Source organism: Clostridium sp. AF19-22AC (assembly GCF_003479085.1).
GTDB lineage: Bacteria > Bacillota > Clostridia > Lachnospirales > Lachnospiraceae > Faecalicatena_A > Faecalicatena_A orotica.
Window position 1 is genome coordinate 136434 of sequence record NZ_QUGN01000005.1, and the last position, 115343, is coordinate 251776.

A 115343-nucleotide genomic window follows, 5' to 3' on the forward strand; every position below is an offset into this window, starting at 1 on the left:
ACTTGCATCGGGGAATTGGCTCTGCAATGATTACCCAGGGCATTGAAAAAGTTAGAAATGCGGGTTATAAAGGGATTACAGTTGAGGGCGATTATCATTTTTATAATCACATTGGATTTAAAACATCTTCAGAGTTTAACCTTTTTCCAACAAGTGGGATACCGATGAAAGAGCCACGCTGTATGATGTGTCAAGAAACTTATGCTGGAGCATTGAAAAATATAAAGGGATATATTGTTTATGATATGTATTTCAATGCTTGAAACAAATCCCGCTTTATCTAAAAGAATAATTTGAATGGTAATAGGGATTACCTATTGCAGCAGGAGGATTGTCATATGAGGGAATTTTTAGAAGCGCTGATAAGTGAAAAGAAGAATGATGCCCTGCCAGAAGAATTTGATTATTTTGGGAAGTTTATAGGCAGTTGGGAAATCAATTATATTGAAAGTAACAATCCATGTCCAATTAAGGGGGAATGGCATTTTTCATGGGTCCTTGAAGGTATGGCAGTACAGGATGTTATCATTCTGCCGGATTATGAATACGGAACATCACTTCGTATCTACAATCCGAATACTCATGCATGGGATGTAGCTTATGGTTATACGGGAAAGATAATACGGCTTGAAGCAAGAAAAGAAGGAGAAATGATTGTTCTTACATACACGGGCGATGAAAAAAGAAAATGGGTTTTCGTCAAGATTGAGGATAATAAATTTCATTGGCAGAATATTACTGTAAAAGATGATGGAGAATGGCATATAAATGCGGAAATATATGCCGAACGTATTAAATAGTCATAGCTTGTAGTATATCAACTACCTGTGTACAGAACAGGAAAATCCGCATTATTACACAAACGCTGACATAATGGAGTTAACAATGAAAATTAAGACAAATAGATTAATTTTGTGTCCGCTTGGGACAGAATACCTTGAGACGACACATGTATATGCTTCAGATATCGAAAATACGAAATATATGGTGCATATGCCGAAAGAGACATTAGATGAAACCAGGGAATTTCTCATAGCGTGTGAAAAAGAATGGCAGCAGCCAGAACCTCTTTTTTATGAATTTGCTATACTGATGAATAAGATACATATCGGAGCTGTCAGCATATATCTGAATGAAAAGCGGGACACAGCGGAACTTGGCTGGATATTAAATCCGGCATATCATAATTGTGGATATGGGAGTGAAGCGGCGGCTGCAGTTATGAATTTTGCGAAAGAAAGATTAAATATTTGCCATTTTGTTGCGTATTGCGATACAGAGAATGCCGCAAGCCGAAAGGTTATGAAAAAATTGGGACTTCTGCAAACGAGCTGTTCTGGCGGGAGGCAGAATAGGGGATCAAGTGAAGAACGACAAGAGTATATGTATGAGATGTATGCAGAATCTATCGGGGAATGAAAAAACACTCCCCGATACTGTTTCTAAATTTCTACTTTAAAGATGCGCTGTCCGTTTTATTATCCTTCCAGAATCTTCACACCCCAGGCCGGAATAGAAATGGTGTCCCCTGTCCGGACTTCTTCTTTGGTCAAAAGGTCTGTGCTGTCTGAAAATTCATGTGTTACAACTTGTTTTTCTGCTGAATAGTTAAAATAAAAGTACACATTTTTTCCAAAATCATTGATACCCTGACGAACAATAAGGGGGAATTTTTTCTCGGATAAACTTGGAATTCCTGCATTCTTAAGTGCATCTGTGAGCAGATTCTCCAATACACCCTGCGCCGTCATGCAGCCGATATAATATGCGGTTCCGTTTCCGTAATGGTTCTTTGTTACTGCCGCATACTGCCCCCAGTTATAATGTTCATAAGAAGCCATAACTTCTGCGCCTTCTGATATTAACAGTTCCATGAATACCTTTGCCTCTGTGTCGTGTTCGTGATCTGTAATTCTTCCCGCGAGTCCGACATTTTTCGGAAATGTGAACTGATGGTAACGGACTCCGAGACAGTCTTTTAAAATATGCGGCTGGACATCGTAGTTTACTTTCAGATTCTCATTGGCAAAGGCCGTCTTAAACGTGGTGACCATACTGCCGCCGTTTTTCACATACCGGTCTAATTTCTTCAACAGTTCATCCGGCGCCGCATAAAGTGCGGGCACAAGAATCAACTGGTACTGGCCGAAGTTATCTGATTCAGGCCAGATGAAATCGCACTCCACATTCATATCGTAAAGTGCATCATAGAGCCAGCGGACCACATCGTTATACCATGTGTTTCCCGGGCCCGCAGCGGAGGCTTCTATCCCGAACCATTTTAAAGCGGTCAGTGCCTCATTGCTGACAAGGATCGCAGTCTTGTTTTTCTTTTTCAGGTTTACCAGATGGCTTCCGATTTCCCTGAATTCTTTCCCGATGACACAGGCCTCCCTGTAAGTCTCATTTTCTTCGAAATCATGACTTAAGAGTCCTTTCCAATACGTTTCGAAGGAGTTATGAATGGAATGCCAGTGCCAGTACATGACACTGTTAGCCCCGGAAGCTATGTGGCTGTAGGCCTGCAGACGGAGCTGTCCCTTATAGGGGGTCCAGCCCGGGAATCCCTGGGCCTCTGTCTCTAATACCAGATAATTGTCTTGTTTTAGTGATCTGGTCATATCGCCGCCAAAGGCAATCTCGGTGCCGGTCAGTCCATCCTGTGAGGGATGATAGATATCCGCTCCTGCAACGGTAAGGCATTTTGACGCTTGATAATGATTGACATCCGGCTGAACTCCAAAGGAATATCCGCGCCATTCGAAATCAAAATTATGGGTAAGGAACTGATCCTTTCTGCGGTACTCATTTACAATATCCGTCTGCCATCCCAGAAATTCATCTACCAGCGTTCTCTGGAATTTTTCAAATTCGGCACCGAGACTGCCGTTGACGGTTCCGCGTACATCCGGAAAATCCTCCCACGCGTTGATGCGGTTGCTCCAGTAATCCAGCCCAAACTCGGTGTTCATCGCGTCCAGATCATCGTGAAACTTGTGCCGGATGTATTTGACAAATCTCTCCTGCACATTATTTCCGGCTGTCCCATAATACTTTGTTTCATTGTCAATTTGATAGCCGATGACACATTTCCTGTGTGCGGTATGTTTCATTAGCTCCCGGATGACTCTTTCGGCAAAGTACAGGTAGACCGGGTGGGTAATATCCATAATCTGCCGGGCTCCGTAAAGCCCCCTGCCGTTTACCGTGGTGGCGATAACGTCCGGATAGGATTTTACCATCCATGTTGGAACTGCATATGTTGGTGTTCCGATAATAACGGAAATTCCGGCCTGTTCCATGACATCCATTACCCGTTCTACATGTGTAAAATCGAATGCCCCTTCCTGTGGCTCACATGTGCTCCATGTGGATTCCGCTATCCTTACCACATTAATACCGGCCTTTTTCATCATTTCAACATCTTTGTCCAGCCTCTCGCAGGGCATATACTCATCATAATATGCGGTGCCAAATAGAAGTTCTTTCATACTTTTCCTCCTGAACTATTGTAGCTGCTATACTTGGCCTATGGCCGTGAGCAGTAACCTGTTTTATGATCTTATAATAGTACAAGAAGGTTAGATGATATATCATGAATTTTAGCTGAATATCATGAATTTTAGCTATTTTTAGAAGCGCCATACTTTGCTCTGTATTTTGTTGGTGTCATCCCTGTCTCTTCCTTAAATACCCGCCCAAGGTGGCTTTGGGAACAAAAGGATAAATAAGACGCGATATCCTTCACTTCATATTCCGAATAGCGGAGCAGGTTTTCGGCGAGACGTACCTTTTCTCTGCGTATATATTGCTGTATCGTGATCCCCTCGACCCGCCGGAACAAATCAGAAAGATAGGCCGGTGAAACACCTGCCTTATGCCCGATTTCGCCGATCCTGATGTCACTGTGGAGATTTTGAAAGATATAATTCTTTGTCTTTTCGATCAGTGGATTCTTCTCTTTTTGCGTGTGGACCCGTTCCACCTGTTCCGCAAATTCATACTCTGCTTTTCGCATTACTGTCTCAATCGCGGCAATATTCGACATCTCCTCGATTTTTAGTATAAACCCGTCAACCATTGAAAATGCTTCTTCCGGCAGCATACCTCCCTCAATGGCCGCCCTGGAGGCCAGAGTAAGGACACAGATGGCTATGTTTTTAGCCTGACGAACTTCATTAAGTGACAGCTGGCCTACTTCGCCCCGGTATGTTTCCAGCAGGCTGCGTCTTAGCATTTCTTTATCACCGCGGCGGATACTGTCCAGTTCTCTTTGTTCCTGATCATAAGGATTATGGGGCATCTCCCGTTCCTGATGGGAAAAAATCACTTTTTGCACACTTTCCCTTGCCTCTCCTATTTTCGGCCCATGAAGGTTATTTTTCTCCCACAATTCATCAAAGGAGAGTTCTCTTCCTGTCAGATAATGATAGATTGCCAGTATTCCGGCGCTGAACACTTTGATCTCACAATATGCAGTCTGATGCCCTGCTTTGCTGCTTACAGAATGGGCTTTCACCATAAAAGCATCAAGCTCTCTGGCTGGCTTTAAGATACTGACCGGGCCAATGATTAATTTCAAATTTTCCATATCCATTACGGCATAAACTACGGAATCGAACTCACAGTAAATAACCGGGTATTCCTTACTTTCATGGCTGGCCAGATATTTCAGAAATGGAGCGTTCGTGTAAAGTGGATTCGACTCTGGTGCCAGATCTCCGAAACACTTTTCAATCTTATAATCTCTGTTTACGAGGCAGATATTACAGTGTAGTATGCTGACCCACTGATTCAGTAAAAATTCCCGGTTCATACTCTTATCCTCCTTGTTTCTAATTGTTATCTCATGTTAAATATCTTACTACATTGTTAAGGCAAATACTATCCCTGCCGGATTGGATAGTCAACAGGAATAAATTATAAGTGGATTTATTTGTTCAAATGGATTATAATGTGTTACAGGTATGTAGCAACGTAAGATAAATTGGGAGGAAAAAAGAATGCTTAAGAATATTGTGCTGGCTGTCGCGCTGATTTGTTCATGTATCTATCTGATACTGTTTTTTGTGAATAATCCGAAACTGAATGTATTGGCGAATAAGGTTCAGAAGCCGTTCATCATTATAAGTGCAGCTTTGTTAGTCATATATATCATATTGTGATGTCATCCCCGCGTGGGGATTTGTTTTTGGCAGAAAAAGGGGCATGGGCTCTCAGGGGAGAGCGTCCATACCTCTTTTTTTGTTCTTAAGGCCAGATTCCACGCATATTTTTAGCGTCGACTACACGCTTTACTGCAATAAGATATGCGCCGGTGCGAAGGGAAACATCTTTATCTTTTGCGATGTCCCATACGGACTGAAAAGCCTGATCCATAATATCTTTCAATTGTTCGTTTACATGTTCTTCGCTCCATGAAATAGACTGGATATTTTGAACCCATTCAAAGTAGGAAACAACAACACCTCCTGCATTAGAAAGGATATCTGGGACGATAACGATTCCTCTCTTGTCAAGAATCTTATCAGCATCAATCGTTGTAGGGCCATTGGCAGCTTCTACAATGATCTTTGCCTGAATTTTGTCGGCATTGGAGGCGTTAATCTGGTTCTCAAGTGCCGCTGGAATGAGCACGTCAACAGGAAGCTCAAGCAATTCTGCGTTGGTGATCCATTTTGCATTGCCAGCGTCATATCCTTCGAGAAGGTTTCCACGCTTTTGCGAAAGGTACTCTAAGATAGACGGGATATCGAGTCCGTCGGGATCGTAGAGAGCGCCTGAAACATCGCTGACAGCGGCCACTTTCAGTCCTTGTTCGTAAAGAAGTTTTGCGGATACGCTTCCGACATTTCCCATTCCCTGTATTGCAACCGTGGAATTTTCTGGAGAGAATACGTGTGCCTTCAGGATATTCAAAGTGGTAATCATGACGCCGCGCCCGGTTGCTTCGTTTCTTCCGAGTGCGCCTCCGAGTGCGATTGGTTTCCCGGTAACAACTCCCGGGACGCAGTGGCCCTTTAACATGCTGTAAGTATCCATGATCCAGCCCATGACGTTTGCATTTGTGCCAACATCAGGTGCCGGAATATCCTGGTCCGGTCCGATGATGGGGGCGATCATGGCTGTGAAACGTCTTGTCAGGCTTCGAAGCTCTGATTCTGAGAGTTTTGTTGGATCACAAATGATTCCGCCTTTTCCGCCGCCGTAAGGAATATTTACGACAGCACATTTGAAAGTCATCCACGCTGCGAGAGCCTTTACTTCGTCGAGGTCCACATTCTGATGATAACGGATACCTCCCTTTGCGGGACCTCGGGACGTGGAATGCTGTACGCGGAAACCTTCAAAGACTCTGACGCTTCCGTCATCCATGCGAACAGGCACGGCAACTTTGAGTTCGCGTTCCGGATATTTGATTGCCTCGTAATCACTGGGCACATAACCAAGGATATCTGCAGCATTGCTTACAACAGAGAGCATATTTTCGTAGGGATTATATTTTGGACTCATTTTCATTACCTTCCTTATAGAATTTATATTTTTAGTGTGTGTTTAAAATTTCAGCAGAGGGGATATGTCTGCAAGTCTGCAGCCCGGGTTTAAGTCGCGGGCACGCATGAGAAAATTCAGTTTGTCAATTCTCTCCCCAGAGCGCGGGGCACCGTTTTTAATAAAGCCGACCTGAAGTCCTACGGCAAGATCCATGACGATATCGCCAATGACACCGCCTGCCCTTCCGGATGGGATTGCCAGCAGATTGTGATCCATAGCATAATTGTAGGCGGATAATGCCTCGGTGATGGTTCCTACCTGATTGGGTTTCAGGATAAAACCATCTAATGCATCTAATTCATATGCACGTTTGAGGCGGTCGGGGTTTGTGACAATAAAATCGTCTCCGATGATATTAGTCCGGGTGATTTCTTTATGTGCTTTCGGATAAGATTCCCAATCCTCTTCATCCAGAAGGTCCTCTATAAATACAAAGTTAAACTTTTCAGTCAGATATTTTGTATAATCAATTAATTGCCGGGAATTCACCCTCTGCCCTTTTAAAAGATAGGTGTCATCATGACGGTCATACATTTCACTGGAAGCACAGTCGAATGCAAATCCGATCCGTCCGGTATAGCCACAATGGTCAATAGCTTCTGAGATCAGGTTGAGGATGACCTCGGGATCCTCTGATGGCGCCGCATATCCATAGGAGGGGGCGACTTCTGGTTTCTTCCCGGTATATTTTGTAATGACCGTCTCCAGTTCCTGGAATGTATTAATTCCCATCTCAACAGCCTCATCTATTGTGTCTGCCCCATAAGGCATGATGATGAACTCGTTGAAAGGCTGTGTTAGTGATGCGTAGCGGCCCCCGTTTACAACATTAAAGCTTGGCACAGGTACTGTTTTAACCGGACCACCGGCGATATAGTTGTAGAGCGGCTGGTGTGCTGCTTCGGCAGCTGCCCGGAAAGTGGCGATAGAGACGGAATAAATCGCATTGCCTCCGAGGTTCTTTTTTTCCGGGGTGCCGTCCAGAGAAATCATCTTTTCGTCAATCCCTTTCTGGTCGGTAACATCCATTCCAATCAGGGCTGGTGCGATAAATTTGTTTACATTGTCTACCGCCTTATGTACACTGAGCCCATGATATTCCTCCGGGTTGTTGTCTCTGAGGACACAGCATTCGGACATTCCCACGGAAGACCCGGTTGGGGCGCAGCCTCTGCCGGTGTACCCATCGCTCGTTACGACGTCTACCTCCACCATCGGGCGGCATTTACAGTCTACAATCTGTCGTGCATGTACGGATTTAATGATTGATTTCATGGTTTTCCTCCTATTCGTTTGTTTCCGGAATATACAGAACATTAAAGTCACAAAGGTTGGTACCGGTATTGCCTGTAAATACCGCATCCTCCATCTCGGAGAGGGCTTCATAGCAGGCGTGCCCCCTCAGTGCGGCGTGGACATCGATCTTTTTGGAAACAGCATTGGTGTAGCTTGTCGAATCGCATATGCCTCCTGCAACGGGGGTGGTACCGTCTGTTCCTTCGGAGTCGATGGACAGCATGCAGGCCCCCTTGGTTTTCTGCGCGGCGATGGCAAAGCTTAAAGTTAGTTCCTGTCCGGGTCCGCCGTGGCCTGTGATGAGTTTATTGTCCAGAATCTTCGTTGTGGTTTCACCGGAGCTTAAAATGACGCACGGCGGCTGGACTGGGTTGCCGTAGGCCTGTGATTCTCTTGCAATAGAAGCGAAAAATGTACCGGCGTCCTTACTTTCTCCTTCTAGGAATGAGGAAAGTATGATTGCTGGGATTCCCATCGCCTCTGCAATTTCTTTGGCATAAATGCAGGAATCAGGAAGCGTGTTCAAAAGAAAATAGGTGTTATTTGGGAAAGCCTTTGGCGTCTCACCTTCTGGCCCGACGTTCATCAAATAGTCCACGACATTCTTTGGAAGCTTATCGGCTACGTCGAATTCACGGATAACCCGCCGTGCATCTTCGAGTGTTGTTTTATCAGGGCCCATCGGAGTGCTGGCATACTTCTTATAAGGAATCCCAATGTCGCCGGTTGCAGGGGTTCCGACTGCATCGCTGATTCCGAAACCAATGAGTTCTGCACCGACAGATTCGATCCGTTTTGCAAGCATACCACCATTCAGGGCAGAGATATGGCGGCGGATGGCGTTTACTTCATAGATTCCGGCCCCGGATTTCAACATGATGTCGGTAGTCTTAATTTCATCTTCCAGTGTGATTCCTTCACGCGGACAGCTCATAAGGGCGGAACTTCCACCGCTAATGACAACGATGAATAAATCGTCCGGGCCTGCCTGATCTACAAGGTCGAGGATCTTAAGGCAGGCTTCATATCCAGCCTGGTTTGGGAGAGGGTGACCTCCAACATAGACGTCCGTATTTTGAAAACGATCTGTCTCTTCTTTGATTTTTACAATTGCAATTCCCTTTGTAAGCCGGTTTCCGAGTACCTCATCAACTGCCATAGCCATATGGTTGCAGGCTTTTCCGGCTCCCAGCAGGTAAACGTTCTTCTTTTTTGATAGGTCCCACGTCTTGGTTCCTATATGAAGCATGTCACCGTCGAGGTGCATGATACTTTTAATGCGTTCATAGGAATCCAGTTTCTTAAGAGTTTGTTCTGTAATATCCAGTACAATTTTTCTGGATAGAACATCGCCATGTGAGGTGAGTTGTTCGTAATTCTTGATTTTCTTCATAAGATCCTCCTTTTATATAGGTTTGCATGCTGGTTTGTTTATAGAAGCAGCCTGATTTGATGCATTTCATATATATCAGATAATGTATCAAATGATACAAATAGTATATTGCGATATATTGCAAAAATCAATATTATAATTCAGAAACGGCATAATTAACAAAAAATGAAATCGGAATTAGTTAATAATGCTGAAAAAACGAAAAAATAGAATAAAAACGAAAATAATATTGACAATTGCGATATAACGCGATAGGGTATATGTATTAAATAAAACATAAACAAAAACATTCACATGTGAAGAAAAAAACTAAGCAATTTGCCGACAGGCTCAATATGAAAGGAGACAAAAACATGTCACACAAAACAGAATTCTTATATTTATCAGAACAGGACACAATTAAAGCAGGAGTGCTCGATGCTGTAAAATGTATCGATAACGCGGAGGAAGTCTTTACTTTATTAAGTAAGGGAGATTACCTGATGGGGGGAAGCAACCATAACAGCCACGGCTTGGGAATTGTATTCCCGAAGGAATCCCCGTTCCCGAATATGCCGGTTGCCGGTCCTGATAGAAGATTTGTGGCAATGCCTGCTTATCTGGGAGGCCGGTTTGATGTATGCGGCAATAAATGGTATGGCTCCAATGCAGAGAACCCTAAGAAGGGGCTGCCAAGATCTGTGCTGACCGTAACTTTGAATGATAAAGATACAGGTGAACCACTCTCATTTATGTCTGCGAACCTGTTGAGTGCTGCAAGAACAGGCGCAGTACCGGGAGTTGCTGCGAGACATCTTGCCAGAAAAGATTCAGAAGTTGTAACCGTTTTAGGCTGTGGGCAGATTAACCGTTCCTGCCTCCGTTCTATTCTGACTCAGCTTCCGAATGCAAAGAAAATCGTATGTTATGATATTTTTGAAGAAGCCGGAAAGAAGTTTTTAGGATGGGCAAAGGAAGAACTCGGAATCGATGGAATTGTGACGACAGATTTGGAAGAAGCAGTAAGGGCCGGAGAGGTAATCACGGTTGCAGCATCTCGTCTGAAACCATTATATATTAAAGATGAATGGCTTCAGGAAGGCGTGACACTGCTGATTACAGGACCAATGCAGTCAGACGATTCCTTCTGGATGAATACAAAACTGATCTATGATAATGTAAGGCTGCACGAGGCATATGTGCAGGAAGCCGTTGAGTCTGGGGATAAGGCTGCTTCTTATGCATCCGTAATCGGAGGACCTATCTATACTCTGATTGATGATGGAAAGATCCGCCCACTGGTTGAATCCACGAGTATCGGTGAAGTGATTCTGGGAGAAAAGGAAGGGCGTGCAGACAGCAAAGAGAGGGTTACATTTGTTGCATGTGGTATGGCTACTTTCGATGTGGGACTTGGATATGACCTGTACCAGACTGCATTAAAAGAGGGGATTGGGCAGAAGCTTGTTTTATGGGATGATCCTTATCAAAAATAGTGGGAGAGTGAGAGGACAGGATATATGGAGAATAAAGAAAAAGGTAAAATTGGCTTAATGACTGCTACATTCATGCTGATCGGAACTATTATCGGTGCATCATCCTTTGTAGCAAGCGGATATCAGGCGGAGGCAATGGGGCCTGCAGTGTGGCTGGTATACATAATCGGTGCCCTTTTAACGGTCCCAGTCTGCATCCAGAGTGCACAGATTGGCTGTATACTGCCTGTGGAGGGCTCAAGCTATGTGATGGTAAAGAAGACCAGTGGGAAGTTAAGTACATTTATGTATGGCTGGCTTTATATTATCTGGACGGCAATCTGGCTTCCTTATTGTGCGCATACGATTGCAAAGTATGTAAGACTGTATATCCCCGGGGCAAATGTTTACGTGGTTGCCGTGATTGCACTTCTTCTGTTTGGAGTCATTCACTCTTTCGGGTTTGAAGCGGCGGCCAGGTTCCAGAGTCTGATTGTTATTATTTTGATGGCGGCAATGCTGGTATTTGTTATTATGGGGATTCCTCATGTGAAACTAAGCAACCTAACGCCAATGTTCCCGAAGGGGGCGGGCCCGGTTATAGGCCAGATTATTCCGGCATATTTTGGGTTTGTAGGAATCAATACGATGACAGAATGGGCCGGAAATGTCCACAAACCACAAAAAAACCTGCCTAAAGCTATGTTTTTATGTATGGTAATTGTTACACTGCTGTATTGTGGAATGACTGCAGTATTATGTGGTATGATGCCCTATACAGAGCTTGGCATTGACACGCCGGTTTCTATCGCATCCATGCAGTTTGGAATGCCGGCAGTCACAGCGCTTGTGACGCTTGGGGCAATGTTTGCAACGATTTCAACCTTGAACGGGATGTATGTGTGCCTGACCCATGAGCTGCATAACATGTCCTGTCAGGGAAGCATGCCCGCGCTCTTTAAGAAGACAGCAGGGAAGAAAAATGCACCTATCGTAGCTGTCTGGTTTTCAGTTGCCGTAGCTATTCTTTTGAGCTTTATGAGTGAATCTATTATGGAGTATATAGATGTGGCTACAGCTTTTGTCATGGTAAGCCTGATCCATTCAGCATTTGTATCTGTAAGATTAAAGAAGGTTCTGCCAAAGGCATATGATGAAGCAGCATTTAAGATGAAGGGAATCTGGTATTATATATGGCCGGTCCTTGAAATCGCTTCATGTGGATTTATTCTGGTAGTTACTCTTGTTGGAAGTCCTAAGCTGCTGCTTCCTATGATTGTGATTATTGGAATCGGGATTGTATTCTATTATGTCTATGCTGCAAAACATGAAGGGGCAGAGACTGAAGGTGAAATGCAGAAATCTATATAATACAGGTAATACAAAAAAGTCCTGCAGAATGGCTGGGATGCCGCGCTGTAGGACTTTTTTTCTGTGATTTACAGGCCGAGGTAAAATCCCTGACTCAGGATAGATTCCGTCTTTTCCAGAATGGATTGAGCCTCCTTGTGGTTCTGTCTGGCCATTGCCGTTATCAGGTAGTTGGTGAGGCAGAGTGGCGCAGCAAATGAATTCTTATAGGAAAGGCTGGAAATCGCACATGGAAGAATGATATCTCCATATCCGCTCACTGCCTGATAGTTCAGGCTTGTAATCAGGATCACCTTACTGCCGGCATTCTTCATCCATGAGATGATGGAAGAGCTGACCTTTGAATAACGCGGAAAAAGATAGGCAATACAGACATCATCTTCCCCTGCATTGACGATTTCTTCTGGGTAGATCATGCCGACTGACTGGATTAGGTGTACATTTTTTCGGATCTCACCGAGGCGTGAGGCCATATAATAAGCGGGGGAGAAGGAGCTTCTCATGCCCAGGATGTAGACGGAGCGGGCACGAATAATCGAATCCACTGCCGCATCAAGGTCATCACCTTTCTGTGCCGCGAGAGTCTGACGGATATTCTCGATATCATTCTGGAAACAATCTGACAGGAGCTCGTTATCCGGAGGCTGCGCTGTATCCGGAAGCCTTTCAGAAAGTCTGGCTTTCGGGGCAGAATTGGCATAGATATCTTCTTGGATTGCTTTCTGCATCTCGGAGAAGCCGTCATATCCTAAAACACGTGAAAAACGGATGATTGTAGTCGTACTGACACCGATCTTCCTAGACAGCTCGTCCAGCGTATAGAAAGCGACCTTGTTCAGATGACCTGAAATATAGTCGGCCACATTTTTCTGTGAATTTGTAAATGAGGGTGTTTCTGAGGCTATACGTTTTGAAAAGTCAGACATTTGCTTTACCTTCCTATTGTAAATATATTTACATAATCTTATCATTTTTGACATCATGCGTCAACGCAGGAGCGGGCGGCTTTGACTGGAATGCGGTCAGATTTTATGTTATTATGGAGACTATAGGTAACTGTTTACAGGCGGCCTGTGACCGGCAGCGACTATAAAGAGGTGATTTAAGATGCCAATACCAAATGAAGAAAAAAATTATGAACGTACATCAGCTAAGCAGATGGTTTATGAAAAGATGAAGGACTGGATTATTGAGGGGAAACTGGAGGCCGGAGAGAAGGTGGCAGATGCCGAGATTGCCGCCTATTTCAAGGTGAGCAGGACTCCGGTAAGAGAGGCAATGCAGCTGCTGGAGATGCAGAAGCTGCTGAAGTCATATCCGGGTAAATCTACAATTGTAACAGAAATCCAGAGGGACCAGATCGAGAAGTATTATCTTCCGATGGCTAATCTGCAGCAGCTTGCAATGACGATGGCAGTTGAAAAGATTAAGCCGGAGCATATTGAGGAATTGCGGTACCTGAGTAAACGTTTCGGACACCTGATTGCCTCACAGGACGAGCCGCTTCCGATTCTGAAAGCGGATAGGGATTTTCACAGTTATATACTTGACATTGCGGACAATGAATATGTAAAAGATTTCTGCAATGTATTGTGGATTCATATCCAGCGTCTGGAATATAGTTTTTTCAAGGATTCCCCGTCTCTGGAACTGTCTGTGAAGGAACATGAAGAGATGATCAGTGCACTGGAATTCAAGGATGGATTCTCGGCTTCGATGCGGATGAAACAGCATTGGGACCGTACCGTGCTGGAAATTTACAGTTTGGAAAAACAGTCCTGATTTATTACAAAAAAGTAAGCCATATTTTTGAAAATGAAAGGTTAATGTAAGGCAGCCGTAAACACCATATGTTAGAATAAATCATATACATAGTAGTGATGGATTCGACCCGGCAGGAGGCGGTTATATGGTGAAGAGACAAAGGGATTTTAAGGTTGTGGCAGAGATATTGAAAGGGATTGTGCTTTGTATTTTATTGTTTCCTGTAGGGGTTATATTCCTTGTATTAGGGACTATTACGGGACTTGCCGAGCTTTTTTTAAGAAAACTTGACAAATTTAAAATATGCAGCTGAAAGAAATAATAATTGCTGAGTATGTAAGGAAAGTTCCCTGTAAATACTTATAGGAGATACAGTAAGAGTCTGTAAAAACTGTATCTTTACAGGTATTTATGGAAGGGGACTTTTTTATGTGGATTGTGAACGGAAGAATATATACGATGTCGGGAGATGTAATCAGCAATGGATATGTAAGGACCAAAGGAAATCTGATCGAATCAGTGGGAACGATGGAGAGTCTGAAAAAGGAAAAGAAGGATCCGGCACATGGCAAGAATGAGAAGGTGCTGGATGTACATGGGGCATGGGTGCTGCCCGGATTGATCGAGGCCCACGCCCATATAGGCCTGACGGAAGAAAAAAACGGTATTATCGGTGATGACTGTAATGAGATGACCAATCCGATCCTTCCGGGGCTAAGGGGTCTGGATGGCGTGAATGCGATGGACCCGGCTTTTCACGATGCGATTAAGGCCGGAATCACTTCCGTTATGGCGGGCCCGGGAAGTGCAAATGTAGTTGGCGGCCAGTTCGTTTTCATGAAAACTCAGGGCAGATGTGTGGACAATATGATTGTGAAAAGTCCTGCCGCCATGAAGGTGGCATTTGGCGAAAATCCAAAGACGTCATATGGGGACCAGAATATGTGCCCGGCGACGAGAATGGGGATTGCATACATGCTGCGAAAGGAGTTGTTTCAGGCATCGCAGTATCTGGAGAAGAAGGAGAGCGGCAAGCTTGAAGAACAGGACTTTGATCTGGAACCGTGGATTCCTGTGCTGAAAAAAGAAATTCCGTTAAAGGCCCATGCACACCGGGCGGATGATATTCTTACCGCGATCCGGATCGCGAAAGAATATGATATCGATATTACACTAGACCACTGTACAGAGGGGCACCTCATTGCAGATGAAATCGCCGCGTCTGGTTTTCCGGCTATCGTCGGGACGGACCTGACGGCCCGGTCCAAAGTGGAGGTTGAATATATGAGCTTTAAGACAGCCGGGATTCTGGCAGATGCGGGAGTGAAGGTGGCTGTGACGACAGACCATCCCGTGGCGCTGATCCAGTATCTTCCAATATGTGCAGGATATTCTGTGAAATATGGGCTTCCTATGGAAGAAGGCCTGAAGGCGCTCACCATCTATCCCGCACAGATCTGCCGTACAGATGACCGTGTGGGAAGCCTTGAGCCCGGAAAGGACGCAGACATTGCAGTGTTTGACGGGAATCCTATGGAAGTATTTACCCAAACACTTTATACAATTGTAGACGGGGAAATTGTCTATGACAGGGAGGAAAACAGGTAGTATACTGCCGGAGAGACGCTTGTTTCTCCGGCATTTTAATAGTATGATGTTAAAAGAGGTGATACATAATGAATTATAAAATACTCATGGTGGATGATGACGAAGAACTGCTGAAAATGCTGCGTAATTATTTTGAATTGAAGCAGTACTCTGTTATCACGGCATCAAATGGCATGGAGGCACTGGAAAAGATAAAACTGTCCCCGGACATCATTCTCTTAGATGTGAATATGCCTCTGATTGACGGCATGGAAGTATGCAGGAGAATCCGGGATAAGATTTCATGTCCGATTATATTCCTCACGGCAAAAGTGGAAGAGCAGGACCGGATCAACGGGCTTTTGTCAGGTGGGGATGATTATATATTGAAGCCGTTCAGCTTAAAAGAGCTGGATGCCAGAATTACCGCTCACCTGAAACGCGAGGAGCGTCACAGGATTAAGGCGGACTACAGGTTCCACGGCGGCATGATGATCGATTATGCGGCGAAGAAGGTACAGGTTGGGGAAACCTATCTGGAGCTCACAAAACTGGAATATGATATTATTGAATTCTTATCCATGCACCCGGGGCAGGTGTTCGATAAGGATCGCATCTACGAAAAGGTGTGCGGCTATGATGCGGAAGGTGACAGCCGCGTTGTGACCGAACTGGTGCGCAGAATCCGTAAAAAAGTGGCAGAGCATACAGAGACCGAGTATATCGAAACAGTCTGGGGGATGGGATACCGATGGAAAAAATAAGAAATCTCTCGTTAAAGTCTTCAATTGTTCTTTATATGGCAGTAAGCCTGCTCTTCAGTTTCCTGCTGTCAGCAGTGATTGTACGGACGGCTACATATACACAGCAGCAGGTCTGGCAGAAATATGCAGATGACGGGTATTATGAAGCAGCGGAGAACAGGGAGGAGGGTTATGAGGTAATCGTTTCCAGACCGAACCAGAGCCAGATGTCAGAGATGGACTGGCATATATCTGAGCTGTGTGATTTTCTGGAAACATATACAGTTCTGATCGTTTCAATAGCGGGCAGCTTCATTGCGGTCGGACTGTTCTATAGAAATAAAATAAAGGTCCCGATCGAGGAACTGAATAAGGCTTCCCGGATGATTGCGGAAAATGAGTTGGAATTTCAGATTACATACGAAAACCGGGATGAATTAGGCCGCCTGTGCCGTGAGTTTGAGAAAATGAGGGGCCAGTTAGAGGAAAACAACCGGACACTCTGGCGCATGGTCGAGGATGAACGGGCGCTTCGTGCGGCCATCGCTCACGACATCCGGTCACCGCTTTCTGTGCTGAGCGGCTATCAGGAAACACTGCTCGAATTTGTACCGGAAGAGACACTTGATAAAGAACAAATCATCGATATGCTGAAGGCCGGCAGGGACCAGATCGGGCGGATGAACCGTTTTATAGAAACGATGAGAAATATGACAAGGCTGGAAGACCGCGAACTCGAGTATACAGATGTGGACGTGGAAGTCCTGGCTGGCCGGATACAGGAAGCGGCAGACATCATTTGCTGCAAAACGGGGAAACAATGCACAGTCAGGATACAGACTGGCACAAAGGTATTCGGGATAGATTCGGAGGTAGTCCTCGAGGTAGCAGAGAACCTCCTGTCCAATGCCCTGCGGTATGCGAAGGAAAAGACAGAGGTGATTCTAACATCGGCAGGACAGGAACTGATCATAACCGTTCAGGATGACGGACAGGGGTTCACGGAAGATCCCGATACACTTACAAAAGCCTTTTACCATTCGAACCCGCAGGATGACCTGAAACATTTTGGAATGGGAATGTATATCAGCCGGATCTACTGTGAAAAACACGGAGGCAGACTTTTGACAGGAAATCTGGCACAGGGAGGGGCGTTTGTACAGGCAGCATTTAAGACAGAAAGATAATATAAAAGTTATTGCTAAAATCAAGAAAAACGTATATAATAATAGTACATAAAAGAGAAATCTTATATGTATTGGGTGTTTGTCGGAAGTACCCGTATAATAAAAACCGAAGAAATTGCGAGGCGTTTATCGGATGTGCCTGGCTTAATAAAAACCGAAGAAACTATTTATAATAAGGAACATCCAAGAGGATGTTCCTTATTAAATATACGGAGGAAAAATGACAGATATACAAAACATTGAATGTGTATTTTTAAAAGAAGAGTATTTTATTTTGCATTCCCAATATAGTAAGATGTTAGATCCGGGACACATTCAAAAACAGAGTAAAAGGTCGTATTTATATGTAAAAGTGAAATATGAAGGAAATAATTTGTTTATACCATTGAGAAAAAATTTAGGAAAGGCGGTACGTGCATTTGGAAAGATCGGCTATAGCGTACCATCAATCGAGAAACCTAATGCAGGTTTAGACTATAGGTATATTCTTATAGTCAATGAAGAAAAGTACATAGAACATCCGGTTACTTTGAGAATACCAAAGGCTCAATATAAGATTATTTGTGATAATTATAAGACAATCGAAAAAGAAGCTTTGGCTTATGTTAATGGATATGTTAAAACAGCAATTAAAGATAGGGTTGAAAAAGAAGCTAAATATAGAGAATCTAGTTTATTAAATTTTCATGATGAATTAAAAATTGCAGAAAAAAAGATAGAGAAGTATAAGAAGAAATTCGACAACAGATAATTAAATATACGATTCGTAACCTTCTGGTACGTTCCATAATGCATTAAAACATCCCAGGGCATTTGTCCGGGGATGTTTTTGATTTTATTGTCTTTTTGTTGTGAATTGTCCGGTATCCTGTCTTTAAAGAAGAGAAAGGCGGGATATTTATGAAAGCAATTATAAAGAGAGAAATCAAGAATTATTTGAAGAACCCTATCTTCTGGATCGGACTGGTGATTGTGATTGCAGGTGTCTATCAGTGTCTGGCCCCGTATATGAAAATCCATTATTTTAAATCAGACGAGGAGATTCAGAAGATTAAGGTCAGTGTGCTGTCTGATGCCGATATTGCAGACGGATATCTCCCTGCATCACCGGAAGAACAGGTGGAACTGGCAGCCGGAAGGATCAAAAAGTCTTTGACAGATGACTTGAAAATGTCAGAATCTGAGGCTGATGAGATCATCCGGGGGATTCGGGGAATGAGTGCAGCCGAGGCTGCAGAGTATCTGCGAAAATACCATTTCTATGGAGCAGAGTATGTTTTTGAGGACTACAGGTATCGCCAGGGGACTATGGAGGAAGTGAACGGATACATTTCCCAAAAACTTGAAAATCATGCATTCTCGTATTATTTCTCAAGAAAGTTTGCTGATTTCGGCGGCTTGTATATGGCCTTCTTCTCCGTGATACTTTTTGCATTTCTGTTCATTCAGGATACGAGAAAGAATACTTATGAACTGCTCCACACTAAGCCTGTCCGTGCATGGCAGTATGTGCTCGGGAAAGTGGGCGGGGGATTTCTGACCGGGCTGCTCGTTCTTGCTGTACTGAACGTGGTATTCATGACATTATGCTTCCTGTGTGCGAAAGACTCCGGCTTTCCGGTAAATCCGGCAGACTTTCTGTTTTCAACCTGCGTATACATTCTGCCAAATATGCTGATGATTATTTGTGTATACACGATAACTGCACTGCTGTTTAAAAATCCCCTTCCTGCGGTGCCGCTTCTGTTTTTGTACATTGTGTATTCGAATATGGGGAGCACCGGGCCGGACGGGATGTATGGTTATTACGGGAGACCCCTTGCAATCATGGTCAGGTTTCCCGGAACATTTTTTGATACCTCACCGCCGCCGATGGTTTGGTTAAACCAGTTGTTTCTGGTCTTTACTTCAGCATTGCTGATGACACTGGCCGTATACATCTGGAAAAGGAGGCGGGTATATTGAGAAAAGAAATGAAAATCTGTCTTCCTGTTTATAAAGTATTATATTCAGCAGCGTTTATCGTCATATTAAGCATCATCCGGGGAATATCACGGGTAAGCGAAATCGGATTGGCGATGGAACCTCCGGTTGGCCTGTTGGCGCTGGTGTTCTGCGCGGATACTTACTGGATCGAGATCCAGTCAAAAAGAGCAGAAGTATTTAAACTCTGCCCCCTGAAAAAGCAGGCGGGTGCTGTCCGGAAACGGCTGGCTATTCAGATGGTTTTTCTGACAGGATGTTCTGCAATGGGATATGGAATGTTTTACTGGCAGAAACCAATGGCGGTAATAGGCGGGGAACAGCTCGCAGAATTTTTGGTTTTTCTGGCTGCGATTACTGTAACCATTATGTTTTGGGGAACCTTATCCATGACAATCTGTAATATTTTCAGAAATATATGGGCGGGGATCGGCTGTACACTTTTTCTCTGGATGACACTAAATTCACAGGCGGGAGACCGGATTTTGGGAAAATACAATATATTTTCCTATACCTTCCGGGATTCCTACGACATCACCAATTTAAGCTGGCTGTGGGGAAAAAGTATTTCATTACTGATAACACTTGCTCTGGCCGCGGCAGTTCCGCTCATTTTAAAGAAAAGGGAGGCAGCACTATGAGTGTAAAAATAAAAGATTTGACAGTAACGTTTAAGAATCGTGTAACGGCAGTAAACCACGTGGATATGATGATTCCGAAAGGGATATACGGACTGCTCGGGGAAAACGGCGCAGGCAAGACAACACTGATGCGTGTGCTGACAACAGTATTGAAACCTACAGGCGGCACCGTTTCGCTGGATGGGATTTTATACGGTGATAACACATATGAGAAAATCCAGAAGAAGATCGGTTACCTCCCTCAGGAGATTGATCTGTACCCGAACCTGACAGTGAGGGAATGTCTGGAGTATATGGGGGAATTATCTGGAATCGAAAAGACCGTCTGCAGTCAGAGGATTGATTTTTACCTTCAGAAAACGAGTCTGGCGGCTCATCAGAAGAAGAAAATAAGACAGCTTTCCGGTGGGATGAAACGCCGGGTGGGACTGATTCAGGCGCTTTTGAACGAGCCGGATTTCTTAATTGTAGACGAACCTACCACTGGTTTAGACCCTGAGGAACGTATCCGGATTCGTACACTATTAGTAGACTTCTCCAAAGACCGCACGGTTCTGTTTTCGACACACGTAGTGGAGGACCTGGCTGCCACCTGTAACCGGCTCTCTATCATGAAAAAAGGTTCCATCCTTTACTCGGGCGGTATAAGGGAACTGTTGGAAGAGGCAAAAGGCTGTGTCTGGAGCTGTTATGCGGAGAATGAAGAAGAGGCGCTGGAACTGGAAAAAAGTTATCACGTTTCCGCCAAACAATATGTGGATAACGGGCTGAAATTGAAGCTGTTGTGTGAAAAAAAGCCAGATGCGGACTGCAGGCCGTGCGAAGTTACGCTGGAAGATGCGTATATTTATATCACAAATATGAAGGATTATTGATTTTGCAGGGGGTATTGGCCCCCTGCATTTATGAATCTGCCAGAAGGTGGTAAACATTTCCTTTTACCTGTTCCAGTTTTCCATCCCTCATGTAAACATTTATCATTACCTTCTGTGCTTCCGGAAAGATGAGATTGCTCATTACCGTTTCTCCACCGTTCAGGAAAAGCTCTGTCTGGGAATTATCCAGAAGCAGTCTAAGCTTCAGGCAGTTCCCGCGGCAGCTGGCGTATCCTTCGTATCTTCCAGAGAAATCCTTATGTGCATTGATACCGGCATGGGTCCGGTCGACGAAACATCTGTTGTTTTCCGGTTCTACACTTACATAGAATTCCTGCCCGCAGCCGTAATCCAGTTTTAAACCAAATTCCTTGGGCCATGCCTTACCCCGGTAAAATTCAAGCTCCAGCTCCTGGCTCAGATATGTAAACGGCAGTAAGAAGACAGTTTCCTTTTCGCCTTTCGCCTGATCGAAACTACTTACGGCAATCCGGGCGGCATCATGGCGGAGATATTTGATTTCTTCCGCGGGTTCCTGTATCAGCCGCCTGCCTGTCCCGCGGCCATTGCCGTTAGTCAGTTTCAGTTCCCTTACAAAGGACATTTGTCCCTTGAAAGGAGTTGTCGGAAGAAAATCCCGATACTGCCAGTTGTCTGCCCATGCGATCATCAGCCTGCGGCCGCGGGGGGCATGATTCCAGGTTACCCCGGCATAAAAATCCTTTCCATAGTCCAGCCACAGCACTTCTTCCTGCGGGTTGGAATTTCGAAATTGAATGCCGTCAAACTCTCCCACAAAATACTGCATACCGGTGCCGCCGGCTGGTGAACCCTGATTGATGCTGATGATCAGAATCCAGCAGAGTTCCCCATCAGTTTCCACTGGAAACAGATCCGGGCATTCCCATACCCCGGCATGGCTGCCGTGTCCTTTACCGAAAGAGGAGAGGTAAGACCAGTTCTCCAGATCGTCTGAACCATAGAACAAAGCTTCTGTACCGCCGGATAAGACCATGACCCATTTTTGCGTCTGCTCATGCCAGAATACTTTGGGGTCCCGGAAATCCGGTTTTTCAGGATGTGTAAGAATCGGGTTTCTGGGATGTTTTTCCCAAGTGCGCCCTGCGTCGTAGCTGAATGCCAGCCCCTGACTCTGTCTGCCAGTCCCGTGTTCACTGTATGTAAAAAATGCGGCCAGTCTGTGATTCTTCTCGTCTGCCACTGCACTTCCGGACCAGATCTGTCCAATTTCGTCTGGAAACAGTGCATTGGGAAGTCTCACCCAATGCACCAGATCCTGACTGACAGCATGTCCCCAGTGGATTTGTTCTTCTATATTATATTGATGAAATAGGTGGTACTCGCCTCTATAGTAAACCAGCCCGTTTGGGTCGTTAAGAATGTATGCCTCCGGCGAAAAATGATATTCTGGTCGAAATCGTTCCATACTGCCTCCTGTGTCTAATCTATTGAGCCTTTAACTCTTTAAAGTCTTTTTTCAGTTTTTCCACGCATCCATTCCAGTCATAGTCGCCGTTAAAATACCCCTGAAAGTCTGCTGCAGACTGTGTTTCATAACCTGACGGGAATCCGTTCATAACCCACGGTATTGTTTTTCCTTCATTAATGTATCTCTGAACTTCTTTTGACAGCGGGTCGCTGATTTCGATTCCGTCATAGTTTGTAAATGCCGGGATAAATCCAAAGTCATCTATAATAATTTTCTTCCCGTCATCTGACTGGAACAGCCAGTTTAAGAAATCTTTGGATGCCTGTTTCTTCTCATCGCTTGACTGGCTGTTAACGCACCAGTAGATGGAGATGCCTGTTGCAATACTGTCTTCGTTTACGCCCTTTAAAGGAATAGGGAGCATTCCAAGCTTCTCGGACATTTCTTCTGAAATTCCTTTTACCTCAGGCCCGATCCAGTTCCCCTGCTGGACAACGGCAACACGCTCAATTGCAATTCCCCCGCCAATCTGTGAAGAATAATCGACTGCATTCAGAAGGGCAAGGTTGTCTTTGGAAGTTGTATATTTTGTCTCCAGATCGACTAAATCTTTCAGTGCATCTGCATAAATCAAGTCAATAGAATCCTTCTGCCATAATTCAGAAGCTGAGGTAAATTCATTTGCCAGAGCCACATTTAGTGTATGTAATCCCGGAATCCATGACTCTTTGGCGGCATATTCTTCTACCGCTTCTAATGCAGGGAACTGTTCGGAAAGCTTTCCTGAGTCAATCTGCTCCTGCAGGTCTGCAAATGCTTTATCTATTGCATCATAGCTTGTCAATTTCTCCGCGTCAATTCCTGCGGCTTCAAAAATATCTTTGTTGTATACGAGGCCGTACCCTTCTATGCCTACCGGCAGCCCGTAAACTTTTCCGTCTCTGGTCATATCATCTAAGGAACCATCCACGACATTTTCTACCCACGGCTGGTCGCTCAGATCCTCCGTATATTCCAGAAGGTTGTCGAGCTTATCGCCTGCTGCATAGATATCTACGGAATCTTTGTTAAGAAGCTTTGCTTTCAGATTCGTATTATAATCATTTCCCTGAATACTTTCCACATTGATCTTTACATCCGGATTCTGCTCCATATACGTTTTTGCCGCCGCTTCTAACTGGGATGCAATCTCTGATTTGTTCTGGTACAGATTAATGGTAACCTGTCCGTTTTTACCTCCATTTTCCCCGGACTTGTCCGAAGACCCGCAGCCTGCCAGAGATGCTGTCACCATAGCCGCTGCCAACATTGCACATAATACTTTTTTCCTCATCTTTTTTTCCTCCTGAAATTTATTAAAATAAAGTAACAACGGTTTCGTATGGGCGCAGAAGAATGCTTCCATCTTCTCCTGTACGACCCTCACTGCCATAAGCAGCAATTAACATTTTGTTCTCATGGCTGTAATTTGAAATGAGTATTCTGCCTTTTGTTCCTTTTAGTTCGTCCGGTATCTGCATACGGACCTGAGCATCTGTAAAGTTGCAGGCCACAAGCAGTTTTTCCTGATCCAGTGTTCTCATATATGTAAAGGTTTTATCACTTTCCGGGTCCAGCAGGCGGTAATCACCGTACACAATGATGCGGTACTTTTTCCTCAGCGCAATCAGCCGTTTATAATAGTTTAAAATAGATTCCTCATTTTGCTGCTGATCTTCAACATTGATTGATTTATAATTCGGATTTACGGTAAACCAGGGGGTTCCTTTCGTGAAACCGGCATTTTCCCTGCTGTTCCACTGCATTGGTGTGCGTGCATTATCTCTGCTTTTCCAGCGGATACGCCGCATCATGGTTTCCTCATCTACACCTTCCATTTTCGTACACTGTTCAAATGCTGTTCTGGATTCTATGTCCTCATATTCCTCAATCGTATCAAAATAAAGATTGGTCATGCCGATTTCCTCACCCTGATAAATATAAGGGGTTCCCTGCATCATATGCAGACATGTGGCCAGCATTTTCGCAGACAGTTCCCGGTACGCGCCATCATTACCAAATCTGGATACGACCCTCGGCTGGTCGTGGTTGTTCCAGTAAAGACTGTTCCAGGCTTTTTGGTACATTCCGTTCTGCCATCTGGTCATGATTTCTTTCAGCTTCTTCAGTTCAAATCTTTGGTCATTCCATTTGGAGTTTCCCAGATTGTCTACATTCATATGCTCGAATGTAAAGATCATATTCAGCTCATTCTCATCGAATCCGGCGTATTTTATCCCGTCCTCCACGGAAGTGTTTAAGGTTTCCCCTACTGTTATCACATCATGCTTACTCAGGACTTTCTCGTTCATCTCTTTCAGATAGATATGCGCCTGGGGCATATTATGCGTGTAGGGGACAAGATCACCGTAAAGCGCATTCCCATCTTTTATACCATCCGGAAAATTCTGGTCCTTTCCGATCAGGTTGATGACATCCATCCGGAAACCGTCAATCCCTTTGTTCAGCCACCACTGCATCATGTCATAGATTTCTTCCCGGACAGCCGGATTTTCCCAGTTCAGGTCAGGCTGCTTGCGTGAAAATATATGCAGATAATATTCTTTGCGTTCCTCACAGTATTCCCATGCAGAGCCTCCGAAGAAAGAGCCCCAGTTGTTGGGCGGGTTCTCCCCCTTTCCCTTTTTCCAGATATAATAATCCCGGTACTTGCCGCCATCCAGGGCACGTTTGCTCTGGTTAAACCATTCGTGTTCATCGGAAGTGTGGTTGACGACAAGGTCCAGCATGATTTTAAGCCCTCTTTTATGTGCTTCTTCAAGCATCCTGTGAAAATCCTCCATTGTACCGAATTCCTCCATGATATCCCTGTAATTGCTGATATCATAACCATTATCGTCATTCGGCGATTTACAGACAGGTGACAGCCAGAGCACGTCCACCCCCAAATCCTTTAGATAATCTAATTTTGTTGTAATCCCGTTAATATCACCTATTCCGTCACCGTTGCTGTCGCAAAAGCTTCTGGGATAAATCTGATATACGACACATTCTTTCCACCAATTTTGTTCCTTCATGTTCTGTCTCCATTTCTCAGTCTCATTTCCTGACAGCTTTGGCCTGCCGTAACTGTCAGCTCATTTCTTACTTTACAGCACCGTCTGTGATTCCCTTTACAATATGTTTCTGGCAGCACAGATAAAAGATGATAATCGGAATCATACACAGAATCAGAGCGGCCGTTGCCAGATCCCACTTTTTCGTAAACTGCCCGAAGAACAGATATGTACGCAGCGGCAGTGTCTGCATGCCGTCTTTATTGATGACCAGGGATGGAAGTAGGAAATCATTCCATATCCACATGACATTTATTACGGCAACTGTAACCAGTATGGTTTTTAAAAGCGGCACTACAATATAAAAGAATGTCTGGAACATATTGCAGCCGTCAATGGTAGCCGCTTCTTCCAATTCTACAGGTACATTTTTTATGAATCCATGCAGCAGTACGATTGACATGCTGCACCCGAAGCCGATATACATAAAGACCAGTCCCGGACGGTTCATTAGATTCAGCTTACTCATAAAATCGACAAGCGGCAGCATTACACACTGGAACGGGATCAGCAGTGCTGAGGAGAAGACAAGGAATAAGACCTTGCTGCATCTCGTTTTATACCTGACAAGGACCCACGCCGCCATTGCTGATACAAGGAGAATCAGGACGGTAGCGATCACGGTAATGACAAGTGAATTCGTGAAAGCACTCAGAAAATCCAGTTTCTCAAATGCCTGCTTATAATTATCGAAGGAAAACTGCTGCGGCAGTGCAAGGATGTCCAGATAGATTTCCTTCAGTGATTTAAAAGAACTATTCAGGAGAATCAGTACCGGTGATATAAATATCACGGCAAGAATGGTTCCCAGAATGCCAAAACCTATATTTTTTGTCCTGCTTTTTGCCATTACGCTTCGACCTCCCTCTTCTTTGTGATTGAAAGCTGAATGACAGATATCGTCATTACAATCAGCATAAAGATAACTGCCTTAGATTGTGCCATACCAAACCGTCCTTCTGAAAATGCGGTATTATAAATATTCAGGGACATCATCTGTGTGCTGTTTGCAGGGCCTCCGCCTGTCAGGGAAATGTTCTGGTCAAACAGTTTAAATGAATTTGAAATTGACAGGAACAACCCAATCGTAAATGCAGGCATCATAAGCGGCAGGATAATGCTTTTTAATTTCTGGAACCCGGCTGCACCGTCGATTTCTGAAGCTTCAATCACGGAATCCGGTATGTTCTGTATCTGGGCTATATAAATAATCATCATATAACCGGAAAGCTGCCATGTCACAACGATTAAAAGCCCGATAAATCCGGTTTCCGTGTTGGACAGCCATCCCTGAAGGAAGTCCAGATGCAGTGCCTTACCCAGTGCGTCAAACACCTGGACGAAAATGAACTGCCATGTAAAACCGAGCAGAATTCCGCCGATCAGGTTTGGCAGGAAGAATACTCCCCGCATCAGGTTAGCCCCTTTCATCTTGCGGGTGACCAGCATGGCAAGGGCAAATCCTACGACATTTACGGAAATGACTGCACAGACAGAGAACGCAAAAGTAAACAAAAATGCATGTGCGAACTTCGGATCATTCGTAATTGTCGTGATATAATTCTGCAGACCTACAAAGTTTTTCTGGCTGCCGATTCCGTTCCAATCCGTAAATGAATAAAAGATTCCCATCAATGTCGGAATGGCCTGAATTAAAATAAAAGAAATCATTGCGGGTGCAAGAAACACCCAGAACCCCCATTTTGGCTTTCGCATATTTACATCTCCTTTTCGAATGCTTGTTATCTTTCTTGTCTCTACTGTATCACACCGTATTCACACAGGCAAAGGTTTTATATAAAACCTATATTTTAGATATAAATAAAAGCTGATTTATATACATTTTATATATGCAATTTATATATAATTAACAAAAATGCGTATTCATAAAACTTTTTCAGAGTTCTACGAATACGCATTTTTTGTAGCTTTACCAGATATCAGAGTTATCTGTCTTTGTTATTTTTGTTATTGATTATCTTCACAGACCGTCCTTTTATCAGCCAGACAGGCCTCTTTACATCTATATTTCCGACCAGCTTTCCCGCAATCATATCGAGCATGAGAGAAACTGCAACTTCCGCCTTATCGGTAATATCCTGATGGATGGTAGTCAGTCTGGGTATCGCATATTGTGCGAGGAGACTGTCATCAAACCCGGCGATGGCAATTTCATCCGGTATCTGGATACCTTTTGTCTGGAAATACCTCATTGCCTCCAGTGCAAACGTATCTGACGCAAAAAACAATGCGGCATTTTTGTTCACAAACTTCATCAGACCCTCATAATTGTGCAGACGCATCTCAAAAGAATCCTCCAGTATTGTAAAATTATATGGTTTGTAGGGAATCCCCCCTTCTTCCAGCGCCCTGCGGTATCCGAGCCACCTCTGGTGGTCGACACCGGCGTCCTTATTGGCAAACATCAGTATATTGGTATATCCGCATTCAATCAGATATTTGGTCATAATATACCCGCCCTGTTCGTCCTCGAGCCCTACATTTACAAAGTCATCGTTAAATTTATCGATCAAATCTATGGCAACGATCGGTTTACCTGTTAACGTGCGGATCTTCACGTAATCGTTATGTGTAAATGTAATTGCAATCAGCCCGTCCACATTCCATGCGAGTGCCATCTTAAAGATATCGTCCAGATCCTCCGCAGCATAAAGCATCATATAGTAACCCGCCTCACGGATATTTTTTTCCAGAACACCAATCACATGGCTGTAGAAGGAATCTGCAATAACAGTATTCTCGTAATGTCTGGAAACGTGGATTACGACCCCGATAATCTTGGAACTGCCGTTCTTCAGACCACTTAACCCCATCCTCGGGACATAATGATTCTCTTCCAGAATCTTTTTAATCTTCTGTATGTTCGCCTGTGAGACTTTTTTTGTATTTCCGTGGAGTACATTATAGACCGTCGTCATACTGACTCCTGCTATTTCGGCAATTTCTTTCACTGTAATCATTTCGATGTATTCCTCCTGTATCCTGCGTAAAGCCAGACGGCATTATTGACATCTGCAAGTTCATTGTAATGGACTACTTTCTGTAAAACAAGCGAAATCTTTGCTTCCGGTATCATGACATTAATATGTCGGTGTGATAGAATAAATAATAAAGCAGTCATCATAGTGATAAATTATAACGTTACCGCCTGCATGCTGGAGCGGTTTTGAATAGGAGTGGTTTTTATGGAATTTAGTCATGAATTGATCATGCCAAATGAAGATCTGCCTTTTAAGATGTTTATTTTTGAAGGGAAGGACGGCAATTATTTCCGGGACAAGCACTGGCACAGGTCTATCGAAATATTTGCGGTGTTTGAAGGGTCCCTTACTTTTTATATTAATCAGGAGATGTATCCTCTTAAGGCTGGGGAATTTATGCTGGTGAACTCTAACGAAATCCATTCCGTAGATTCCCCGGACAGGAATATGACGGTGGTAGTGCAGATTCCTTTGAAGACGTTTGAAGACTATTTCACCGGGGAACAGTTCATCCGGTTTACTCATGATTCGAAAAGGCAGGATGAGCGGGTGATGAATGTCATTTCGGATATTTATGAGGCGTATACTGAAAAAGGGTGCGGGTATGACCTCAAGGTGCAGAGTCTGTTTTATGAGCTTTTATACCTGATGGTGACGAAGTACCGGGAGACGGAAGTGAGTCAGGAGATGGTGAAGCAGAACCGGAAACTGTCACGGCTGTCTATGATTACTTCTTATGTGAAGGAACATTATACGGATGAGCTCTCACTGGAGCGTCTGGCGGAGATTTTTGGCTATTCGCCCGCCTATCTGTCCCGGATGTTCCAGAAATATGCAGGGATTAATTATAAATCTTACCTGCAGGGGATACGTGTAGATCATGCCTATCAGGAACTGGCGAATACACAGCGGACGATCAGTGAGATCGCTTTGGAGAATGGATTTCCCAATAGTAAGGCATTTACGAAGGCATTTTCGAAGAAGTATGGGATGCTGCCGAGTGATTACAGAAAGAGGACAAAAAAGTGCCCTTGATTAGATAAGTAAGTGGTCGAAAAAGAACTGTTTCATTGATAAAATAACCTCATCAGGGGAATATTTATTTTCCCCGTCATCATGTAAACAAAATTAGGAGGTTAGCATAATGAATATTCAGAAAGTAACTGATTCTTCATTTGGCAAGTATGGAAAGGTCCTGGAGGGATATTCCATCTCAAGGATTCTGGAAGAGATGGAGCATACGCCTCTGCCGGAAGAAGTGATCTATGTACCATCTGTAGAAGAGATGGAAGCGCTGCCGGAAGCAGAAGCCTTTAAAAACAGGGCATATGGCGGGCTGCCGATCCAGATTGGATACTGCAACGGGGACAATCATAAGCTGAATGGTCTGGAATACCACCGCTCATCAGAGATTAACATTGCAGTGACAGACCTGATCCTGCTTATTGGTTCACAGCAGGACATTCAGGCGGATTATACATATGACACTTCTCTGGTGGAGGCATTTTTCGTGCCGGCTGGAACCGTGATCGAGGTATATGCGACGACGCTTCACTATGCACCGTGCACCGCTGCAAAGGGCGGATTCAGATGCGTAGTCATTCTGCCGAAGGATACGAACACAGATCTGACATTTGAACCCGGAACAGAAGGAGAGGACCGTCTGATCACGGCAAAGAACAAGTGGCTGATTGCGCATGAGGATGCAGGGATCGAAGGCGCTTTCTGTGGGCTGAAAGGCGAGAACATTACGCTTGAGTAATTATTTCATTTTAAGTTTAGAGAGAACAGGACACTATAAAAAATAGTTTTATGAAAGGAAGGTACAAGTTATGAGTAACATGCCAGAATTAAAAATCGGAGTTGTAGCTGTCAGCAGAGATTGTTTCCCGGAGAGTCTTTCCGTGACAAGAAGAGAAGCACTGATCAATGCTTATAAGGAGAAATACGGGGAAGGCGAGATTTATGAATGTCCGATCTGTATTGTAGAAAGTGAAATCCATATGGTGCAGGCTTTAGAGGATGTTAAGAATGCAGGATGCAACGCGCTGGTTGTATATCTTGGAAACTTCGGACCGGAGATTTCAGAGACACTGCTTGCAAAACATTTTGACGGACCGAAGATGTTCATCGCGGCAGCAGAAGAGACAGGCAGCAACCTGCTTCAGGGACGCGGCGACGCGTACTGCGGTATGCTCAATGCAAGCTATAACCTGCAGCTGCGTAATATCAAAGCATATATCCCGGAATACCCGGTTGGAACAGCAGCAGAATGTGCAGATATGATCCATGAATTCAGACCGGTCGCCAGAGCAGTTGTTGCACTGAATGACCTGAAAATTATCAGCTTCGGACCTCGTCCGCTGAACTTCCTTGCATGTAATGCACCAATCAAGCAGTTATACAATCTGGGCGTGGAGATTGAAGAAAACTCCGAACTGGATTTATTTGAGGCATTTAACAAACATGCCGGTGATGAAAGAATTGCGGCAGTTGTAAAAGAGATGGAAGAAGAACTCGGTGCAGGCAACAAGAAACCTGAGATTCTTGAGAAACTGGCCCAGTATGAGATTACACTGAAGGACTGGATCGAGGAGCACAAAGGTTACAGAAAATACGTGGCAATCGCAGGAAAGTGCTGGCCTGCATTCCAGACACAGTTTGGATTTGTTCCATGCTATGTCAACAGCCGCCTGACTGCACAGGGAATCCCGGTTTCCTGCGAAGTAGATATTTACGGTGCACTGAGTGAATTCATCGGAACCGTAGTCAGTGAAGACGCCGTAACACTGCTGGATATCAACAACACCGTACCGGCAGATATGTATAAAGAAGACATTGAAGGCAAATACAACTATACACAGAAAGATACATTTATGGGATTCCACTGTGGTAACACAGCATCCAGCAAGCTTACTTCCTGTGAGATGAAGTACCAGATGATCATGGCAAGGGCTCTTCCGGAAGAAGTAACACAGGGAACACTCGAAGGCGATATCGTACCTGGAGACATCACATTCTTCAGACTCCAGAGTACCGCAGACTGCAAGCTCCGCGCATACATCGCACAGGGAGAAGTCCTTCCGGTAGCAACCAGATCCTTCGGATCCATTGGAGTATTTGCAATACCGGAGATGGGCAGATTCTACCGCCATGTACTGATTGAGGGCGGATACCCGCACCACGGAGCAGTTGCATTCGGGAACCACGGCAAGGCACTGTTTGAAGTATTCAAGTATATCGGCGTGCCGGTAGAAGAAATCGGATACAACCAGCCCGCAGGCGTAAGATACCCGACAGAAAATCCTTGGAAATAGTCAGAAATTTCAGAAAACGGAGAGCAAAGGGGTCAGAACCCTTTGCATCTCTTTGCAGGAGGTTACAGATGTTATATATAGGCGTAGACTTAGGTACCTCAGCGGTAAAACTGCTGCTGATGGATGAGAATGGCAAGATTCAGAATATTGTTTCAAAAGAGTATCCGCTTTACTTCCCGCATCCGGGCTGGTCCCAGCAGGATCCGCAGGACTGGTATGCACAGACTGTGGAGGGAATCAGGGAACTGACGGCTGACTGCGATAAATCCCAGGTTGCGGGAATCAGTTTTGGCGGACAGATGCACGGACTTGTTGTGTTGGATGAGAATGATGACGTGATCCGCCCGGCGATCCTGTGGAATGACGGCCGTACAGGGAAAGAGACAGACTACCTGAATAATGTGATTGGAAAAGATAAATTGTCCAAGTATACTGCAAATATTGCGTTTGCAGGATTCACGGCCCCGAAGATTCTCTGGATGAAAGAAAACGAGCCTGATAACTTCGCGAAAATCAGTAAGATTATGCTGCCGAAGGATTATCTTGCATACAAGTTAAGCGGTGTATTCTGCACGGATTATTCAGATGCGTCAGGTATGCTTCTTATGGATGTAGAGCATAAATGCTGGTCAAAAGAAATGATGGAAATCTGCGGTGTGACAGAAGCACAGCTTCCGAAACTGTATGAGAGCTATGATATTGTAGGAAGTATCAAGGCAGACCTGGCAGAAGAATTTGGCTTTACAGGTGATGTGAAAGTAGCGGCAGGTGCAGGAGACAATGCGGCGGCAGCAGTGGGAACAGGCACGGTCGGAGATGGTATGTGTAACATATCCCTCGGAACGTCAGGCACAATTTTTATTTCCAGCAAGTCGTTCGGCGTAGATGAAAATAATGCACTGCATTCCTTTGCACATGCGGACGGATATTATCACCTGATGGGATGTATGTTAAGTGCAGCTTCCTGTAACAAATGGTGGATGGATGAAATCTTAAAAACAAAGGAATATGCATCAGAGCAGGAAGGCATCGTAAAACTGGGAGAGAATCAGGTATTCTATCTTCCATACCTGATGGGAGAGCGCTCCCCGCACAATGATCCGAAAGCACGCGCAACATTTATCGGAATGACGATGGACACAACAAGGGAAGATATGACACAGGCGGTTCTGGAAGGGGTTGCCTTCGGTTTAAGAGATTCCCTCGAGGTTGCAAGAAGCCTTGGAATCAAGATCGAGCGGACAAAGATCTGCGGCGGCGGTGCAAAGAGCCCGCTGTGGAAGAAGATTATTGCAAATGTTATGAACTTAAAAGTAGATGTCATCGAGAGTGAAGAAGGACCGGGATACGGCGGAGCCATACTGGCGGCAGTTGGCTGCGGAGAATATGCATCCGTGGAAGAAGCGGCCGGAAAGCTTGTAAAAGTCATAGAGACTGTAGAACCGGACCCAGAACTCGTTGCAAAATATGAAGAACGGTATCAGAAATTCAGAAAGATATATCCGACCGTAAAAGGACTGTTTCAGGAACTGGCCGAATAGAAATTGATAAAATATTCTGAAAATGGAGCGCAAAGGGGTCAGACCCCTTTGCGCTTTTGTGTGGATTTTAAGTCCCATCCCGTTTATAATGAATACTAACAAATGAAACCAATTAAGTGAAAAAGAGGAGGACAAGCAATGGAAGAGAACCGCACGAAACGTAACCAGCTGCTGGCAGGGCACGTGATAAAAAATCTGAAGAACAGAAATATTGAAGGATACTATGCTAAGGATAAAGAGGAGGCGCTTAAGATTGCGCTGGAACTGATTCCGGAAGGGAGCACGGTTGGCTGGGGCGGATCGGCATCTATCAGTGAGATCGGGTTGAAACAGGCAGTCTGTGAGGGGAATTACGAGGTGATTAACCGGGATGTCTGTAAGACTCCGGAGGAGAAACGTGCGGCGGAGCTGAAATGTTTTGACAGCGACTATTTTCTTGCAAGTGCCAATGCGGTTACGCGGGATGGCGTGCTTGTAAATATAGATAAGTTTGCCAACCGTATCGCAGCGATTGCTTACGGGCCGAGAAATGTCATTCTGGTTATTGGGATGAATAAGATTGTGAGGAATGTTGAGGATGCGGCGAAGCGTGCAAGGGATGAGGCCAGTACTATCAATGCAGCCCGTCTGGATACGGAAACACCGTGCCGTAATACCGGTATGTGCTATGACTGCAAAGGGGCGAAATCACTCTGCTGCCAGATTCTTGTAACGCGCAGTTCAGCGGTGGATGGGAGGATGAAGGTGATCCTTGTGAATGATGCATTAGGATTCTAATCTAACGGTAAGTATCAGGACGAGATACGGATGCTGAAGGCCTATGGTGACAATACGCCGAATATTGTGGACAATATCAGGAACAACCTGAACTGGCAGGGGGTCCGTGATGTATTTTACCTGAATATCAAGGATCTGCTGCTGGAAAAAAAGACACCGGCTGAGGTTGCCGCCGGTATTGACCAAAGCTGCAATACTGCACTTTCTATAGGGCGAGGGAAAGAAAAATAAACGGTGGTATAGCTCAATTCTCTTATGCTGAGGGTCCTGAAAACGGACCCTTAGCAATTTGACTGTAATGCAGTAAAATTTAAAGAAAATACTTACCGAACTTCGATGATTTTAGCAAACAATATTTCCATTTTTTCGTAATTACAAAGAAAAGAATCTATACTTGCACCTTGCAAAACATATTTGACTTTGCAATATCAACTGTGCGAATTTTTCCAGCCCAGGGATATATATCTTAAAACGTCTGAGTCAGGATAACAGTAGATTTTGTCACTCATTTATTCCTCCCTGAAATTATTCATAAGACGTTGTCTTATACGCTCTTTATCTTCAGCGTTCTGATATTTTTTTAGCAGATTTATATCTTCTTTATCCAATGACATTTGCTCCATAGCCATAGAGGCAGAAACTTCATAAATTTGTTCTGCCTGAATTTATAGAAATAAAAAAGCCTCGAAAACCTTAAGTTTCGAGACTTTTAAAGAAGGCACAGACCGGATTTGAACCGGTGATCAGGGTGTTGCAGACCCACGCCTTACCGCTTGGCTACTGCGCCATATCTGAATTGAGTTTACTATATATCATACTCAAACAGCTCTTAAATTATACCAGATAATTTTTGACGAGTCAAGATTTATGGGAAAAATGTGTTTCAAAAATGTGTAGAAAAATCATGACATAAAATCGTCACTGCACACCAGAGAGGTGCCCGCAGTAATAAAGAAGAACCGGGGGTATTCCCCCGGTCCGGTTAAAAGGCAGTCTCTCCTGCATTGGCAATCCTTGAGGACTCTTCCTGTGTAATATATTTTTGGTTAATCATACTCTGCAGTACTTTCTGCTGGCGTGAATGTGCGAGATCAGGATTCACGTCAGGTGCATAAACCGAAGGGGCGTTGGGGATTCCGGCCAGCATCGTACTTTCGTAGTCAGTCATCTCGGCAGGCTCTTTTCCGTAGTATCCGCGGCTTGCGTCCGCAATGCAGTAATATCCCCCGCCGAAGTAAATGCTGTTGACGTAGAGCTCCAGAATCTCTTTTTTACTGTATTCCCGCTCGATCTTTAAAGCCATGAAACCTTCTGCAGCTTTGCGCGTGATACTCCGCTCCTGATTGAAATAAAGATTCTTTGCAAGCTGCTGTGTGATGGTGCTGCCTCCCTCGATCAGTTCCCAGGCCTGAATATCATTTTTTATGGCACGTGCAATGGAGATAGGGTCAATACCCGGGTGTTTGTAAAATCTTTTGTCTTCCACAGCGACGACCGCATCCAGATAAATCTGAGGCAGGTGGTCCAGAGTCGTATAAGATGGATTATTTTTAATTTCCGCAACTTTTTCCTGAAGGCTTTCCGTTTCTAGAACCTGGCGGTACCGCTCGTAACCGCGGTAGCCGATGAAACAGCCTGCACAGAGAATGCAGAGGAATATAAATGCCAGAAATCTTCGGATTAGTTTCATAATATCACTCTCTTTCGTATTCCCGATTTGATAAGCGTCCTTTGTACATGGAACTGTCCAGAATCATGGACAGTTCTTATATACAAAATATAACATATCAATCTTGTTTTAACATGATATTAATCTTACAAATTCCTTAATTTTTTCGAAAGAGCCTTTATCGCAAATTCTTTTCCCATACGCCAATGTTCCGCCTGAATTCCACGTAGGTTGCGATAAAATAGATCAGGTAAATGCCGCCAAAGAGCAGTATTGAGATGCCGAAGTATGACCAGGACGGCGCCTGCGAAGTTGCCAGTTTGAAGAATTCTCTGCTGTCGTAAAGTACGATTCCTCCGCTGATTACAATGGCCGTGATAAAGGGGAAGAGGTAATACAGGAACAGCTGTTTTAAAATCACACAGCTTATTTCTTTTTCCCGCAGACCAAGTTTGCTAAGGAGAGAATACCTGTGCTTATATTTGGCGGAATCGCTCAATTGCTGTACCGCGAGGACAGTCAGCGCCACGCACAGGAAAACAAGCCCCACATAAAAGAGCGGGAAGATAATTGTGGAAAGAAGCGACTTCATACTTTTTGTTTCTATCTCACGTACATATACATGCTGGTTGGACACGTACATGATGTCTGTCCCGTACCCCCGGTCAATGTCCGTTTCATAGTAATCTTCGTCAAGGATACTTTTCCCGGAATCATGGAGATCCAGCAGATTGTCTGTCAGGTCCGGCTGTACGCTTCCTTTTACCTGTGCTGCGAGGAGGGAATAATAAGGCTTCATACCGTCAGCGGCCTGATCGGGGACCACCAGCAGGTAGTCAGCTCCGTTATGCCCGTTCTGTTCGAACCCTTCCGTGTAGACACCTGCACATTTATATTCATTTCCGGAGATGGTTAACGAGGTATGGGAAAAGCGTCTGCCGGCATCCTTAAGCCGTGACTTGATCTGGATCAGGTATTGGTTCTTTTCTAACGAAATTTTTTCGTATCCCGCCATTTCCCGAAGTGTATTGTAGTCCGAAAGCTTCATATAGGTGTCATATTTGAAGTAAGCGTTGTCATTTGCCACAGAATTTTCCAGGACATCGCTGTAATATTTCTCCATGAATTTTCTGAAATCACTCTTATGGTCTTCAAAAATCTGGTAAACCAGTTCGGAGCTTATTTTGCTGTCTTTTTTTATCAGTTCGTTTTCAGCAGAAAAATCATACCCGGGATCGGGATTGTAAACTGCGATGTCAAAAGGCCAGTTGACATCGGCCTGTGTCGTCTGAAACTGATTCAGCATCAGTGCATGTGAGGAACCAAGCAAGGCGACCATGAAAAGTACGGTCAGTGTGCCAAGTGTAAACTGCATGGTCTTCACTTTTGAGGCGAGCTGCCTGAGTACAAAAATATTGGCACCCTTTAAGACACCGTTTTTACCGGAGCGGATGTATCCGATCAGGAATGCCGATAAACCCATGTAAAGGAAATATACCGAAACAATTAGTCCAATAATCATAAAATAAATATTTCCATCGGTAAACCGCCCGCTGACCATCATCCAGCTAAAGAACAGCATATAGAGAACTGCGGCAAAGAACATCCACTGCCTGCCGGATTTATTCCCGTTATTTAATTCTTCGTTCTGCTGGTCCAGGTACATCATATCGCGGATGTTCATCTTCCGGAAACGTTTCTTATTGCGGATCAGGGCCAGAAAATAGGAACCGGCAAAGATTGTTGCCGTCATCAGCAGTGTTCCGGCCTTGAATTCGAGATGCAGGCTGTATTCTGTATCCACAATCGCGTAGATCAGGGTTGTAATCACCTGCTGCAGGAAGACGCCGGGGATTAGCCCGATGAGGAAAGAAACTGTTCCAAGGATTACCGTTTCTTTGAAAAACAAGCTGGCGACCTGTTTTTTATGAAAGCCAAGCAGCAGGTACGTGGCAAATTCACGGCTTCGTTTTTCTGCCATAAACCGGATCATATAGTGAATCAGCCAGATGATGATCAGGACAATAAAAAATGTGGCAAGCCCGATCATCATCCCCATGATGCCTGCTTCTGAACTGATCTTCTGTATATCCTCAGAGAAGATCATGGAGTTGAAGGCAAACATCAGGGAAGTGATGAAGATCATCGTGATCAGGTAGATAAAGTAATCTTTAAAAGACCGTTTTGCATTGCGCAGGGCGAGCTTACTCAGCATACCCATCACCTCCCGTCAGGGAAAGCACATCCAGAATTTCATTCAGGAATACTTTTCTGGTCCGGCTCCCTTTTATGAGTTCGTGAAAGATCTGCCCGTCTTTCAGGAAGAGGATGCGGTTACAGTAACTTGCTGAAAAAGCATCGTGGGTTACCATCAGGATAGTAGCCTTCATTTCCTGATTCATATAGGTAAACGTCTCGAGCAGCATCCGGGCGGATTTGGAATCCAGTGCGCCGGTAGGCTCATCTGCAAAAACAATCTGCGGGTGGTTGATCAGGGCCCTTGCACACGCACAGCGCTGCTTTTGCCCGCCGGACACCTCATAGGGAAACTTATCTCTGCATGACCAGATATCCAGACGCTCCATGATATCCTTTGTACGTTCAGCAATTTCCTTCCGGCCCTTCTTTGTCAGTGACATTGCCAGAGATATATTTTCCTTTAGTGTCAGCGTATCCAGAAGGTTATAGTCCTGAAAAACAAATCCCAGATTATTTTTGCGGAAATCTGCCATCTGGTCTTCATTCATGCGCGTGATGTCTTCATTTCCGTACCAGATATGTCCCGAAGTTACGGTGTCAACGGTTGCAAGCAGATTGAGAAGTGTCGTTTTTCCGCTTCCGCTGGCGCCCATAATCCCGGTAAAATCCTCCTGATTGACAGTAAACGTAATTCGATTGATTGCTTTGGTAAGATTTTGGTTGCTTCCATAATATTTTTCAACATCCTCGATGCGAAGAAGCTCTTTCATAAAACATTCCTCTCTTTCCTATTGCCAGATTTAAAGTTGGTTATTCATTTACTTATTATTATGGTAATAGAAAATGTTCCGGTCTGGTATCAATGTAGTTTGCAGAAACCTTACGAAATTGAAAGGTTTCTCATTCCCTGCCGAAATATTGGCTCCCGTCAGGGAAAATCAGGGAAATCCTTGTAAATTCACCCTCCACGGAGTCTGCTTCCAGTGTAATCCCGAGCTTTCGGCTCAGTTTCCTGCACAGATATAATCCAATCCCTGTGGACCTGCGGTTTTTCCGGCCGTTGCTGCCGGTAAACCCTTTATCAAATATGCGGCCCAGTTCTTCCTGCCGGATGCCGGTTCCGTTGTCCTCGATCATCAGTGTGGTGCTGCAGGCCTCTTTCCGGGTGCGGATGGTGATGAGACAATTGTCCTGCTTCTTATATTTTACCGCATTAAGGATAATCTGATTGATCATGAATTCCAGCCATTTGTCGTCGCAGTAAACAGTTTTGGCTTCTGCCTGCATATCGATCCGGACATGGTTCTGTATCAGATAGGGCCTGCTTCTTTGGATTACGTTCATTAGGACATTCTCAAGGGAGATTTCCCGTATCATGTAATCCTGATAAACCGTGTCAGAACGCGCGAAGTAAAGAGCCTTGTCCACATCATTTTCCAGTTCGCTTAAATGTGACTTCAAAAGGGCAGTGTCTTTCGGGGTCCATGCAGATGCTTTCCGGTTATCACACATCAGGTTCATGGAAGTCAGGGGGAGCTTTACCTCGTGGATCCAGTTTTCGATAAACTCCTTATACTCGGTGCTTTCGGTTTCCATATGGTGTACCGCGTCAATGACAGACTTATTGGAGTCCTTTAAAACGCTGCGGTACAGCCTGTCCTCCAGACGCCAGGAATCCGGAATGACCTCGGAGATCAGATATGGCTTGTCCAATGTATCCAGAATCTGAAAAATCTGGTGAAAATAATGGCTTCTCTGCCGCCAGATGACAAGGAGGTAAACGGTAAGCAAAAACAGCCATGCCATATAAAAGAGATATAGCTGACCTGTATTCACGCCGCATGCAGAAAAATAGAAAAAACTCCCCAGCATGCACAGCAGGTGCAGCAAAAGGAGCATGATTTTATCTTTTAGAAAATTCCATAACGTCATATCCGGTACCCCTGCCCTCTCCTCGTCTCAATCATGTTTCCGGCCCCGATATCCTTTAGTTTACCGCGGATTCGGGTGATGTTGACGCTCAGTGTGTTGTCGTCAATAAAAATCTGGTTATCCCATAAGTCATCGATTAATTCTTCCCGGGAAACGATCTGCCCGGCTCTGGAAAACAGGTTATAGCATATCCGGAGTTCATTCTTTGTGAGTTCGGCAGACCTGCCGCGGCAGGACAATGTCGCATCCAGCGTATTCAGTTCGCAGTCCTTCCATATAAAGTGGTAAGGATCCTTCTGGGGGCCTTTTTTGCCGGTCCTTTTTAGGACAGCGGCTATCCGTGCGAGCAGGACCGGGGCGTGGTAGGGCTTTGTGATATAGTCGTCCCCGCCCATCATCATGCCATTTAGTTCATCCATTGCATTATTAAAACTGGTGACAAAAATAACAGGAGTATCCATTTTCCTGCGGATATCCTGACAAAGGGACAAACCATTGATTCCCGGAAGCTGGATATCCAGTAGAATCAGATCCGGGGCACATGCTTCTGCCTGAGATACGATCTGCGTGAAATCCTCAATCACATCCACCTCATATAGGGCATTTTCCAGAAGCAGTTTTAATTCTGCCCGGATATCCGGGTCATCTTCTATGACAAGAATTCGGTACAAAACAAAAAACCTCCTTTGCCGGGAAACATGGCTTGCTGTATCTTATTCCCAGTCTTTTCCAACGTTAATCCATTTTGCGGCATGTGAATATTCTTCCAGCTCCGGCAGTGTCAGCTCGATGGCGCTGTTGCTGCTTCCGGCGGCCGGGTAAACGGTTTCGAAACGCTTCAGTGATTCATCCAGATATACTGTAACACCGGCCTTCACGGCAAATGGGCATACCCCGCCGGGGGCGTGTCCGATCAGGTCCTCTACCTCATCCGGGCGGATCATTTTTGCTTTTTCTCCGAATGCTGCTTTATACTTTTTATTATCCGTGCGTGCATCGCCTGCAAGAACGATCAGGACAGGGCCGTCCGCGGTGATGAACGACATTGTCTTGGCAATCCGCGCCGGTTCACATCCGACTGCCCGGGCCGCCTCTTCCACAGTGGCGCTGGACGCTTCCGGCTCCAGAATCCTACCGGCAAGGCCGAAAGGCTCGAAATATTCTCTAACTTTTTCAACAGACATGGTAGAAAGCCTCCTTACTTATCCACAATTACTTCATACTGTGGTGAAAATTTACTTAAAATAAAGCGTAGTACGAAATAATAGAAATGTCAAGTAAGAACGGATTCTTGAAAAAATACGCCACTGCTCTTATAATAGGGAAGTGAGTTTAGAGTTACTGTGCACACCATGCCGCATATCACGCTGCACAGTAATAGTTTAGAAAAGAGGACAGCCGGCTTATGAAATTGTATTATCAGATAAAGGACAATTGTATCGAGATCATCCGTTGTTTCGGAAATGACACGAAAGTTGTGCTGCCGGAGCAGATCGATGGTCTGCCCGTCATATCTGTGGCCGCGTATGCTTTTTCTGACCGGAAAACGGGCGAGGAGGGGCAGGTATTCGTTTATAGAAATAATGAGCTGGGCCTGTTTGGGGAGGAAGAGCATCTTCTTGCAGGAAACTGTGTGGAGGAAATTGTCTTTCCGGGGACAGTCCGGGAAATTGGGAATTATATTTTTTACGGCTGTAAACGGCTGAGAAAGCTGGAGTTTTATCATACGCTGATGCAGATCGGGAGCGGCGCGTTTACCGGCTGCAGTGCGCTGAAGTATCTGACTGTGCACATGGAGGGTGGCAGCCAGTCCTGTGTGAAGGAGATTCTTGGGGAATTATGGCAGCGCATCGATGTCACGTTTTGTTATGGAGAAACGAATGAAAAGGCAGTCCTTGTATTTCCGGAGCATTATGAGGAGGCTGTGGAGAATACGCCGGCCCGTATTTTATTTACACAACATCACGGGTCAGGGAATAATTACAGGCAATGTTTCTATAATAAGGAAATAGATTACCGCAAATATGATAGTCTTTTTTCTGTGGCGGCAGCGCGCGACAAAGCGGGGGTGCTGGCCGACATTGCTTTTGGCAGGCTGGAATACCCCTATCAACTGGCGGAGAATTACAGGGCTGCTTATCAGAATCTGATACAGGACCGATATAAAGAAATTATAAAGTATCTTTTGGAAAAGGAAAATTTCCCGGGGATAAGAGTAATTACAGAAAACGGGATATGGAACGGTGAAATGCTTGAATATGCCCTCGAACTTGCCGCAAGGCAGGGGAAAACGGAGATTTTGAGTTATCTTATGAATGAGAAACAAAAAAATGTACCGAAGAAGACGAAGAGATTTGAACTGTAAAAAGGAGGGACAGCCATGACAGGAATGGATGATCAGGAAAGAAAAGAAGCGGCAGTATATCTGGAAGGTCTGGGAAATCAGATACTAAGCGCCGCCCGGGATGAGCTTTATCTTGGAATGCGTTTTCTGGATGTGGCCCTGAGCAGTTTTGCATATCAGATGGATACGTCAGTCAATCCTTTTGGGACGAATGGGAGTGTGATTTATTTCCACCCGCAGTATCTGGGGGGATTGTACCGGGAGAACCGGATTCTGGTGAACCGGGGCTACCTGCATATGGTGTTCCACTGTATCTTCCGCCACATGGTAAAGCGTGGGATGGATGACAGGTATTGGAACTTAAGCTGTGATATTGCAGCAGAGCACATGACAGACAGTAACTTCCACCGATCAGTCAGGTTTCCGAAAAGCCTGCTTAGGCGGGAGACCTACCGGAAGATGGAGTTGGAAGGAAAGGTTCTGAATGCCGAGAGGATTTACGCAATTCTGGAAGCGTGGGAGCTTTCCGATAAAGAACTGGAGCGTCTGGAAGCGGAGTTTTATGTGGATGACCATAAATACTGGGAGAACCAGCAGCCTGACCAGAAACCGGACCCGGACCTGAACCGGAAATGGCAGGAAATCAATGAGCGGATGGAAACAGATCTTGAGACCTTTTCGAAGGAGGCCTCCGAGAAGGCGGGAGATTTGCTGGACCAGATAAAGATTGAGAATAAGGAGCGGTATGATTATAAGGAGTTTTTGCGGAAATTTTCGGTATTGCGGGAAGAAATTGCTGTTGACCCGGACACGTTCGACTATTCTTTTTACAGCTATGGGCTGCGCGTATATGGGAATATGCCCCTGATCGAGCCGCAGGAGACGAAGGAAGTGCGGAAGGTCTCTGAGTTTGTGGTGGTGATCGATACATCGATGTCCTGCTCAGGGGAATTGGTCCGCAAATTCCTTGAAGAAACAAATTCGGTTTTAAGTGAAGAAAATAGTTTCTTCAAAAAGGTGAATATTCATATTATCCAGTGTGATGAGGCCGTGCACTCTGACCAGCGCATTACCAGTCTCGAAGAACTGGAAGATTATATGTCACACCTTACCTTATATGGTGAAGGTGGTACAGATTTCAGGCCCGCATTTGCATATGTGGATGAACTTCTGAATAAGGGGGAGTTTGAAGACCTGCGGGGTCTGATTTATTTTACCGATGGGTATGGTATATATCCGAACAGAATGCCTCCCTATAAGACGGCATTCGTATTTATGCAGGAAGATTATTATGACGTGGACGTTCCGGCGTGGGCGGTCAAGCTGATACTGACGGAATAATGATTAAGAGGAGAGTGAACGATGGATATTAAGAGAGCAAAGCAGGAAATAAAGGATTCAATTGAGGCCTATCTGGTGAAAGATGAATTCGGGGAATACAGGATTCCGGCTATCAGGCAGAGGCCGATTCTGCTGATGGGGCCTCCGGGAATCGGGAAGACACAGATCATGGAGCAGATTGCGAAGGAATGCAGGATCGGTCTTGTGGCCTATACGATTACACACCATACGAGACAGAGCGCGGTGGGACTCCCTTTTATTAAGGAAAAAGTTTACGGTGGAAAAGAGTTTTCGGTGACAGAATATACAATGAGTGAGATTATCGCATCGGTTTACGAGAAGATAGAACAGACAAAGATTGAGGAAGGGATCCTGTTTATCGATGAGATCAACTGCGTGTCAGAGACGCTTGCGCCGACCATGCTGCAGTTTCTCCAGGGGAAGACCTTCGGAAACCAGAGGGTGCCGAAAGGCTGGATCATCGTGGCCGCGGGGAATCCTCCGGAATACAACAAATCCGTGCGGGATTTTGACGTGGTGACGCTGGACCGGATTAAGAAGATCGACGTGGAAGAAAACTTTGACGTCTGGAAAGAATATGCGTACAAACAAGGGCTGCACCCGGCGGTGATCTCTTACCTCGAGCTGAGAAAAGAGAATTTTTACCGCATAGAGACAACCGTGGACGGCAAATATTTTGCCACGGCGCGCGGATGGGAGGACCTGTCACAGCTAATCCAGGTATACGAGCACCTGCATAAAACAATCGACAGGGATGTGGTATACCAGTACATTCAGCACCGCATGATAGCAAAAGACTTTGCGAACTATCTGGAACTTTACTATAAATATAAAGAAGACTACGGGATTGAAGATATTCTGGCGGGTGAATGGAACACAGCCACACTGCAGAAAGTGAAAGCGGCGCCGTTCGACGAGCATCTGAGCATCGTGAGCCTGCTGAACGGAAAACTCAGTGAACTGTTTGAAAGCTGCCATATGATGGACGCTTATGTAACGAAACTCTATGAATACCTGATCTACTACAGAGAAAACAAGGTAACATCCATGCTGGAAGACATCTGGCATATGGCAGAGAAGGACATGGAAGAACTGAAAACTTCCGAGCTCATGACACACAGAGAAGAACTGACCATGAAAAGAGTTATTGCGGCCCTGGAGCGGTTTTCGGTTAATATCAAGGGTGAACTGTTTATCGGAGACGGGGCATTCGACGAAGTAAAAGCGATGTTTGAAAAAGAAGTAGATGCACGAGAAGAAGAAATTGCTTATACATCTCAGACACTACAAAACGTGTTCAATTTCCTGGAAGATGCCTTCGGGGAAAGCCAGGAAATGGTGGCGTTTATTACCGAGCTGAACGCGAATTACTATAGCGTCTGGTTCATCAAAGAGAACGGCAGCGACCAGTATTACCGCTATAACAAGGGACTTTTGTTCGATGAGAGACAGCAGGACATCGTGCGCCAGATGGATCAGGTGGAGGACATGCTCAATCACGGGATAAAGTAAGGGGCTGCAAAGGGGGCAGACCCTTTTGCGGTCCATATTCAGAATATTCTTAAAATTAGGAGGAGTAAGGATGATTAAAGTGATCGCGTCCGACATGGACGGCACGCTTTTGGATGATAATCACAAACTGGCGCCGGAAACGCTGAAGGCGATACATAAGGCTTGTGAAGCGGGGATACGGTTTATGGTCGCAACCGGGAGGAATTTTCGTGGGGCGATGGAGGAATTGAAGGATGTGGAGCTGACCTGTGATTATATCGTGGGCAGCGGAGCGGAAGTCCGCAATCAGGAACGGGAGGTTGTTCTTACGGCCCCGATCGATATGGACCTGTGCGAAGAAGTTTACCATGCACTGGAAAAGTATCCGGTATCGGTTGTTTTTTGTACGGACGATTTTGATTACCGGATCGGGGATGAAGAGGAGATTGAAGAGAGTTTTGTCCGCCAGCTGAAGGTCTTCCATTTGGATAAAGATATCAGTGAGGAACAGGCAAAATTGGATCCCCTTTACCAGCGTGTACGGAAAAGCACAATCATCATTTCAAAATTTGATGAACTCCGTGCGGCAGGTGTGCCGGTATATAAGATTTTTCTGTACTCAGGGGACCTTTCGATGCTGGAGCGGATCCGTCTGGAATTGGAGAAAAACTCCCGGATCGCTGTGGCGGCTTCTTTTGAGACGAATCTTGAGATTACGGATGTAAAGGCACAGAAAGGCCCTGTGCTTAAGAAATATATTGAATCTCTGGGATACACAATGGATGAAGTCATGGTATTCGGCGACAGTATGAATGACTATTCCATGCTGTCTATGGAATTCGGGGCAACGGTTGCAATGGAAAATTCCATGCCTGAAGTAAAATCAGCTGCCAGACATGTTACGAAATCAAATCAGGAACATGGTGTGGCATTTGTAATAAACGAAATGCTTAAGAAATATGGAAATGATAAATGAGGGGAAAAATTTCAGATTCGTCCAGAAATAGGAGATTTATGAGCCGGGTTGTGATACAATAAGCAAAGGAAAGACAGCACGTTCATTTATCTTAAAGGAGTTCGGGTATGGAGACAGAAAAGGATAAAAAAGAACATAAAGAACGTTCATTAGAGGAATTAATAGAAGAGAATAAGAATCTGAATGCCCTGATACAGAATGTTCCGGGCGGTGTTATGTGCTGCAGCGCGGATATGGATAACGGACTGGAACTGTTAGAATACAGCGATGGCTTTTTAAAGCTTCTGGGGTATACAGCAGAGGAACTGAAGGAAAAGTATGATAATAAATTCTGCAGCATTATATATGAAGAAGACTGGGAGGCAACTGCAAAGTCTGTAGGGGAGCAGATGAGCAGGGGGAGCACAAAGAAGATTGAGTACCGCGTGAAGTGCGGGGACGGGACACTGAAAATGATATACGATCAGGGGCAGCTCGTCCGCCGGAACGGATACGATGTTTATTACTGTATTCTGTCGGATGTGACAGAACAGCGGGCTGTGACGGAAGCACTGCGTCTGAGTCTTGAGAGACACCAGATCATCATGGAGCAGACACGGGACATTATTTTTGAGTGGGATGTGGAAAAGGACAGCGTAATGTGGTCTGATAACTGGAAAGAAAAGTTCGGGTATCAGGCGTTTTCCACCAATGTAGAGCAGGAGCTTCTGGAAAACGGGCATATATATCCAGAGGACAGGGAAACACTGATGCAGCTGTACTATAAGCTGGTAGGAAATGCCACATATGAAGAAACAGAAATCCGTATCCAGAGGATTGATGGTGTATTTATATGGTGCAGGATCAGGGCATCCCTGCAGCTTGGTGCGTCAGGTGACAAGAAAAAGGTAATCGGTGTGATTATAGACATCGACAACGAGAGGCAGGAGGCCGAAAAGCTGAAGGAGAGGGCCGAAAAGGATGCCCTTACCGGCGTATATAACAAGGGGACTGTCCAGATGCTCGGGGACCAGTACCTCTCCAAGATGAAACGGGGAGAAATGGCCGCGTTTTTCATGATAGATATTGACGATTTCAAGTATATTAATGATGTTTACGGGCATTTGAGCGGGGATGTCATTCTGGCAGAGATTGCCGCGGGATTGAAGCGGATATTCAGAAGCGGTGATATCATCGGCCGGATCGGCGGTGACGAGTTTGCTGTCATTATGAAAGATATCCGTGAAGTGGATGCAGTCGAGAGGAAAGCACAGGAAGTAATCGGTATATTCAATCACCTGCTCGAAGAGGATAAGTATACATTTTCCAGCAGCATAGGAATTGCCTTTGCGCCGAAACATGGATACGCGTTTGAAACGATGTATAAAAAGGCGGATATTGCTCTTTATAAGGCGAAAGCGGAAGGCAAGAATACATGGAGGTTTTATGAAGAAGGCCTCAAGATGGAAAGCAGCATAGGGAATGGCTATTCGACACAGCGAAAAGCAGACAATTCCGAGGAGATGTGGCAGGGAGAGGCGGGGATTGTAAGTTACATTTTTTCCTCCCTGTATGAGTCGGAAGACGTAAGAAGGGGAATTGAAGATATCCTGAATATAGTAGGAACACAATTCGGTGTCAGCCGTGCCTATATTTTTGAAGATACAGAGGATGGGGCGGCAACTTATAATACATTCGAGTGGTGCAGGGAAGGAATCGGCCCTCAAAAGGAGGAACTGCAGGGGGTGCCGGGGAGTGTGCTGGGAGACTACTATAGCAATTTCAACGCAAACGGTTTGCTTTACTGCCGCGACATCAGGGAGCTGGACGAACCGCTCCGTGAACTGTTAGAAAAACAAGGGATCAAGTCCATGCTCCAGTGCCTTATTATGGACAAGGGGGAGAAAAAGGGGTTCGTAGGATTTGATGAGTGTGAAACGAACCGCTTGTGGACAAAACAGCAGATCGATACGCTGTCTGTGATTTCTCAGGTGATCAGCGTATTCCTGCGGAAAGAACGGGCACAGGAAGCACTGTGCAGATTAGTGCAGGGGATGCCTGCCGAAGCTGCTGAAGACAAACAGTGCATGAGCCATTAGAGGAGAAGACAGGAATGAGCAGAAAGAAAAGACAGAAGAAATCTTCAAGGAAAAGGAGCAGGGTGGGAGACATTGTCACTACCACAATACTAATTGCGGCAATCTGCGTATTTATATTTTCTGCGTATCAGCTTGTCATGATGCTGGTCCCATACTATTCCGGCGGAAAAGAATACGATGATGTCAAAAAGCTGGCTATCATAAAGGATGATACGGGTAAAGACGGTGATGAAGGAAATGGAGATAACTTTCAGGTGGATTTTGATGCACTCCTGAAAGAAAATCCCGACACCGTAGCGTGGCTCCGCTTCGACGAACCGTCCATAATCAGTTATCCAGTGGTTAAAAGCTCGGACAACCAGGAATACCTGACCAAAACATTTTCGGCCAACGATAACAAGCTGGGCGCCATTTTTATGGACATGCGCAATAACAAAGATTTTACAGATCTGAATACCTTCATCTACGGACATAACCTTAAAGTAGGCGGGGAGATGTTTTCACAGTTGAACGAATATGCCAGTGAAGACTTTTGCAAAGCGCATCCATATTTTTATATCTATACGCCGAACGGAAAGCTTACCTACAAAGTATTCTCGGCAGGAACCGTAAAGGATATAGCGGCAAACTATATCCTAACATATGAGAATGAGAAAGCATACACAGATTACCTGCAAATGTGCAGGAACTCATCTAATTACCAGGTAGATGTAACGTTGGACGCAAAGTCACGCATCGTCAGCCTGTCGACTTGTACGAATATTAATGATGATGAGAGGTTCCTTGTACAGGGGGTGCTTGTGGAGAACGAGTAGTTTTCAAAGGGGTCTGACCCCTTTGCGGTCCGTTTTCAGAATATTCTCATTTTATTAAAAAAGGAGGGCGTTTATGCCAGACAGATTTGATGTCGGAGATGTCATCCGCATGAAGAAACCCCATCCGTGCGGCAGCCATGAATGGGAGATTTTAAGGGTTGGGGCGGATTTCCGTCTGAAGTGTGTGGGATGCAGCCACCAGATCATGGTTCCGCGCAGGTTAGTGGAAAAAAATACAAAAGAAATTCGCAAAAAGTCTTGAATTGGACAACTTCTTATGGTAAAATAAGAATTCGTGACGTACCCGTTGAATTTATAGATTCACGGATATCATTAATTCCTTGTTCCCGCTAAGGTACGGGAGCCAGAGACCATAAGGAGGTGCTAAAGACATGAACAAGTATGAGTTAGCTGTTGTTGTCAGTGCAAAAATCGAAGACGACGCTAGGGCAGAAGTTGTTGAAAAAGTGAAAGCATTAATCGCTCGTTTCGGCGGCAATGTTACTGACGTTGATGAATGGGGTAAGAGAAGATTTGCTTACGAAATTCAGAAGATGAAAGAAGGATTTTACTACTTCATCCACTTCGAATCTGACAGTACTGTTCCAGGAGAAGTTGAACAACGTATCCGCATCATGGACAATGTACTCAGATATTTATGCGTTAGACAGGAAGCATAGAGAAAGAGGTATATATGAACAAAGTAGTTTTAGTAGGGCGTCTCACAAGAGACCCGGAAGTTAGATATTCACAGGGTGACAGTGCAACTGCAGTTGCAAGATATACATTGGCTGTTGACCGTAAGTTCAAGAGAGACAATGAACCGACAGCGGATTTTATTCCGTGTGTTGTATTCGGCCGCTCAGGAGAGTTTGCGGAGAAGTATTTCCGCCAGGGAATGCGTGTTTCCATATCAGGACGTATCCAGACAGGAAGCTACACGAACAAAGAAGGCGTGAAAGTATACACAACAGAAGTAATTGTCGAGGATCAGGAATTTGCTGAGAGCAGAGCGGAAAGTGATGCGAACAGAGGCTCCTTCCATCAGGCAGCGCCAAGCCCGGCACCAAGTGTTGATGCAGGTGACGGATTCATGAACATCCCGGATGGGATTGATGAAGAGTTACCGTTTAACTAAGACACGGACTGTGGAATCTTTCTATTATTAATATAGGAGGTAAAGAGAAATGGCTTACGATAAAGGTAGCAGACCAGAAGGCGGTTTCAAGAGAAGAGGACCGGCTCGCAGAAGAAAAAAAGTTTGTGTATTCTGTGGTAAAGAGAATAACGAAATCGATTATAAAGACGTAGCAAAATTAAAGAAATACATCTCTGAAAGAGGAAAAATTCTTCCTAGAAGAATCACAGGAAACTGTGCAAAGCATCAGAGAGCTCTTACAGTAGCAATCAAGAGAGCAAGACACATTGCTTTAATGCCATACGTACAGGATTAATCAAAAGTACAGACCGTCACTGCATCGTTGCAGCGGCGGTCTTTTTGCGTAATAGAAAGGCGTGTTCCTTGTACACAAAGCGAATCGTGAAATTATTGACAATATTATTGACATATGTTCATTAAGTGGTATACTAGAAAAAGAAAAGGGGTGACAATATGCCAAGACCGCAAAAATGCAGGTGCATCTGTTCCAGACCAAAAGTGAAAGGTTTTACGCCAGTCGGCCATGAAAGCGGAGAGACTGTTATCATCGGGTATGATGAATACGAGGCAGTCCGGCTTTTGGATTATGTAAAACTGACCCAGGAGCAGTGCGCGAAGAAAATGAACATTTCCCGTCCCACGGTCACCAGAATTTATGAGGAAGTCAGGCAGAAGATTGCGGATGCGATGGTAAACGGGAAGGAAATCAGGATCGAAGGCGGCGATGTGATCGTCTGCGAGGCGATGAAACCGGAGTGCGTGAATGAAGTGCACTGCTGTCACAGACAGAAGTAAAAAGAAAAGGAGATAAGCCAATGAACGTGTTAGTTATTGGAGGAGTTGCTGCCGGTACTAAAACAGCAGCAAAGTTAAAGCGTCAGGACCAAAGCGCTGAGATTACGATTATTACGAAAGACAAGGATATATCTTATGCCGGGTGCGGGCTGCCGTATTATGTGGGCGGAGTGATTGAAGAAAAAGAAGAATTGATCGTAAACACGCCGCAGAAATATTCTGCACTGACAGGGGTAAAAGTACTGACAGGTATAGAGGCAGTAGGTCTGGATTCAGATAAGAAAGTGGTAAAGGCAAAGAATCTGTCAACAGATGCGGAGGAAACCTATACATACGACAAACTGATCATCGCGACGGGTGCTTCCCCGGCCATTATTCCGATTGACGGAATTAGTCTTCCGGGAGTATTCAAAATGCGTACCCCGAATGACGCAATCGGTGTAAGAGACTATGCAGAAACCAACCATGTGAGAAAAGCAGTTGTTGTCGGTGCCGGTTTTATAGGCCTCGAGGTTGCCGAGAACCTGAAGCTGAGAGGGATACAGGTAACTGTGATCGATTTTGCATCCCAGATACTCCCTAATATATTGGACCCGGAGATGGCGGCTTACGGTAAAAAGCACCTTCTCAAAGAAGGAATCCGGGTGATAACCGGTACAAAAGCAGAAGCTGTCCTCGGAGAGGGAAAAGTGACAGGCCTTAAGACGAGCGCGGGCACATTCCCGTGCGAGATGGTTATTATGGCGGCGGGCATCCGTCCAAATACCGCATTCCTTCAGGATACAGGAATTGAGATGTTCAAGGGAACTATTTTAACTGATGGCCACATGCAGACAAATCTGCCGGATGTATATGCGGCGGGGGACTGTGCAATGGTTACGAACCGGATCACGGGCAGCAGGCAGTGGTCGCCGATGGGATCTTCCGCCAACATGGAAGGACGTACACTGGCGCAGATAATGACAGGGGACGAAAAAGAATATAAAGGTGTTCTTGGCACCGGTGTTGTAAAACTGCCGAACTTAAACTGCGGAAGAACAGGACTAACAGAAGAACAGGCAAAAGCGGCCGGCTATGATGTCATAACGGCACTCTCTGTAACAGACGACAAGGCCCATTACTATCCGGATGCGGCATATTTTATCACAAAACTGATTGCAGACAAAACGACACATAAGCTTCTAGGAGTTCAGGTATTTGGCCCGGGGGCTGTCGACAAAATGGTAGATGTTGCTGTAGTGGGCCTGAACATGGGGGCTGTACTGGAGGATTATGAGAACGCGGATTTTGCTTACGCGCCTCCGTTTTCAACAGCGATCCACCCGTTTGTACAGGCGGTTTATATCCTGTTGAATAAAATAAACGGCGATATGGTCAGCATGACACCGGCAGAATATGCAGAAGGAAAAGCAGAAGGCTATACAGTGCTGGATGTGGGACTGACACCTGCCATCCGCGGTGCGCAGTACATCAACCTTGGGGCCGTGAAGGGTGAACTAGAGGGAATCGGAAAGGACGAAAAGCTCCTCCTTGTCTGTACAAAAGGAAAACGTGCTTACTTCCTGCAGAACAGACTGCGCCACTTCGGCTACACAAATACAGTGGCGCTGGAAGGCGGCGTGTTCTTCAGCGACGTAAAGGTGAAGAATACACAAACTGAGATTCCGGCCGATGAAGTTACAAGAGTTAAAGGTCTTGGTTTCCTGCGGGATAAGACGACCGCAGACAAATTCAATGGCCGTGTAATCACGAGAAACGGGAAAATAACTGCGGATGAGACACGTACCATAGCAGAGGCCGCGGAGCTGTACGGAAGCGGTGAAGTAACAATGACCTCCCGCCTGACAATGGAAATTCAGGGAGTACCGTTTGACAACATCGAACCGCTGAGGGAATACCTGATGCAGGCTGGCCTCGAGACAGGCGGAACGGGTTCCAAAGTACGTCCGGTTGTATCCTGCAAAGGAACGACCTGCCAGTATGGTCTGACTGATACATTCGCGCTGTCAGAAGAAATACACGAACGTTTCTATCACGGTTATTCATCAGTCAAGCTTCCGCACAAGTTTAAAATAGCAGTGGGCGGATGTCCGAATAACTGCGTAAAACCTGACCTGAATGATATCGGAATTATCGGGCAGCGTATTCCTCAGGTTGATCTGGAAAAATGTAAAGGATGCAAAGTCTGTCAGGTGACGGAAAGCTGTCCGATCGGCATTGCAAAGATGGAAGACGGAAAAATCGTGATCGATGATGATGCATGCAACCACTGCGGCAGATGTATCGGCAAATGCCCGTTCAGCGTAGTGGAAGACTATACAGATGGATACCGCATTTACATAGGCGGCCGCTGGGGAAAGAAAGCATCTCAGGGAAGATATCTGGATAAAGTATTCACTGATAAAGAAGAAGCTCTGGATACGATCGAAAAAGCAATTCTGCTGTTCAGGGAACAGGGAAACACAGGAGAACGTTTCGGAGATACGATCGCACGCCTTGGTTTTGAAAACGTGCAGGAGCAGCTGCTTAAAGATGACCTGCTGTCCAGAAAAACAGAGAACCTTGCAGCCCAGAAACATTTGAAGGGCGGGGCAACCTGTTAAGCTGGGAATGAAAACAGAAAAGAGGGAGCATTGCCTGACGGCGCTGCTCCCTCTTTTCTGTTACATTTATATCTTATTTAAAAGACACATACCAAAGCTAATTAAGCAACTGCTACATTAACAGCCTGTGGTCCGCGGTTTCCTTCTGTGATATCAAATGTTACTTTCTGTCCTTCTTCAAGGCTCTTGTAACCATCAGCAGCGATTCCTGAGAAGTGTACGAATACGTCTTCACCGTTAGCGTCGTTTGTGATGAATCCAAAACCTTTCTGTGCGTTAAACCATTTTACTGTACCGTTATTCATGGAAATACCTCCTAAAAAAATAATATTATTTGTAAATCCTCTGATAATAAAAAATCACATATTTTTGTAAAGCATTATCAATGGAACATAATGACTTACAAAAATATGTGAAATCTAAATCCGATGAAAATACTATTACATCTTAGCATAACATTGCGAAATAGTCAATAGATTTCAGAAAAATTTGGATATAGGAAGAAAGACTGATAAAAGCATTCATAAATGTTCATATAAACGATAAATAATCATATAAATACATTGAAAACATTCATAATAGATGATAAAATAAGCGCATAAAGCATATAAATGATGGTTTTAATGAAACATATGAATGATTAAAAACAGGAGGAAGAAAAATGAGTATGGTGAATGAGCTGACAAGAGAAAAGTGGGTGCTCGGTGCATTTCCGGAATGGGGAACCTGGCTGAACGAAGAGATTGACGAGGAAGTGGTGGCACCGGGCACCTTTGCGATGTGGTGGATTGGATGTACGGGACTCTGGATCAAATCCGAGAACAATACGAACATTGCAGTCGATCTCTGGTTCGGAAACGGGAAGAGGAGCAAAAAGACAAAAGAGATGGCCCCGTTCCACCAGATGCGCAACATGACCGGCGGACGCATGACACAGCCGAATCTGCGTGCGGCTCCGATCGTATATGACCCGTTTGCTGTAACACAGGTGGATGCCGTACTGTCTACACATTACCACAATGACCATATCGACCCGTTTTTTGCAGCGGCTGTTATGCAAAACTGCGGTCAGGACGTGCCGTTTATCGGGCCTATGAAGAGTGTGGAAAAATGGCTGAGCTACGGAGTGCCAAAAGACCGCTGCAGAGTTGTGAGGCCGGGGGATGTAATTCAGGTAAAAGACTGTGAAATTGTGGTGCTGGATTCCTTTGACAGAACGTGTCTCGTAACCGCAGATGAGGATATCAGAAATACTTGCCCGAACGATATGGATGAAAAGGCTGTAAACTATTTGATTAAGACACCCGCAGGTAATGTGTACCACAGCGGTGATTCCCATTATTCCACATATTACGCAAAGCACGGAAAGGATTATAATATAGATGTTGCACTCGGCTCCTACGGGGAAAATCCGGCAGGGAACCAGGATAAGATGACTTCTGTAGACATTCTTAGAATGGCGGAGGCTCTCAGGTGTAAAGTTGTCATTCCGTTTCACTATGATGTGTGGACAAATTTCAAGGCAGATCCTGCTGAGATTATGATGCTTTACAATTACAAGAAAGACGTGCTCCAGTATCAGTTTACCCCGTTTATCTGGGACGTGGGCGGAAAATATATCTGGCCTCTGGACAAAGATAAAAAACAGTTCCATTATAGAAGAGGGTTTGAAGATTGCTTTACAGATGAACCGAATGTGCCATTCCGGTCAATTTTGTAGTCAGAAAAGGAGAATCATACTATGCTGTTAAAAGAATTAGTAGAAAAGAACAGAGTCTGCTTTCATAAAAGATTTGATACATGGGAGGAGGCTGTTGCCGCCTCCTGCCAGCCGCTGCTTGATGATGGGTCAATCGAGCAGGCATACATAGATGCGGTGATCGGATGCGTTAAGAAGTATGGCCCGTATATTGTTTTTGCACCCAACATTGCCATGCCGCATTCCCAGGAGGGAGCGGTCGGTGTGAATGATACTGCGGTTTCCTTCATGAAGCTGGAAGAGCCGGTGCACTTCGAAGAAGGAAATCCGGATAAGGATGCGAAGTTGTTTTTCGTGCTGGCATCAAAGAACCATGAGATGCACATGCAGAATATGGAAAAGCTGGCGAACATGCTCCTCACGGCGGATATCATGGATGCGCTGATGGAAGTCAGGGATGTGGAAGGACTGCTTGAACTCGACGCAAAATATTCAGACCTATGAGAAATTTATTTTACCACAGCTGGGATTCTGCGAAGGAATGCATACAGAAAAGTGAGGGGATCATGGTCACCGCAGGGTCGGTGGAAGAACATGGCTTCCACCTGCCTCTTGGGACGGACATCATCCTGACACATGCCTTTGCAGAAGCGGTGTGTGAAAAGGAAAATTTATATTATTACCCCTGTATCACGTATGGGCAGGTATGGTCTGCAAAGGAGTTTGAAGGAACTATATCCATTTCCCCGGACTGTTTAAGGGAGTACTGCCTTCAGGCAGTCGAAAGTGTTCTGCGTGTCTGCCCGAGACGGGTCATCCTGTATTCCTTTCATAACGGAAACCATAAGGTAATGGAGGAGGTTATGAGAGAACTGACGGACAGGGGGCTCGGCGGGAACGTGTTCCATATTAAGAATGCGGGAATTGAAAAGAAAGCGCAGCATATACTGACATCTCCGGTGTGGAACGGGAGTGTCTGGCATGCAGGCGAACTGGAGACATCTTTGATGTTATATGCCGCAGAGGAACTGGTGGACATGGAAGCAGCAACGGCTGAGTTCCCGCCGGTTCCGTTTTTTTACGGGAAAAAGCCTGTGCCCTGGAAAAAGTTTCTGAAAAGTGGTGCCTTTGGTGACGCTGCCTGTGCAACAAGAGAAAAGGGAGAGGCTCTGTTTAGGTTAATCTGCCGGGAACTGGAGGAGCAGGTACGCTGTATAAAAGGAGAAGAAAACAATGAATGACATCAGATTGGTCGTCTGTGACCTGGACGGAACGCTTTTAAATGATAAAAAACGGATTACGGAACGTACGGCGTCCGTGATGCAGAAAATACAGCAGATGGGGATTGCGGTCTGTCTGGCATCTGGCCGGGATGAGCAGATGATGTCTGTTTATGACAGGAAGATCGGGGGCTGCAGGTATCTGCTGTCCAACAACGGGGCAATGGTACGCAGAAATGATAATAAAATTCTGCACTGTAATTATCTGGCCGAAGACGATACGGCCCTGCTTTTGTCGTACCTGAACGCACATAAAATGACGTTTATGATGTATTCCGATCAGGAAATGTATTTTTCGGAGGGAAGCGGGAAACTGAAAAAAAGAATTAGTGATTATGAAAAGCTGTCACAGGATGTAGGCTGCCCTGTGAAGCTGAATGCAAAAGAGTTTTTAAGAAGCACCCCTGTGGCGGGATACACGACCGCCGCAAAAATCGTCGCCTATGAGGACGATGAGGAGAAGATTAACGCTTACAAAAGATATATAGACCATATGCCGGGAGTACATTATGAACCGACAGGGTACGGGCTTTTAGGAGCGTTTGACAGGAAAGTTTCGAAAAAGGCTGCCCTGTTGAAAATCATGGAGGACATGGGGGCTGGCCCAGATGCAGTGTGCGTATTCGGTGATTTTGAAAACGACCTGAGCATGTTCGAGTGTGCAGAACACAGGATCTGTATGGAAAATGGTGTAGAAGAACTGAAAAGAGCGGCCAGCCATGTGACAGTCAGTAATAATGATGATGGCGTTGCAGTCTATCTGGAAAATATACTGGACATTTTGTCTAAATAGTGAGTATATGATCAAATAAGTTCATAAAATAAGAATTAATGCATTTTAATCACTGATATTGATAAAATTACATCATATAAAACGAAATAATTCATAAAATAGCACAAACAATCATATAATAAGATTGACAATCATCATAAACGACACTATAATACAATTATCAAGAATACATAATGCACAAAAGAATCGTAAAAATGGTTACAAAGGAAGGAGAGGAATTATGTTAAATTCAATTCTTGATTTACTCTTGAAACAAATTTTCGGACAGCCATTCCTGCTTATGGCAATAATCGTATTTATAGGTTACGTTGCAATGAAGCAGAAATTGTCCAAAGCTCTTGCGGGGGCCGTGAAAGCTTCTATCGGTATCATTGTAATGGGGATGGGATCAGGCGCCCTGATCGCCAACTTCGGCAAGCTTCTGACTGCACTACAGAATGCGACGGGAATTCAGGGAGCCGGATTGAATACCTACCCGACAATGACCGCCAGTTACGAAAAGATGGACGCGGTACTGGGCGCTGGAACAGGGGCAGCGTGGGGGATTTATACACTGCTTGTTGCTTTTATCCTCAATCTGGTTTTGGTAGGCTTAAGAAAGTTCACCAGAATCCGTGCGGTTTATCTGACAGGCAACGCGATGATCGTTCAGGCAGGTATCAGTACTTATATTGTATGGCGTTTCCTTGGCCTTGGGATGATGCCGACAGTCCTGATTGCTGCAGTAGTAACAGCTCTGTACTGGGGAATCTGCTCTACACTCCTGATTGAACCTACAAAGAAGATCACAGGTGCGGATTTTACGGTTGCACACCAGCAGATGTTTGTGGACTACGTTGCTTATAAGGTAGCTCCGAAGATCGGTAATGCAGAAAAAGATGATATTGAGAAAAAGAAAATGCCGGAATCTCTCAACTTCCTTCAGGATAATATCATTGCAACAGCACTTGTTATGTTTGTTTCCACAGCAGTCATTATGCTGGTAGTCGGACGCGACCAGATCGACTGGCTCCGTGGTGCAGAAGGCCTGAATCAGGCGGGACTCACCAACAACATCGTATTCCTCGTGTGGATATCCATAACACTGACAGCAAATATCGTTGTACTGCTCAGTGGTGTCAGGATGTTTGTCGGTGAGCTCATGATGTCATTCAAAGGTATTTCAGAAAAACTGCTTCCAGGTGCAGTTGCAGGTGTTGACTGTGCCGCAATCTTCGCATTCGCTCCAAAGTCAGTTGTACTCGGACTTCTCTTTGGTGCTTTGGGACAGGTAATCGGACTGGTCGGACTTCTTGTGTTCAAGTCCCCGATCTTCCTCGTACCGGGATTCATCCCGCTGTTCTTTGATAATGCGACAATCGCGATCTTTGCCAATAAGTTCGGCGGATGGAAAGCGGCAGCTGTAATCTGTACGGCAAACGGTCTTATCCAGATATTAGGTTCCGCCCTCGCGGTAAAACTTATGGAATTAACATGGTGGCAGGGAAGCGCAGATTATGCGACAATATGGGTAGCAATCATAGCAATCTTCAAAGGTATCGGAAGCTTGCTTGGAATCCCGATTGCAGGTTAACCAGTTAGAATAAACAAAATATAACAGGAGGAAAAAAAGATGCTTAATATTTTATGTGTATGCGGAAATGGTATGGGAACCAGTACGATTTTGAAGATCAGTGTAAAGAAAATCTGTGACGAGCACAATATTGAGGCAGCTGTAGAGTCATGTTCATTCGGTGAGGCATTGTCTTATGTGACGAATACAGACCTCGTACTGACAAGCCCTGAGTGGGCGGGAATGCTTCCACCAAGTAATGCGGTGATTGCAGAGACGAAGAACCTGATCGACACAAAGGCTGTTACAGAGACACTTCTGGCAGCAGTGAAAGAACATTTCCCGAACGAAATGAAGTAACAGATTAAATGGAAACAGCCGGGGATATGGATTTGAGCCATATACCCGGGTGAGGAGGATGAAAATGACAGGTTATGAAATTATAAAAGGAAACGTGAAATTTACGGGCCCGGACAGAATTGGCCTCCGCTTTGACCGGATTGCGGGAAAAGGGGATGTATGCCGTATTTTCGTCCTGCCACCCAGGAGTACATGGCCGGAGGATGCACACTATACGGTCTCCAAAAAAGTACGCCCGAAAAGCGGGGAGTATGACGAATGGGGATGCCTTTGGGAAAGCGATGATTCCAGCGGATCAGACATGGGGCAGGTGAGCAATATCCCGATTGAAGAATGGGAGGATATGGAGAACTACGTTTTCCCGGACCCGAAGGCTGAAGGCCGTTTCGAAGGGCTGAAAGAGGCTCTCGATGAAGCAGAAAAAAAGGGCTTGTACGTTCAATTAAACAGCCCGCAGTGTATCTTTGAGCGTATGCATTTTTTAAGGGGATTCGAAAACACATTAATGGACTGCCTGATCGAACCCGAAGAGATTGAAGCGATGGCGGAAAAGCTTGCAGACTATCAGATCGGGATCATTGAGGAAGCCTACAGGCTCGGGGAGGGAAGGGTCCACTGTTATGATACGACGGATGACTGGGGAACCCAGAACAGCCTGATGATTTCACCGGATATCTTCCGGGAGATATTCAAGCCCCAGTATAAACGGATATTTGACAAGGCCCATGAATGCGGCATGGATATCCGGTTCCATACGGATGGAAAGATTAATGACATTCTTGAAGACCTGATCGAACTGGGAGTAGATATCATCAACATCCACCAGCCGCGGCTGGTTGGCATTGATGAAGTATCTGCCATCGCGCAGGGGCGCATCTGCTTCGAGGCTGCGATCGACATTCAGGCCACACTGCCGACCGGAGATAAGGAACTGATCGAACAGGAGGCAAAGGAGCTGATAGAAAAGTGGGCAACACCTAAGGGCGGACTGATCGGGGTTGAATATGGTTATCTTGATGCGATTGGTACAACGAAGGAGTCTATGCTCTATGCTCTGGAATGCTTTGAGAAGTATGGAAACTTTAAGAAGTAATGATGTTTACGAGTAATACCATCCCTGAAAAGGTTATTATTCACGGCCCCGTGAGTAGTAACCTGAAAAGAGCAGATGCATAAATGGCACTGCTCTTTTTGATTCAGGGGAAATCAGCGTAATCAGGCAGGTTAAGCTTGACGATTATTTGAATCATTCATATAATTGAATGGAAGGTTATCATAAAACCTATATAGTTAAGAAAGTAGAGCTTGAAACAGGACAGACTGATTAAGCTGTAAAAGAGGAACAGAATATGAAAAGAAGCAGGGCATTAGTTGAAAACCGGAGAAACAAAGTGTTGCTGGCCTTACAGTCAAACGGATTCGTAAAGGTGCAGGAACTGGCGGAAGAACTTCAGGTTTCCCCATTGACAATTCGGAGGGACCTCCAGTATCTTGAGGACCAGAAGAAGCTGGAAAGATTCTACGGAGGCGCCACTGTGAAAGACCGAGTCCCGGAGATCTATACGGAGCAGGATGAAGTGAAGCTGTACCGCCAGAGAATCGCCGAATATGCGGCATCTCTTGTCGAGGACGGGGATACGATCTTTATTAACACAAGTTCTACTGCACTGCAGATGATAAAGTATATAAAGGATAAAAGAGTTACTGTAATCACGAACAATGGAAAGGCAATTTTCATGGAACATTCCTCCAATGTCTCCATCATTTTAAGCGGCGGGGAGCTTCGGGAGATTAAAGAGGCAATGGTCGGGGAGTTTGCCACGAATAATATCAGCAAGGTAACAGCAAAGAAAAGTTTTATAGGGTGTTCGGGCCTGAGCCCGGAGAGCGGGATGACCACGGAAATACTGAGCGAGGTAAATATCAACCAGCTCATGCTGCAGCGGGTTACCGGGACCTCATACATTCTGGCGGACCATACAAAGCTCGGGAGAAATTCCAGTTTCGTGAGCTGTCCGACGGAATCTCTTCTGAATGTGATAACCGATGAAAAGGCACCGGCAGAGATTACGGATGGATTTCGTGAGCATGAGGTCAATGTGTTCTGTGTCACGAAAGACGGACATCTCTTACGGGACAGCGGATCTGCTGAACTTAGTTAGCGCGTCTGTGATGAATGGCCAGGCGAATTCCAGGCTTTTGGGAACACCTCTGACAGGAGGATATAATGTTAGAAGAATTAAAACAGAAAGTATATGAAGCAAATATGGAGCTTCCAAAACGGGGGCTGGTAACTTATACATGGGGAAATGTCAGCGGCATTGACCGTAAGGCCGGGCTGTTTGTGATTAAGCCGAGCGGCGTGGAATACGAATGCCTGAAGCCGGAGGACATGGTTGTTATGGATCTTGAAGGGAACAAGGTTGAGGGGCGGTATCAGCCGTCTTCTGATACACCGACCCATCTTGAATTGTACAAGGCCTGTCCTGAAGTGGGCGGAATCGTACATACGCATTCCCCCTGGGCGACATCATGGGCACAGGCGTGCAGAAGCATACCGTGCTATGGGACGACTCATGCGGATTATTTTTATGGCGGCATTCCCTGTACAAGGAGCCTGACCGGGGAGGAGATTGAAGGCGCATATGAGAAGAACACCGGGCTGGTGATCATAGAAACGTTCAGGGATAGAGATCCGGCAAGTGTGCCGGGCGTACTCTGTGCGAACCACGGCCCGTTCACGTGGGGGAAGGACGCCGCGAATGCGGTGCATAACGCCGTTGTTCTGGAAGAAGTGGCCAAGATGGCATACCGTACAGAGATGCTGAACCCCAAAGTCAGTGCGGCGCCGCAGGTGCTTCAGGATAAACACTATATGCGCAAGCACGGTCCGGATGCATATTACGGACAGGGCAGCCAAGGATAAGAAAGGACAGCCAGATATAAAAAACAGCTGTATATAAAACAACAGATCCCGGTATCCGAAATGTAAAAAATTTCGGGTGCCGGGATTTTTTTCGTTTCAGGTGTTTTTTGAACCTCTTTGTATCATAAAAATAAAATAATAATTCGTATAATGAATATAAATCCATTTAACAATAAAATGATCGTATAATAAGGCTAAGTAATCATATAATTAAGAACAAAGTGATTGATTTATGAAAAAGTTAATGATATACTGAACATAAAGAAAGGGGCGGAAGATTATGATGTGGAATTATTTGTTATGTTTCCTGTTTATTGCCTGTCTGGTCGTTGAGATTTATTTTATCCTCAAGAGGAACCGGACCATTGTTATGAAAGGTAAGGATGATTTTTTCTCGTTTACCCTGATTGTTCTCTTTGCGCTGGTCATCTTCCCGTTGTCAGACGCGGACACCCTGCCGGCAAATATCAGGAACATCCTGTTATTAGTTGCCATATTCGGGTCTGCGGCCATCAAGAGAGGTTTTTCAGAAAAAGGTATGGAGAAGATCTTTTATACCGTGAGATGGGAAGACATTCAGGAAGTACATATTGATGCATACCAGACGGCAAAGATCAAAGTGGTATGCCAGACAAAGAAAGGCAAACATAAGCTGTTCTTCGGCAAGTACAAGCTCAAAGAAGTCCTGCGCGTACTGGAGCAGCATGTTTCCAATATATATATTCAGAGCGCTCTGGAGGACACCCTGAATATGAAAAAATGTGTGTAAAGAATAGAAAAGACAAAGGAGAAAAATCATGGTAAGCGAAAAAATAACAGTAAAGAACCCGTCAGGGCTTCATTTAAGACCGGCAGGAATCCTGTCAGGCATTGCTTCAAAATGTGCATCCGAGGTGACTCTTGTAAAAGGAGACAAACGTGTAAATCCCAAAAGCGTACTTGTCCTGATGGCTGCCGGAATCAAGTGTCAGGATGAGATTACAGTAGAATGTTCAGGGGAAACAGAAGCAGAAGACTTAAAGACTTTGATTAATGCAATCGCAGGCGGTCTGGGAGAGCTGGACGGCGAGGGGAAATAAGGAGTTTTGAGATGAAGAGGATCGAGGTAAAAAAGACATCATCGAAAGGCATTGTCATGGGCAGGGTTTTTCTCGTTGAGGAGCAGGATTTAAGTCCGGCCGGGAACTCTGTACAGGAGCCGGAAGTGGAGAAAGAGATTCAGGCGTATGAACAGGCGGTTGAAGATGTAATTGCCGATCTGGTGCCTCTGGCGGAGGGATCGGATATCTTCGCGGGACATCTGGAGCTTGCAAAGGATATCGCGCTGAAGGAAGGCGTACTGGGACGCATTCGGAATCAGAATTACAATGCACAGATGGCGCTTCATGAGACGGCAGAAGAATTCCGCATGATATTTGAAATGATGGAAGATGAATATATGAGGGAACGCTCGGCAGATATCCAGGATATCCGCAACCGGCTGATGCGTAAACTGAAGGGGCTGAATGAGGGGAATTTTGATGAAATCACGGAAAAGGTAATCCTGCTTGCAAGAGACCTGGCCCCGTCAGATACGGCGAAGCTGAATCTGGATTATATACTGGGCTTCATCACGGAGCTGGGCGGCGTGACAAGCCATGTGTCGATTATGGCAAGGGGGATGGGAATACCGGCCCTTGTCGGGGTCAGCGGAATCATGGACGAAGTAAAGAATGGCGATTTTGTCATTATGGACGCTTCACAAGGAGTTATCCTTGTGAACCCCGGCCAGGAGCAGATTCAGGAATATACAAAGAAGGCAGAGGAGTTCCGTAAATTTGAGAAGGAACTGGAGGAATCCAGCGCACTGCCAACGGTCACGAAGGATGGAAGAAAACTGGAGGTATGCGGCAATGTCGGAAGCCTTGAGGATGTGAAACGGGCCGTGCAGTTCCAGATCGATGGAATCGGGCTTTTCCGGAGCGAATTCCTGTATATGGAGAGTGATCATTTTCCGACAGAGGAGGAGCAGTTTGAGGTCTATTCGCAGGCGGCAGAACTGCTCGGGGATAAGGAACTGACGATACGCACACTCGATATCGGAGGCGATAAAGGGCTGGATTATTTCGAATTTCCGAAGGAAGAGAATCCGTTCCTCGGCTACCGTGCGATCCGCATCGGGCTGGACCAGACTTCTATCTTAAAGACGCAGTTAAGGGCGCTCTTAAGAGCGGGTGCATCCGGGCATATACGGATCATGTTCCCGATGATTATTTCTGTAGAAGAAGTGCTAAAAGCACTTCAGATTCTGGAAGAGAGCAGGGAGGAGCTTGCAAAGGAAGGGATCCCTTATGGTGCGGATTTGGAAGTGGGCGTCATGATCGAGACGCCGGCAGCCGTCATGATGGCGGAAGAACTGGCGGAGCGGGTAGATTTTTTCAGCATTGGCACGAACGATCTGACACAATATTTCCTGGCGGTCGACAGGGGCAACCAGAAGATTGCAGCGATGTACAATTCCTATCATCCGGCTGTTCTGCGGGCAATTTACCAGACGATCCGCGCAGGTCACAAGTTTGGTAAAAAAGTCGGGATGTGCGGGGAATTTGCGAGCGATCCGAAAGCGGTTAAGCTGCTGCTCGGAATGGGGCTGGATGAATTCAGCGTATCACCGGGAGAAGCTGCAAATGTAAAATACCAGATCAGAAATGCATCCGCGGATGAAGCTGAAAGGCTTGCCAAAGAGGTGATGAAACAGCCGGCAGTCGAAGACATCATGCGGCTGCTGGAAGAATAGGGCAGCAGGAGTTTGGGAGGTCTGTTATGAAGGGATATACACTGGGGCTTTATGAAAAAGCGATGCCCGGACATTTGTCATGGAAAGAAAAACTACTGGCCGCCAAAGAGGCGGGGTATGATTTCGTGGAAATCAGCATCGACGAGACGGAGGAAAAGTTAAGCCGTCTGGAGATGAGCAGTGAAAAGCGGCTGGAACTTGTGCGGCTGATGGTAGAGACTGGGATGCCCGTGCGGACCATGTGTTTAAGCGGACACCGGAAATACCCGCTGGGCAGCGACGATCCGGAAGTGAGTAAAAAAGGCATGGAGATTATGGCAAAGGCGATCCAGCTGGCGGATGATCTAGGAATCCGTATCATCCAGCTTGCCGGATACGACGTCTACTATGAAGAGTCCAGCCTGGAAACAAAAAAGCGTTTTCTGGCCAACTTAAAGAAGGCTGTGAATATGGCAGAGATGGCAGGCGTTGTGCTCGGATTTGAGACGATGGAAAATGAATTCATGAATACCGTCGAAAAGGCAATGAAATATGTGACCCTGGTCGATTCCAGTTATCTGAATGTGTACCCGGACATCGGCAACATCACGAATGCGGCGGATACATATAAGACGGATGTGCTGGAAGATTTGTATATCGGAAAGGGACACCTTGTGGCGATGCACCTGAAAGAAACAGTTCCGGGAAAGTTTCGGGAAATCCCGTTCGGCCACGGCCATGTTGATTTCGAGAGTGCCATCAGGACAGCCTGGAAGCTGGGAATCCGCAAGTATGTGACCGAGTTCTGGTATACGGGGAACCCGGACTGGAAAGAAGATCTGCATTCTGCGAACACCATGTTTACGGAAATACTCAAGGTGCAGGAGCAGGAGGACGAAGAAGAGAGGTATGTTTCATGAAAGTAGATAAAAAAGTAATCTCAAATCTCACAAAATGCTATTCGATAGCTCCACTTAAATATAACCATGAAGATTATTTTCTGGTTGCGGCCGAAAAGACGGACAGGTGTCTGCTTTTTGATCTGGACGGCAGAGAGAAAGACACCATATGGAATGAGCCGGGCGGAGTCATGAGTATGGTACAGGTGCCGGGGACAAACGGACAGTTTCTGGCAACACACAGATTCTATTCGCCCAACGATTCAAAGGATGCTGAAATTGTAATCGTCACGCCGCAGACAGACGGAAAATGGGAAGTGAGGACACTCGTAAAGCTCCCCCATGTCCACCGCTTTGATATCGTGGAACGTAATGGTGTGAGATACCTGATTGCATGCGCTTTGAAATCGGGTCACGAATACAAAGATGACTGGTCCATGCCCGGAAAGGTCTATGCGGCCGTGCTTCCAAAAGACCTGAGCGGCTGCCATGCCGGCAACCAGCTTCCTCTGACCGTGATTAAAGACAATATGTTAAAAAACCACGGATATTACCGTGTGAAAGAAAATGGTACAGATACATGTATCATATCTGCGGACTGCGGGGTCTTCCAGTTCATCCCGCCCGAAAAGCAGGAGGGTGCGTGGACGGTGAACCAGCTTCTGGACACCCCGGCCAGCGATGCGGTTCTGGTGGACATGGATGAAGACGGGGAAAAAGAGCTTGCCGTATTATCCCCGTTCCACGGTGAGAAGATTAGTATTTATAAAAAGCAGGACGGACAATACCGGCAGGTATACGAATACGAAAAGCCGGCCGAATTCACACATGCCATCTACGGCGGCAGCCTGTGCGGAAGACCGGCCCTGATTGTAGGCCATAGAAAAGGCGGACGGAATCTGATCCTGTTTACTTATAACAAGGAAGAAAAAAAATACCATTCGGAAATTCTGGATAAAGACTGTGGTTCCGCGAATGTGTTTCATTATGTCAAAGACGGCAGAGATATACTCATCTCTGCAAACCGTGAGACGGATGAGGTGGCGATGTATACGATTTCGGAGTAATGAAAATATGAGGCCCCGTGCAGGGGGAAGGAAAGACCGGAGAAAAGCGATGATACTGTGGAACCGCTTTTCTCCGGCTTTTTGTGACCTTGTGAAAGTTTAGATTTTCCTGCATGAAAAAGTGGAACTTAAAGGATTGATATGTTAAAATGTGGAATAACCGGTTACAATCTGATTAGTGCATTTATAGAAAGCGGGTATTTTATGGAATTTAATAAGGAAAACTTACGAAAGATCAGAGGCTTAATTCTTTTTACACTTGTCGTGCTCATCGCCCTGTGGAAATATACGGTCGTACTGGAGGCGCTCGGGTTCCTCCTCGGGATTATGTTTCCGTTTCTGCTGGGTGCTGCAATTGCGTTTATCCTGAATGTGCCGATGCATTTTCTGGAAGAGAAGCTCTTTTATAATAAGAATACAAATGACCGGCATCCGGTTAAGAAGCTGGCAAGGCCGCTGAGTCTTGTGCTGACAATTATTATCGTGCTGGGTGTCGTCTCTCTCGTGATATTTGTCGTGGTCCCGAAACTGGGCGGCACTTTCATGTCACTCGGGAAAAATATTCAGGATTTCGTGCCGAAGGTCCAGTCCTGGGTGGAAGAAATGTTTAATAACAATAAAGAAATCGTAGCGATGGTGAATGACATTAAGATTGACTGGGACAAGGTGCTCAACGGCATGGTGTCATTCTTTAAAAACGGCGCCGGCAGCGTCCTCGGTTCTACATTTACAGTTGCCAAGAGTATTGTGAGCGGGCTGGCGACTTTCTTCATTGCCTTTGTGTTTGCCTGCTACATTCTGCTTCAGAAGGAAAAGCTGAACATTCAGATCAGGAAGATCATGTACGCTTATCTGAAAGAAGAGTATGTGGAAAAGGCACTGGATGTCTGTTCCCTGACCTATAAGACATTTTCAAGTTTCCTGACAGGACAGTGTGTGGAGGCAGTGATACTCGGCGCGATGTTTGTCGTGACAATGACGGTATTCCGCCTGCCATATGCGATGCTGGTCGGAATATTGATTGCATTTACCGCTTTGATCCCGATATTCGGAGCGTTCATCGGATGTGTGGTCGGGGCGTTCTTAATCCTGATGGTCGCACCGATGAAGGCGCTGGTTTTCGTTGTTTTGTTCCTCGTGCTCCAGCAGATCGAAGGCAACCTGATTTATCCGAGAGTGGTCGGCAGTTCGGTCGGACTCCCGTCTATCTGGGTGCTGGCTGCGGTCAGTATCGGCGGCAGTCTGATGGGAATTGTTGGTATGCTTGTATTTATCCCGATTGTGTCAGTTGTCTATACTTTATTCCGGAATAACGTATACTGGCAGCTGAAAAAGAAAGGGATTCAGATAGACAATACTACCGGGGAATCGGTGGATGTATCAGGAATGAGTTCCGGGAATACTGGGAATGAAAACTAGAAGTAGAATAATATACAAAAAAGTGCTATACTAGAAACATTAACGGTAACATGATAGAAGGACTATGAGGAAAAAAGCATGGGAAAAAAGAATATGCGACTAAAGGGGCAGCTCAGAATGTACATGCAGTGGCCGTTGATTATGACGGTGCTTCTGATTGCAATGAATATCTGGATGTACATGATCGACAGGAAGGCAGGCGTTATGATGTCCGTCTTTGTCGTCGTTTATCTGGTGATAGTAGGGCTTCTGTACTTTTACAACCGTTCTTTGATTCTGGCAGATTTAATTCAGTTTTCTACACAGTATAAGGGGATACAGAACACACTACTTAAGGAACTGACGATTCCATACGCCATCCTGTTGGAAGATGGAAGGATCCTGTGGAAGAATGACAGCTTTAACGACATGATTGAAGGACAGAAACGGGAAAAGTATCTGAACAAACTGATTCCGGAGCTGAACACCGGGGTATTCCCGCGTGAGGAGTCGGATCATGTAGAGCTGGAGGTTGTTTACAAGGAAAGAGACTATCAGGTAGAGCTTAGAAGAGTTTCAGTTGAGGGATTCAGCGAGGCTGAGCAGCTGCTTCAGATCCCGCGTGAGAAGGAATACTTCATCGCGGTATATATGAAGGATGTTACGGAACTGAACTCATACATCAGAGAAAATGAAGACCAGCGCCTGATTGCCGGACTGATCTATATTGACAACTATGATGAAGTCATGGAGAGTGTCGAGGAAGTGCGGCAGTCTCTTCTTGTTGCGCTGATTGACCGTAAGATTAACAAGTATATCGGGGATATAGACGGAATCGTGAAAAAGCTTGAGAAAGACAAGTACTTTATTGTTATCAAGAAAGAAAGCTACAGGAAGATCGAGGCAGACAAGTTCTCACTTCTGGAGGATGTAAAGCAGGTAAACATCGGAAACGCCCGTTCCGCGACCTTAAGCATCGGACTCGGGCTGAATACTTCGACCTACGCACAGAGCTACAACTATGCGCGTGTTGCCATTGACCTGGCGCTGGCGCGGGGCGGGGACCAGGCTGTCATCAAGGACTGCAAAGGAATTACATATTTCGGAGGCAAGAAGGAGCAGACAGCAAAGAATACCCGTGTTAAGGCGCGTGTTAAGGCGGAGGCGCTGCGTGAATTTATCGTGGCCAAGGACCAGGTCATTGTCATGGGGCATAAGATTGGTGACGCCGACTCTCTCGGGGCATGTATGGGAATCTACCGTGCGGCTGTGGAACTGGAGAAGAAGGCCCATGTCGTTATCAATGAGATCACGACTTCGGTGCGCCCCCTGTACGATGAAATTGCCGGAAGTCCGGCATACGGGAAGGACATTTTCCTGACCTCGGAACAGGCGCTGGATTATGTGACGGATAATACGATGGTAGTTGTTGTGGATACGAACAAGCCGCAGATGACCGAGTGTCCGGAACTTTTGAAGTGTTCCAAGACGATTGCCGTGCTCGATCATCACCGCCAGAGCAGCAATGTAATCGAGAACGCGGTTCTTTCTTACGTAGAACCGTACTCATCCTCAACGAGTGAGATGGTTGCGGAAGTACTGCAGTATATTGTAGATGACATTAAGTTTCCGTCTGTTGAGGCAGACTGCCTGTATGCGGGAATCATGATCGATACACGCAACTTTATGAACCGCACAGGTGTGCGTACGTTTGAAGCGGCGGCATTTTTAAGGAGATGCGGCGCTGACATTACACGCGTACGCAAAATGTTCCGCGATGATATGGAGTCTTACCGTGCAAAAGCAGAAGCCGTCCGCATGGCGGAAGTTTACAGGGACGAGTATGCTATTGCACAGAGCCCGGGAGATATTGAGAGCCCGACGGTGCTTGCTGCACAGGCCGCGAATGAGCTGCTGGACATCAGCGGTATCAAGGCATCCTTTGTACTTACTATCTACGAAGGCAGGATTTACCTGAGTGCGCGTTCCATTGATGAGGTGAATGTGCAGATTATTGCGGAGAAGCTTGGCGGGGGCGGACATATCAATTCTGCCGGAGCACAGTTTGACCATACAAATATGCATCAGGCAATTAAGGTGCTGAAAGAAACAATAGACCAGATGATTGAAGAAGGAGATATTTAATTATGAAAGTAATCTTATTACAGGACGTGAAATCTCTCGGAAAAAAGGGAGAAATTGTAAATGTAAACGACGGATATGCAAGAAACTTCATTCTGCCGAAAAAGCTCGGTGTTGAAGCAAACAATAAGAACTTAAACGAGCTTAAGCTCCAGAAAAAGAAAGAAGATAAGATCGCACAGGAGAATTTAGATGCCGCAAAGCAGTTAAAAGCAGAGTTGGAGGCCGGAAAAGTGGAACTTTCCATCAAAGTCGGAGAAGGCGGGAAGACATTCGGGTCAATATCCAGCAAGGAAATAGCTGCAGCAGTAAAAGACCAGATGGGAGTGGAAGCTGACAAGAAGAAGATCCAGTTAAAGGAAACGATCAAGACGCTCGGCACTCACCATGTTCCGGTTAAGTTACACCCGGAAGTAACGGCTGAGCTTAAAGTTGTTGTAACAGAAGAAGCATAAGGGGATTCGCTTTATGGAAATGGAAGCAGCGATTAAGAGAATACTCCCTCACAGCGCGGAAGCGGAGCAGGCTGTCGTGGGAGCTATGCTGATGAACAAAGACGCGATCATGGCTGCATCTGAGGTCCTCACCGGGGATGATTTTTATCAGACTGCTTATGGGATACTGTTTGATTCTATGGTGGAACTCTTTCAGGCGGGAAAACCCGTGGACCTGATTACACTGCAGGAACATCTGAAGGAAAAGAACGTTCCCCCGGAGATCAGTAGCATGGAGTTTGCAAGAGACCTTGTAGCCAGCGTGACAACCTCGGCGAATGTAAAGTATTATGCCGAGATTGTACGGGAAAAGGCCACACTGCGCCAGCTGATTAAAGTAAATGAAGAAGTTACTACCGCATGTTATCAGGAGAACCAGCCCCTTGAAGCGATTCTGGATAAGGCGGAAAAGGGTGTATTCGAACTGGCCGAGCGTGGAAGTGTACAGGAGTATGTCCCAATCAAGCAGGTCGTACTGAATGCACTGGATGTGATAGAGAAAGCCTCTAAGACAACGGGGAGTGTGACAGGTATCCCGACAGGCTTTATAGATCTGGATTATAAGCTGTCAGGACTGCAGCGCTCAGACCTGGTCCTGATAGCGGCAAGGCCTTCAATGGGTAAGACGGCCTTTGTTCTAAACATTGCACAGCATGCCGCATTCAGGCAGAATTGCGCTGTGGCAATCTTCAGTCTCGAGATGTCAAAGGAACAGCTCGTTAACCGTCTGTTTTCTCTGGAATCGCATGTAGATGCCCAGCTTCTGCGTACAGGTAACTTAAAGGACACAGACTGGGAAAAACTGATAGAAGGCGCCGGACGGATCGGGAAATCGAGACTCGTCATTGATGATACCTCCGGTATTTCTATTACGGAGATGCGTTCCAAATGCAGGAAGTTTAAGATGGAACTCGGGCTGGACCTGATTATCATCGACTACCTCCAGCTGATGAGCGGGAGCGGGGGGAAAAGCAATGAAAGCCGGCAGCAGGAGATTTCGGAGATTTCGCGTTCGCTGAAAGGGCTGGCAAGGGAACTGAATGTGCCGGTTATTGCGCTTTCACAGCTGAGCCGTGCGGTTGAGCAGAGGACAGATAAGAGACCTATGCTTTCTGACCTAAGAGAATCCGGGGCCATTGAGCAGGATGCCGATGTATGTATGTTTATTTACCGTGAGGATTATTATATACCGGATACGGAAGATAAGGGAATTGCCGAGATTATCATAGCAAAGCAGAGAAACGGCCCGGTCGGAACCGTCAGACTGGCTTGGATTCCGCAGTATACCCGTTTTGGAAACGAGCTGCGGCAGCCGGAGTAAAATAAAAAAGAGGAAAACAGGGACAGTAACGATTGTGTTCCGGTTTTCCTCTTTTTTGTCCTGCCCCGGCCCTGCACGCGGAACTAGTTGAGAAGCTTTTTAAGCTTTCCAATCGGAGTCTCGCGGGCAGCATCGCGGCGGTTGGCCTGCTGCTGGCGGATCAGGCAGTCCAGCTTGCGGTAGTGTTCTTCTTCCTGGCGTTCCTTGGCCTGGAAGAGGAAGTCCATTTCCCGGATCACATCCTTTGTGACACTCTTGCTGATATCCTTTTTGAGTGACTCGTTGTTGGTTGTGACGACTTCTGTCAGGACATCGCCTATGAGGGTTCTGACCTGTTCTAACTGCGTTACCGGGATCACCTCGGCCTGAATGATTTCAGGGGCAGCAGGCTTGTCCTTTGCTGCGGGGACCGCCATTTCCCTTATGGCAGCTTTTGCTGCAGGTGCTGTTTTGGCGGATGTACTCTGAAGAGATGCTGCTTCTCCAGCCGGCTTTATGCTCTTTATTGTGTCCTGCTTTTGCAGGGAAGCCTGTTTCTCAGGTTCCTGAGACTTTGACGGAGCGGTCTCCTGAATCTTAAGACGTGTTGCTTTTAGTTCTGGGATTAAGGGTTTCAGGTCCTTTAGAAGCATCCCTTCATCTTTGAGTTTTTTAATACAGCGAAAAAGTTGTATATCGTCCTTTGTATAATATCGATGCCCCATTTCCGTGCGCCCTATTACCAGTTCCAGTTCTTCTTCCCAGTAACGCAGTACGTGGGATTCTACCTTCACCTGCTTGGCGGCTTCAGAAATCATAAACCTGACTTCACCCATATTATACCAATACCTCCTTAAGACAATGATGTTACAAGATTCTTGTGTTCGGTGTTATTATACCATAGCATGTATAGGGAAAAGACATAAATCGTTCGTCAAATTATGCCATAAAAATACCGCCCCCACCAGAGGACGGCATTCTCAGCTTGTGATCACTTTGCGATTTATTACTAAAATTATTCTGCTGAAATAGCCCCTGTAGGACAAGCAGACTCACATGCTCCACAATCTACGCAAGCATCAGCGTCGATTACGTATTTGCCATCACCTTCAGCGATAGCTCCTACTGGACATTCGCTTTCGCAAGATCCGCAGCTTACACATTCATCACTTATTACTCGTGCCATGTATGTATCCTCCTTTTTGAAATGTGCAGCAGTATTTTATAACTGCCGTTATGCTTATTCTAATATAAAACAGTTAAATATACAAGCTATTTTATGCTTTAAATCAGGTACAATTTTATAACTTTTTATAAAAATTAAGAAAAAATTCCTTTTTTTTTCACAGGATTAGTGTATAGTATATAAGTGGTAATCTGGAGACAGTAAGACAAGATCTGGAGGCAATTATATGAAAAAGAAGTGGACAATCATCGTATCGGCTGTACTTTGCATTATGCTGGCTGTCTGTGCATGCAGTAAAAAGGAGGAGACTCCGAAGTTTACGGGAGATACAACGGAAGAACCGCCATATCAGGACAATCTCAACGCGATTTCACCGTCAGCATACAATAATGTACAGGGATTAAAGTTAGAGCCCGGGGCTTATATATCTATCATAGGAAAGGATGACAGTTCTTCCTATTGGAAGGCACTTAAGAGCGGTGTTGAACAGGCGGCTGAGGATCTGAACAAGGCGCTTGGATATAAGGGGGATGACAAGGTCAAGGTGACTTACAATGCTCCCGGAGTGGGGGAGGACATTGACGAGCAGGTGAATATTCTCGATGAGGAGCTTGCGCGGTATCCCGATGCAATCGGGATTGCGAGTATAGATGCAGATGCCTGCACCGTCCAGTTTGACCTGGCGTCAGAGAACGGTATCCCGATCATTGCACTGGACTCAGGTAATTCCTATCAGGGAATCCAGTGCACAATCAAGACGAATAATGAGGAGGCGGCCGGGACGGGTGCTTATAAGTTAAGCGGCGAGATAGAGAATAAAGGCGGGGTACTGCTGGTCGTACATGATTCCAAGTCAGCTTCCAGCAAAGAGCGTGAGGATGGATTTAAGAAAGAGATTGAGAATAACCATCCGGATGTAACGATTGAAGAGACGATTTATCTGGACAAGATGGATGATTTGAAAAAAGCAATCGCAGAAGAAAAGAATAAGAATAAAAAGGCAGAGGAGAAAGAGATTACACCTGACAGCCTGACAGACGAAGATGTAATCCAGTACTACCTTGAGAAGCACCCTGATGTGAAGGGCTGTTTCGGGACGAATGTGACGGCAACGAAGCTTGCACTCTCTTCTTTAAAGCAGGCGGAAAAGTCAGATGATATTATCCTGATGGGGTTTGACGGCGGAAAAGACCAGATTGAATCACTTAAGAACGGAGATATCCGCGGGCTGGTTGTACAGAATCCGTTTGGAATCGGCTATGCATCCGTGATTGCGGCATCACGTACAATCCTCCAAAGCGGCAATGAGGCGGTTGTTGATACAGGATATATCTGGGTGACACAGGAGAACCTGGAGGAAGAGTCCATACAGAATATGCTGTATGAGTAACAACTGCTATGAAGATTGTGAAGTAGTGAGACTTTAAGAACGTTTTATAGCCTTATAATAAAGAAAGACAGGTATCTGTATGTCCCAGGCAAGGGAAGTGCAGATACCTGTCTTTATGTTTTCGGAATTAAGTACATTCACTTCCCCTGTATGAAGAAGGGGTCATGCCGGTATCCTGTTCAAAATTTCTGCGAAACGTCCGTATGGAACGAAAGCCGACTGTCATGGCAATATCATATACCGGCATTTCTGTCCCAGCGAGGAGCGCCCTTGCGTAGACAAGGCGGATGGAGGTCAGAAGCCTTGAAAAGCCGGTTCCGTAATTCCGTTTCAGTATTTCCGTCAGGGTGGCCCTGCTCATGAAGAAATAGTCGGAAACACTGACAATATCAAGATTCTCATTGTAATGCTCGAAAAGATATAGCAGAATCTGCCATGCGGTATCTGAGCGGTAAACTGCATTTGAGGGACTTTTTTTACGGTACTCCTCGGGCGTCATCCCTTTTAGTTTATGAAACACCCTGTAAAATGTCGAGAGGGAATGGTACCCCACATAATTTGCAATAAAGGCGATAGAAAGTTCCTCGAACTGCATCATGGAGCAGGCATTGCGGATACGGACCTGATGGCGGTTTTCCGCGAAATTGCTGCCGGTTATGCAGCGGAACAGGTAATTGAGGTAAGGGACAGAAATAGAAAAAGCCTTTGCGACCTCACCTGCGCTGCTGTTAAAGTGAACATGCATGTACTGCAGAACCTGCCAGAGAAGGTTATGCTGTGCGTCACGGCTTTTGTTCTGGGTTAATGCCATGCGTTCGTAGATGTTTACCATCTTCATGACATTTGAGAGAACGAAAAACTCATAAAAGTCATTTTTCTTCTTAAGTTCCTGCTTAATCTCCAGAAAAAGCTGCTGCATGGAGGGCGAGTCCTTGTCCGAAAGAGCAACAACGGGCGAGCCGCATTCGAGGATATACAGGCTGTCATTTGCAAAACTCTTGCTCATATCCAGATAAACAAGGAGCTCCAGTGGGAAAGAAATCCTGAGAAAACGAAGAGGCTCCTGTGGAACCAGCCGGTGGACATGGAAGGGGAAAAATCGGATGTAATCATTTGTACTGATGGTATAGCGCTCCCCGTTTACATCGAGGTACCCCGTTCCGCCAAGTATCAGGCAGTATTCTATATTGTCGTGTGCATGAGGCTGTTCGTTGTTTTTGAGAGTATCAGTTTCAACCGCCACATTTTCAAGGGTGAGCTGGCTGCGGTGATAAAATGAATTTGAGTAGGAATGCATCTCTTTTTTTTCCATAAACACCTCCTGTTGGGGAGTACAGAACTATTTTAGCTTCAGTTTCATTATCTATATTATACGGTTTCAGGTGAATTAAGAAAAGCATATCAGTTCAAAATGATAATATTTATCTAAAAAATGGCCCCTGCATTGAGAAAGGTTATGATGAAAATGCGCTTTAAGTTTTTAACAGATATGAAATAATGGAACTAACATATGAACCAAAAGAAAGGGGTTGAATGAATGTTTTCTTATCTGTTTTCACCAATGAAACTGCGTGGAGTGGAACTTAAGAATCGCATTATCATGCCTGCAATGGGGACAAAATTCCCGAAGGACAATGAAGTAACAGAACAGCTGATCCAGTATCATGTAGACCGTGCAAAAGGAGGCAGCGGACTCAATATGGTAGAGGTTACCGGGGTCCACCAGCCATCCGTGCCGGGGATTTACCCGTCACTGGGAGAGGACCGTTTCATACCGGGCATGAAACGGCTCACGGATGCAATCCACGAAGCAGGAGGGAAAGCCGGTGTACAGCTGTGGCAGGGCAGTATCGCAGTTGCGGCGCACCAGGGGATTCAGGTTATCGTTGCAAGTGATCTGGAGCTGGCTCCCGGATATGTTGTAAAGGGCGCTGACAAGGCGTTGATCGACGAACTTACGACATGCTACGGGAAGGCTGCACACAGAGCCGTGGAGGCGGGATATGACTGTGTGGAGGTACATATGGCACATAACTATATCCTGCATTCCTTCCTGTCTCCTGCAATCAATAAACGTACGGATGAGTATGGAGGCACGTTTGAAAACCGGGCCCGTTTTCCATTGGCGGTCATCGAATCAATCAGGAAAAACATACCGGACGATATGCCGTTGTTTATGCGTATTGACGCACAGGACGATTATCTTGAAAATGGCATGACGATTGAGGATGTGATCGCGTTCTGTAAACTGGCAAAAGAAGCAGGCGTGGATGTGCTGGATATTTCGAGAGGAAATATTATCAGTGCAGGTATTAAGTTTGAGGTGCCGCCGATCGATCTCCCGAGAGCGTTCAACATCGAAAACGCGGCGCGGATCCGCAGGGAGACCGGAATGGTCACGATGGGTGTGGGGCGTATTAATGATCCGGAACTGGCCGACCGGCTTCTTCAGGAAGATAAGCTGGATCTGGTCGGAATCGGGCGCGCACAGCTGGCTGACCCGGAATTCTGTAATAAGTCCAAAGAAGGCAGGCTGGATGATATCGTAAGATGCGTGGGCTGCAACCAGGGATGCTACGATGCCTGCGAAAGCCATGTGATTCCGCACATTACCTGCCTGAGAAATCCGGCCCTTGGCAAAGAAAATGAATACCGCATCTCCAAAACGAAAGAACCGAAGACAGTACTCATCGCAGGCGGGGGCATGGCTGGAATGGAAGCGGCAGACGTCCTCTATGCAAGGGGGCACCACCCGGTTCTGTGCGAAGCATCTGACAGGCTCGGGGGACAGTTTCTTCTGGCAGGCGAGGCCCCGAGGAAGCTGGAAATGAAGCTCGCAGCTATGAGCAAGGGAGAGCAGATTACACGGCGCGGCGTGGATGTGAGACTGAATGCACCGGTTACTCCTGCCCTGATAGAAGAACTGAAACCGGACGCGGTAATCAATGCCATCGGTGCACTGCCGATTATCCCGCCTATCCCGGGTATTAATCTGCCGCATGTGAAAAATTCACACGAAATTCTGGGCGGAAAAGCATCAGTGGAAGGAAATGTGGTAGTAATCGGCGGCGGCCTGGTAGGTCTGGAGACTGCAGAATATCTGTCAGACAAAGGGTGTAAGGTGACTGTAGTAGAAATGCTGGAAGGGCTTGGAACCGATCTGGGGACGACCAGAAAGGTCTGCGTCATGGAAAACCTCTATATGGAGGGTGTGACGCAGATGCCGAACTGCAAGTGTCTGGAGATCACAGGAGACGGTGTTGTCGTGGACAATGGAGGAGAAAAACAGACGATTCCGTGTGACTATGTCGTGGCAGCCGTAGGGGTACACAGCGCAGATTTTTCAGCGGAAGAAGCACTTTGTAAGGAGAAAGGGATTCCGGTTTATACGATAGGGGACGCAGAAAAACCGAGGCGTGCAATCGATGCGACGGCAGATGCCGCGAGAATTGCGCGGGAAATATAGGTTAGTGTGCACACCTCAGGTGTGTGTAAATGTATCGGGAAATGATTTCATATATGGAGGTATGGACATGAGTGAGAAAAGAGTAGCATTGGTATCAGGAGCGGCAACGGGAATCGGACGTGACTGTTCTGTACAACTCGCAAAAGATGGGTTTCAGATGGTCCTTTGTGACTGGAATAAGGAAGAAGGGGAAAAGACGCTGGCTCTGTGCAGAGAACAGAATGTAGAGGCGGACTTTCTCGAAATTAATATGGCGGTCGAGGAACAGGCGGAGAAATTTATCCGGTTTGCGGCAGAGAAGTATGGGAAGATAGACTTCTATTTTAACAATCAGGGTGTCATCCATATGCCAAAGCTTTTCGAAGATATTACGGAAGAGGATTTTGACTATGTAACAAACAATAACTTCAAGGCATGCTTCTTTGGCATGAAGCACGCGCTCCGTGTCATGAAAAAACAGGGATACGGCCATCTCGTCAATACGGGTTCTTCATCAGGTATCCGTCCGGAGACCGGGTTCGGTGTGTATTCGGCTACTAAGCATGCAGTCATCGGACTGACAAAAGATGCGGCGATCGAGATGGCAAAATACGGTGTCCGGGTCAACAGCGTCTGCCCGGGCGGGATTATTACGCCGCTGACAATTGCAGTTGGAAAGTATATGCAGGAGCACCAGTTTGTACAGCCGAAAGCGTCGACAGCTCTCTTAGGGCCGGCACGCATGGGGCAGACATCTGAGATAACCGGGGTGATCTCTTTCCTTGCTTCCGAGGCATCATCTTACATGACAGGTGCAATCATCAGCGTGGACGGAGGAAATACACAATAAATGGGATCCTATTAAGATAGGAATTATCTTAGGATAATAAGACGGGACGCCGGACAGGAAGGACAATCGCCCATGATTGTCCTTCCCGCCCGGCGTCTTTTTACATAAAAGGTTAATTTTCTTTTTTACTGAGTGAGAAGATAAATTCTGTCCCTACCCCTTCGGTACTGATTACATTAATATGTTCATCGTGGGCCTGTATTGCCTCTTTTACGATTGCAAGTCCAAGGCCGGTTCCTTTTTTATCTTTGCCGCGTGAAAGGTCTGATTTGTAGAAACGCTCCCAGATCTTGTTCAGTTCTTTCCTCGGAATGCCGATGCCGGAATCTTTTACGGAGACAAAAATCTTCTCACCGCGCGCAGTTACCTCGATCGTGACGGAGGATTCATTTTCACTGAACTTAATCGCATTGTCGATCAGATTATAGAGGACCTGCTGTATCTTGCGTCTGTCTGCATAAACAAGGACTTCGCCGGGAAGCAGCAAAAGCCCGATGGAGATACGTTTCGGGGTACAGGCGCCTTCAAAAGAAGCTGCCGTATTCTTAATCATTTCCTGAATATCGAATTCTGTTTTATCAAGAAGCAGTTCCTTTGTATCGAATTCGTTCAATGTCAGAAGGTCTTTTGTCAGGTCTGTCAGACGCTCTGTCTCAAATAAAATAATATCGAGATATTTTCCATGTAGCTCCGGTGGAATCGTCCCGTCCGTCATGGCCTGCACATAACCCCTGATGGAGGTCAGCGGGGAACGGAAATCATGGGAGACGTTTGCTACGATTTTCTTCTGGTATTCTTCCATGTCCCTAAGCTGGACGGACATGTAATTCAGTGAGGCCGAAAGATATCCCATCTCGTCATGTGTGTTGACCGGAATTTCATAGGTCAGGTTCCCGGACGCATACTGGGTAGCTGCCTCGGTGATCTGGCGAAGCGGCCGGTAAATAAAAAAGTGGAAGGCGAGCAGCAGGATAAAGGACAATATAAAAATCACGGCAACAGTTATATAGACCGGGAACATCATCCTGCTGCTTGTCTGCTGGATATAGGAGACGGGCTTATGGATGAGGAGGTAACCACGGATATAAAACCCCTGTGTCACAGGGGCCATGACTGTGATTACGTCCTCCTTGAAATACCCGTGGTAATCCCCGATAATATACTGGTCGCTCCCGATCTCGGCAGGGTCGAAATTCTCGATCATATCCGGTGCGGCTGTGTTTTCCAGATTGGCAGAAGTAATCAGGGTACCATCCTCTTTTACGAACCAGAGTGAGGAATTCAGGTACTGTTTTGCTGCATTTAACTGGGAATGCACGGCGCGCGTGGAGTTATCTTCCTGAAAATAGGACGGAAGATAGTCGGCAGCCATTACATTTGCCTGCTTGTATAAATTCTGAGAGTCATTCTTTTCCAGACGGTCAAGCATCAGCTGGCTCGTCAGAATTCCAACCGTGAAAAAACTCAGGAATCCAAATATAATATAGATGATGATAAACTTTAAGTACAAAGTACTCTTCATGCCGCACTTCCTTTTTATGTCTATTACAAACTTACTTTACTTCGAATTTATAACCAATTCCCCACACGGTGCTCAGCCCCCAGGACGGATGGTCCTTGATCTTCTCGCGCAGTCTTTTAATATGCACATCCACGGTCCTGGTGTCTCCGATATACTCATAGCCCCAGATCTGGTCGAGGAGCTGTTCACGCGTAAACACCTGGTTCGGGGATGCCGCGAGGAAATAAAGCAGTTCAAGCTCCTTTGGAGGCATTTCCACCGGGTGGCCGTCACATACAACGGCATAATTCGTAAGGTTGATCGTCAGCCCCTCATACTCAACGCATTTCGCCTTATCCTCGGCAGGCTCCTCGGTTTTCACAGGATGATATCTGCGGAGGACGGCACGGACTCTGGCCACCATCTCCTTGGAATCAAAAGGCTTCATAATATAATCATCCGCACCCAGTTCCAGTCCCAGAACCTTATCGAACACTTCTCCCTTCGCGGAGAGCATAATAATCGGCGTGGAGGACTTAGCCCGGATCTCACGGCAGACCTGGTAACCGTCAATACCCGGCAGCATCAGGTCAAGAAGAATCAGGTTCGGGTGGTAAGTCTCAAAGGCAGACAGCGCATCCTCCCCGTTATAAACCATCTTTGTATCAAAACATTCCTTCACAAGATACAGCGATATCAGTTCGGCGATATTCTCGTCGTCATCGACAATCAAAATTTTCTGTTTAGCAACCATGAGATGCCTCCTTTAATAGGGGTCTGACCCCTTTGAACTCCGTATTCTGACAATTAAAACAATTCGGGGTGATAACCCTAATTTCTGTGATATTGTGTATTATTTAAATTCAACTATAGTAACCCCTGCATCCCCTTCTCCGAACTCTGCGAGCCGGTAGGATTTGACATGCTTCTGCCTCCTGAGGTATTCGTGGATGCCTTTGCGAAGCGCCCCGGTGCCTTTTCCGTGTACGATACGCACGGTGTTCAGGTGGGAGAGCAGTGCATCGTCCAGATACTTATCCAGTTCGGAGACTGCTTCATCTACAGTTTTGCCGAGAAGGTTGATCTCCGGCCTGACGGACAGGGATTTGCTCATCTTCATTTTGCTTCTTGAAGTGCCTTTCTTGCTGCCTGTGGAATAAGAGGCTGGCTCATCGATGATCTCAAGGTCGGATATATTTACCTGTGACCTTAGAATTCCCATCTGTACGGTGAGGTTACCGCGGGAATCCGGCAGGGAACTGACGGTCCCGGTGAGGTTCATACTCAGTACCTTTACGGATTCTCCAAGCTTGAAATCTCCCGGCTTGTATGCCTTTTTCTGTTTCTGGACAGGGAGGGCATTGGCGGAAGACGTTTCTTTTATCTTCTGGCGCAGGCGTTCACGCTCTTTTTCCATATCGGCGGCGGAAATACTTTCTTTCCCGAATTTGCGGAAATTCTTCATTGTTTCATCTGCGAGCTCTTTGGCCTCACGCAGAATCGAGCCGGCCTTTTCGTTCGCCTCTTTCAGGATTCTGTCGCGCTGTTCCTCGATCTTTTCCTGTTTCTGTTTTGCCTGTATTTTCAGCGACTCGACTTCCCTTTTGTAGGCGGCGATCGCTTCCTGTTCTTTTTCGATGGTGCGTTTGCTTGATTCCAGATCGGTCAGCAGGTCTTCGAAGGAGACATCCTGCTCCGACAGTCTCTGTTTTGCATCCTCAATGATATAATCCGGCAGTCCTAATTTTCCGGAAATGGCAAATGCATTACTTTTCCCGGGAATTCCGATTAACAGGCGGTACGTCGGCTTCAGGCTTTCTACATCGAATTCACAGCAGGCATTCTCAACGCCCGGTGTAGACAATGCGTAAACCTTCAGTTCACTGTAGTGGGTGGTAGCCATTGCACGGATATTCCGCTGATGAAGATGGGAAAGGATTGCAATAGCAAGCGCCGCACCTTCAGTCGGGTCGGTTCCCGCGCCAAGCTCATCGAATAGAACGAGTGACTTTTCATCCACATCTTTCAGGAAAGATACAATATTAGTCATATGGGATGAGAAGGTACTCAAGCTCTGCTCAATACTCTGCTCGTCCCCGATATCTGCGTAAACCTGATGAAAAATGGCAAGTTCTGAACGGTCCCCGGCCGGGATATGAAGCCCTGCCTGCCCCATCAGTGTGAAGAGCCCCACTGTTTTCAGGGAAACCGTCTTACCTCCGGTATTTGGTCCGGTAATGATGAGCAGTGTAAAATCTTCACCGAGTGAAACGGTGATTGGTACGACTTTCTTCGGGTCCAGCAGGGGATGGCGCCCCTCGCGGATGCGGATACGGCCTTCTGTATTCAGGACCGGACGGCTGGCGTTCATGGACAGTGCAAGAGAACCCCTTGCAAAAATATAATCCAGATCGGTCAGCAGTTTATAATTGGTACGGATTTCTTCTATATATTCAGCGGTGTCCGCACTCAGGCGGGCAAGAATCACCTGAATCTCTTCCTGTTCCTTGGCATAGAGTTCCTTTAAATCGTTGTTCAGTTTGACAACTGCCATTGGCTCGATAAACAGCGTAGACCCTGTGGAAGACTGGTCATGGATCAGTCCGTTCACCTGGCTGCGGTATTCTGCCTTCACGGGCACACAATAGCGGTCCCCCCTCATGGTAATGATCGGGTCCTGCAGATAAGTGCGTAGGGAACCATTTACCAGATTCGTTAGCGTTGCATGCACTTTATCATTGAGCGCGTTCATACTGCGGCGGATACTTTTCAGGGTGCTGCTCGCCTCATCACTGATTTCATCTTCGGCAGGGATGCACCGTTCAATCTCCATCGTCAGCGGAGTCAATGGTTCCAGCTGATCGAAAAAGGCATCCAGACAGTCAGCCAGTTCCTCCTGTGTATCGTGGCGGCCATATGACTTTGCGCGTGCTGCGGTCTGCAAAAGCTTACAGATGCGAAGCAGTTCCCCGCTCCCGATGGCGCCCCCGATCTCCAGCCTTTTCAGGGATTCCCCGACAGGGAAGGCATCGCTTAAGGAAATGCGCCCTTTCTTTACGATTCTTGTAAATGCAGCGGCCGTCTGCTCCTGGCAGGTATTAATCCGCTCCAGGTCTGTCATTGGCTTTGTCTTATGGCAGAGCTGCTTTCCCCTCATAGAAGAGGCCTGTTCCTCCAGTAACGAGATAATTTTATCAAATTCTAATTTATATAATGTTTTCTGATTCATACTTTTCACCTTTTTGCTTAAGTTCATAGGTACATTCTACATTATTTAATGCATAATGAAAAGGATAAATTGAAAAGGATACTTATTGAACAATCCCCATGAATCGGTTATACTATAGACTAAAGGAGATTAGAACCTATGCCGTACGATGAAGATCCGAAGCAGAAGCCGGAACATGGATTGGAAGAGCAGAAAGAAGAGCAGTTTTCTTTCCTGCAGGAGACGATTAAGCCAAAACCAGTCACCAGGAGAAAGATCCTGACACAACTCGCAAGAGTAGGTATCTATGGACTGATTTTCGGAGCGTTCGCCTGCCTTGGTTTTTTTGCGCTCAAACCCTGGGCACAGACGAAACTTCAGGGCAGCCCGAAGACCGTGACCATCCCGGATGATGAGGAACCGGAGACGGAACCCGCGCAGGATCCACAGGCAGAAGTGGTTCAGACCCCTGTATTAGACGCGGAAAGCTATAAGGAGATTATGAAAAGCGTCTATGAGACTGCCAAGGATGCAAATAAGGGTGTAGTATCTATACAGCCGGTACAGGCTGATGCGGCCCTTTCTTCCGACGGAAGCGGTACCCAGAACAGTGCGGCCGGAATCATCGTGGCGGACAACGGTCAGGAACTCCTGATGCTCTGTGAAAACAAAATTTGTGCAGAGGCTGAAAAGTGGACAGTTACATTCTCGGATAACAGCGAGTATGGAGTGTCCCTGAAAAAGCAGGACAAGAACAGCGGACTTGCGGTATTTGCAGTTCCGCGTGTCAAGCTTACAAGTACAACATGGGAAAATATAGAGGTAGCAGCACTCGGAAACTCGAACCTCACTACAAAGGGCGATCTGGTGATGGCTCTGGGTAATACCTTCGGATATGCAGACGGAATCGGATATGGAATCGTAAGTTCCAATGAATATCAGGAGACACTGGCAGACGGGCAGCGCCGTGTTCTTGCCACGGATATTGCGGCAGCGTCGAACGGTACTGGTATTTTATTCAATCTGTCGGGTGAAGTGATCGGCATGATTAAGCCGGGGATCTGGAACGAGACGGAGAATAATACCGCAAAGGCAATTGCGATATCGGACCTGAAGGCTACGATCGAACTTCTGGTGAACGGCGACAGCGTACCATATATAGGGATTTACGGAACTACAATCAATGATGCAATTGCAAAAGAGCAGGAGATGCCAACCGGAATTTATGTTACACAGGTGAGCACGGATTCACCTGCAATGGCAGCAGGTATACAGAACGGCGATGTTTTGCAGGAACTTGCCGGAGAAAAACTCTCGAATCTCTTGTCCTATGAAAAGGCAGTGTTGGAATGCAAGGTAGGACAGCCTGTAAAACTGAAAGGAAAACGCCGTGGTGCCGGAGGTTATGTTGACATTGACTTTACGGTGACTGTAGGCAGTCTGGAGTAGAGGCTGGGGAGTGAACAGTAATAAACAGATAACTGGAAATGCGATACGGCTGCCAGGATACTTGGCAGCCTGAATTATGTAATTTTGCCTGAAAGGCAGCACATACAGAATGGAGGACAACATGAAGTTTATTAACGAATTACATGAAGGAGAAACAATAAGGGGGATATACCTGTGCAGAGGAAAACGTTCTGCCGAGACGAGGAACGGTAAGGCTTACGACAATCTTTTGCTTCAGGATAAGACAGGAACACTTGACGGAAAAGTATGGGACCCAAATTCACAGGGGATCGCCGATTATGATGAGAAGGACTTTATCGAAGTATTCGGTGAAGTGATCAGCTACAACAACAACCTGCAGCTGAACGTAAAACAAATCAGAAAAGCAGGCGAAGGCGAGTACGACCCGGCCGACTACATGCCCACATCAGAAAAAAGCGTGGAGGGAATGTACAGCGAACTTCTGTCCTATATACGCCAGATATCCAATGACTACCTCCGTCAGGCTGTAGAATACTACTATGTCGACGATGCAGAATTCATCAAAGCCTTCAAAGGCCATTCCGCAGCCAAAACAGTGCACCACGGATTTGCAGGCGGATTGCTCGAGCATACACTCAGTGTTGTAAAGCTGTGTGAATACTTTGCAGGAACGTACACAATCTTAAACAAAGACCTGCTGATCGCATCCGCAATCTGCCACGACATAGGCAAAACAAAAGAACTTTCCGCATTTCCGGATAACGACTATACCGATGACGGACAACTGCTGGGCCACATCATCATAGGCATAGAAATGGTAAGCGAAGCAATCCGCGCCATTCCCGGCTTCCCTGAAAAACTGGCAAGCGAACTAAAACACTGTATCATTGCCCATCACGGAGAACTCGAATACGGCTCACCAAAAAAACCAGCACTGGCAGAAGCAATGGCACTCAACCTGGCCGATAACGCAGACGCAAAAATGCAGACATTAACAGAAATATTCAAAGACAAAACAGGGACAGAATGGCTGGGGTATAACAGACTATTCGAATCAAACCTGAGGAAAACATCAATCTAACCTTAATTGGGGACGTAATCTTTTTAAAGAATACTACGTCCCCAATTAAGGTTAGTGGTGTACCAAAACGTGCAAAAGGGGTATATTTATGCAAAAGAATGATATTGTTACAGTGACAATTGATGATATTGGAGTGAGTGGGGAAGGTATAGGCAAGGTGAATGGCTATACCTTATTTATTAAGGATGCGGTGATTGGTGATGTGGTTGAAGCGAAGGTGATGAAGGCTAAGAAGAGTTATGGGTATGCAAGATTAATGAATATTATTACGCCCTCACCTGACCGTGTAAAGGCGAAGTGCCAATTTGCCCGGAAATGTGGGGGATGTCAGGTTCAGGAAATGTCTTATGAGAAGCAGCTAGAGTTTAAAAACAGGAAGATTGAAGGCAATCTGGAACGTATCGGGGGATTTTCTACAGAGCTTCTGGAGGAAGTGATGGAGCCGATTATTGGGATGGATGAGCCTTTTTATTATAGGAATAAAGCGCAGTTTCCGTTTGGAACAGATAAAGAGGGGAATCCGGTTACTGGTTTTTATGCCGGGAGGACGCATGATATTATAGCAAATACGGAATGTGCCTTAGGGGTTCCTGTGAATCGGGAGATTCTTGAGATCATTCTGGCTTTTATGAAGGAGTACCGGATTTCGTCTTATGATGAGAAAAGTGGGAAAGGGATTATGCGTCATGCATTGATTCGTTTTGGATTTACGACGAAAGAAGTTATGGTCTGTCTTGTGATTAATGCGAAGAAGCTTCCTCACGGTGAGGAATTGATAGAGGAATTGGTAAAGATTGATGGTATGACAAGTATCAGCATTAGTTCTAATATGAAGAATACAAATGTCATCATGGGGGATGGCTATGAGGTCCTGTGGGGACAGGGATATATTACGGATTATATCGGCAATATAAAGTATCAGATCTCTCCGCTGTCATTCTATCAGGTGAATCCGGCACAGACGGAAAAGCTTTATGGACTTGCCTTGGAATATGCAGGACTTAAGGGGCATGAAACGGTCTGGGACTTATATTGCGGAATAGGCACTATTTCACTGTTTCTGGCTCAGAGGGCAAAACGGGTTTATGGTGTGGAGATTGTACCGCAGGCGATTGATGATGCAAGAAATAATGCACGGATCAATGGGATAGAGAACGCAGAATTTTATGTGGGTAAGGCAGAAGATGTGCTGCCAGAGTATTATAACAGATATGGACAGGAACATCCGGGTGAGAAAGCCTGTGCGGATGTGATTGTAGTAGATCCACCGAGGAAAGGGTGCGAGGAGTCACTGCTGAAGACAATGGTGGAGATGGGACCGGAAAAGATTGTTTATGTGAGCTGTGATTCGGCTACGCTGGCAAGAGATTTGAAATATCTCTGCGCGGCTGGGTATGAGCTGAAGAAGGTTCGAGGAGTAGATCAGTTTCCGATGAGCGTGCATACAGAGAGTGTATGTTTGCTTTCCAAACTTCACAGTGATAAACATATCGAGGTGGTTTTGAATATGGATGAGCTTGATTTGACTGCTGCGGAGAGCAAAGCTATGAATTGAGGAGGAAATAAGACATGTTAGCAGATGAGATTAAGGCAGGAGAATCGACCAATATTGAGTTTAAGGTTGTGGTTCCTAAGAAAAGCGAAAAGTATATAAAGAGTGTTATTGCATTTGCTAATACAGCTGGTGGCAAGATTATTATTGGTGTAGATGATGAAACACATGAGATAGTAGGTGTTGATAAAGATGAAATTTTTAAGATTATGGACAGTATAACAATTACTATTTCTGATACGTGCTATCCCCAGATATTCCCCAATATTGGAGTAGATTACTATTGACGGAAAGTGTGTTATTGTTATTGAAATATACCCGGGAGCGAGCAGACTATATTATATCAAATCGCTTGGAAAAGAATCAGGTACTTATATCAGGGTATCTGGAACATCCAGACCGGCTGATGAAGCGATTTTAAAAGACTTAGAGTTGCAGGGAACGAATCAATCTTTTGATGAGATGATTTGCGTGGAGCAAAAATATGATGCACTCCTGGCAGTAGGGCTATGTGCTGCCATTAAGAGTTATATGGTAGAGACCGCTAAAACGAAAAATGAAAAAGAAAAAGTAAAAGATGTAACAGTACAGAATTTGATTAATTGGGGTATTGTAAAAAATATGGACGGAATACTGGTTCCAACAAATGCCTTTGTTTTATTGACAAATAACACATTTCCATTTGCAAAAATTCAATGTGCATTATTTAAGGGTACTGAAAGAGTTGTATTTATTGACAAAAGAGACTTTAAAGGTCCGCTTTATGAGCAGATTGAAGAAGCCTATGGATTTGTCTTGAAGCATATCAATTTGGGGGCAGAGATAAATGGTCTTGTAAGAACGGACGCATATGAATTGCCAACAGAAGCAATTAGAGAGGCAATTGTAAATGCCGTGACACACAGAAATTTTTTGGACAGATCTTGTGTACAAGTGGCAGTATACGATGATAGAGTCGAGATTACTTCTCCGGGAATGTTGTATGGAGGTCTGACGATAGAGCAGATTAAGGGGTGGTTCAAAGATTCGCAACAGATGTATTGCGGAAGTGTTTAGCAGGATGAAGATTATCGAAAGCTGGGGAACTGGCATTAAAAGAATGTTTAGTTCCTGCAAAGAATATGGCATTAGAGAACCAGAATTACTGGAGATTGGAGACAGTTTTAGGGTGAATTTATATAGACCGTCTTATAATGATGTTCACCAAAGTTCACCAAAAAGTTCACCAAAAAGTTCACTAAAAGATGTGAACCAAACACAGCAGAAAATTATAGAAATGATTTTATTAAATCCGAAAATGACACAGACGGCAATGGCAGAAGAATTAGGCATTACATCAAGAGCTGTCAAAAAGAGTATTAAAGAGTTAAATGAGAAGGGAATGTTGAAACGAGTCGGCTCGGCCAGAAGTGGTTATTGGGAAGTAAAAGATAATTAGAAAGATTTGAAAAGAAGCAAAGAGTATAAGCACTGTTATAGCAAGAAAGAATCGCATTTAAGATTACATTGATGATTTTACTGAGATTAGGAAAATCGCGGAAACAAGGTGATATACAGATGATTAAGAAACCGATAGGCAGGTATTATTATGAGAAACTATGATTTTCATCAAGTGTTTGAAACAAAAGAATTTGAAAAATTTGCCTGCGCCATGCTCAGTGTGAGGGAGGGTGTTACATTTAAGCGCTTTGGTGAGGGCAGAGACGGTGGGACAGATGGACTGTACTGTGATGATGGAGGGACTATCATTTTACAGGCAAAGCGTCTGGGTGCTACAGGGAAACGCTTGATAAGTCAGCTGAGGCCAGAGGTGGAGAAAGCGAAACATCTGAAACCGGAACGATATATTTTAGTGCTTTCCGGTAACGTGGGACCGGAGATAGAGAAACAGATTTTGGAGATGTTTGACGGATGTATAAGAGACATTCAGGATATTGTTACAGGAGATGATTTAAATGGATATCTTGAGAGACCGGAATACCATTCGATGGAGCTGGCTTTTCAAAAATTGTGGATATCCAGCTCGGTGGTTCTGGATGAGCTGTTAAAAAAGAATGTAAACCACGGAAACTACCAACGAATGAAAAGGTATACGGAGCGAATCCGACAGGCATCGAAACTATTTGTGGAGACCGCTTGTTTTCGGACAGCGGTAGATATACTTTCGAAACGGAGGAAAATAATTCTATCAGGGGAGCCAGGCGTGGGAAAGACAATACATGCATATTGTCTGGCTAAGTATTTCATGACGTGGCAGGAATACGAGCAGATTTGGGTGGTGGATTCCATTCAGTCCATTTATGATTTGATGGAGGATGATAAGAAGCAGATTTTTATTGTAGATGATTTTTGGGGAAAGACACAGTTCTCGGAAGCAAGAGTCGGAATGAATCCGGAGAAAAAATTAAGTGAACTTTTCGAGGACGTAGAATGGCAAAAAAATCTGATGGTCATTATTACCACGAGAGAATTTGTGCTACAACAGGGTCTTCGCGTGTTTTCAGAGGTTAGCGAACTTTGTGACGGGGAAAAACTGATAGTAGACATGAAAAAGTATACTGCGGAGCAGAAAGTCCGGATTCTATTTAAACATTTATACGCATCGGAGTTGGAACATCCCTATGTAGAAAGAATTTACAGGAAGTGTGACAGCTTTATTGAGTATTCACACTATACCCCTAGGGCGGTGGAATATTATTTAGAACATGTGCCGTCACAGGAAAAAACACCTGAGGAATATGGCGAGGGTTTAATCAAGTATATGGAAAAACCAAATGACTTTTGGGAAAAAATTCTACACAATTTAACATCGGGAGCAAGGTTGCTTTGTATGATTCTTTTCTTGTCGGAGGAAGAGATGCTTGTAAAAGAACTAAAACAGAGCTTTTTATCCTGCGTGAGATATGATAAAAGGTATGAGTTGGAACCGGAGCGGTTTGATGCTTTACTGAAAGAGACGGAGGGGATGTTTACAAGGGTAAGCTACGATGAGGAAGTAGGGTATGTGATTGATTTTATCAACCATTCTCTGCGCGATTTTTTTCATGAATATCTGCAAGAACAGATTGGGGTGTATGAGGAAACACTTTGCAGGGGTTTACTATTTTATAATCAACTGTATGTGATGATAGAAGGTGGACTGCCCTTGTCAGGAGCGTGCCGTAATAATGCGCTGAGGCGGCTTTGCGAGGAAATGGATGAATTGAAATACACCTATATATATAATGGTGATATAGATTATGGTGAATATACAGTGAATGCTCCGCCAAATGCGTATCAGCTTCATAAGGTATGGCAATTGATGCTGCTTTATAGGAAAAGCCGGGAGGAGACTATAGGGAATTTCTTGGAACGTTATGTAGCCCACATCTGTAATCTGCTTGAACAGGGGGTGAGACCTTACGAATACCATGAGATGGTGAACTTGCCGGAACTTCTAGTTAGTATTGCACGGGCGGGGATTATGGTTTCGGTGGAATCGGTGATTGAGGGATACTATCCGCGGATCCGGTGGGTACAGGAATATTTTTATATGGACATGGCTTTCTTGAAAGGGTTTAAAAAGGAGTATGAACCGTTTCGGAAAAAACATTGGAAAGAGATGCAAAAGAGGATTCAAGGTCTTGTACTTGAAGACGTGGAATACCTTATGGACGGGGATGACTGTGAATTGGATTTTTATTTGGAGCTTTTGCCGGAGATATTTCAGTATTTTGGCGTGAAATACACCGAGCGTTTTGCTGAAAAGGTATGGACAGCTGCAGATCGAACATATCAAGTGAAGGAGAAACAAACGCCCGTAGAGGATGCATGGTATGCCAATTCGCTTAGTAAGTATACTGTCGAGGAAGAGCAGTATGAGATGGTAGTTGAGGAAGCGGGCGGCTGGCTGTTAGGGATACCAAATTATCTGTCAGAGGAGGAACTGTACAGAGAATTGACGGGGTGGGTATTCTCTGGGGATGAAAAGAAATGTACGAATTGCATGACAGAGGGGCATTTTCTGTTGCGCGAGAATTTTTGCATAGAGGATATGGAATGCTTGGCGGAATATCTTTTGGCGGTTGAAGCGTTACCAACTTCAATAGAGGAGTTTTACGAAGCGTTCTGCAAATACATAGAGGAAAAATCCAGTTTGCCGGATATTCGAGGTGAGATTGTGAGACTGGCGCTTGGGATGTATGAGCATGGACTGGATACATTGTCCGCTAACGGAAGCGCAATCCGAGATATTATGCCGAATGAAAAATATCGGGATAAGCTCTTAGAAGAACTGGAATACATCCATATTCTGCGGAAACAAGGAAAATGGATTTCATTTCTAAACGATAATATGTTTGGTTATTATTTGGCTCTTGGAATATTGAAAAAGGATGAGAGAAAGCGAAAATTGTTTTATAAAGAGAGATTACTTAATCTGCTCTATGAGACGCGAATGGTTGCGGATATTTTAATTCCGATTTTGAAAAATGCAGATGAAGCATGTTGCAAAAAATATTTTATAAAACCTTATATGGAAGAATTTTTACAAAAGGTTGGAAATGGAACAGATAAATATATAGTGGAACAGGTCATAAGTCTTATAGATATGACGGTGGATATAGAAGAGGGGGAGCCAGTCGGAGCTTCCTATACTTCAGTGCCGGCGTTAGAAATTTTGGAGACGTATTCAGGAGAACTTGTATATAGGGTGAATGATATATTGGAAAGGCTGGCGGTGAAACTGTCTGAGAAAATATACCAGTTTTGTCCGGATAAAAAAGGGAGGTATAAAGTGCCGCTGAGTGCGGCATGTACGCAGAAGTACTGGTATCAGGTTTTATGTGAATCGGGAAGTCAGAAAAATATATTAGAACTTGTAGAGTATATCAGAACAGAAAATAAATGATGTATGATTACTGGTGGTAGAAGCAGGGCAACAAAAAAGCCTGTGGTGGACTATGAATTAACCAGATATGCGTGTTATCTGGTGGTTCAAAATGACGATTCGAGGAAGGCGGTCATTGCGCTGGGTCAAACCTACTTTGCTATCCAGACATATCGTCAGGAGGTTGCAGACCATTTCAATAAATTGAGCGAAGATAATCGAAGACTTGTTGTACGAGGCGATATTAAACAGTGGAATCAGATGCTTGCTGAAACACACATAAAGCGGGCGTTATTACGAATGAAAAATTTGCCATTTTTCAAAATGCAGGATATATGGGGAGTACAGAATTGATTGCAAATCTGTTTCGTATTTCACAGACGGAAGAAAAATTGAGAAAAGATGGAGTAGACGATGCGAAAACTGCTACTTTGGTGCATTATTCCGTAGGACATGAGGTGCGAGTTGCCATTGAGAAAATTGGAGGGGCAATGCCTGAGGACTTACCGATTCCTGAAAAGAGTATTCAGCAGATTGAAAAAGAGCAGATGGTACGATTAAAGAGAAAAGCAAAAAATGGGACATTAATGTTAGATGAATAGTAGCGAGTACATCAAGCGCATTTAGAGATGCTACAACAAATGCTGGCGCGAGTTTGGACAATACTTCACATGTTGAATGTGTGGTTTTGTTAGAACGGAAAATGTAGTAAATGTTAAAGAGGAAGAGGTTATCTTGGCGATAGTGTAGAAGTTTGGAGAGATCACATACATGTGAGTAAGAAAAGTACCCTTGCTACTGTGAAAAGGAGGGAAGACTTTTCTGACTAATAGAAAGAGACTGAAAAGATTGGAAAAATAGGGATGGATTTAATTGCTTAGGGCGTTGGAGGGATCTCATATGAAATAAACTTTCATTGGGAGTGGTAAACTTATGAAAAAGACAACGATTATGACAGAAGGTACGATTTGGAAGAAAATGCTGTTTTTTGCAATTCCGCTTATTATGGGGAATTTGTTCCAGCAATTATATAATACGGTGGATTCTATTATTGTGGGAAATTATGTTGGGAGCAAGGCACTGGCTGCAGTCGGGGCAAGCGGTGCCGTTGTGAATCTGCTGGTTGGCTTCTTTGTCGGTGCATCGGCAGGGGGAGGGATTATAATATCCCAGTTTTTTGGCGCACAGGACAAGGAGGGGCTGCATAAGGCTGTACATACCACTGTTGCGATTTCAATTGTGGCAGGAATTGTTTTGACTACGGCAGGTATTCTACTGGCGCCTGTTATTCTGCGGGCGATGGGAACACCGGCGGAACTGTTTCAGGATGCAGTGGTATACCTTCAGATTTTTTTCGCAGGGATTGTGTTTTCTGCTATTTATAATATGGCGGCTGGGATCCTAAATGCTGTTGGTAATTCGAAACGTTCCCTTATCTATTTAATTATAGCGGCCATAGCTAATATATTTCTTGATCTGTTATTTGTCGTTGTGTTAAAGATGGGGATTGCAGGGGCCGCATTTGCTACAGTTATCAGCATGTTTATCTCCAGCGTGCTTATCTTTTTATTTCTGACAAGGACGGACGAGATATATCACGTAAGAATACGGGATATACGTTTTTACGATAAGCTGCTGGGACGGATTATCCGGGTTGGGTTTCCGACAGGTATACAGAATATCGTGATTTCTGTGGCACATGTGTTCGTACAGTCCGCGGTGAATAGTTTTGGTTCTGTGGTAATGGCAGGCTATGCGGCATATCTGAGGATAGATGGCTTTAACCTGCTTCCGGTAATGAGTATAGCAATGGCGGCATCCACCTTTACCGGGCAGAATATCGGGGCGGGGAAACTGGAACGTGTGAAGAAGGGGATGTTCACGTCAGCGGCGATGGGAATCGTCTATGCTGTAGCCAGCGGTATACTCCTTATGCTTTTTGCACCGCAGGTCATCGGAGTGTTTACCAGTGACAGGGAAGTGGTGGAATGCGGGATTTATCTTATGCGGTTCTTCTGCCCGTTTTACTGGGGAATTGCAATTCTTCATATCCTCGCAGGTACTATGAGGGGAGCCGGAAAGACGAAGGAGGCGATGTTCATCTTCCTGATTTCTCTCTGCTTGTTCCGTATCATATGGATAGGAGTGGCAATGGCGGTAAAGCATAGTGTGGATTTGCTGATGATGGTCTATCCGACCTCGTGGTTTTTGGGGGCAGCTCTGAGCATTCTTTATATCTGGAAAGGAAACTGGAATAGCCCTGTGAGCGGGGGAACTTAACCGGAGGTGATTTAGTGATTATTAGTGCAAGCAGAAGAACCGATATACCATCTTATTTTTCTGAGTGGATGTTTCACAGATTAAAAGAAAAATATGTGTTGGTGAGAAATCCGATGAATATGCACCAAGTCAGCAAAATAGATTTATCACCTGATGTTTTGGATGCGATTGTTTTTTGGACGAAGAACCCAATACCTATGCTGAAACGCTTGAATGAGTTGTCAGATTATACTTATTATTTTCAGGTTACGTTAAGTGCATATGGGCCGGATGTTGAGCCTGATTTACCGTCAAAAAATAAAATGCTTATACCGGCTTTTCAAAAACTTTCGAAAGAAATAGGAAAAGAGAAAGTTATTTGGAGATATGATCCTATCTTTTTTAGCGGGCAGTATACAATGGATTACCACTGCAAATATTTCAGGGTGTTAGCATCGAAGCTCGGAGAATATACAGAGAAATGTACGGTCAGTTTTTTGGATGTATACAGAAATACGGAACGGAATCTGAGTCCGCTCGGTATTATGAAAGATACTTATGAAATGCAAATGGAATTACTGGAACAATTTGTAAATATTGCGAAAGAGTATGGTTTCTATATAGATGCTTGTGCTGAAAAAAATGATTATAAAACGATAGGCATTAGACATGCGAAATGTATTGACCAGGAAAGAATTGAAAGAATAGGTGGTTTTCGATTAAACGTTGGTAAGGATACGAATCAAAGGGCTGAATGTGGATGTGTTTCAAGCATTGATATAGGAGCATATAATACGTGTAAAAATGGATGCCTATATTGTTATGCAAATCACAGTGGAAAAATGGTTTCTAAAAACTTTCAGATGCATAACCCAAAATCACCGTTGTTGTTCGGAGAAATAAACGAATCGGATATAATAAAAGAAAGAAATGTAAAGTCTTTGAAAGATGGACAGATGATATTGTTTGAAAGGGGATATAATGGAATTTACGACTCATGACCTGACTGAGGCCAAACGACAGATCGATTCAACGCTGCACAAGTTAAGGGAAACGATAAAAACTTTGGAATTAAAGGAAGATATGAATAGATACAAATCTCAGATTACATTGGCGAAGCGGAGAGTGGATGCCTTTGAAATAGCAAACTGTCTGATAGAAGCTGAAATAAACAAACGGCAATAACAGATTGAGCACGGAAGACAATAGTAAATTTTAGATTTTTTTAGTCCTTTTATCGACAAAAAATATATCAAACTGTATGAGATGATAAAGGATATCCAAGGAGTGCTAGATAGAAAGTTTATAATAGAAAATGAAGATATTGTTTGAGCTTTTGACATATATTTATGTCAATGCATCTAATATGTTAAATGTGTCACTGTTTGGTAAAATAGTAGAATATTAATAATAAAAGTCTGAGAGTTGGAACTAATTTTATGTCAGTTCCGGCTCTCGGACTTTGAGTTTATGAGAATTTTGGAACTAGTTAAATGTTAAGAATAGTATAAACGTCAAATTTCTCTCAGCAAAGACTATACTATGCCACGTATTTCATCCAAAGATTCAATATGGTTATCTTTTAGATATTTTTCCATTCCTGCAATGATGTCCAGTGAGATATCCGGTTTCATAAAAGTTCCGGTTCCAATCTGTACCACCTGGGCACCTGCCATGATGAATTCAATGGCGTCCTGCCATGACGTAATCCCGCCAAGTCCCATAACAGGTATTTTGACAGCCTTACATACCTGATGTACCATACGCAGCGCGATTGGCTTAATTGCCGGGCCTGAAAGTCCGGCATACCCATTGTTAAATACCGGTGCCTTTTTCTTTATGTCTATTGCCATAGCAAGGAAGGTATTGGTAAGGGAGACGCCGTCTGCGCCTTCTTCTTCGCACATTCTGGCGAGTGAGACAATATCCTCTGCATTTGGTGAAAGCTTAACTACTAGTTTATGTCTGCAGATTTTGCGGACCTCCCGCACCAGTTCGCGTGCGGCTTCTGTTTTTACACCGAAATTCATTCCGCCTTCTTTTACATTAGGGCAGGAGATATTCAGTTCTAAAAGATCCAGATGCACATCATTTAACCGCTCCACTCCGCGGTAATAATCTTCTTTTGAATGTCCGCCAAGATTCACGATATTTACAACATTTTTTTCGTTAATCCAGTCCAGATCTTTTTCGATAAAGGATTCGATTCCCGGATTTTCGAGCCCTACACTGTTCATAATACCGCTTGGGGTCTCCCAGATACGTATTCCGTCATTTCCGCCGTGGGGATGGATCATCATCCCTTTTGAGGAAAGTCCGCCTAACTTTTCAATATCAAAGCATTCTGCCAGTTCTCTTCCAAAACCGCACGTTCCGGATGCCAGAACTACCGGGTTTTTAAATGCAGCTCCGGCAAACTCTGTTTTTAATCTGCTCATTTATGCAAACACCTCACTTCCCAGAAATACCGGCCCATCTTTACACGCCGTCTTATTTCCGCTTTTCGTCTTACACGTGCATACTTTACACATTCCCATGCCGCATGCCATACGGTTTTCCATAGATACATACAGTGGCGCCTTTGCATTCAGTTTCATACATTTCTCATATAATACCCTCATCATGATTTCGGGGCCGCAGGCCAGTATGACGTCATAATCCAGAGGATTAATGGAGTCGGTGATGAAACCTCCGATGTCGATCGTGACATTATCCGCTGTGCTTCTATATTCTTTTTCCAGAACCGCCTGCCCGCTGAATCCAAGGTAAAGGTCAATCTGGTCACACATTCCGCTTTCCTTGTATTTCTTTGCCGTATAGTAAAATGGTGCGATGCCTACTCCGCCGCCGACCATGGCAACTCTCCCCTTAATATCCGCCGGAAATCCATTTCCATATGGTCCCTGCAGAATCAATTCCTCACCCGGCAGCAAATTGCTTATAATTTCAGTGCCTTTTCCAACTGTCTTGTAGAGAAAAGATACTTTTTCACCGTCTGCGTCAAATACACTGATTGGCCTTGATAACACCGGATATTCATTCCATCCTCTAAGAAGATAAAACTGTCCGGCTTTTACTTCATTTTTCTCTTCAGCTTCAATCAGATAAAAATCATCTGACAGCCTTACATTCGTTAATATTTTTCCCATGGCCTCCTGTTTCAGCAGCTAAGATCATGTCCTTTCAAGACTCTTAGCTGCAAATGCCTCCCTTCTATATATAATACTTCTTGCTACTATTTATCTTCATATACAATTCTGCCGGCGCAGATTGTATATTTGACCTTGCCATATAGCTCCTCCCCTATAAACGGAGAATTGCAGGATTTAGAATGGAATTTTTCTACCTTCCATTTTTCGAATTCATCAAATATAACAATATCGGCAGGCGCACCTTTCGCGATATATCCTACATCCAGCCCATACAGCCTTGCCGGGTTCAGCGTCATTTTTTTCAGCATGTATTCCATTGTAAGGATTCCTGTCCGAACCAGATTCGTAATGCCTAAGGCAAGCGATGTCTCTAAGCCAATCAGGCCGCTCGGTGCCTGAGTAACCGGTTTTACCTTTTCCTCTGTAGAATGGGGGGCATGGTCAGTTGCAATAATCTGAATCGTGCCGTCTTTCAGCCCTTCTAAGATTCCATATCTGTCCTCCTGTGTTCGCAATGGAGGATTGACCTTGGCCAGTGTCTTTTTTTCAAGTGCCGTTTCCTCAGTCAGGGAAAAATGCTGAGGTGTTGCTTCCGCCCAGACGTCCGCACCTAATTTTTGTGCAAGCCTGATATACTCCACAGAAATTCGTGAACTTACATGCTGAATATTGACTCTCGCCCCTGTCTCGAGTGCCAGAAGGCAGTCCCTTGCTACCATGAGCTGTTCAGACAATGCCATTGCACCACCTATTCCAAGTTCATCTGAAACGGTTCCCTTATTGATTCCCGCCTGAATCACATAATCAGGATCTTCTTCATGGAGGCTGACAGGCATTCCTGCATCTCTTGCCTTTGCCATAGCTTCATACATGAGCTTACTGTCTTTAATGGGAATTCCATCATCACTTAAGCCTGCAGCCCCGGCTTCTTTTAATTCCCGAAAGTCTGTCAGCTCCTGTCCCTGCATTCCTTTTGTCACAGCTGCGACAGACATGACGTGGATACCGGTCTGCCTCCCTTTTTCAAGAACATACTCAAGAGTCTCTTTATTGTCGACTGTTGGTTTTGTATTTGCCATGCATACTACGGTCGTAAATCCTCCTGCTGCAGCTGCCAAAGCGCCGCTTTCAATATCCTCTTTATATGTCAGACCGGGATCGCGGAAATGGACGTGGATATCAATCAGTCCCGGTGCAACGATTTTTCCTTCTGCTTCTATAACATGTTCATATTCATTGCTTCTTTTATATTTTCCTAACCCGACAATCTTTCCTTCATCAATCAGAATATCGATGGTTTCATCCATTCCGCTTTTGGGGTCGATGACCCTGCCGTTTTTGATTAAAATCACTGGTTTTCCCTCCTGATATGTTCATAAATTACTCTTGCCCCATTGCAGATATCATCTATCGTGGCAAACTCCATTTTATTATGGCTGATGCCTTTATCACATGGAATAAAAATCATAGCAGTATCACAAATTGCAGCAAATGACATTGCATCATGTCCTGCCCCGCTTACCATGATGCGGTTAGATATATTTAATTCCCTTGCGGCCTTTTCCAGCTTCATCTCCAGATCCTTAGTCATTTCTATCGGAGGAATACTGCTTAATTTTTCCTCAATCAGCTGTATCTCTCTTTTTTCACAGATATTTCTCGCAGTGTCTAACACGCCGCTTTCAATCCGCCCAAGACTCGCCGTATCAATTCCCCTGATATCAATGCCAAGCTGTACTGATCCCGGAATTACATTCATTGCGTTTGGCTTATTATAAAGGACGCCTACTGTTGCCACTGATTGATACATCGACTCTCTCTGGCCTATGCGTTCTATTTCCAATATCACTTCTGATGCCGCACATAACGCATCTTTTCTCATCATCATTGGAGTGGCTCCGGAATGCTCCGCCATTCCATGAAAATACAGATTATAGCGGACAGGTCCTGCAATCGTACTCACAATTCCTATCTTTGTATGGCATTCTTCCAGTACCTTTCCCTGTTCAATATGCAGTTCCAGATACTGCCGCACCCCCTCTATCTTCTTAGGGCGGATATTCAGTCCTCTTTCCTCAAAAATCTCACCTAAAAGCTGGCCGTCTTTTGACATTAAGCCCTCAATATCCTGTTTGTACACTTCTTTTGTAATAAGCCCGCTTCCGATCGTACAGCAGCCAAAATTACTGGACTCTTCACACCGGAAAGCCCCGACCCTGACCGGAACCTGAAGATTGTCTTCTTTTGCCCATCTTAGAACCATCATACCGGCAATCACACCTGCCACGCCGTCATATCTGCCGCCTTCCACTACAGAATCCAGATGAGAGCCAATCAGGTAATAATTATCATCCATACTGTTGCAGACATAAGTATTCCCGGCCTCATCCGCAATATCGGTATATCCCATCTCCCTGCCGCTTTTAATAAATTCCTCATGCATCATGTCTTCCACAGGCGAATACCCTAATCTCGTGACACCGCCATCTGTAGTTGAGCCTATACTGTAAAAACGTCTGAAAAGTTCCTCACAATACTGCAAATCCTTACGGCTATGTACCATATCATTTTCCTCCTGTTGCTCATATTCTCCAATTAAAAAACTGTTTTATGTCCGGTTTGCCATCTCCGGCTCCAGAGAACCGCAGTTACCAAATACATTCTTTAGTATGAGAACAGTATATCCTTCCAAAGCATCCAATGATATGTTCCCAAACGCAAAAAAAAGTCCCTGTTTTTGTTCATTTAGACAATGGAGTTTAGCCGGCAGAAAAGCCTGTCGACAGGAAAAACTGGAAAACCGGCCCCATGCGTAGGTTCTCCCAGCATGGGGCCGGCTTCCCGGTTTTTTTGTCCATGTCTGGCGACAAGACAAAAGTTTGTCAATGAAACGCCTGATTTACTGCGGCCGGATAAATTTCCCGATTTTTTTATCCTCTGACATTACTCCATCTTTCACCAATACATTTCCTCTGACGATGGTACACACAGGAACTGCGCCCACCTTAAACCCGTCATAAGCAGTCACTTTGCTCACGCTATGTAAATCATCAGCATGTATAGTTTTTTCCTGATTAAAATCCATAATTGTAATATCTGCATCAGTCCCGATTTCCAGAGAACCCTTTTGTGGATATAAACCATATTGTTTTGCCGGATTTTCAGAAAGGATGACTGCTAGTTCCTGTTTGCTTATCTTTCCATTGTTTACTTCATTTGCGATTAGCGGAACCATAGTCTCCACTGCACACATGCCTGCCGGGATGTCGAAGATAGAACCTTGTTTATCCTCTTTTCTGTGTGGTGCGTGATCGGAACATACAAAGGATAATGTTCCGTCTTTTAAACCTGTCCACATCGCATCCTGATCTGCTTGATACCTTACCGGAGGATAGCCTTTCATCATCTTTCCTACTCTGTCAAAATCTCCATTTGTCAGTGTCAGATAATGCGGGCAGCTTTCACCCGTCACATGATACCCTTTCGCTTTTGCTTCCCGAATTAGTTCAACTCCTTCTTTTGAGCTTACATGCAGAATGTGGAGATGTGCATTTGTCGCTCTGGAAAAAGAAATAGCTGTCTTTATTGTTGTTTCTTCTGTAACAGACGGTCTTGTTGCCAGAAGGGCCTCGTATTCGTTTTTATAATCAGCTGGATTTACCTGTTCTGTAAAGCTTTTAATCATGCTTGCATTTTCTGCATGTATTGCAATTAATTTTCCTGTTTCCTGTACCTTCTGGAAAATTTCGTAGATTTCACCGTCGCCGAATGGGGGGATGATACCATCTCCCATGCTGCTCGGGGAATAAACGAGAGAATAGTCGCTCTTGCTGATAGAATACCCCCAGAAAAACTTAAAGCCGACCACACCCTCTTTTGCAAGCTCTTCCAGCTTATCATTATTTTCCTTTCCTACGCACAGTCCCCACATCCCAAAATCTATGCAGGCTTTCGACTCCAGATTTTCTTTCTGCCGTTCGAAACTTTCCTTGTCAACTACCGCAGGAACTGCATTTGGCATCTCAAGGATTGTCGTAATCCCTCCATATGCCGCTGACATTGTCGAATGGAAAAAGTCTTCCTTCTGTGTCTGTCCTCCATCTCTGGAATGTACATGTGTGTCTATAAAGCCGGAATATACATATTTTCCTTCCGCATCTACGACTTCTTTCGCCTCTGATTCCACATCCGGCATGGTGATTGCGGCAATCTTGCCATTTAAAACACAGATGTTTCCCTTTGTTATTTCTTTTCCGGTTACTATGCTTCCATTTTTGACCAGTAAATCGTAAATCATAGCGCTCCTCCTGCCTGTTTGTTGAAAAGGTCACTTTTGTCTGAATATGATAAGTATATCTTTTCGAAGCGCTCAATGATATGTTCATTAATTCAAAAATAAGCCCGTCTTTTTGTTTATTTGAACAAAGATATGGCAAACTTCTGCACATGGCGGTGCCTTATCTGCCGCATAACTTTTTCTCAAGAATCATAAAGTATAGTTTAAAATTATCTCCCTGACATTTTACATCAAGTCCGGTAAGTTCCTTGATTTTATTCAAGCGGTATTTAATTGTATTTTTGTGTGTATACATCCGGCTTGCGGTCTCATCCATATTTCCATTGCATTCAAAATAAATAATCAAAGTATCGACCAGTTCCTGGTTTTTCAATTTCCCAAGGATGCTTGAAAACAGGCTGTCTGATTTATTCTGTAGTATTTCACGCAGGCTGCTGTACAATTCAAGATCGCGGAATTCGTAAATTTTCTTTTTTCCATCCATTATCCGTCCCAGTTCAATTGCCTGAATGGATTCTTCATAAGAGTGCCGGATTCCTGATGCCTTTGTCTTTATTGTTCCAATCCCTGCCTTCCAGTCGTTCGGCATAGAAAGGCTGTCCAGCATCACGCGCATTTCCGTAATCACAAATGGAAGATATTGTTCCAGAACACTTTTGTCTTTACTATACAGCAGCATCAACATCCCGTTTTCTAGTTTGGAATTTCCACAAAAAATTTGATCTGACAGGCTCTCTGTAAAATTGGAGAGCCTGTCTATGGCGAATTTTATCATACGTGATGTATTCCCACCCTGACCTTCTTCCATATCAGCATCCAGCACCATTGCCTGAAAATAATCATTTTCGATATCCACTTTCAATAGTCTGCCTTCTTCCTTAAGCATACTTTCATTGACAAATGGCTGAAAAATGATATCCGATATGTACTTTCCAAGCATTTCTCTTCTGTTACTTTCTGTCATGATGACATTCATGGCATCCATAATAATGTCAATATAAGTCATCTCATATGGAATGTGCAGCAGCGGGAAATGATTTTCATTTGCAATCGCAATCATTTTATCTGCAATGCGGTGTGCATATTTTCCTGTCTTGATCGCCAGACATGCACTCCGTGTATCGATCAGGTCATATAGAAGCTGACATTGCTTTTCCTCATCGTCTCCAATGGAATAGAGACTGGTTATCAGAAAATCATCCCCTCTCAGCCACTGGATTACGTCAGGTACTTCCATTACGGTTACGGTACCTACATTGACATCCAGACATTCTGTATCCGTAATAAGCTTCAGGTTTTTTAGTGACCGGAACCGCAGTAAATCTCTCAGTTTTGCCATTTCTATCCGCCCCTGTTTTTAATCTAATATATCTTTCAGCTGCTTCAGACCACTGATTCTGTAAGTGCTCTTTTCTCCCGATTCCTGTTCCTTTATATCTCCGCGTATAAACCAGCAGGTATCAATTCCATACTGCAGTCCACCCTGAATATCAGAACTATAGGAGTCCCCGACGATCAGTGCCCGGCTTTTATCAAACCCCGGAATATGATTTTCTACATAGGAGAAAAATTCTTTGGAAGGCTTCTGTGCCCCGACCTCTTCGGAAACAAATACTTGTTCAAAATACTTATCCAGGCCGGAAGCTTTCAGGCGTTTTCTTTGTGTCTGTGCTACTCCGTTGCTAATGATGAACAGCCGGTATTTGGATTTCAGCCACTGGCAGATTTCCTCTGCATCCTCGATCATCTGTGCACCCTCATTCAGATAGGAGCGGTACTTACTTTCCCATTCTTTCCCATTGACTTCAATACCGAATTCTTTCATCGTTTTGGAAAACCTTGTATTGAGGACTTCCGGTTTTTCAATAATCCCCTGCTCATATTCTTTCCAGAGCCGGTCATTGATCTGTTTGTATACAGGAAGATAGTCCTCAGCGTTTTTGTAGCCGTAGTCTTTCAGTACATTAATAAAAGACTCTCTTTCATTCGCCTGAAAGTCCAACAACGTATCATCAATATCAAGAAGAATATATTCATAATGATTTGTTGCTTTGATTTTATCAATTTTTTTATTGGTATCCAGAACTTTTTTGGCAATTACCAGCAGATGCAGTTTGAAACTATCCTCAGTATCATGCACGTCAAGCCCTGTAGACTTCTTTACGTTTGCGAGATACTCCCGTACTAAATCCGGCGGGATATTCATGACCCGTGCCGTTGTATCAATATCCTCTTTACATTTATAATATTTGGCAAGAACTCTGATCTCGATATCTGAGAGCTGTTCAAACACAATATCTGTTATTTGTTTACCATAATTTGTGACCATAGCATTAATAGAACTATATATTTCCATTCCCATATAATCCAGAATGCATCGTTCTTTTTTGAATATTTCCCCAGCCTTTACTGCCTTTATGGCATAGGAGTAAGTACGTGTGATTCCTTCAATTCCTTTTTCCGGAAGTCCAAAACCTACGCGGACTTTTTTCTTCTGATCCATTGAATCCAAAAGATTTACCGCTTCTTTTTTGAAATCGGGAAGTATCTTCATAATATCATCTTTGTCGTTTCCGATCAGGAATGTTGCAACACCATTGTCAACATAAAAAAATTGGTTCTGTTTAATTTGTTTGTTGATAGATGGGAGATTCTGCATCTCTGCCAAATGTTCCTTCAATTGTTCTTTCTCATCAAAAGTCCCCTGCTCTGCTGACGGATAGAGAAATACTACCCCCAGAAAAACATCCTGATTCACGTCAAATCCTAGCTTTTCCCCTAATTGTGCCACCAATTTTTTGTCCTCATAAAAGTAGTTCACTACATCGTTGAAATAAGTCGAAAACCCGATTGATTCCATGTTGCTGTACATCCCATTACCTCCTTATTGACTGACTATTGCTTTTAATATTTATAATTTTCCTTCTTTTCCGAAGGAGAAAGGATTATATTACATCATTTAACTTTCCTTGTCAATAACATTTTGTACTTTTCATATATTTCTATATTTGTTACGAAAAACTGATTTTGCATTTATTAACATTTTATAAATTCTTTGTTAAAAAAGACAAAATATTCCGTTTATTTTTGTCCATTTAACGATTGTAAGTGTGGATTCTACAAAGTAATATATAACCATAAAGCAACGGCATACACAATGGTGTGCAGAAAGGTCACACATGTATTGCCGTTTCTTCCGTTTTTGCAGAAACGTAACAATAATAGCTCGTAACAAACAAAGTAAAAAAGGAGGATTTTAATCTGTATGAAAAACCAAAAATCAAAACCATCTCTGGCGGTAAAGATGGGAATCGCTCTTGCTCTTGGAATCATAGCCGGTTTTCTCTTTATGTTTCTTCGGGAATCACTGAACAGTTCGGGAAATGGAGACATCTGGAACACGATAAACAACATATTGTTTCAGGATATTACTGCTGAGGGGGCGACCAGTGCTATCGGTCTGTTCTACATTATAGGACAGATGTTTATCCGTGCCCTGCAGCTAGTTATCATTCCTATGGTCTTTACATCAATTGCTCTTGCAATTGGCACAATTTCAGATACAAAAACATTGGGGCGTATATCCTTTAAAACAATCTCATGGTTCCTTTTATGTTACCTTTTTGCGTTACTCCTTGCCGGTATCGTAGGGCTGTCATTGTTTAACGCCGGATTTTTTAATGTCTCCGATCTTTCAGGGTTAGAAGCCTCCAGTGGTACGACTGGATCAAATCCTTTGCTTGTGGTCCTGAATATGGTGCCTTCTAATGTTGCCACTGCTTTCAGCAATAATACCGCAGTACTTGCCATCGTATTTCTTGCAGTTTCATTAGGGCTTGCAATGAACGTTCTTGGGGAGGAAAAAACGGCTACATTAAAGAACTTCTTAAAAGAGTTAAACGATGTGATCGTAGTATTCCTTAACTTTGTTGTTACAAAGTTTGGACCGCTTGCTATCTTCGTATTGCTTTCAAGGACATTTGCAACATATGGCATTGATTACTTAAAGCCGGCCCTCGTTTATGCTGTTACGACTATTATTCTGCTGCTTTTGTTCCTGACCGTGGGATATAGTCTGATTATATGGATTGGTACGAAATTAAATCCGATTATGTTCCTGAAAAAAATTGCCAAGGTAATTGTATTCGCGTTTTCAACTTCTTCCAGTGCTGCTGCACTGCCGCTGAATCTTGAAACTACAACGAACGAACTTGGTGTGGATACAAAGATTGCCTCCTTTGTACTTCCGCTTGGTATGACAGTTAATATGAATGGAAATGCCATCATGCAGGTAATTGCTACATTGTTTATTGCAGGCTGCGCCGGATATGATGTAACACCTTTATCGCTTCTGGTGATTTCACTTTTGTCACTAGTTGCTTCTGTTGGTACTCCTGCAGCCCCGGGTGCCGGTGCTGTCATTCTCTTCACCATTCTGTCTGGTGTTGGCTTTACAAATGACGGGGCACTGCTGGCATACGGCCTTATTCTGGCAATCAACAGGCCGATTGAAATGTTGATGACGACTCTGAATGTAGTGGGTGACTCCTGTACGAGTGTATATGTAGCTAAGTCAGAAGGGCTTTTGAATAAGGATGTCTATAACAGCAAGGTAAAATAGAAGTATATGGTTACCTCATTCCCATTATATTGCAGAAATCTTCTGGAAGATATCCCGGCAATAGTGTATAATAAAACAAATGCAATTTTTGTGCCGCAGAGATTATCAGAAGAATATTACAGAAAGAATGAGGTAACGCATATGATTTGTAAGAACTGCAACCAGACTATTGACGACAATGCAAGGTTCTGCCCGAACTGTGGGGCAGCCCAGACAGCCGTTCCGCCGAATACGGAAAGCAGGGAGTCTGATTCACAGACGGCCGCAGCAGGCTCGGGGCAGCCATCCGGGCAGCAGTCCAATGCGGCAGACCAGGGGCCGTCTTATTATTACGAGCAGCAGGGAGCCTATCAGGGCCAGAGCCAGTATCAGGACCCGAACCAGTACCAGAATCAATATCAGGACCCGAACCAGTACCAGAATCAATATCAGGACCCGAACCAATACCAGAATCAATATCAGAACCAGTATCAGGAACCATATCCGCAGGATATGATTAATACGACACCATACTTAGTGTTTGCCATTCTCACAACGATCTGCTGTTGTATACCGCTGGGAATCCCGGCCATCGTATTTGCAAGCAAGATCAATACGGCGCAGATGTCAGGCAGGATGGATGAGGCCAGAGACTGTGCGAAGAAGGCAAAGATTTTCTCCATCATTGCGGCGGTAGTCGGCGTAGTGGGCGGTATTATCTATTTTCTGCTTGTGGCAATAGGAAGTTCTTCTTACTATTATTATTAAACTTTTGAATGTGGTAAAAGGATCGGAAGTGATGGAAACTGAGACAGTACATAAAAAAATACAGGACATTAAGGGCAGCAATACTATTTAGTATTGCCGTCCTGTTTTTACTGGGGGCGTCATACCTGTACAGCCACAATCCGGAAAAGGTACCGTTCATCCCATGTGTGTTTTATTCGATTACAGGGCTGTACTGTCCGGGCTGCGGTGCAGGGCGTGCAAGCTATGCCCTTTTACACGGGGAATTCTATCAGGCGTTCCGTTATAATCCGCTTATGATTTTTGTGATGCTGTTTCTAGCGGCATATTTCATTGCGAGGAGCCTGGACTGGATGATTACAGGGGGAAACCATATAGACAGACATATATCGGATAAGTATCTGTGCTGGCTTCTTGTCGTGATCCTGCTGTACGGAGTCCTGCGGAATATACCCTGTTTCCCGTTTGAATTATTAGCGCCCACACGGATATAAAGGAACCAGAGAATCATGAATAAAGACTTGACGACCGGTAATGTTACAAAAACGATGCTTATCTTTGCGGGCCCGATGATTGCCGGCAATCTCCTCCAGCAGTTTTATAACATTGCGGATACATTAATTGTAGGTAAATTTTTAGGGGCAGAGGCGATGGCGGCGGTAGGGACGGCCTACACGCTGATGAGTTTTCTGACCTCGATTCTGATCGGGCTGTGTATGGGCAGTGGATCGGTATTTTCTTTTTATTATGGGAAAAAGGATATTCTGAAAATGCAGGACTGTATACGTGCTGCATTTTTTATGATTGGCGGGATTACGATTGTGGTGAATGTTCTGTCCTTTTTGCTGACAGACCAGATTCTTCGCCTGCTCCGGATTCCGAAAGAGCTGATGGCCATGATGCGGATGTATGTGCTGATTATTTTTGCAGGTATTTTCTTTGTTTTCCTATATAATTACTTTTCTTATTTCTTAAGGGCATTGGGAAATTCAGTCATCCCCCTTTATTTCCTCGGTGGCACCTCGTTGTTAAACGTTGCGCTCGACCTTTTGTTCGTGCTCGGATTTGGCTGGGGGATCGGCGGCGCAGCGGCAGCGACTGTGATTTCGCAGGCGATATCAGGGGTGGGGATCGGCATTTATGCGTGGGTAAAAGAACCCTGGCTTCGGGATGCACTGACCCCGGGTAAATGGAAAAAGAGACTTCTTGCTGAGAACAATAGTCACGTTTCAACGAAGGAATCCATAAAAGAGATCGCCCGTTTTTCGTTCGCGGCATCGATCCAGCAGTCGGTCATGAACTTCGGGATACTGGTGGTCCAGGGACTGGTAAACAGTTTTGGAGTCGCTGTCATGGCGGCCTTTACGGCGGCGGTTAAGATCGATTCGTTTGCCTACATGCCTGCACAGGAATTCGGGAATGCATTCTCCCTGTTTGTTTCACAGAATTTCGGGGCGGGGAAGGAAGACCGCGTGAAAAAAGGGGTAAAACATGCGCTTGGTATCTCTATGATTTTCTGCCTCTTTATCTCAGTCGTGGTATTTGGATTCGCAAAATACCTGATGCTGTTGTTTGTATCGCCGTCGGAAACGGAAATCATCAATATCGGGATTGGATACCTGAGGGTGGAAGGTGCATTCTACTGCGGAATCGGAATTCTCTTCCTGCTGTACGCATTTTACAGGGGCATCAACAGGCCGGAAATGTCACTGATTTTGACCGTCATATCGCTGGGAACGCGCGTGCTTCTGGCATATGTGCTGTCTCCGGTTCCTGCCATCGGTGTGATGGGGATCTGGTGGGCAATACCGATCGGCTGGTTCCTGGCTGATATGACGGGCATCATCTATATGGCTGTGCGGGTGAGGAAAACGGTGTTTGCACCCGTTGTTACTCCTCCAGACCGATAATCTCATCCACCGGCATAGACATAACAAGGCACTGTGCCGGTGAATGCAGTCCGTGCTCCCGGCTGACCGCGGACATGATCTCAGACTTCTTATCCTTTGGTGCGACGATCATCAGGATCTCCAGTTCTTCCTGGAGTGATACCCCCCAGAAATGCATCGGCTCCTCGATACCGCGGCGGCGTCCGCGGATGATTGTACCCCCGGATGCCCCGGCTTTTTTTGCCGTATCGATCACATCGTCACTGTACCCCTGGTTCACGGTTACTAAAATCATAGAATAAACGGATTCCTTAGACATGTTTTCTTCCTCCTGTTCCATCTGCTTTTTCAGCTCTAACATTACATGGTCTTTCAGAAAATTAGCAAGATTAGCCGGAAGCCCTGTCATTGGAAGACTTACTGCGATTCCTCCGCCTTTCTCTTTAAAATGGATCGTCTGGTCCATCTCTAAAAATAATTTGTGCACAAATTCTTTTGGCATGATCCACATAGTCAGTATTCGCTCGCTTTCCCCCAGCCCGCATAAATTTAGAAGTTCATTTCCTGCAGTCCCGAGGCAGAAACACTGGAAATACATGGAACAGTGGCGCTGCTCCAGAATCCGGGAAAGTTTCCGCTCTGTTTTGATATCTGTCACCGCCATGACCAGACGCGGCAGCATCGGTTCTTTACTTTTTATCATCTCTATTCATCCTCCAGGTCAATGATCTCATCATCGTCTTCAAGCAATTCAGGTTCTGCCGGTACCAGACGTTTTTTGAGTTTATAATTATAAATGGCTCCCATAATCTGTATGACAATCAGTGGGGCAAGTGCGACCAGAGCCACGACGCCGAATGCATCGGTGACCACATTGCCCCCGGAAGCTGTACATGCACCCATAGCCAGGGGGAGCAGGAATGTGGTGGTCATAGGCCCGCTCGCAACACCGCCGGAGTCAAATGCGATACCTACGAAAATAGGCGGGACAAACCGGGTAAGAATCAGTGCAAGGACATATCCCGGAATTAAAATCCAGTAAATGCTGATCCCGGTAAATACCCGGATCATGGAGAGTGCTACGGCTGCGGATACACCGATGGAGAGACATTTGTTCATCGCATTCCGGGTAATAGTTCCGTTGGTAACGGACTCTACCTGCAGGTTTAGAACCTGTACTGCAGGCTCGGCTTTGACGATATAATAACCGATCAGGATACCGACAGGAACGAGCAGCCACTTGATACTGTCTCCTGCGATTGCGGAGCCAAGCAGATTGCCGACAGGTGCAAAGCCTACATTGACGCCGGTCAGGAAAAGGATCAGACCGATAATCGTATAGAGGAAGCCGATCAGCATTTTAATGATCTGACGTCTGTGATACTTATGCGCCAGAAGCTGGAAGATGAGGAACACCCCCAGAACAGGCATCATGGAAGCCATGACTTCCTTTGCATAATGTGGAATCTCCGCGGTGAAGAGGCGGACGACATCCTGAACGGTAACGACCGCGGGAATTTCTACCATGCTGTACACGGCGTCCTTAGGATGATAGAAGATACCGAGCATCTGTACGGCGAGAATGGGGCCGATACTGCAGATAGCCACCAGACCGAAGCTGTCATTTGCCCCATCCTTATCACTTCTGGCCGCAGAAAGTCCGATACCAAGGCTCATGATAAAAGGGACTGTCATGGGTCCGGTGGTGACGCCGCCGGCATCAAAGGCAACGGCCGCGAAATCAGCCGGAGCCAGAAAAGAAATCAGGAATAAGGCGGCGTAAAAAACGGCCAGGAGCCCGCGCAGTGTAACATGGAAGAGAATCCGGAGTACTGCGGCGACTGTAAAAGCACCGACGCCGATGGCAACAGACAGGATCAGCACCTGATTGGGGATGGAGGCGACCTGATTCGCAAGAACCTGCAGATCAGGCTCGGCTATCGTGATGATCGCCCCCATCAGAAAGCAGACCGCTATCGTGATAACAAGTTTCCTGCTTTTGAAAATCTGCCCGCCGACGCCTTCGCCTAAAGGTGTCATTGACATCTCAGCACCTAATTGAAAAAACCCCATGCCGATAATCAGCAGCAGCGCTCCGTTTAAAAACAGAGTAACCGTGCCGGTTTCCATGGGGACTACAAAAATGCCAAGCAGCATAACAATGGCAGTTATAGGTAATACTGAGGAGAGGGAGTCGTTAATTTTCTCTTTTAATTTTTTGTTCAAACGGCTTCTTTTCCTTTCTTAGTTTTCCTAATTATACCATAAACACTAAACTCGTGAAATACCTCGTTAAGTATTTAGGTGTATGTCTTACTAGGCTCGAAAATACCTCGCCAAGTGCGAGCATTATACCATAAACACTAAACTCGTGAAATACCTCGTTAAGTGTTCAGGTATGCATTTTCACTAAGCTCGATAAAACCTCGCTAAGTGTAAATAGTATACCATAAAAGTTAGTTTCAGGTAACCCTTAAAAGGCAGTTACGGAGTAATTGACTAAGTAAAAACCCTTAAACCGGTCAAAATAATTTAATATCGGTCATAATCGTGCAAAACATACAAAAAAGAAGTAAAATATTTGTGAATTAATTTGATTGAATTTGAATGAATATGGTTATATAATAAAATCATCAAAAGAACAGGAGGGAATGAGATGATATATACGGTAACCTTTAACCCGTCGCTCGACTATATTGTCTCCGTGGAAGACTTCAGGCTGGGCCTGACGAACCGGACCAGCTCGGAACTGATTCTTCCAGGGGGCAAGGGCATTAATGTATCCACCGTGCTTGGCAATCTGGGAATTGAAAGCACGGCTCTTGGATTTGTGGCCGGGTTTACGGGGGCAGAGATATGCAAGGAGACAGAAGCAGCCGGGATCAGGTCGGATTTTATACAGATAGAAGAGGGGATTTCAAGGATTAACCTGAAGCTGAAGTCCATCGACGGAACAGAGATCAACGGACAGGGCCCGGACATCAGTGAGGAAAAGGTCAGTATGCTGATGGAGAAGCTGGATGCTCTGGAAGCGGAGGATGTACTGGTCCTTGCCGGGAGTATTCCTGCCTCTATGCCGGATGACATCTATCAGAAGATTATGGAAAGGCTGAAAGGCAGGGGAGTAAGGATCGTCGTAGATGCCACGAAGGACCTCCTGCTGAATGTGCTGGATTACCAGCCCTTCCTGATCAAGCCAAATAACCATGAGCTGGGAGAGATATTCGGCGTGGATTTAAGTACAAGGGATGAGGTCATTCCTTATGGCAGGAAGATGCAGGAAAAGGGGGCGCGCAATGTTCTGATCTCAATGGCAGGCGAGGGCGCGGTCCTGGTCGCGGAGGACGGGCAGGTTTATACCTCGCCTGCCCCGAAAGGCACCCTGGTCAACGGTGTGGGAGCCGGAGACTCTATGGTGGCCGGATTCCTGGCTGGCTGGCTGAAGCAAAGAGACTATGAATATGCCTTCCATATGGGAATAGCCGCGGGAAGCGCCAGCGCTTTTTCCGAATACCTGGCAACCAGAAGTGAGATTGAAGCCGTATACAAGACATTGATGTGAGAATGAAAGGAAATGAGTATGAGAATAACAGACTTACTGGATAAAAGGAGTATTTCGCTGGACGGGGCGCCAAAGAGCAAGAAGGAAGCACTCGACCAGATGGTAGAGCTGATGAATAAGAGCGGTAAGATCAATGATATTGACGCATACCGCGAACAGGTTTACGCAAGGGAAGAAGAGAGCACTACCGGAATCGGAGAAGGAATTGCCATCCCCCACGGGAAATGTGATGCAGTTACGAAGCCGGGACTGGCTGCTATGGTTGTAAAAGAGGGCGTGGACTTCGATTCTCTGGATGGTGGTCCGGTCACGCTGATCTTCCTGATTGCGGCACCGAATACGAAGGATAATGTACATCTGGATGTATTGAGCAAGCTTTCTGTTTTGATGATGGATGAGGAGTTTTCGAATTCACTGAGAAATGCCCGGACTGTGGATGAATTCTTAGAGATCATCGATAAGGCGGATGAGGAGAAGAGTGATATTGATGAACGTCTCGCAGATACCGGCTCCGCTGATGATGCACAGGTAAAGATTCTCGCTGTGACGTCCTGCCCGACCGGGATCGCCCATACTTATATGGCAGCAGAGGGGATCGAGAAGGCAGCGAAAGCGAAGAACTGCTTTGTAAAGATTGAGACCAGGGGCTCCGGTGGCGCGAAAAATGTGCTCACGGCCAAAGAAATAGCGGATGCAGACTGCATCATAGTAGCTGCTGACGCGCAGGTTCCGATGGACCGGTTTGACGGGAAAAAAGTTATCGCGTGTCAGGTATCGGACGGGATCAGCAAAGCAGACCAGCTTGTGGAGCGTGCGATATCCGGGGATGTGCCTGTTTACCACGCAGCATCCGGCGCGGCGGTACAGGCCGACAACGCAAAGAGCGGGGGCAGTATAGGCCATACGATCTATACGCAGTTGATGAACGGTGTTTCGCATATGCTGCCGTTCGTAGTAGGCGGCGGTATCCTGATTGCCATTGCATTCCTGATAGATGGTTTGAGTGTAGATATCAATGCACTTCCGGCGGACCAGAGGGCAAACTTTGGTTCCATCACACAGGCGGCGGCCTTGTTTAAAGGAATCGGGGACACGGCATTCGGGTTCATGCTTCCGGTACTGGCAGGATTTATCGCAATGGCGATTGGCGACAGGCCGGCGCTTGCAGTCGGGTTTGTGGGTGGTATGCTTGCAGCCGGCGGAAAATCCGGCTTCCTCGGTGCATTAGTAGCAGGTTTTGCGGCAGGCTATCTGATTGTCGGACTCCGCAAGCTCTGTGACAAGCTGCCGGATGCTCTGGAGAAGATTGCACCTGTCCTTATTTACCCGGTTGTTGGGATTCTGGTCATGGGACTGGCGATGAACTTTGTTGTAGAGCCAATCATGGGTGGTATCAATACGGGGCTCAACGGAGCGCTGAATCATATGGGTGGTTCCAGTAAAGTAGTGCTCGGCCTGATTCTGGGCGGCATGATGGCGATCGATATGGGCGGTCCATTCAATAAAGCTGCGTATGTGTTCGGAACTGCTTCCATTGCAGCAGGGAATTATGATATAATGGCAGCAGTAATGGTCGGCGGTATGACACCGCCGTGTGCGATTGCCCTTGCAACACTGCTGTTTAAGAACAAGTTTACAAAGGAAGAACGCCAGACAGGGCCGACTAACTTTATCATGGGTCTGGCATTCATCACCGAGGGAGCGATCCCGTTTGCAGCATCCGATCCGCTCCATGTACTTCCTGCCTGTATCATAGGCTCTGGCGCAGCGGGCGCGTTATCCATGCTGTTCAACTGTACACTGATGGCGCCGCACGGTGGAATCTTTGTATTCCCGGTTGTGGGAAATGCATTGATGTATCTGCTGGCACTTGTAGTCGGAACGGTGATTTCAGCAGTACTGCTGGGTGTATTTAAGACGAAAAAAGCTTAAACAGTTACCGTAAGGATGAGGAAGGAGAGAAGAAGGTCATGTTGACGGAACAAAGATATGAACTGATATTGAAATTGCTGGAGGAGAAAAAGAGTATCACAGTCACAGAGGTAAAAGACCTGATTCACACTTCCGAATCAACCGTCCGGAGGGACATAACAGCACTGCACCAGGCGGGCAGGCTTGTAAAAGTTTTCGGCGGCGCCATCGCGGCAGACCACACCTTAATGACCACCGAACCAACCGTGGCACAG

General features: G+C 45.2%; 106 protein-coding genes, 1 tRNA gene and 1 pseudogene (2 of these 108 cut by a window edge). 73 read left to right on the forward strand and 35 right to left on the reverse strand.

Annotation, left to right across the window (positions count from 1 at the left end; all coding sequences use genetic code 11):
- The 3 genes from DWX43_RS07915 to DWX43_RS07925 form a co-directional block, all read left to right on the forward strand.
- Positions 1 to 263, forward strand: the 3' portion of a protein-coding gene (locus tag DWX43_RS07915; protein WP_118619940.1) for an N-acetyltransferase. The gene continues 313 nt to the left of window position 1, outside the view; 263 of the gene's 576 nt are visible here — the last part of the coding sequence; its start codon lies beyond the left edge, outside the window; it ends in the stop codon at positions 261 to 263.
- A gap of 75 nt (positions 264 to 338) precedes the next feature.
- A complete protein-coding gene (locus tag DWX43_RS07920; RefSeq protein WP_118619941.1) occupies positions 339 to 800 on the forward strand; it encodes a hypothetical protein in 462 nt (153 codons plus the stop codon).
- 85 nt (positions 801 to 885) lie between these two features.
- Complete coding sequence (locus DWX43_RS07925; protein WP_182440649.1) at positions 886 to 1419, forward strand: GNAT family N-acetyltransferase; 534 nt, start codon at positions 886 to 888, stop codon at positions 1417 to 1419.
- Positions 1420 to 1478: 59 nt separating this feature from the next.
- Here the strand turns inward: DWX43_RS07925 and DWX43_RS07930 are convergent, their stop codons facing one another.
- Together DWX43_RS07930 and DWX43_RS07935 are read right to left on the reverse strand one after the other, a co-directional pair.
- A complete protein-coding gene (locus DWX43_RS07930; RefSeq protein ID WP_118619943.1) occupies positions 1479 to 3491 on the reverse strand; it encodes a beta-galactosidase in 2013 nt (670 codons plus the stop codon).
- Between the two features lie 131 nt (positions 3492 to 3622).
- A complete protein-coding gene (locus DWX43_RS07935) occupies positions 3623 to 4816 on the reverse strand; it encodes an AraC family transcriptional regulator (RefSeq protein WP_118619944.1) in 1194 nt (397 codons plus the stop codon).
- Positions 4817 to 5003: 187 nt separating this feature from the next.
- Between DWX43_RS07935 and DWX43_RS26915 the strand changes: the two genes are divergently transcribed.
- Positions 5004 to 5165 (forward strand): hypothetical protein, encoded by a 162-nt coding sequence (locus DWX43_RS26915; RefSeq protein WP_181368624.1) that lies wholly within the window; start codon positions 5004 to 5006, stop codon positions 5163 to 5165.
- Between the two features lie 85 nt (positions 5166 to 5250).
- Here DWX43_RS26915 and DWX43_RS07940 read toward each other — a convergent pair whose 3' ends face one another.
- The 3 genes from DWX43_RS07940 to DWX43_RS07950 are packed head-to-tail and all read right to left on the reverse strand — an operon-like array spanning position 5251 to position 9244.
- The gene (locus DWX43_RS07940; RefSeq protein ID WP_118619945.1) at positions 5251 to 6513 is read right to left on the reverse strand and encodes a Glu/Leu/Phe/Val dehydrogenase; all 1263 of its coding nucleotides are present in this window, start codon (positions 6511 to 6513) and stop codon (positions 5251 to 5253) included.
- A gap of 42 nt (positions 6514 to 6555) precedes the next feature.
- Positions 6556 to 7830, reverse strand: coding sequence for an enolase C-terminal domain-like protein (locus tag DWX43_RS07945; protein WP_109730588.1), 1275 nt, complete (start codon positions 7828 to 7830; stop codon positions 6556 to 6558).
- A gap of 10 nt (positions 7831 to 7840) precedes the next feature.
- Positions 7841 to 9244, reverse strand: coding sequence for a DUF4147 domain-containing protein (locus DWX43_RS07950; RefSeq protein WP_109730587.1), 1404 nt, complete (start codon positions 9242 to 9244; stop codon positions 7841 to 7843).
- Between the two features lie 353 nt (positions 9245 to 9597).
- On the opposite strand from DWX43_RS07950, the gene DWX43_RS07955 reads away from it, so the two are divergent.
- Together DWX43_RS07955 and DWX43_RS07960 are read left to right on the forward strand one after the other, a co-directional pair.
- Complete coding sequence (locus DWX43_RS07955; protein WP_109730586.1) at positions 9598 to 10719, forward strand: tyramine oxidase subunit B; 1122 nt, start codon at positions 9598 to 9600, stop codon at positions 10717 to 10719.
- Between the two features lie 24 nt (positions 10720 to 10743).
- Complete coding sequence (locus DWX43_RS07960) at positions 10744 to 12069, forward strand: APC family permease (protein ID WP_118619946.1); 1326 nt, start codon at positions 10744 to 10746, stop codon at positions 12067 to 12069.
- 68 nt (positions 12070 to 12137) lie between these two features.
- Here the strand turns inward: DWX43_RS07960 and DWX43_RS07965 are convergent, their stop codons facing one another.
- Positions 12138 to 12995, reverse strand: coding sequence for a MurR/RpiR family transcriptional regulator (locus tag DWX43_RS07965; protein ID WP_109730584.1), 858 nt, complete (start codon positions 12993 to 12995; stop codon positions 12138 to 12140).
- A 181-nt stretch (positions 12996 to 13176) separates the two neighbouring features.
- Here DWX43_RS07965 and DWX43_RS07970 point away from each other — a divergent pair, with 181 nt between their 5' ends.
- From DWX43_RS07970 to DWX43_RS08005, 9 genes are all read left to right on the forward strand, one after another.
- A complete protein-coding gene (locus DWX43_RS07970) occupies positions 13177 to 13851 on the forward strand; it encodes a GntR family transcriptional regulator (protein WP_109733986.1) in 675 nt (224 codons plus the stop codon).
- A 127-nt stretch (positions 13852 to 13978) separates the two neighbouring features.
- Positions 13979 to 14146, forward strand: coding sequence for a hypothetical protein (locus DWX43_RS26920; RefSeq protein WP_181368878.1), 168 nt, complete (start codon positions 13979 to 13981; stop codon positions 14144 to 14146).
- Positions 14147 to 14262: 116 nt separating this feature from the next.
- Positions 14263 to 15441 (forward strand): amidohydrolase, encoded by a 1179-nt coding sequence (locus DWX43_RS07975; protein ID WP_118619947.1) that lies wholly within the window; start codon positions 14263 to 14265, stop codon positions 15439 to 15441.
- A gap of 68 nt (positions 15442 to 15509) precedes the next feature.
- The gene (locus DWX43_RS07980; RefSeq protein ID WP_118619948.1) at positions 15510 to 16184 is read left to right on the forward strand and encodes a response regulator transcription factor; all 675 of its coding nucleotides are present in this window, start codon (positions 15510 to 15512) and stop codon (positions 16182 to 16184) included.
- Positions 16172 to 17350, forward strand: a complete 1179-nt coding sequence (locus DWX43_RS07985; RefSeq protein WP_118619949.1) for an ATP-binding protein — start codon at positions 16172 to 16174, stop codon at positions 17348 to 17350. The genes DWX43_RS07980 and DWX43_RS07985 overlap by 13 nt, the downstream gene beginning before the upstream one ends.
- A 220-nt stretch (positions 17351 to 17570) precedes the next feature.
- The gene (locus tag DWX43_RS07990) at positions 17571 to 18101 is read left to right on the forward strand and encodes a hypothetical protein (RefSeq protein ID WP_118619950.1); all 531 of its coding nucleotides are present in this window, start codon (positions 17571 to 17573) and stop codon (positions 18099 to 18101) included.
- Positions 18102 to 18250: 149 nt separating this feature from the next.
- The gene (locus DWX43_RS07995; RefSeq protein WP_118619951.1) at positions 18251 to 19315 is read left to right on the forward strand and encodes an ABC transporter permease subunit; all 1065 of its coding nucleotides are present in this window, start codon (positions 18251 to 18253) and stop codon (positions 19313 to 19315) included.
- The gene (locus DWX43_RS08000; RefSeq protein ID WP_182440650.1) at positions 19312 to 19974 is read left to right on the forward strand and encodes an ABC transporter permease; all 663 of its coding nucleotides are present in this window, start codon (positions 19312 to 19314) and stop codon (positions 19972 to 19974) included. Before DWX43_RS07995 ends, DWX43_RS08000 begins: the two co-directional genes overlap by 4 nt.
- A complete protein-coding gene (locus DWX43_RS08005) occupies positions 19971 to 20849 on the forward strand; it encodes an ATP-binding cassette domain-containing protein (protein ID WP_118619952.1) in 879 nt (292 codons plus the stop codon). Before DWX43_RS08000 ends, DWX43_RS08005 begins: the two co-directional genes overlap by 4 nt.
- Positions 20850 to 20877: 28 nt before the next feature.
- Here DWX43_RS08005 and DWX43_RS08010 read toward each other — a convergent pair whose 3' ends face one another.
- From DWX43_RS08010 to DWX43_RS08035, 6 genes are all read right to left on the reverse strand, one after another.
- The gene (locus DWX43_RS08010; protein ID WP_118619953.1) at positions 20878 to 22296 is read right to left on the reverse strand and encodes a glycoside hydrolase family 32 protein; all 1419 of its coding nucleotides are present in this window, start codon (positions 22294 to 22296) and stop codon (positions 20878 to 20880) included.
- 19 nt (positions 22297 to 22315) lie between these two features.
- Positions 22316 to 23632, reverse strand: a complete 1317-nt coding sequence (locus DWX43_RS08015) for an ABC transporter substrate-binding protein (RefSeq protein ID WP_118620002.1) — start codon at positions 23630 to 23632, stop codon at positions 22316 to 22318.
- A 22-nt stretch (positions 23633 to 23654) separates the two neighbouring features.
- Entirely contained in the window at positions 23655 to 25376 is a 1722-nt protein-coding gene (locus DWX43_RS08020) for an alpha-glucosidase (RefSeq protein ID WP_118619954.1), read from the reverse strand.
- 67 nt (positions 25377 to 25443) lie between these two features.
- Positions 25444 to 26265 (reverse strand): carbohydrate ABC transporter permease, encoded by an 822-nt coding sequence (locus DWX43_RS08025; RefSeq protein ID WP_118619955.1) that lies wholly within the window; start codon positions 26263 to 26265, stop codon positions 25444 to 25446.
- Positions 26265 to 27131: a sugar ABC transporter permease gene (locus DWX43_RS08030; RefSeq protein WP_109733977.1), complete on the reverse strand. Its 867-nt coding sequence runs from the start codon at positions 27129 to 27131 to the stop codon at positions 26265 to 26267. The genes DWX43_RS08025 and DWX43_RS08030 overlap by 1 nt, the downstream gene beginning before the upstream one ends.
- A gap of 230 nt (positions 27132 to 27361) precedes the next feature.
- Entirely contained in the window at positions 27362 to 28396 is a 1035-nt protein-coding gene (locus tag DWX43_RS08035) for a LacI family DNA-binding transcriptional regulator (protein WP_109733976.1), read from the reverse strand.
- Positions 28397 to 28621: 225 nt separating this feature from the next.
- On the opposite strand from DWX43_RS08035, the gene DWX43_RS08040 reads away from it, so the two are divergent.
- From DWX43_RS08040 to DWX43_RS08065, 6 genes are all read left to right on the forward strand, one after another.
- Complete coding sequence (locus tag DWX43_RS08040; protein WP_109733975.1) at positions 28622 to 29452, forward strand: AraC family transcriptional regulator; 831 nt, start codon at positions 28622 to 28624, stop codon at positions 29450 to 29452.
- Positions 29453 to 29561: 109 nt separating this feature from the next.
- Complete coding sequence (locus DWX43_RS08045; protein ID WP_118619956.1) at positions 29562 to 30179, forward strand: DUF4867 family protein; 618 nt, start codon at positions 29562 to 29564, stop codon at positions 30177 to 30179.
- 70 nt (positions 30180 to 30249) lie between these two features.
- On the forward strand, positions 30250 to 31734 hold the full coding sequence (locus DWX43_RS08050) for an L-fucose/L-arabinose isomerase family protein (RefSeq protein ID WP_118619957.1): 1485 nt from the start codon (positions 30250 to 30252) through the stop codon (positions 31732 to 31734).
- 68 nt (positions 31735 to 31802) lie between these two features.
- Positions 31803 to 33275 (forward strand): xylulokinase, encoded by a 1473-nt coding sequence (gene xylB, locus DWX43_RS08055; RefSeq protein WP_118619958.1) that lies wholly within the window; start codon positions 31803 to 31805, stop codon positions 33273 to 33275.
- Positions 33276 to 33413: 138 nt separating this feature from the next.
- Positions 33414 to 34052: a lactate utilization protein gene (locus tag DWX43_RS08060; protein ID WP_109733971.1), complete on the forward strand. Its 639-nt coding sequence runs from the start codon at positions 33414 to 33416 to the stop codon at positions 34050 to 34052.
- Positions 34053 to 34082: 30 nt separating this feature from the next.
- Complete coding sequence (locus DWX43_RS08065) at positions 34083 to 34283, forward strand: hypothetical protein (protein WP_182440651.1); 201 nt, start codon at positions 34083 to 34085, stop codon at positions 34281 to 34283.
- A 485-nt stretch (positions 34284 to 34768) separates the two neighbouring features.
- Here DWX43_RS08065 and DWX43_RS08070 read toward each other — a convergent pair.
- The 7 genes from DWX43_RS08070 to DWX43_RS08100 form a co-directional block, all read right to left on the reverse strand.
- Positions 34769 to 34839, reverse strand: a tRNA-Cys gene (locus DWX43_RS08070).
- A 195-nt stretch (positions 34840 to 35034) separates the two neighbouring features.
- A complete protein-coding gene (locus tag DWX43_RS08075) occupies positions 35035 to 35742 on the reverse strand; it encodes a biosynthetic peptidoglycan transglycosylase (RefSeq protein ID WP_109729870.1) in 708 nt (235 codons plus the stop codon).
- A 157-nt stretch (positions 35743 to 35899) separates the two neighbouring features.
- Positions 35900 to 37936, reverse strand: a complete 2037-nt coding sequence (locus DWX43_RS08080; protein ID WP_118619959.1) for an ABC transporter permease — start codon at positions 37934 to 37936, stop codon at positions 35900 to 35902.
- Positions 37926 to 38690, reverse strand: coding sequence for an ABC transporter ATP-binding protein (locus tag DWX43_RS08085; RefSeq protein WP_118619960.1), 765 nt, complete (start codon positions 38688 to 38690; stop codon positions 37926 to 37928). Before DWX43_RS08085 ends, DWX43_RS08080 begins: the two co-directional genes overlap by 11 nt.
- Before the next feature lie 130 nt (positions 38691 to 38820).
- The gene (locus DWX43_RS08090; RefSeq protein ID WP_118619961.1) at positions 38821 to 39852 is read right to left on the reverse strand and encodes a sensor histidine kinase; all 1032 of its coding nucleotides are present in this window, start codon (positions 39850 to 39852) and stop codon (positions 38821 to 38823) included.
- Positions 39849 to 40523 (reverse strand): response regulator transcription factor, encoded by a 675-nt coding sequence (locus DWX43_RS08095; RefSeq protein ID WP_118619962.1) that lies wholly within the window; start codon positions 40521 to 40523, stop codon positions 39849 to 39851. Before DWX43_RS08095 ends, DWX43_RS08090 begins: the two co-directional genes overlap by 4 nt.
- Positions 40524 to 40565: 42 nt before the next feature.
- Complete coding sequence (locus DWX43_RS08100; protein ID WP_118619963.1) at positions 40566 to 41036, reverse strand: YbaK/EbsC family protein; 471 nt, start codon at positions 41034 to 41036, stop codon at positions 40566 to 40568.
- A gap of 221 nt (positions 41037 to 41257) precedes the next feature.
- Between DWX43_RS08100 and DWX43_RS08105 the strand changes: the two genes are divergently transcribed.
- From DWX43_RS08105 to DWX43_RS08160, 12 genes are all read left to right on the forward strand, one after another.
- Complete coding sequence (locus DWX43_RS08105; RefSeq protein ID WP_118619964.1) at positions 41258 to 42217, forward strand: leucine-rich repeat domain-containing protein; 960 nt, start codon at positions 41258 to 41260, stop codon at positions 42215 to 42217.
- 15 nt (positions 42218 to 42232) lie between these two features.
- Positions 42233 to 43537, forward strand: coding sequence for a VWA-like domain-containing protein (locus DWX43_RS08110; protein WP_118619965.1), 1305 nt, complete (start codon positions 42233 to 42235; stop codon positions 43535 to 43537).
- Between the two features lie 21 nt (positions 43538 to 43558).
- Complete coding sequence (locus DWX43_RS08115; RefSeq protein ID WP_118619966.1) at positions 43559 to 45070, forward strand: AAA family ATPase; 1512 nt, start codon at positions 43559 to 43561, stop codon at positions 45068 to 45070.
- A gap of 70 nt (positions 45071 to 45140) precedes the next feature.
- Positions 45141 to 46025: a Cof-type HAD-IIB family hydrolase gene (locus DWX43_RS08120; protein WP_109729879.1), complete on the forward strand. Its 885-nt coding sequence runs from the start codon at positions 45141 to 45143 to the stop codon at positions 46023 to 46025.
- A 107-nt stretch (positions 46026 to 46132) separates the two neighbouring features.
- Entirely contained in the window at positions 46133 to 48103 is a 1971-nt protein-coding gene (locus tag DWX43_RS08125; protein WP_118619967.1) for a sensor domain-containing diguanylate cyclase, read from the forward strand.
- Positions 48104 to 48117: 14 nt separating this feature from the next.
- Positions 48118 to 48918, forward strand: coding sequence for a class B sortase (gene srtB, locus DWX43_RS08130; protein ID WP_118619968.1), 801 nt, complete (start codon positions 48118 to 48120; stop codon positions 48916 to 48918).
- A 73-nt stretch (positions 48919 to 48991) separates the two neighbouring features.
- On the forward strand, positions 48992 to 49180 hold the full coding sequence (locus DWX43_RS08135; RefSeq protein ID WP_109729882.1) for a DUF951 domain-containing protein: 189 nt from the start codon (positions 48992 to 48994) through the stop codon (positions 49178 to 49180).
- 130 nt (positions 49181 to 49310) lie between these two features.
- Positions 49311 to 49598: a 30S ribosomal protein S6 gene (rpsF, locus tag DWX43_RS08140; RefSeq protein ID WP_109729883.1), complete on the forward strand. Its 288-nt coding sequence runs from the start codon at positions 49311 to 49313 to the stop codon at positions 49596 to 49598.
- Positions 49599 to 49612: 14 nt separating this feature from the next.
- Positions 49613 to 50056 (forward strand): single-stranded DNA-binding protein, encoded by a 444-nt coding sequence (locus DWX43_RS08145; RefSeq protein WP_109729884.1) that lies wholly within the window; start codon positions 49613 to 49615, stop codon positions 50054 to 50056.
- 49 nt (positions 50057 to 50105) lie between these two features.
- Positions 50106 to 50372: a 30S ribosomal protein S18 gene (gene rpsR, locus DWX43_RS08150; RefSeq protein WP_109729885.1), complete on the forward strand. Its 267-nt coding sequence runs from the start codon at positions 50106 to 50108 to the stop codon at positions 50370 to 50372.
- Between the two features lie 158 nt (positions 50373 to 50530).
- The gene (locus DWX43_RS08155) at positions 50531 to 50872 is read left to right on the forward strand and encodes a DUF134 domain-containing protein (RefSeq protein ID WP_109729886.1); all 342 of its coding nucleotides are present in this window, start codon (positions 50531 to 50533) and stop codon (positions 50870 to 50872) included.
- Between the two features lie 20 nt (positions 50873 to 50892).
- The gene (locus DWX43_RS08160; protein ID WP_118619969.1) at positions 50893 to 53475 is read left to right on the forward strand and encodes an FAD-dependent oxidoreductase; all 2583 of its coding nucleotides are present in this window, start codon (positions 50893 to 50895) and stop codon (positions 53473 to 53475) included.
- A 101-nt stretch (positions 53476 to 53576) separates the two neighbouring features.
- On the opposite strand, the gene DWX43_RS08165 is transcribed toward DWX43_RS08160, so the two are convergent.
- Entirely contained in the window at positions 53577 to 53780 is a 204-nt protein-coding gene (locus DWX43_RS08165; RefSeq protein ID WP_109729888.1) for a cold-shock protein, read from the reverse strand.
- 356 nt (positions 53781 to 54136) lie between these two features.
- On the opposite strand from DWX43_RS08165, the gene ulaG reads away from it, so the two are divergent.
- The 18 genes from ulaG (at position 54137) to dnaB (ending at position 72161) form a co-directional block, all read left to right on the forward strand.
- On the forward strand, positions 54137 to 55195 hold the full coding sequence (ulaG, locus tag DWX43_RS08170) for an L-ascorbate 6-phosphate lactonase (protein ID WP_118619970.1): 1059 nt from the start codon (positions 54137 to 54139) through the stop codon (positions 55193 to 55195).
- 21 nt (positions 55196 to 55216) lie between these two features.
- Entirely contained in the window at positions 55217 to 55678 is a 462-nt protein-coding gene (locus tag DWX43_RS08175; RefSeq protein WP_182440652.1) for a PTS sugar transporter subunit IIA, read from the forward strand.
- Positions 55675 to 56415: a creatininase family protein gene (locus DWX43_RS08180; protein ID WP_109729890.1), complete on the forward strand. Its 741-nt coding sequence runs from the start codon at positions 55675 to 55677 to the stop codon at positions 56413 to 56415. Before DWX43_RS08175 ends, DWX43_RS08180 begins: the two co-directional genes overlap by 4 nt.
- Positions 56408 to 57247 carry an HAD family hydrolase gene (locus tag DWX43_RS08185; protein WP_118619971.1) on the forward strand — a complete coding sequence of 280 codons (840 nt, stop codon included), beginning with the start codon at positions 56408 to 56410 and terminating at the stop codon, positions 57245 to 57247. Before DWX43_RS08180 ends, DWX43_RS08185 begins: the two co-directional genes overlap by 8 nt.
- A 220-nt stretch (positions 57248 to 57467) precedes the next feature.
- A complete protein-coding gene (locus tag DWX43_RS08190) occupies positions 57468 to 58820 on the forward strand; it encodes a PTS transporter subunit IIC (RefSeq protein WP_109729892.1) in 1353 nt (450 codons plus the stop codon).
- Positions 58821 to 58859: 39 nt separating this feature from the next.
- Complete coding sequence (locus DWX43_RS08195) at positions 58860 to 59159, forward strand: PTS sugar transporter subunit IIB (RefSeq protein WP_109729893.1); 300 nt, start codon at positions 58860 to 58862, stop codon at positions 59157 to 59159.
- Between the two features lie 64 nt (positions 59160 to 59223).
- Positions 59224 to 60252, forward strand: coding sequence for a uroporphyrinogen decarboxylase family protein (locus tag DWX43_RS08200; protein WP_181368575.1), 1029 nt, complete (start codon positions 59224 to 59226; stop codon positions 60250 to 60252).
- Positions 60253 to 60508: 256 nt separating this feature from the next.
- Positions 60509 to 61321, forward strand: a complete 813-nt coding sequence (locus tag DWX43_RS08205) for a DeoR/GlpR family DNA-binding transcription regulator (RefSeq protein ID WP_109729895.1) — start codon at positions 60509 to 60511, stop codon at positions 61319 to 61321.
- A 65-nt stretch (positions 61322 to 61386) separates the two neighbouring features.
- Entirely contained in the window at positions 61387 to 62085 is a 699-nt protein-coding gene (locus DWX43_RS08210) for an L-ribulose-5-phosphate 4-epimerase (protein WP_118619972.1), read from the forward strand.
- Between the two features lie 280 nt (positions 62086 to 62365).
- Complete coding sequence (locus tag DWX43_RS08215) at positions 62366 to 62854, forward strand: hypothetical protein (RefSeq protein ID WP_109729897.1); 489 nt, start codon at positions 62366 to 62368, stop codon at positions 62852 to 62854.
- A gap of 28 nt (positions 62855 to 62882) precedes the next feature.
- Entirely contained in the window at positions 62883 to 63164 is a 282-nt protein-coding gene (locus tag DWX43_RS08220; RefSeq protein ID WP_109729898.1) for an HPr family phosphocarrier protein, read from the forward strand.
- 11 nt (positions 63165 to 63175) lie between these two features.
- The gene (gene ptsP, locus DWX43_RS08225) at positions 63176 to 64861 is read left to right on the forward strand and encodes a phosphoenolpyruvate--protein phosphotransferase (protein ID WP_118619973.1); all 1686 of its coding nucleotides are present in this window, start codon (positions 63176 to 63178) and stop codon (positions 64859 to 64861) included.
- A gap of 26 nt (positions 64862 to 64887) precedes the next feature.
- Positions 64888 to 65760, forward strand: coding sequence for an L-ribulose-5-phosphate 3-epimerase (locus tag DWX43_RS08230; protein ID WP_109729900.1), 873 nt, complete (start codon positions 64888 to 64890; stop codon positions 65758 to 65760).
- Positions 65757 to 66806 (forward strand): hypothetical protein, encoded by a 1050-nt coding sequence (locus tag DWX43_RS08235; protein WP_118619974.1) that lies wholly within the window; start codon positions 65757 to 65759, stop codon positions 66804 to 66806. Before DWX43_RS08230 ends, DWX43_RS08235 begins: the two co-directional genes overlap by 4 nt.
- Positions 66807 to 67010: 204 nt before the next feature.
- Entirely contained in the window at positions 67011 to 68225 is a 1215-nt protein-coding gene (locus tag DWX43_RS08240) for an AI-2E family transporter (protein ID WP_109729902.1), read from the forward strand.
- A gap of 78 nt (positions 68226 to 68303) precedes the next feature.
- On the forward strand, positions 68304 to 70349 hold the full coding sequence (locus DWX43_RS08245; RefSeq protein WP_109729903.1) for a DHH family phosphoesterase: 2046 nt from the start codon (positions 68304 to 68306) through the stop codon (positions 70347 to 70349).
- Positions 70350 to 70351: 2 nt separating this feature from the next.
- On the forward strand, positions 70352 to 70801 hold the full coding sequence (gene rplI, locus DWX43_RS08250; protein WP_109729904.1) for a 50S ribosomal protein L9: 450 nt from the start codon (positions 70352 to 70354) through the stop codon (positions 70799 to 70801).
- 13 nt (positions 70802 to 70814) lie between these two features.
- The gene (gene dnaB, locus DWX43_RS08255) at positions 70815 to 72161 is read left to right on the forward strand and encodes a replicative DNA helicase (protein ID WP_109729905.1); all 1347 of its coding nucleotides are present in this window, start codon (positions 70815 to 70817) and stop codon (positions 72159 to 72161) included.
- Positions 72162 to 72244: 83 nt separating this feature from the next.
- Here the strand turns inward: dnaB and DWX43_RS08260 are convergent, their stop codons facing one another.
- Both DWX43_RS08260 and DWX43_RS08265 read right to left on the reverse strand, forming a co-directional pair.
- Positions 72245 to 72976 carry a helix-turn-helix domain-containing protein gene (locus DWX43_RS08260; RefSeq protein WP_118619975.1) on the reverse strand — a complete coding sequence of 244 codons (732 nt, stop codon included), beginning with the start codon at positions 72974 to 72976 and terminating at the stop codon, positions 72245 to 72247.
- Positions 72977 to 73155: 179 nt separating this feature from the next.
- Complete coding sequence (locus DWX43_RS08265; RefSeq protein WP_109729907.1) at positions 73156 to 73326, reverse strand: 4Fe-4S binding protein; 171 nt, start codon at positions 73324 to 73326, stop codon at positions 73156 to 73158.
- A gap of 226 nt (positions 73327 to 73552) precedes the next feature.
- On the opposite strand from DWX43_RS08265, the gene DWX43_RS08270 reads away from it, so the two are divergent.
- Positions 73553 to 74716, forward strand: coding sequence for a substrate-binding domain-containing protein (locus DWX43_RS08270; protein ID WP_109729908.1), 1164 nt, complete (start codon positions 73553 to 73555; stop codon positions 74714 to 74716).
- Between the two features lie 127 nt (positions 74717 to 74843).
- Here the strand turns inward: DWX43_RS08270 and DWX43_RS08275 are convergent, their stop codons facing one another.
- Complete coding sequence (locus DWX43_RS08275; protein WP_118619976.1) at positions 74844 to 76028, reverse strand: helix-turn-helix domain-containing protein; 1185 nt, start codon at positions 76026 to 76028, stop codon at positions 74844 to 74846.
- 225 nt (positions 76029 to 76253) lie between these two features.
- Between DWX43_RS08275 and DWX43_RS08280 the strand changes: the two genes are divergently transcribed.
- Both DWX43_RS08280 and DWX43_RS08285 read left to right on the forward strand, forming a co-directional pair.
- Positions 76254 to 78182, forward strand: a complete 1929-nt coding sequence (locus DWX43_RS08280; protein WP_118619977.1) for an FAD-dependent oxidoreductase — start codon at positions 76254 to 76256, stop codon at positions 78180 to 78182.
- A gap of 67 nt (positions 78183 to 78249) precedes the next feature.
- Positions 78250 to 79011 carry an SDR family NAD(P)-dependent oxidoreductase gene (locus tag DWX43_RS08285; protein ID WP_109729911.1) on the forward strand — a complete coding sequence of 254 codons (762 nt, stop codon included), beginning with the start codon at positions 78250 to 78252 and terminating at the stop codon, positions 79009 to 79011.
- Positions 79012 to 79123: 112 nt separating this feature from the next.
- On the opposite strand, the gene DWX43_RS08290 is transcribed toward DWX43_RS08285, so the two are convergent.
- The 3 genes from DWX43_RS08290 to DWX43_RS08300 all read right to left on the reverse strand — a co-directional run bounded on the left by DWX43_RS08290 (position 79124) and on the right by DWX43_RS08300 (position 83741).
- Positions 79124 to 80533, reverse strand: coding sequence for a HAMP domain-containing sensor histidine kinase (locus DWX43_RS08290; RefSeq protein WP_118619978.1), 1410 nt, complete (start codon positions 80531 to 80533; stop codon positions 79124 to 79126).
- A 31-nt stretch (positions 80534 to 80564) separates the two neighbouring features.
- Positions 80565 to 81266: a response regulator transcription factor gene (locus DWX43_RS08295; protein WP_109729913.1), complete on the reverse strand. Its 702-nt coding sequence runs from the start codon at positions 81264 to 81266 to the stop codon at positions 80565 to 80567.
- A gap of 99 nt (positions 81267 to 81365) precedes the next feature.
- Positions 81366 to 83741 carry an endonuclease MutS2 gene (locus DWX43_RS08300; protein WP_118619979.1) on the reverse strand — a complete coding sequence of 792 codons (2376 nt, stop codon included), beginning with the start codon at positions 83739 to 83741 and terminating at the stop codon, positions 81366 to 81368.
- A gap of 138 nt (positions 83742 to 83879) precedes the next feature.
- Here DWX43_RS08300 and DWX43_RS08305 point away from each other — a divergent pair, with 138 nt between their 5' ends.
- The 12 genes and pseudogenes from DWX43_RS08305 to DWX43_RS08345 all read left to right on the forward strand — a co-directional run bounded on the left by DWX43_RS08305 (position 83880) and on the right by DWX43_RS08345 (position 96095).
- Entirely contained in the window at positions 83880 to 85169 is a 1290-nt protein-coding gene (locus DWX43_RS08305) for a S1C family serine protease (protein WP_109729915.1), read from the forward strand.
- Between the two features lie 121 nt (positions 85170 to 85290).
- On the forward strand, positions 85291 to 86232 hold the full coding sequence (locus DWX43_RS08310) for an HD domain-containing protein (RefSeq protein ID WP_109729916.1): 942 nt from the start codon (positions 85291 to 85293) through the stop codon (positions 86230 to 86232).
- Positions 86233 to 86320: 88 nt separating this feature from the next.
- Positions 86321 to 87787, forward strand: a complete 1467-nt coding sequence (gene rlmD, locus DWX43_RS08315) for a 23S rRNA (uracil(1939)-C(5))-methyltransferase RlmD (protein ID WP_118619980.1) — start codon at positions 86321 to 86323, stop codon at positions 87785 to 87787.
- A gap of 14 nt (positions 87788 to 87801) precedes the next feature.
- Entirely contained in the window at positions 87802 to 88071 is a 270-nt protein-coding gene (locus DWX43_RS27310) for an RNA-binding domain-containing protein (RefSeq protein WP_243099274.1), read from the forward strand.
- A gap of 688 nt (positions 88072 to 88759) precedes the next feature.
- A pseudogene (locus DWX43_RS27605) lies at positions 88760 to 88901 on the forward strand (ATP-binding protein); the annotation flags it as partial.
- A 180-nt stretch (positions 88902 to 89081) separates the two neighbouring features.
- On the forward strand, positions 89082 to 89222 hold the full coding sequence (locus DWX43_RS27610) for an HTH domain-containing protein (RefSeq protein ID WP_243099280.1): 141 nt from the start codon (positions 89082 to 89084) through the stop codon (positions 89220 to 89222).
- Positions 89223 to 89372: 150 nt separating this feature from the next.
- Positions 89373 to 92672, forward strand: a complete 3300-nt coding sequence (locus DWX43_RS08325) for an AAA family ATPase (RefSeq protein ID WP_118619981.1) — start codon at positions 89373 to 89375, stop codon at positions 92670 to 92672.
- A gap of 3 nt (positions 92673 to 92675) precedes the next feature.
- The gene (locus DWX43_RS27325; protein WP_243099275.1) at positions 92676 to 93005 is read left to right on the forward strand and encodes a hypothetical protein; all 330 of its coding nucleotides are present in this window, start codon (positions 92676 to 92678) and stop codon (positions 93003 to 93005) included.
- Positions 93002 to 93253, forward strand: a complete 252-nt coding sequence (locus DWX43_RS27330; RefSeq protein WP_243099276.1) for a DNA-damage-inducible protein D — start codon at positions 93002 to 93004, stop codon at positions 93251 to 93253. Before DWX43_RS27325 ends, DWX43_RS27330 begins: the two co-directional genes overlap by 4 nt.
- A gap of 331 nt (positions 93254 to 93584) precedes the next feature.
- On the forward strand, positions 93585 to 94931 hold the full coding sequence (locus tag DWX43_RS08335) for an MATE family efflux transporter (protein WP_118619982.1): 1347 nt from the start codon (positions 93585 to 93587) through the stop codon (positions 94929 to 94931).
- Positions 94932 to 94945: 14 nt separating this feature from the next.
- A complete protein-coding gene (locus DWX43_RS08340; protein WP_118619983.1) occupies positions 94946 to 95911 on the forward strand; it encodes a DUF1848 domain-containing protein in 966 nt (321 codons plus the stop codon).
- On the forward strand, positions 95892 to 96095 hold the full coding sequence (locus tag DWX43_RS08345) for a hypothetical protein (protein WP_118619984.1): 204 nt from the start codon (positions 95892 to 95894) through the stop codon (positions 96093 to 96095). The genes DWX43_RS08340 and DWX43_RS08345 overlap by 20 nt, the downstream gene beginning before the upstream one ends.
- A gap of 350 nt (positions 96096 to 96445) precedes the next feature.
- Here DWX43_RS08345 and DWX43_RS08350 read toward each other — a convergent pair whose 3' ends face one another.
- From DWX43_RS08350 to DWX43_RS08380, 7 genes are all read right to left on the reverse strand, one after another.
- A complete protein-coding gene (locus tag DWX43_RS08350; protein WP_118619985.1) occupies positions 96446 to 97348 on the reverse strand; it encodes a dihydroorotate dehydrogenase in 903 nt (300 codons plus the stop codon).
- Positions 97349 to 98059 carry a dihydroorotate dehydrogenase electron transfer subunit gene (locus DWX43_RS08355; RefSeq protein ID WP_118619986.1) on the reverse strand — a complete coding sequence of 237 codons (711 nt, stop codon included), beginning with the start codon at positions 98057 to 98059 and terminating at the stop codon, positions 97349 to 97351.
- An 86-nt stretch (positions 98060 to 98145) separates the two neighbouring features.
- Positions 98146 to 99414, reverse strand: a complete 1269-nt coding sequence (locus DWX43_RS08360; RefSeq protein WP_118619987.1) for a dihydroorotase — start codon at positions 99412 to 99414, stop codon at positions 98146 to 98148.
- Positions 99411 to 100625 (reverse strand): M20 family metallo-hydrolase, encoded by a 1215-nt coding sequence (locus DWX43_RS08365; protein WP_118619988.1) that lies wholly within the window; start codon positions 100623 to 100625, stop codon positions 99411 to 99413. Before DWX43_RS08365 ends, DWX43_RS08360 begins: the two co-directional genes overlap by 4 nt.
- A gap of 336 nt (positions 100626 to 100961) precedes the next feature.
- Positions 100962 to 102359: an amidohydrolase family protein gene (locus DWX43_RS08370; protein ID WP_118619989.1), complete on the reverse strand. Its 1398-nt coding sequence runs from the start codon at positions 102357 to 102359 to the stop codon at positions 100962 to 100964.
- Positions 102360 to 102519: 160 nt separating this feature from the next.
- On the reverse strand, positions 102520 to 103698 hold the full coding sequence (locus tag DWX43_RS08375; protein WP_118619990.1) for a PucR family transcriptional regulator: 1179 nt from the start codon (positions 103696 to 103698) through the stop codon (positions 102520 to 102522).
- An 18-nt stretch (positions 103699 to 103716) separates the two neighbouring features.
- Positions 103717 to 105231: a YjjG family noncanonical pyrimidine nucleotidase gene (locus DWX43_RS08380; RefSeq protein ID WP_118619991.1), complete on the reverse strand. Its 1515-nt coding sequence runs from the start codon at positions 105229 to 105231 to the stop codon at positions 103717 to 103719.
- A gap of 393 nt (positions 105232 to 105624) precedes the next feature.
- Here DWX43_RS08380 and DWX43_RS08385 point away from each other — a divergent pair, with 393 nt between their 5' ends.
- The 4 genes from DWX43_RS08385 to DWX43_RS08400 all read left to right on the forward strand — a co-directional run bounded on the left by DWX43_RS08385 (position 105625) and on the right by DWX43_RS08400 (position 109616).
- Positions 105625 to 106980: a dicarboxylate/amino acid:cation symporter gene (locus DWX43_RS08385; protein WP_109729933.1), complete on the forward strand. Its 1356-nt coding sequence runs from the start codon at positions 105625 to 105627 to the stop codon at positions 106978 to 106980.
- A gap of 141 nt (positions 106981 to 107121) precedes the next feature.
- On the forward strand, positions 107122 to 107727 hold the full coding sequence (locus DWX43_RS08390) for a CD225/dispanin family protein (protein WP_243099277.1): 606 nt from the start codon (positions 107122 to 107124) through the stop codon (positions 107725 to 107727).
- Positions 107728 to 107894: 167 nt separating this feature from the next.
- The gene (locus DWX43_RS08395; RefSeq protein ID WP_242995947.1) at positions 107895 to 108200 is read left to right on the forward strand and encodes a DUF2752 domain-containing protein; all 306 of its coding nucleotides are present in this window, start codon (positions 107895 to 107897) and stop codon (positions 108198 to 108200) included.
- 15 nt (positions 108201 to 108215) lie between these two features.
- Positions 108216 to 109616 (forward strand): MATE family efflux transporter, encoded by a 1401-nt coding sequence (locus DWX43_RS08400; RefSeq protein WP_118619993.1) that lies wholly within the window; start codon positions 108216 to 108218, stop codon positions 109614 to 109616.
- Here DWX43_RS08400 and DWX43_RS08405 read toward each other — a convergent pair.
- Together DWX43_RS08405 and DWX43_RS08410 are read right to left on the reverse strand one after the other, a co-directional pair.
- The gene (locus tag DWX43_RS08405) at positions 109597 to 110298 is read right to left on the reverse strand and encodes a transcriptional regulator (RefSeq protein ID WP_109729937.1); all 702 of its coding nucleotides are present in this window, start codon (positions 110296 to 110298) and stop codon (positions 109597 to 109599) included. The genes DWX43_RS08400 and DWX43_RS08405 overlap by 20 nt on opposite strands.
- Positions 110299 to 110300: 2 nt before the next feature.
- Complete coding sequence (locus DWX43_RS08410; RefSeq protein ID WP_118619994.1) at positions 110301 to 111821, reverse strand: DUF1538 domain-containing protein; 1521 nt, start codon at positions 111819 to 111821, stop codon at positions 110301 to 110303.
- A gap of 430 nt (positions 111822 to 112251) precedes the next feature.
- Between DWX43_RS08410 and pfkB the strand changes: the two genes are divergently transcribed.
- The 3 genes in view from pfkB to DWX43_RS08425 are tightly spaced (at most 38 nt apart) and all read left to right on the forward strand, a layout consistent with a single transcriptional unit that may run on beyond the window.
- Positions 112252 to 113157, forward strand: a complete 906-nt coding sequence (gene pfkB / locus DWX43_RS08415) for a 1-phosphofructokinase (protein WP_118619995.1) — start codon at positions 112252 to 112254, stop codon at positions 113155 to 113157.
- Positions 113158 to 113175: 18 nt separating this feature from the next.
- On the forward strand, positions 113176 to 115089 hold the full coding sequence (locus DWX43_RS08420; protein WP_118619996.1) for a PTS fructose transporter subunit IIABC: 1914 nt from the start codon (positions 113176 to 113178) through the stop codon (positions 115087 to 115089).
- 38 nt (positions 115090 to 115127) lie between these two features.
- On the forward strand, positions 115128 to 115343 hold the beginning of the coding sequence (locus DWX43_RS08425; RefSeq protein WP_118619997.1) for a DeoR/GlpR family DNA-binding transcription regulator. Its footprint extends 528 nt past the window's final position; the window shows 216 of its 744 coding nt (coding positions 1–216); it begins with the start codon at positions 115128 to 115130; its stop codon lies off the right edge, out of view.

Coding starts and splice junctions, on each gene's coding strand:
- DWX43_RS07920 (WP_118619941.1), top strand. CDS start 339: ATGAGGGAATTTTTAGAAGCGCTGATAAGTGAAAAGAAGAATGATGCC.
- DWX43_RS07925 (WP_182440649.1), top strand. CDS start 886: ATGAAAATTAAGACAAATAGATTAATTTTGTGTCCGCTTGGGACAGAA.
- DWX43_RS07930 (WP_118619943.1), bottom strand. CDS start 3,491: ATGAAAGAACTTCTATTTGGCACCGCATATTATGATGAGTATATGCCC.
- DWX43_RS07935 (WP_118619944.1), bottom strand. CDS start 4,816: ATGAACCGGGAATTTTTACTGAATCAGTGGGTCAGCATACTACACTGT.
- DWX43_RS26915 (WP_181368624.1), top strand. CDS start 5,004: ATGCTTAAGAATATTGTGCTGGCTGTCGCGCTGATTTGTTCATGTATC.
- DWX43_RS07940 (WP_118619945.1), bottom strand. CDS start 6,513: ATGAGTCCAAAATATAATCCCTACGAAAATATGCTCTCTGTTGTAAGC.
- DWX43_RS07945 (WP_109730588.1), bottom strand. CDS start 7,830: ATGAAATCAATCATTAAATCCGTACATGCACGACAGATTGTAGACTGT.
- DWX43_RS07950 (WP_109730587.1), bottom strand. CDS start 9,244: ATGAAGAAAATCAAGAATTACGAACAACTCACCTCACATGGCGATGTT.
- DWX43_RS07955 (WP_109730586.1), top strand. CDS start 9,598: ATGTCACACAAAACAGAATTCTTATATTTATCAGAACAGGACACAATT.
- DWX43_RS07960 (WP_118619946.1), top strand. CDS start 10,744: ATGGAGAATAAAGAAAAAGGTAAAATTGGCTTAATGACTGCTACATTC.
- DWX43_RS07965 (WP_109730584.1), bottom strand. CDS start 12,995: ATGTCTGACTTTTCAAAACGTATAGCCTCAGAAACACCCTCATTTACA.
- DWX43_RS07970 (WP_109733986.1), top strand. CDS start 13,177: ATGCCAATACCAAATGAAGAAAAAAATTATGAACGTACATCAGCTAAG.
- DWX43_RS26920 (WP_181368878.1), top strand. CDS start 13,979: ATGGTGAAGAGACAAAGGGATTTTAAGGTTGTGGCAGAGATATTGAAA.
- DWX43_RS07975 (WP_118619947.1), top strand. CDS start 14,263: ATGTGGATTGTGAACGGAAGAATATATACGATGTCGGGAGATGTAATC.
- DWX43_RS07980 (WP_118619948.1), top strand. CDS start 15,510: ATGAATTATAAAATACTCATGGTGGATGATGACGAAGAACTGCTGAAA.
- DWX43_RS07985 (WP_118619949.1), top strand. CDS start 16,172: ATGGAAAAAATAAGAAATCTCTCGTTAAAGTCTTCAATTGTTCTTTAT.
- DWX43_RS07990 (WP_118619950.1), top strand. CDS start 17,571: ATGACAGATATACAAAACATTGAATGTGTATTTTTAAAAGAAGAGTAT.
- DWX43_RS07995 (WP_118619951.1), top strand. CDS start 18,251: ATGAAAGCAATTATAAAGAGAGAAATCAAGAATTATTTGAAGAACCCT.
- DWX43_RS08005 (WP_118619952.1), top strand. CDS start 19,971: ATGAGTGTAAAAATAAAAGATTTGACAGTAACGTTTAAGAATCGTGTA.
- DWX43_RS08010 (WP_118619953.1), bottom strand. CDS start 22,296: ATGGAACGATTTCGACCAGAATATCATTTTTCGCCGGAGGCATACATT.
- DWX43_RS08015 (WP_118620002.1), bottom strand. CDS start 23,632: ATGAGGAAAAAAGTATTATGTGCAATGTTGGCAGCGGCTATGGTGACA.
- DWX43_RS08020 (WP_118619954.1), bottom strand. CDS start 25,376: ATGAAGGAACAAAATTGGTGGAAAGAATGTGTCGTATATCAGATTTAT.
- DWX43_RS08025 (WP_118619955.1), bottom strand. CDS start 26,265: ATGGCAAAAAGCAGGACAAAAAATATAGGTTTTGGCATTCTGGGAACC.
- DWX43_RS08030 (WP_109733977.1), bottom strand. CDS start 27,131: ATGCGAAAGCCAAAATGGGGGTTCTGGGTGTTTCTTGCACCCGCAATG.
- DWX43_RS08035 (WP_109733976.1), bottom strand. CDS start 28,396: ATGATTACAGTGAAAGAAATTGCCGAAATAGCAGGAGTCAGTATGACG.
- DWX43_RS08040 (WP_109733975.1), top strand. CDS start 28,622: ATGGAATTTAGTCATGAATTGATCATGCCAAATGAAGATCTGCCTTTT.
- DWX43_RS08045 (WP_118619956.1), top strand. CDS start 29,562: ATGAATATTCAGAAAGTAACTGATTCTTCATTTGGCAAGTATGGAAAG.
- DWX43_RS08050 (WP_118619957.1), top strand. CDS start 30,250: ATGAGTAACATGCCAGAATTAAAAATCGGAGTTGTAGCTGTCAGCAGA.
- xylB (WP_118619958.1), top strand. CDS start 31,803: ATGTTATATATAGGCGTAGACTTAGGTACCTCAGCGGTAAAACTGCTG.
- DWX43_RS08060 (WP_109733971.1), top strand. CDS start 33,414: ATGGAAGAGAACCGCACGAAACGTAACCAGCTGCTGGCAGGGCACGTG.
- DWX43_RS08065 (WP_182440651.1), top strand. CDS start 34,083: ATGCTGAAGGCCTATGGTGACAATACGCCGAATATTGTGGACAATATC.
- DWX43_RS08075 (WP_109729870.1), bottom strand. CDS start 35,742: ATGAAACTAATCCGAAGATTTCTGGCATTTATATTCCTCTGCATTCTC.
- DWX43_RS08080 (WP_118619959.1), bottom strand. CDS start 37,936: ATGCTGAGTAAGCTCGCCCTGCGCAATGCAAAACGGTCTTTTAAAGAT.
- DWX43_RS08085 (WP_118619960.1), bottom strand. CDS start 38,690: ATGAAAGAGCTTCTTCGCATCGAGGATGTTGAAAAATATTATGGAAGC.
- DWX43_RS08090 (WP_118619961.1), bottom strand. CDS start 39,852: ATGACGTTATGGAATTTTCTAAAAGATAAAATCATGCTCCTTTTGCTG.
- DWX43_RS08100 (WP_118619963.1), bottom strand. CDS start 41,036: ATGTCTGTTGAAAAAGTTAGAGAATATTTCGAGCCTTTCGGCCTTGCC.
- DWX43_RS08105 (WP_118619964.1), top strand. CDS start 41,258: ATGAAATTGTATTATCAGATAAAGGACAATTGTATCGAGATCATCCGT.
- DWX43_RS08110 (WP_118619965.1), top strand. CDS start 42,233: ATGACAGGAATGGATGATCAGGAAAGAAAAGAAGCGGCAGTATATCTG.
- DWX43_RS08115 (WP_118619966.1), top strand. CDS start 43,559: ATGGATATTAAGAGAGCAAAGCAGGAAATAAAGGATTCAATTGAGGCC.
- DWX43_RS08120 (WP_109729879.1), top strand. CDS start 45,141: ATGATTAAAGTGATCGCGTCCGACATGGACGGCACGCTTTTGGATGAT.
- DWX43_RS08125 (WP_118619967.1), top strand. CDS start 46,133: ATGGAGACAGAAAAGGATAAAAAAGAACATAAAGAACGTTCATTAGAG.
- srtB (WP_118619968.1), top strand. CDS start 48,118: ATGAGCAGAAAGAAAAGACAGAAGAAATCTTCAAGGAAAAGGAGCAGG.
- DWX43_RS08135 (WP_109729882.1), top strand. CDS start 48,992: ATGCCAGACAGATTTGATGTCGGAGATGTCATCCGCATGAAGAAACCC.
- rpsF (WP_109729883.1), top strand. CDS start 49,311: ATGAACAAGTATGAGTTAGCTGTTGTTGTCAGTGCAAAAATCGAAGAC.
- DWX43_RS08145 (WP_109729884.1), top strand. CDS start 49,613: ATGAACAAAGTAGTTTTAGTAGGGCGTCTCACAAGAGACCCGGAAGTT.
- rpsR (WP_109729885.1), top strand. CDS start 50,106: ATGGCTTACGATAAAGGTAGCAGACCAGAAGGCGGTTTCAAGAGAAGA.
- DWX43_RS08155 (WP_109729886.1), top strand. CDS start 50,531: ATGCCAAGACCGCAAAAATGCAGGTGCATCTGTTCCAGACCAAAAGTG.
- DWX43_RS08160 (WP_118619969.1), top strand. CDS start 50,893: ATGAACGTGTTAGTTATTGGAGGAGTTGCTGCCGGTACTAAAACAGCA.
- DWX43_RS08165 (WP_109729888.1), bottom strand. CDS start 53,780: ATGAATAACGGTACAGTAAAATGGTTTAACGCACAGAAAGGTTTTGGA.
- ulaG (WP_118619970.1), top strand. CDS start 54,137: ATGAGTATGGTGAATGAGCTGACAAGAGAAAAGTGGGTGCTCGGTGCA.
- DWX43_RS08175 (WP_182440652.1), top strand. CDS start 55,217: ATGCTGTTAAAAGAATTAGTAGAAAAGAACAGAGTCTGCTTTCATAAA.
- DWX43_RS08180 (WP_109729890.1), top strand. CDS start 55,675: ATGAGAAATTTATTTTACCACAGCTGGGATTCTGCGAAGGAATGCATA.
- DWX43_RS08185 (WP_118619971.1), top strand. CDS start 56,408: ATGAATGACATCAGATTGGTCGTCTGTGACCTGGACGGAACGCTTTTA.
- DWX43_RS08190 (WP_109729892.1), top strand. CDS start 57,468: ATGTTAAATTCAATTCTTGATTTACTCTTGAAACAAATTTTCGGACAG.
- DWX43_RS08195 (WP_109729893.1), top strand. CDS start 58,860: ATGCTTAATATTTTATGTGTATGCGGAAATGGTATGGGAACCAGTACG.
- DWX43_RS08200 (WP_181368575.1), top strand. CDS start 59,224: ATGACAGGTTATGAAATTATAAAAGGAAACGTGAAATTTACGGGCCCG.
- DWX43_RS08205 (WP_109729895.1), top strand. CDS start 60,509: ATGAAAAGAAGCAGGGCATTAGTTGAAAACCGGAGAAACAAAGTGTTG.
- DWX43_RS08210 (WP_118619972.1), top strand. CDS start 61,387: ATGTTAGAAGAATTAAAACAGAAAGTATATGAAGCAAATATGGAGCTT.
- DWX43_RS08215 (WP_109729897.1), top strand. CDS start 62,366: ATGATGTGGAATTATTTGTTATGTTTCCTGTTTATTGCCTGTCTGGTC.
- DWX43_RS08220 (WP_109729898.1), top strand. CDS start 62,883: ATGGTAAGCGAAAAAATAACAGTAAAGAACCCGTCAGGGCTTCATTTA.
- ptsP (WP_118619973.1), top strand. CDS start 63,176: ATGAAGAGGATCGAGGTAAAAAAGACATCATCGAAAGGCATTGTCATG.
- DWX43_RS08230 (WP_109729900.1), top strand. CDS start 64,888: ATGAAGGGATATACACTGGGGCTTTATGAAAAAGCGATGCCCGGACAT.
- DWX43_RS08235 (WP_118619974.1), top strand. CDS start 65,757: ATGAAAGTAGATAAAAAAGTAATCTCAAATCTCACAAAATGCTATTCG.
- DWX43_RS08240 (WP_109729902.1), top strand. CDS start 67,011: ATGGAATTTAATAAGGAAAACTTACGAAAGATCAGAGGCTTAATTCTT.
- DWX43_RS08245 (WP_109729903.1), top strand. CDS start 68,304: ATGGGAAAAAAGAATATGCGACTAAAGGGGCAGCTCAGAATGTACATG.
- rplI (WP_109729904.1), top strand. CDS start 70,352: ATGAAAGTAATCTTATTACAGGACGTGAAATCTCTCGGAAAAAAGGGA.
- dnaB (WP_109729905.1), top strand. CDS start 70,815: ATGGAAATGGAAGCAGCGATTAAGAGAATACTCCCTCACAGCGCGGAA.
- DWX43_RS08260 (WP_118619975.1), bottom strand. CDS start 72,976: ATGGGTGAAGTCAGGTTTATGATTTCTGAAGCCGCCAAGCAGGTGAAG.
- DWX43_RS08265 (WP_109729907.1), bottom strand. CDS start 73,326: ATGGCACGAGTAATAAGTGATGAATGTGTAAGCTGCGGATCTTGCGAA.
- DWX43_RS08270 (WP_109729908.1), top strand. CDS start 73,553: ATGAAAAAGAAGTGGACAATCATCGTATCGGCTGTACTTTGCATTATG.
- DWX43_RS08275 (WP_118619976.1), bottom strand. CDS start 76,028: ATGGAAAAAAAAGAGATGCATTCCTACTCAAATTCATTTTATCACCGC.
- DWX43_RS08280 (WP_118619977.1), top strand. CDS start 76,254: ATGTTTTCTTATCTGTTTTCACCAATGAAACTGCGTGGAGTGGAACTT.
- DWX43_RS08285 (WP_109729911.1), top strand. CDS start 78,250: ATGAGTGAGAAAAGAGTAGCATTGGTATCAGGAGCGGCAACGGGAATC.
- DWX43_RS08290 (WP_118619978.1), bottom strand. CDS start 80,533: ATGAAGAGTACTTTGTACTTAAAGTTTATCATCATCTATATTATATTT.
- DWX43_RS08295 (WP_109729913.1), bottom strand. CDS start 81,266: ATGGTTGCTAAACAGAAAATTTTGATTGTCGATGACGACGAGAATATC.
- DWX43_RS08300 (WP_118619979.1), bottom strand. CDS start 83,741: ATGAATCAGAAAACATTATATAAATTAGAATTTGATAAAATTATCTCG.
- DWX43_RS08305 (WP_109729915.1), top strand. CDS start 83,880: ATGCCGTACGATGAAGATCCGAAGCAGAAGCCGGAACATGGATTGGAA.
- DWX43_RS08310 (WP_109729916.1), top strand. CDS start 85,291: ATGAAGTTTATTAACGAATTACATGAAGGAGAAACAATAAGGGGGATA.
- rlmD (WP_118619980.1), top strand. CDS start 86,321: ATGCAAAAGAATGATATTGTTACAGTGACAATTGATGATATTGGAGTG.
- DWX43_RS27310 (WP_243099274.1), top strand. CDS start 87,802: ATGTTAGCAGATGAGATTAAGGCAGGAGAATCGACCAATATTGAGTTT.
- DWX43_RS27610 (WP_243099280.1), top strand. CDS start 89,082: ATGACACAGACGGCAATGGCAGAAGAATTAGGCATTACATCAAGAGCT.
- DWX43_RS08325 (WP_118619981.1), top strand. CDS start 89,373: ATGAGAAACTATGATTTTCATCAAGTGTTTGAAACAAAAGAATTTGAA.
- DWX43_RS27325 (WP_243099275.1), top strand. CDS start 92,676: ATGATTACTGGTGGTAGAAGCAGGGCAACAAAAAAGCCTGTGGTGGAC.
- DWX43_RS08335 (WP_118619982.1), top strand. CDS start 93,585: ATGAAAAAGACAACGATTATGACAGAAGGTACGATTTGGAAGAAAATG.
- DWX43_RS08345 (WP_118619984.1), top strand. CDS start 95,892: ATGGAATTTACGACTCATGACCTGACTGAGGCCAAACGACAGATCGAT.
- DWX43_RS08350 (WP_118619985.1), bottom strand. CDS start 97,348: ATGAGCAGATTAAAAACAGAGTTTGCCGGAGCTGCATTTAAAAACCCG.
- DWX43_RS08355 (WP_118619986.1), bottom strand. CDS start 98,059: ATGGGAAAAATATTAACGAATGTAAGGCTGTCAGATGATTTTTATCTG.
- DWX43_RS08365 (WP_118619988.1), bottom strand. CDS start 100,625: ATGGTACATAGCCGTAAGGATTTGCAGTATTGTGAGGAACTTTTCAGA.
- DWX43_RS08370 (WP_118619989.1), bottom strand. CDS start 102,359: ATGATTTACGATTTACTGGTCAAAAATGGAAGCATAGTAACCGGAAAA.
- DWX43_RS08375 (WP_118619990.1), bottom strand. CDS start 103,698: ATGGCAAAACTGAGAGATTTACTGCGGTTCCGGTCACTAAAAAACCTG.
- DWX43_RS08380 (WP_118619991.1), bottom strand. CDS start 105,231: ATGTACAGCAACATGGAATCAATCGGGTTTTCGACTTATTTCAACGAT.
- DWX43_RS08385 (WP_109729933.1), top strand. CDS start 105,625: ATGAAAAACCAAAAATCAAAACCATCTCTGGCGGTAAAGATGGGAATC.
- DWX43_RS08390 (WP_243099277.1), top strand. CDS start 107,122: ATGATTTGTAAGAACTGCAACCAGACTATTGACGACAATGCAAGGTTC.
- DWX43_RS08400 (WP_118619993.1), top strand. CDS start 108,216: ATGAATAAAGACTTGACGACCGGTAATGTTACAAAAACGATGCTTATC.
- DWX43_RS08405 (WP_109729937.1), bottom strand. CDS start 110,298: ATGATAAAAAGTAAAGAACCGATGCTGCCGCGTCTGGTCATGGCGGTG.
- pfkB (WP_118619995.1), top strand. CDS start 112,252: ATGATATATACGGTAACCTTTAACCCGTCGCTCGACTATATTGTCTCC.
- DWX43_RS08420 (WP_118619996.1), top strand. CDS start 113,176: ATGAGAATAACAGACTTACTGGATAAAAGGAGTATTTCGCTGGACGGG.